Source organism: Bremerella sp. JC817 (genome assembly GCF_040718835.1).
GTDB lineage: Bacteria > Planctomycetota > Planctomycetia > Pirellulales > Pirellulaceae > Bremerella.
Genome location: NZ_JBFEFG010000259.1, coordinates 54560 through 167121 on the forward strand (window position 1 = coordinate 54560; position 112562 = coordinate 167121).

The 112562-nt window shown below is 57.9% G+C and carries 118 protein-coding genes and 1 other RNA gene (2 of these 119 running past the window's edge); 60 read left to right on the forward strand and 59 right to left on the reverse strand.

All coding sequences use genetic code 11. The features are described from left to right. Both AB1L30_RS05165 and AB1L30_RS05170 read left to right on the forward strand, forming a co-directional pair. On the forward strand, positions 1–77 hold the final stretch of the coding sequence (locus tag AB1L30_RS05165; RefSeq protein WP_367012362.1) for a hypothetical protein. Its footprint begins 361 nt before the window's first position; the window shows 77 of its 438 coding nt (coding positions 362–438); its start codon lies beyond the left edge, outside the window; its stop codon occupies positions 75–77. After that, a complete protein-coding gene (locus AB1L30_RS05170) occupies positions 74–637 on the forward strand; it encodes a suppressor of fused domain protein (RefSeq protein WP_367012363.1) in 564 nt (187 codons plus the stop codon). The genes AB1L30_RS05165 and AB1L30_RS05170 overlap by 4 nt, the downstream gene beginning before the upstream one ends. Positions 638–663: 26 nt before the next feature. Here the strand turns inward: AB1L30_RS05170 and AB1L30_RS05175 are convergent, their stop codons facing one another. Together AB1L30_RS05175 and AB1L30_RS05180 are read right to left on the reverse strand one after the other, a co-directional pair. Next, the gene (locus AB1L30_RS05175) at positions 664–1182 is read right to left on the reverse strand and encodes a hypothetical protein (RefSeq protein WP_367012364.1); all 519 of its coding nucleotides are present in this window, start codon (positions 1180–1182) and stop codon (positions 664–666) included. A gap of 107 nt (positions 1183–1289) precedes the next feature. Further along, the gene (locus tag AB1L30_RS05180) at positions 1290–1853 is read right to left on the reverse strand and encodes a hypothetical protein (protein ID WP_367012365.1); all 564 of its coding nucleotides are present in this window, start codon (positions 1851–1853) and stop codon (positions 1290–1292) included. A gap of 194 nt (positions 1854–2047) precedes the next feature. Between AB1L30_RS05180 and AB1L30_RS05185 the strand changes: the two genes are divergently transcribed. Beyond that, positions 2048–2584 carry a hypothetical protein gene (locus AB1L30_RS05185; RefSeq protein ID WP_367012366.1) on the forward strand — a complete coding sequence of 179 codons (537 nt, stop codon included), beginning with the start codon at positions 2048–2050 and terminating at the stop codon, positions 2582–2584. A 31-nt stretch (positions 2585–2615) separates the two neighbouring features. On the opposite strand, the gene AB1L30_RS05190 is transcribed toward AB1L30_RS05185, so the two are convergent. Both AB1L30_RS05190 and AB1L30_RS05195 read right to left on the reverse strand, forming a co-directional pair. After that, the gene (locus AB1L30_RS05190) at positions 2616–4877 is read right to left on the reverse strand and encodes an HTTM domain-containing protein (RefSeq protein WP_367012367.1); all 2262 of its coding nucleotides are present in this window, start codon (positions 4875–4877) and stop codon (positions 2616–2618) included. Between the two features lie 265 nt (positions 4878–5142). Further along, positions 5143–6216, reverse strand: a complete 1074-nt coding sequence (locus tag AB1L30_RS05195) for an Lpg1974 family pore-forming outer membrane protein (RefSeq protein ID WP_367012368.1) — start codon at positions 6214–6216, stop codon at positions 5143–5145. A 466-nt stretch (positions 6217–6682) separates the two neighbouring features. On the opposite strand from AB1L30_RS05195, the gene AB1L30_RS05200 reads away from it, so the two are divergent. Then, on the forward strand, positions 6683–7147 hold the full coding sequence (locus AB1L30_RS05200) for a hypothetical protein (protein WP_367012369.1): 465 nt from the start codon (positions 6683–6685) through the stop codon (positions 7145–7147). Positions 7148–7186: 39 nt separating this feature from the next. Here the strand turns inward: AB1L30_RS05200 and AB1L30_RS05205 are convergent, their stop codons facing one another. After that, the gene (locus AB1L30_RS05205) at positions 7187–7597 is read right to left on the reverse strand and encodes a hypothetical protein (RefSeq protein WP_367012370.1); all 411 of its coding nucleotides are present in this window, start codon (positions 7595–7597) and stop codon (positions 7187–7189) included. Positions 7598–7889: 292 nt separating this feature from the next. On the opposite strand from AB1L30_RS05205, the gene AB1L30_RS05210 reads away from it, so the two are divergent. The 4 genes from AB1L30_RS05210 to AB1L30_RS05225 all read left to right on the forward strand — a co-directional run bounded on the left by AB1L30_RS05210 (position 7890) and on the right by AB1L30_RS05225 (position 10296). Continuing rightward, the gene (locus tag AB1L30_RS05210; protein ID WP_367012371.1) at positions 7890–8441 is read left to right on the forward strand and encodes a hypothetical protein; all 552 of its coding nucleotides are present in this window, start codon (positions 7890–7892) and stop codon (positions 8439–8441) included. 22 nt (positions 8442–8463) lie between these two features. Continuing rightward, positions 8464–8871 (forward strand): AAA family ATPase, encoded by a 408-nt coding sequence (locus AB1L30_RS05215; RefSeq protein ID WP_367012592.1) that lies wholly within the window; start codon positions 8464–8466, stop codon positions 8869–8871. Positions 8872–9042: 171 nt separating this feature from the next. Beyond that, positions 9043–9681 (forward strand): dihydrofolate reductase family protein, encoded by a 639-nt coding sequence (locus AB1L30_RS05220; protein WP_367012372.1) that lies wholly within the window; start codon positions 9043–9045, stop codon positions 9679–9681. A gap of 57 nt (positions 9682–9738) precedes the next feature. Next, entirely contained in the window at positions 9739–10296 is a 558-nt protein-coding gene (locus AB1L30_RS05225; RefSeq protein ID WP_367012373.1) for a DUF4240 domain-containing protein, read from the forward strand. Here the strand turns inward: AB1L30_RS05225 and AB1L30_RS05230 are convergent. Continuing rightward, positions 10293–11894, reverse strand: coding sequence for a sialidase family protein (locus AB1L30_RS05230; protein ID WP_367012375.1), 1602 nt, complete (start codon positions 11892–11894; stop codon positions 10293–10295). The two genes, AB1L30_RS05225 and AB1L30_RS05230, sit on opposite strands and share 4 nt — an antisense overlap. 122 nt (positions 11895–12016) lie before the next feature. Between AB1L30_RS05230 and AB1L30_RS05235 the strand changes: the two genes are divergently transcribed. Further along, on the forward strand, positions 12017–12397 hold the full coding sequence (locus AB1L30_RS05235) for a hypothetical protein (RefSeq protein WP_367012376.1): 381 nt from the start codon (positions 12017–12019) through the stop codon (positions 12395–12397). A gap of 70 nt (positions 12398–12467) precedes the next feature. On the opposite strand, the gene AB1L30_RS05240 is transcribed toward AB1L30_RS05235, so the two are convergent. Continuing rightward, positions 12468–12980: a hypothetical protein gene (locus AB1L30_RS05240; RefSeq protein ID WP_367012377.1), complete on the reverse strand. Its 513-nt coding sequence runs from the start codon at positions 12978–12980 to the stop codon at positions 12468–12470. 197 nt (positions 12981–13177) lie between these two features. On the opposite strand from AB1L30_RS05240, the gene AB1L30_RS05245 reads away from it, so the two are divergent. The 5 genes from AB1L30_RS05245 to AB1L30_RS05265 all read left to right on the forward strand — a co-directional run bounded on the left by AB1L30_RS05245 (position 13178) and on the right by AB1L30_RS05265 (position 17261). Then, positions 13178–13819, forward strand: coding sequence for an SMI1/KNR4 family protein (locus AB1L30_RS05245; protein WP_367012378.1), 642 nt, complete (start codon positions 13178–13180; stop codon positions 13817–13819). 11 nt (positions 13820–13830) lie between these two features. Further along, positions 13831–14547: a hypothetical protein gene (locus tag AB1L30_RS05250; protein WP_367012380.1), complete on the forward strand. Its 717-nt coding sequence runs from the start codon at positions 13831–13833 to the stop codon at positions 14545–14547. 191 nt (positions 14548–14738) lie between these two features. Beyond that, positions 14739–15479, forward strand: a complete 741-nt coding sequence (locus tag AB1L30_RS05255; RefSeq protein WP_367012382.1) for a hypothetical protein — start codon at positions 14739–14741, stop codon at positions 15477–15479. A gap of 320 nt (positions 15480–15799) precedes the next feature. Continuing rightward, positions 15800–16225: a hypothetical protein gene (locus tag AB1L30_RS05260; protein WP_367012383.1), complete on the forward strand. Its 426-nt coding sequence runs from the start codon at positions 15800–15802 to the stop codon at positions 16223–16225. Between the two features lie 361 nt (positions 16226–16586). Then, positions 16587–17261 (forward strand): hypothetical protein, encoded by a 675-nt coding sequence (locus AB1L30_RS05265; protein WP_367012384.1) that lies wholly within the window; start codon positions 16587–16589, stop codon positions 17259–17261. Here AB1L30_RS05265 and AB1L30_RS05270 read toward each other — a convergent pair. Further along, a complete protein-coding gene (locus AB1L30_RS05270) occupies positions 17258–17830 on the reverse strand; it encodes a hypothetical protein (protein WP_367012385.1) in 573 nt (190 codons plus the stop codon). The genes AB1L30_RS05265 and AB1L30_RS05270 overlap by 4 nt on opposite strands. Before the next feature lie 264 nt (positions 17831–18094). Here AB1L30_RS05270 and AB1L30_RS05275 point away from each other — a divergent pair, with 264 nt between their 5' ends. Then, positions 18095–18517, forward strand: coding sequence for a hypothetical protein (locus AB1L30_RS05275; RefSeq protein ID WP_367012386.1), 423 nt, complete (start codon positions 18095–18097; stop codon positions 18515–18517). Between the two features lie 16 nt (positions 18518–18533). On the opposite strand, the gene AB1L30_RS05280 is transcribed toward AB1L30_RS05275, so the two are convergent. From AB1L30_RS05280 to AB1L30_RS05310, 7 genes are read right to left on the reverse strand one after another with little or no spacing between them, the layout of a single operon-like run. Beyond that, positions 18534–20024, reverse strand: coding sequence for a hypothetical protein (locus AB1L30_RS05280; protein WP_367012387.1), 1491 nt, complete (start codon positions 20022–20024; stop codon positions 18534–18536). Beyond that, the gene (locus tag AB1L30_RS05285; RefSeq protein ID WP_367012388.1) at positions 19939–20448 is read right to left on the reverse strand and encodes a hypothetical protein; all 510 of its coding nucleotides are present in this window, start codon (positions 20446–20448) and stop codon (positions 19939–19941) included. Before AB1L30_RS05285 ends, AB1L30_RS05280 begins: the two co-directional genes overlap by 86 nt. An 8-nt stretch (positions 20449–20456) precedes the next feature. Next, a complete protein-coding gene (locus tag AB1L30_RS05290) occupies positions 20457–20849 on the reverse strand; it encodes a hypothetical protein (RefSeq protein ID WP_367012389.1) in 393 nt (130 codons plus the stop codon). A 49-nt stretch (positions 20850–20898) separates the two neighbouring features. Continuing rightward, positions 20899–21399: a hypothetical protein gene (locus tag AB1L30_RS05295; RefSeq protein WP_367012390.1), complete on the reverse strand. Its 501-nt coding sequence runs from the start codon at positions 21397–21399 to the stop codon at positions 20899–20901. 1 nt (position 21400) lies between these two features. Next, the gene (locus tag AB1L30_RS05300; RefSeq protein ID WP_367012391.1) at positions 21401–21946 is read right to left on the reverse strand and encodes a hypothetical protein; all 546 of its coding nucleotides are present in this window, start codon (positions 21944–21946) and stop codon (positions 21401–21403) included. After that, positions 21939–23066, reverse strand: a complete 1128-nt coding sequence (locus AB1L30_RS05305; protein ID WP_367012392.1) for a hypothetical protein — start codon at positions 23064–23066, stop codon at positions 21939–21941. Before AB1L30_RS05305 ends, AB1L30_RS05300 begins: the two co-directional genes overlap by 8 nt. A 3-nt stretch (positions 23067–23069) precedes the next feature. After that, positions 23070–23765: a hypothetical protein gene (locus AB1L30_RS05310; RefSeq protein WP_367012393.1), complete on the reverse strand. Its 696-nt coding sequence runs from the start codon at positions 23763–23765 to the stop codon at positions 23070–23072. A gap of 207 nt (positions 23766–23972) precedes the next feature. Here AB1L30_RS05310 and AB1L30_RS05315 point away from each other — a divergent pair, with 207 nt between their 5' ends. The 8 genes from AB1L30_RS05315 to AB1L30_RS05350 all read left to right on the forward strand — a co-directional run bounded on the left by AB1L30_RS05315 (position 23973) and on the right by AB1L30_RS05350 (position 30282). After that, a complete protein-coding gene (locus AB1L30_RS05315; protein WP_367012394.1) occupies positions 23973–24530 on the forward strand; it encodes a sugar O-acetyltransferase in 558 nt (185 codons plus the stop codon). A gap of 211 nt (positions 24531–24741) precedes the next feature. Then, the gene (locus AB1L30_RS05320) at positions 24742–25776 is read left to right on the forward strand and encodes a hypothetical protein (protein WP_367012395.1); all 1035 of its coding nucleotides are present in this window, start codon (positions 24742–24744) and stop codon (positions 25774–25776) included. 53 nt (positions 25777–25829) lie between these two features. Further along, complete coding sequence (locus AB1L30_RS05325) at positions 25830–26636, forward strand: head decoration protein (protein ID WP_367012396.1); 807 nt, start codon at positions 25830–25832, stop codon at positions 26634–26636. A gap of 66 nt (positions 26637–26702) precedes the next feature. Beyond that, positions 26703–27860 (forward strand): hypothetical protein, encoded by a 1158-nt coding sequence (locus AB1L30_RS05330; protein WP_367012397.1) that lies wholly within the window; start codon positions 26703–26705, stop codon positions 27858–27860. 92 nt (positions 27861–27952) lie between these two features. Then, entirely contained in the window at positions 27953–28408 is a 456-nt protein-coding gene (locus AB1L30_RS05335) for a phage protein Gp36 family protein (protein ID WP_367012398.1), read from the forward strand. Between the two features lie 3 nt (positions 28409–28411). After that, entirely contained in the window at positions 28412–28951 is a 540-nt protein-coding gene (locus AB1L30_RS05340; protein ID WP_367012399.1) for a hypothetical protein, read from the forward strand. Further along, positions 28948–29502: a hypothetical protein gene (locus tag AB1L30_RS05345; protein ID WP_367012400.1), complete on the forward strand. Its 555-nt coding sequence runs from the start codon at positions 28948–28950 to the stop codon at positions 29500–29502. The genes AB1L30_RS05340 and AB1L30_RS05345 overlap by 4 nt, the downstream gene beginning before the upstream one ends. 36 nt (positions 29503–29538) lie before the next feature. Beyond that, positions 29539–30282 (forward strand): hypothetical protein, encoded by a 744-nt coding sequence (locus AB1L30_RS05350; RefSeq protein WP_367012401.1) that lies wholly within the window; start codon positions 29539–29541, stop codon positions 30280–30282. Here the strand turns inward: AB1L30_RS05350 and AB1L30_RS05355 are convergent. Then, positions 30257–30658 carry a hypothetical protein gene (locus AB1L30_RS05355; protein WP_367012402.1) on the reverse strand — a complete coding sequence of 134 codons (402 nt, stop codon included), beginning with the start codon at positions 30656–30658 and terminating at the stop codon, positions 30257–30259. The two genes, AB1L30_RS05350 and AB1L30_RS05355, sit on opposite strands and share 26 nt — an antisense overlap. 42 nt (positions 30659–30700) lie before the next feature. Beyond that, positions 30701–30991: a hypothetical protein gene (locus tag AB1L30_RS05360; RefSeq protein ID WP_367012403.1), complete on the reverse strand. Its 291-nt coding sequence runs from the start codon at positions 30989–30991 to the stop codon at positions 30701–30703. 72 nt (positions 30992–31063) lie between these two features. On the opposite strand from AB1L30_RS05360, the gene AB1L30_RS05365 reads away from it, so the two are divergent. The 5 genes from AB1L30_RS05365 to AB1L30_RS05385 all read left to right on the forward strand — a co-directional run bounded on the left by AB1L30_RS05365 (position 31064) and on the right by AB1L30_RS05385 (position 34840). Then, a complete protein-coding gene (locus AB1L30_RS05365; protein ID WP_367012404.1) occupies positions 31064–32788 on the forward strand; it encodes a hypothetical protein in 1725 nt (574 codons plus the stop codon). Between the two features lies 1 nt (position 32789). Next, positions 32790–33074 carry a hypothetical protein gene (locus AB1L30_RS05370; protein WP_367012405.1) on the forward strand — a complete coding sequence of 95 codons (285 nt, stop codon included), beginning with the start codon at positions 32790–32792 and terminating at the stop codon, positions 33072–33074. 2 nt (positions 33075–33076) lie between these two features. Next, positions 33077–33313 (forward strand): hypothetical protein, encoded by a 237-nt coding sequence (locus AB1L30_RS05375; protein WP_367012406.1) that lies wholly within the window; start codon positions 33077–33079, stop codon positions 33311–33313. Between the two features lie 127 nt (positions 33314–33440). Beyond that, positions 33441–33953 carry a hypothetical protein gene (locus AB1L30_RS05380; RefSeq protein WP_367012407.1) on the forward strand — a complete coding sequence of 171 codons (513 nt, stop codon included), beginning with the start codon at positions 33441–33443 and terminating at the stop codon, positions 33951–33953. Positions 33954–34048: 95 nt separating this feature from the next. Continuing rightward, positions 34049–34840: a hypothetical protein gene (locus AB1L30_RS05385; protein WP_367012408.1), complete on the forward strand. Its 792-nt coding sequence runs from the start codon at positions 34049–34051 to the stop codon at positions 34838–34840. A 15-nt stretch (positions 34841–34855) separates the two neighbouring features. Here the strand turns inward: AB1L30_RS05385 and AB1L30_RS05390 are convergent, their stop codons facing one another. Then, positions 34856–35248, reverse strand: a complete 393-nt coding sequence (locus tag AB1L30_RS05390; RefSeq protein WP_367012409.1) for a hypothetical protein — start codon at positions 35246–35248, stop codon at positions 34856–34858. A gap of 41 nt (positions 35249–35289) precedes the next feature. Next, complete coding sequence (locus AB1L30_RS05395; RefSeq protein WP_367012410.1) at positions 35290–35679, reverse strand: hypothetical protein; 390 nt, start codon at positions 35677–35679, stop codon at positions 35290–35292. Between the two features lie 282 nt (positions 35680–35961). On the opposite strand from AB1L30_RS05395, the gene AB1L30_RS05400 reads away from it, so the two are divergent. After that, positions 35962–36825, forward strand: coding sequence for a hypothetical protein (locus tag AB1L30_RS05400; RefSeq protein ID WP_367012411.1), 864 nt, complete (start codon positions 35962–35964; stop codon positions 36823–36825). A gap of 259 nt (positions 36826–37084) precedes the next feature. Beyond that, positions 37085–38002 (forward strand): cation diffusion facilitator family transporter, encoded by a 918-nt coding sequence (locus AB1L30_RS05405; protein ID WP_367012412.1) that lies wholly within the window; start codon positions 37085–37087, stop codon positions 38000–38002. A 118-nt stretch (positions 38003–38120) separates the two neighbouring features. Here AB1L30_RS05405 and AB1L30_RS05410 read toward each other — a convergent pair whose 3' ends face one another. The 3 genes from AB1L30_RS05410 to AB1L30_RS05420 all read right to left on the reverse strand — a co-directional run bounded on the left by AB1L30_RS05410 (position 38121) and on the right by AB1L30_RS05420 (position 39769). Next, complete coding sequence (locus AB1L30_RS05410) at positions 38121–38597, reverse strand: hypothetical protein (protein ID WP_367012413.1); 477 nt, start codon at positions 38595–38597, stop codon at positions 38121–38123. Between the two features lie 184 nt (positions 38598–38781). Continuing rightward, entirely contained in the window at positions 38782–39168 is a 387-nt protein-coding gene (locus AB1L30_RS05415; RefSeq protein ID WP_367012414.1) for a hypothetical protein, read from the reverse strand. Between the two features lie 79 nt (positions 39169–39247). Further along, on the reverse strand, positions 39248–39769 hold the full coding sequence (locus tag AB1L30_RS05420) for a hypothetical protein (RefSeq protein WP_367012415.1): 522 nt from the start codon (positions 39767–39769) through the stop codon (positions 39248–39250). A 177-nt stretch (positions 39770–39946) separates the two neighbouring features. Here AB1L30_RS05420 and AB1L30_RS05425 point away from each other — a divergent pair, with 177 nt between their 5' ends. The 10 genes from AB1L30_RS05425 to AB1L30_RS05470 all read left to right on the forward strand — a co-directional run bounded on the left by AB1L30_RS05425 (position 39947) and on the right by AB1L30_RS05470 (position 47505). Next, positions 39947–41179 (forward strand): hypothetical protein, encoded by a 1233-nt coding sequence (locus AB1L30_RS05425; protein WP_367012416.1) that lies wholly within the window; start codon positions 39947–39949, stop codon positions 41177–41179. Next, positions 41176–42624: a hypothetical protein gene (locus AB1L30_RS05430; RefSeq protein ID WP_367012417.1), complete on the forward strand. Its 1449-nt coding sequence runs from the start codon at positions 41176–41178 to the stop codon at positions 42622–42624. Before AB1L30_RS05425 ends, AB1L30_RS05430 begins: the two co-directional genes overlap by 4 nt. An 11-nt stretch (positions 42625–42635) precedes the next feature. After that, positions 42636–43769: a hypothetical protein gene (locus AB1L30_RS05435; protein ID WP_367012418.1), complete on the forward strand. Its 1134-nt coding sequence runs from the start codon at positions 42636–42638 to the stop codon at positions 43767–43769. Next, entirely contained in the window at positions 43760–44134 is a 375-nt protein-coding gene (locus AB1L30_RS05440) for a hypothetical protein (RefSeq protein ID WP_367012419.1), read from the forward strand. The genes AB1L30_RS05435 and AB1L30_RS05440 overlap by 10 nt, the downstream gene beginning before the upstream one ends. A 181-nt stretch (positions 44135–44315) precedes the next feature. After that, positions 44316–44639: a hypothetical protein gene (locus AB1L30_RS05445; RefSeq protein WP_367012420.1), complete on the forward strand. Its 324-nt coding sequence runs from the start codon at positions 44316–44318 to the stop codon at positions 44637–44639. Next, positions 44632–44943, forward strand: coding sequence for a hypothetical protein (locus AB1L30_RS05450; RefSeq protein ID WP_367012421.1), 312 nt, complete (start codon positions 44632–44634; stop codon positions 44941–44943). The genes AB1L30_RS05445 and AB1L30_RS05450 overlap by 8 nt, the downstream gene beginning before the upstream one ends. Next, positions 44933–45418, forward strand: a complete 486-nt coding sequence (locus AB1L30_RS05455) for a hypothetical protein (protein WP_367012422.1) — start codon at positions 44933–44935, stop codon at positions 45416–45418. The genes AB1L30_RS05450 and AB1L30_RS05455 overlap by 11 nt, the downstream gene beginning before the upstream one ends. Further along, positions 45415–46569 carry a hypothetical protein gene (locus tag AB1L30_RS05460; RefSeq protein ID WP_367012423.1) on the forward strand — a complete coding sequence of 385 codons (1155 nt, stop codon included), beginning with the start codon at positions 45415–45417 and terminating at the stop codon, positions 46567–46569. Before AB1L30_RS05455 ends, AB1L30_RS05460 begins: the two co-directional genes overlap by 4 nt. 9 nt (positions 46570–46578) lie before the next feature. Further along, positions 46579–46908 (forward strand): hypothetical protein, encoded by a 330-nt coding sequence (locus AB1L30_RS05465; RefSeq protein WP_367012424.1) that lies wholly within the window; start codon positions 46579–46581, stop codon positions 46906–46908. Positions 46909–46938: 30 nt separating this feature from the next. Next, positions 46939–47505: a thioredoxin family protein gene (locus tag AB1L30_RS05470; RefSeq protein ID WP_367012425.1), complete on the forward strand. Its 567-nt coding sequence runs from the start codon at positions 46939–46941 to the stop codon at positions 47503–47505. 213 nt (positions 47506–47718) lie between these two features. On the opposite strand, the gene AB1L30_RS05475 is transcribed toward AB1L30_RS05470, so the two are convergent. Beyond that, entirely contained in the window at positions 47719–49095 is a 1377-nt protein-coding gene (locus tag AB1L30_RS05475; RefSeq protein WP_367012426.1) for a methyl-accepting chemotaxis protein, read from the reverse strand. Between the two features lie 395 nt (positions 49096–49490). Between AB1L30_RS05475 and AB1L30_RS05480 the strand changes: the two genes are divergently transcribed. Then, positions 49491–50039, forward strand: coding sequence for a hypothetical protein (locus AB1L30_RS05480; RefSeq protein ID WP_367012427.1), 549 nt, complete (start codon positions 49491–49493; stop codon positions 50037–50039). A gap of 198 nt (positions 50040–50237) precedes the next feature. Here the strand turns inward: AB1L30_RS05480 and AB1L30_RS05485 are convergent, their stop codons facing one another. Continuing rightward, positions 50238–53363: a P-loop NTPase fold protein gene (locus AB1L30_RS05485; RefSeq protein ID WP_367012428.1), complete on the reverse strand. Its 3126-nt coding sequence runs from the start codon at positions 53361–53363 to the stop codon at positions 50238–50240. A 223-nt stretch (positions 53364–53586) separates the two neighbouring features. On the opposite strand from AB1L30_RS05485, the gene AB1L30_RS05490 reads away from it, so the two are divergent. Then, entirely contained in the window at positions 53587–54180 is a 594-nt protein-coding gene (locus AB1L30_RS05490; RefSeq protein WP_367012429.1) for an ANTAR domain-containing protein, read from the forward strand. A 27-nt stretch (positions 54181–54207) separates the two neighbouring features. Here the strand turns inward: AB1L30_RS05490 and AB1L30_RS05495 are convergent, their stop codons facing one another. The 10 genes from AB1L30_RS05495 to AB1L30_RS05540 form a co-directional block, all read right to left on the reverse strand. Continuing rightward, the gene (locus tag AB1L30_RS05495) at positions 54208–55791 is read right to left on the reverse strand and encodes a response regulator (RefSeq protein WP_367012430.1); all 1584 of its coding nucleotides are present in this window, start codon (positions 55789–55791) and stop codon (positions 54208–54210) included. A gap of 7 nt (positions 55792–55798) precedes the next feature. Beyond that, positions 55799–56146, reverse strand: coding sequence for a response regulator (locus AB1L30_RS05500; protein WP_367012431.1), 348 nt, complete (start codon positions 56144–56146; stop codon positions 55799–55801). A gap of 59 nt (positions 56147–56205) precedes the next feature. Continuing rightward, positions 56206–58470, reverse strand: coding sequence for an ATP-binding protein (locus tag AB1L30_RS05505; protein WP_367012432.1), 2265 nt, complete (start codon positions 58468–58470; stop codon positions 56206–56208). Continuing rightward, positions 58467–59108 carry a biliverdin-producing heme oxygenase gene (locus AB1L30_RS05510; protein ID WP_367012433.1) on the reverse strand — a complete coding sequence of 214 codons (642 nt, stop codon included), beginning with the start codon at positions 59106–59108 and terminating at the stop codon, positions 58467–58469. The genes AB1L30_RS05505 and AB1L30_RS05510 overlap by 4 nt, the downstream gene beginning before the upstream one ends. A 667-nt stretch (positions 59109–59775) precedes the next feature. Beyond that, positions 59776–59994 (reverse strand): hypothetical protein, encoded by a 219-nt coding sequence (locus AB1L30_RS05515; RefSeq protein WP_367012434.1) that lies wholly within the window; start codon positions 59992–59994, stop codon positions 59776–59778. A 59-nt stretch (positions 59995–60053) separates the two neighbouring features. Next, a complete protein-coding gene (locus AB1L30_RS05520) occupies positions 60054–60347 on the reverse strand; it encodes a hypothetical protein (protein ID WP_367012435.1) in 294 nt (97 codons plus the stop codon). 12 nt (positions 60348–60359) lie between these two features. Then, the gene (locus AB1L30_RS05525) at positions 60360–61913 is read right to left on the reverse strand and encodes a hypothetical protein (protein WP_367012436.1); all 1554 of its coding nucleotides are present in this window, start codon (positions 61911–61913) and stop codon (positions 60360–60362) included. A 155-nt stretch (positions 61914–62068) separates the two neighbouring features. Further along, complete coding sequence (locus AB1L30_RS05530; protein WP_367012437.1) at positions 62069–63508, reverse strand: hypothetical protein; 1440 nt, start codon at positions 63506–63508, stop codon at positions 62069–62071. Positions 63509–63573: 65 nt separating this feature from the next. After that, the gene (locus AB1L30_RS05535) at positions 63574–65076 is read right to left on the reverse strand and encodes a hypothetical protein (protein WP_367012438.1); all 1503 of its coding nucleotides are present in this window, start codon (positions 65074–65076) and stop codon (positions 63574–63576) included. 202 nt (positions 65077–65278) lie between these two features. After that, positions 65279–66517, reverse strand: a complete 1239-nt coding sequence (locus AB1L30_RS05540) for a dienelactone hydrolase family protein (protein WP_367012439.1) — start codon at positions 66515–66517, stop codon at positions 65279–65281. A 443-nt stretch (positions 66518–66960) separates the two neighbouring features. Here AB1L30_RS05540 and AB1L30_RS05545 point away from each other — a divergent pair, with 443 nt between their 5' ends. Further along, on the forward strand, positions 66961–68049 hold the full coding sequence (locus AB1L30_RS05545; protein WP_367012440.1) for a redoxin family protein: 1089 nt from the start codon (positions 66961–66963) through the stop codon (positions 68047–68049). Positions 68050–68127: 78 nt separating this feature from the next. Here AB1L30_RS05545 and AB1L30_RS05550 read toward each other — a convergent pair whose 3' ends face one another. Continuing rightward, entirely contained in the window at positions 68128–68466 is a 339-nt protein-coding gene (locus AB1L30_RS05550) for a zinc ribbon domain-containing protein YjdM (RefSeq protein ID WP_345095534.1), read from the reverse strand. Positions 68467–68765: 299 nt separating this feature from the next. Between AB1L30_RS05550 and AB1L30_RS05555 the strand changes: the two genes are divergently transcribed. Together AB1L30_RS05555 and AB1L30_RS05560 are read left to right on the forward strand one after the other, a co-directional pair. Further along, positions 68766–70124, forward strand: coding sequence for a hypothetical protein (locus AB1L30_RS05555; RefSeq protein WP_367012441.1), 1359 nt, complete (start codon positions 68766–68768; stop codon positions 70122–70124). 158 nt (positions 70125–70282) lie between these two features. Then, on the forward strand, positions 70283–70762 hold the full coding sequence (locus AB1L30_RS05560) for a cupin domain-containing protein (RefSeq protein WP_367012442.1): 480 nt from the start codon (positions 70283–70285) through the stop codon (positions 70760–70762). 420 nt (positions 70763–71182) lie between these two features. Here AB1L30_RS05560 and AB1L30_RS05565 read toward each other — a convergent pair whose 3' ends face one another. Continuing rightward, entirely contained in the window at positions 71183–71410 is a 228-nt protein-coding gene (locus AB1L30_RS05565) for a hypothetical protein (RefSeq protein ID WP_367012443.1), read from the reverse strand. Between the two features lie 242 nt (positions 71411–71652). On the opposite strand from AB1L30_RS05565, the gene pyrF reads away from it, so the two are divergent. Continuing rightward, positions 71653–72579 (forward strand): orotidine-5'-phosphate decarboxylase, encoded by a 927-nt coding sequence (gene pyrF / locus AB1L30_RS05570; protein WP_367012444.1) that lies wholly within the window; start codon positions 71653–71655, stop codon positions 72577–72579. 328 nt (positions 72580–72907) lie between these two features. Here the strand turns inward: pyrF and AB1L30_RS05575 are convergent, their stop codons facing one another. Next, positions 72908–73234, reverse strand: a complete 327-nt coding sequence (locus AB1L30_RS05575; RefSeq protein ID WP_367012445.1) for a transposase — start codon at positions 73232–73234, stop codon at positions 72908–72910. Between the two features lie 281 nt (positions 73235–73515). Between AB1L30_RS05575 and AB1L30_RS05580 the strand changes: the two genes are divergently transcribed. Next, positions 73516–74325, forward strand: coding sequence for a VTT domain-containing protein (locus AB1L30_RS05580; protein WP_367012446.1), 810 nt, complete (start codon positions 73516–73518; stop codon positions 74323–74325). A 7-nt stretch (positions 74326–74332) separates the two neighbouring features. On the opposite strand, the gene AB1L30_RS05585 is transcribed toward AB1L30_RS05580, so the two are convergent. Then, positions 74333–74680, reverse strand: a complete 348-nt coding sequence (locus AB1L30_RS05585) for a GRAM domain-containing protein (RefSeq protein ID WP_367012447.1) — start codon at positions 74678–74680, stop codon at positions 74333–74335. Between the two features lie 254 nt (positions 74681–74934). Here AB1L30_RS05585 and ffs point away from each other — a divergent pair. The 8 genes from ffs (at position 74935) to AB1L30_RS05625 (ending at position 83474) form a co-directional block, all read left to right on the forward strand. Further along, positions 74935–75024: signal recognition particle sRNA small type (gene ffs / locus AB1L30_RS05590), an RNA gene on the forward strand. Positions 75025–75337: 313 nt separating this feature from the next. Then, positions 75338–77197 carry a DNA polymerase III subunit gamma/tau gene (gene dnaX / locus AB1L30_RS05595; RefSeq protein ID WP_367012448.1) on the forward strand — a complete coding sequence of 620 codons (1860 nt, stop codon included), beginning with the start codon at positions 75338–75340 and terminating at the stop codon, positions 77195–77197. Positions 77198–77353: 156 nt separating this feature from the next. After that, on the forward strand, positions 77354–77710 hold the full coding sequence (locus tag AB1L30_RS05600; RefSeq protein WP_367012449.1) for a YbaB/EbfC family nucleoid-associated protein: 357 nt from the start codon (positions 77354–77356) through the stop codon (positions 77708–77710). Between the two features lie 97 nt (positions 77711–77807). Continuing rightward, the gene (recR, locus tag AB1L30_RS05605; RefSeq protein ID WP_367012450.1) at positions 77808–78407 is read left to right on the forward strand and encodes a recombination mediator RecR; all 600 of its coding nucleotides are present in this window, start codon (positions 77808–77810) and stop codon (positions 78405–78407) included. A gap of 63 nt (positions 78408–78470) precedes the next feature. Next, entirely contained in the window at positions 78471–79949 is a 1479-nt protein-coding gene (rpoN, locus tag AB1L30_RS05610; protein ID WP_345095554.1) for an RNA polymerase factor sigma-54, read from the forward strand. 422 nt (positions 79950–80371) lie between these two features. Further along, positions 80372–81493: a hypothetical protein gene (locus AB1L30_RS05615; protein WP_367012451.1), complete on the forward strand. Its 1122-nt coding sequence runs from the start codon at positions 80372–80374 to the stop codon at positions 81491–81493. Between the two features lie 89 nt (positions 81494–81582). Further along, complete coding sequence (locus AB1L30_RS05620) at positions 81583–82737, forward strand: hypothetical protein (protein ID WP_367012452.1); 1155 nt, start codon at positions 81583–81585, stop codon at positions 82735–82737. A gap of 20 nt (positions 82738–82757) precedes the next feature. Next, positions 82758–83474, forward strand: coding sequence for a cysteine peptidase family C39 domain-containing protein (locus AB1L30_RS05625; RefSeq protein ID WP_367012453.1), 717 nt, complete (start codon positions 82758–82760; stop codon positions 83472–83474). A 94-nt stretch (positions 83475–83568) separates the two neighbouring features. Here the strand turns inward: AB1L30_RS05625 and AB1L30_RS05630 are convergent, their stop codons facing one another. After that, positions 83569–83973: a hypothetical protein gene (locus AB1L30_RS05630; protein ID WP_367012454.1), complete on the reverse strand. Its 405-nt coding sequence runs from the start codon at positions 83971–83973 to the stop codon at positions 83569–83571. 1093 nt (positions 83974–85066) lie between these two features. Between AB1L30_RS05630 and AB1L30_RS05635 the strand changes: the two genes are divergently transcribed. Further along, on the forward strand, positions 85067–85600 hold the full coding sequence (locus AB1L30_RS05635) for a hypothetical protein (RefSeq protein WP_367012455.1): 534 nt from the start codon (positions 85067–85069) through the stop codon (positions 85598–85600). Here the strand turns inward: AB1L30_RS05635 and AB1L30_RS05640 are convergent. The 3 genes from AB1L30_RS05640 to AB1L30_RS05650 all read right to left on the reverse strand — a co-directional run bounded on the left by AB1L30_RS05640 (position 85587) and on the right by AB1L30_RS05650 (position 90183). Then, entirely contained in the window at positions 85587–87563 is a 1977-nt protein-coding gene (locus AB1L30_RS05640; protein ID WP_367012456.1) for a SpoIIE family protein phosphatase, read from the reverse strand. The genes AB1L30_RS05635 and AB1L30_RS05640 overlap by 14 nt on opposite strands. 82 nt (positions 87564–87645) lie before the next feature. Then, positions 87646–88482, reverse strand: a complete 837-nt coding sequence (locus tag AB1L30_RS05645) for a hypothetical protein (protein WP_367012457.1) — start codon at positions 88480–88482, stop codon at positions 87646–87648. A gap of 165 nt (positions 88483–88647) precedes the next feature. Continuing rightward, entirely contained in the window at positions 88648–90183 is a 1536-nt protein-coding gene (locus AB1L30_RS05650) for an AAA family ATPase (RefSeq protein WP_367012458.1), read from the reverse strand. A 275-nt stretch (positions 90184–90458) separates the two neighbouring features. Here AB1L30_RS05650 and acnA point away from each other — a divergent pair, with 275 nt between their 5' ends. Both acnA and AB1L30_RS05660 read left to right on the forward strand, forming a co-directional pair. Then, on the forward strand, positions 90459–93170 hold the full coding sequence (acnA, locus tag AB1L30_RS05655; RefSeq protein WP_367012459.1) for an aconitate hydratase AcnA: 2712 nt from the start codon (positions 90459–90461) through the stop codon (positions 93168–93170). A 239-nt stretch (positions 93171–93409) separates the two neighbouring features. Beyond that, positions 93410–95332 carry an FAD-dependent oxidoreductase gene (locus AB1L30_RS05660; protein ID WP_367012460.1) on the forward strand — a complete coding sequence of 641 codons (1923 nt, stop codon included), beginning with the start codon at positions 93410–93412 and terminating at the stop codon, positions 95330–95332. A gap of 55 nt (positions 95333–95387) precedes the next feature. Here AB1L30_RS05660 and AB1L30_RS05665 read toward each other — a convergent pair whose 3' ends face one another. After that, positions 95388–96143, reverse strand: a complete 756-nt coding sequence (locus AB1L30_RS05665) for an NAD(P)H-binding protein (RefSeq protein ID WP_367012461.1) — start codon at positions 96141–96143, stop codon at positions 95388–95390. A 139-nt stretch (positions 96144–96282) separates the two neighbouring features. Then, entirely contained in the window at positions 96283–96759 is a 477-nt protein-coding gene (locus AB1L30_RS05670; protein WP_367012462.1) for a hypothetical protein, read from the reverse strand. 248 nt (positions 96760–97007) lie between these two features. Here AB1L30_RS05670 and AB1L30_RS05675 point away from each other — a divergent pair, with 248 nt between their 5' ends. Then, positions 97008–97514, forward strand: coding sequence for a hypothetical protein (locus tag AB1L30_RS05675; protein WP_367012463.1), 507 nt, complete (start codon positions 97008–97010; stop codon positions 97512–97514). Positions 97515–97528: 14 nt separating this feature from the next. On the opposite strand, the gene AB1L30_RS05680 is transcribed toward AB1L30_RS05675, so the two are convergent. From AB1L30_RS05680 to AB1L30_RS05745, 14 genes are all read right to left on the reverse strand, one after another. Beyond that, positions 97529–98518 carry a bile acid:sodium symporter family protein gene (locus AB1L30_RS05680; protein WP_367012464.1) on the reverse strand — a complete coding sequence of 330 codons (990 nt, stop codon included), beginning with the start codon at positions 98516–98518 and terminating at the stop codon, positions 97529–97531. 233 nt (positions 98519–98751) lie between these two features. After that, positions 98752–101343, reverse strand: coding sequence for a polynucleotide kinase-phosphatase (locus tag AB1L30_RS05685; RefSeq protein WP_367012465.1), 2592 nt, complete (start codon positions 101341–101343; stop codon positions 98752–98754). 8 nt (positions 101344–101351) lie between these two features. Next, the gene (locus AB1L30_RS05690) at positions 101352–102602 is read right to left on the reverse strand and encodes an SUMF1/EgtB/PvdO family nonheme iron enzyme (RefSeq protein WP_367012466.1); all 1251 of its coding nucleotides are present in this window, start codon (positions 102600–102602) and stop codon (positions 101352–101354) included. A 23-nt stretch (positions 102603–102625) separates the two neighbouring features. Continuing rightward, positions 102626–103387, reverse strand: coding sequence for a nucleotidyltransferase domain-containing protein (locus tag AB1L30_RS05695; RefSeq protein WP_367012467.1), 762 nt, complete (start codon positions 103385–103387; stop codon positions 102626–102628). Then, positions 103380–104081, reverse strand: coding sequence for an ATP-grasp domain-containing protein (locus tag AB1L30_RS05700; RefSeq protein WP_367012468.1), 702 nt, complete (start codon positions 104079–104081; stop codon positions 103380–103382). Before AB1L30_RS05700 ends, AB1L30_RS05695 begins: the two co-directional genes overlap by 8 nt. Positions 104082–104158: 77 nt before the next feature. After that, positions 104159–104296, reverse strand: a complete 138-nt coding sequence (locus tag AB1L30_RS05705; protein ID WP_367012469.1) for a hypothetical protein — start codon at positions 104294–104296, stop codon at positions 104159–104161. Positions 104297–104298: 2 nt separating this feature from the next. Beyond that, the gene (locus AB1L30_RS05710) at positions 104299–104667 is read right to left on the reverse strand and encodes a hypothetical protein (RefSeq protein WP_367012470.1); all 369 of its coding nucleotides are present in this window, start codon (positions 104665–104667) and stop codon (positions 104299–104301) included. Beyond that, a complete protein-coding gene (locus tag AB1L30_RS05715) occupies positions 104664–105614 on the reverse strand; it encodes a nucleotidyltransferase domain-containing protein (RefSeq protein ID WP_367012471.1) in 951 nt (316 codons plus the stop codon). Before AB1L30_RS05715 ends, AB1L30_RS05710 begins: the two co-directional genes overlap by 4 nt. Beyond that, positions 105611–106999, reverse strand: a complete 1389-nt coding sequence (locus tag AB1L30_RS05720) for a 3' terminal RNA ribose 2'-O-methyltransferase Hen1 (protein WP_367012472.1) — start codon at positions 106997–106999, stop codon at positions 105611–105613. The genes AB1L30_RS05715 and AB1L30_RS05720 overlap by 4 nt, the downstream gene beginning before the upstream one ends. Before the next feature lie 39 nt (positions 107000–107038). Then, positions 107039–108151, reverse strand: a complete 1113-nt coding sequence (locus AB1L30_RS05725) for an AAA family ATPase (protein ID WP_367012473.1) — start codon at positions 108149–108151, stop codon at positions 107039–107041. After that, the gene (locus AB1L30_RS05730) at positions 108148–108888 is read right to left on the reverse strand and encodes an RNA ligase family protein (protein WP_367012474.1); all 741 of its coding nucleotides are present in this window, start codon (positions 108886–108888) and stop codon (positions 108148–108150) included. Before AB1L30_RS05730 ends, AB1L30_RS05725 begins: the two co-directional genes overlap by 4 nt. A gap of 110 nt (positions 108889–108998) precedes the next feature. After that, entirely contained in the window at positions 108999–109769 is a 771-nt protein-coding gene (locus AB1L30_RS05735) for a tRNA(His) guanylyltransferase Thg1 family protein (RefSeq protein WP_367012475.1), read from the reverse strand. Further along, positions 109759–110205 carry an AAA family ATPase gene (locus tag AB1L30_RS05740; protein ID WP_367012476.1) on the reverse strand — a complete coding sequence of 149 codons (447 nt, stop codon included), beginning with the start codon at positions 110203–110205 and terminating at the stop codon, positions 109759–109761. The genes AB1L30_RS05735 and AB1L30_RS05740 overlap by 11 nt, the downstream gene beginning before the upstream one ends. A gap of 98 nt (positions 110206–110303) precedes the next feature. Next, positions 110304–110432, reverse strand: coding sequence for an SEC-C metal-binding domain-containing protein (locus AB1L30_RS05745; RefSeq protein WP_367012477.1), 129 nt, complete (start codon positions 110430–110432; stop codon positions 110304–110306). Between the two features lie 319 nt (positions 110433–110751). On the opposite strand from AB1L30_RS05745, the gene AB1L30_RS05750 reads away from it, so the two are divergent. After that, positions 110752–112341 (forward strand): hypothetical protein, encoded by a 1590-nt coding sequence (locus AB1L30_RS05750; protein WP_367012478.1) that lies wholly within the window; start codon positions 110752–110754, stop codon positions 112339–112341. Here the strand turns inward: AB1L30_RS05750 and AB1L30_RS05755 are convergent. Beyond that, a protein-coding gene (locus AB1L30_RS05755) for a hypothetical protein (RefSeq protein ID WP_367012479.1) crosses the window boundary here: on the reverse strand, positions 112338–112562 show its 3' portion. It continues 462 nt past the right edge of the window; the window shows 225 of its 687 coding nt (coding positions 463–687); its start codon lies beyond the right edge, outside the window; the stop codon is at positions 112338–112340. The genes AB1L30_RS05750 and AB1L30_RS05755 overlap by 4 nt on opposite strands.

Here is a 112562-nt window from a genome sequence, read left to right on the forward strand (position 1 = left end):
CCGAGCGTCCCGCCGACCCAACCGCCGTAACGACTGTTCAGCAAATGCTCGACAGTTTGAAGATCGACCCGCGATGACAATGACGTACCGCCAACAGCTTCAACAGCACTATGCCCAACAGTGGTTTGTATCGGGCGAGGCATGCGTGTGGTCTCTGGGGCCGACCGAGGCGTTGGACCCGCGGTTTCAGGTGTTGAAGTTTGCTAGTCGGCCTGGGCGGGCGATGGTCACCTATGCGACGTGTGGTATGGCGCCGGAAAATGACGAAGCCCCGCTCGAGCTTCATCTGTTCGCGCCGTACGAAGACGAGCTGTTGGTCGAACTGCTTTATGCGGTCGCCTATTACCATCAAACGACGCGGCCGCTAGGGCTGGGGCACACCGTGAATTTCGGCCGCCCATGGCTGGCAAATTCGCACTGCACGCATGGCCTGTTGTCGCTGCCTTACCTCGATGGTCCTCAACTCGAATGGCTGTCGGTCGCGGATGCCCAAGCGCCCGTCCGCTGCTTGTGGCTTGTTCCGATCACGCTGGCCGAGAAAGATTTCGCCCGCGAATTCGGTGTCGACGCTTTGGAACAGAAGTGGGAAGAAGCCGAGTTCAACTACCTCGACCCGCTACGGGCGAGTGTTGTCTGAGAACTCTTCGACCGAGATCGGTTGCGTTAGTTGATACCGGCACCCACGTGAAGAGTTCGGATATCTTGCGGATAAACGCCGATCTGAAGCAGCAGTTTTTCAAGTTTCCCTTCCGCATGGGCACCTGCCCGAAAACCTAGCACCGTGACACGGGCACCTTGGTCCGCTTCAAAATGAAGATCATAGGACTGGGCGCGACCGATCAAGTTATTCTCCCGCATATCGGACGTGATGATGAAACCGCGATTTGCGAGACCTTCCAGATCCATAGGAAACTCGCATTCCCCTGGCGGCCCCACTGCCTGCATCGCAACCAGGCGGCCCCGGAAACCTCTTCGGTATAGAAAGTCCTCCGCTGCGATTGTCTGACTCTTCCAGAGAAATCGCTCGACTTCCGTTAATTCATCCACGCACTGCAGCGGAAATTCCAACGAAGCTTTCGCATTGCCAACGCTCAAAGATTCCTCACGCAGCGAACATAAAAAGATCGCACCTACGACAACAAGCGTGAGTCCGATGCCACCGAGGTGATGTAGCGATTTCATGAGCACAACCCAACCGTGAGAAGCGTGCGTAGACCAACCTTCGAGACGATGCTAACAAGATAGCTCTCTTTTGGGAAATGCAAATCGAAGCCACAGCCAGCAACCCCTCACGCCAGCTTCGCGGCCCTTTTTCTTACTTCCTGGCTGCGGTCGGTTTGAGCTTGCTGAATCAACGCGATTACTTTCGGGTCGGTCGGGGCGATCTCTGCGGCGACGCGCAGGACGTGGGCTCGCTCTTTGGCGAGGGGGTTGTCGAAGTAGGGCAGGACATGGTCGAGTGCTTCGGCGGCGGCTGGTCCGAGGAACTCGAGGATCCGCAGCGCATGGACGCGGCACTCTGCATCAGGCAGCGCGGCGATGCTCGGCCCGATGCACATCTTGGGATCGGTTTGAGCGATTTGCCCGAGCGCTTGCACCGCCACGATTCTGGTCATCTGCTCGCTTGAACGGGTAAGCTCTACGACGCGTGCCCCGGCCGCCAAGGCTGGCGTTCCGATGTGGCACAACGCCCGCAGCGTTTCCTGCTGAACGAATGGATCCGGGTCGTCGAGAAAGGTAATCAACCGAGGCACGATTTCCTGCGCATCTTCAGGCGACCAGCGACAGCGATGCAGCTTCTGAGAATAGTTCGCATTCAACGACTTGAGATACGCAAGCGGCTTTTGTTTCATGGGGCGTCACACGGGGTGAGAAAAGAGTTGGGGCAGGGGATCGCGATCGATCATGTTGGCATAAAATCAGACAGAATGCCACACTTCGGGAAGAGCACTCGCCAGGCTTGGCCGCAGCGCCGCGTTCTGTTCGTCGCGACGACTTCGGGATAAAGTAAGGCAACCAGACCTGGGCCTTTAAACCGTGCGATCGTATGCCTTCTGAACCATCCAATCCGTTTGCCTCGCCGCAAGAATCGCAAGCATCGACAGGCGTGCGCGTTTCTCCGGTGCTTCGTCTGTTGTCGATTGGCTCGTTTGTAAGCGGCTTCGGGCTGTTCATGGTGTACTATGGATACGCCGGACTTGTGAACGGGCCGCTGTGGATCTTTTGGATCAGCCCGCTGCTGGCGATTGTGACCAGCCTGCTGGGCGTGGCGGCGATCATCGCACCATGGCAACCGTCGGAGCATTCGCGCTGGTCGTGGCCGATGTACCTGCTGGTGATCGCGATGACGGTCGCCTGCTTTCTGGTACCGGCGATGCTCGAGCCGATCGAGAACCTCGTCGGCTTCGTGCCTCCCCCCAGAGTCATCTTATTCTTCGTGGCCGCGACAGGTGCCTGGCTGAGCGCGAATAGCACTCACGGTACAACCCGAGGACGCCGCCTCGCCGCGATCGGCTATGGCCTCGGCACCCAGCACTGCATGACGGCCGTGATCGATGCGTGGTACGTGACGTGGGGGTTCTAGATCAGATGAAAGCGTTGCCGTCGCGCAGAACCTATCGCTGCAACGTCGCCCCAGGCTGGGTGGCGACGTTCATGCGTTGATAGTTGCGGGGCAGGATCCACGTGTTGTGGCCGAAGTTGCTGAGGTTGGCGGCGGCCAGGTCGGCTTCGGGGTCGATCAGCATTTGTGGGATGGTGTAGTTCATCATCACGTAGCTTTCGACGCGGACTTGCGCCTGACGTCCAGTCGCTTCGCGCCAGCGTTTGCTCACGCGCTGAGCATATTGGTGGATCATCCAGGGACGGACGGCGGCCTTTTCCAGCTGGAACAATTCGATCTCTTGATAGTGGTTCCACACCATGTGCAGCGAGCGATCTTCAAACGTCACGTAGTGCAGCGGCAAGCGGCGGAAGTCGTCGGGACGCAGCCGCGAGAAATCGGTCCAGACAATGTAAGGCTCGCCACTGGAAAGCTTCAATAGTTCGGCTTCGGTCTCGCTGGCCGAGGCGTCTTCCAGTGCTGGGTCTAAGATCACCAGCAGCGGCTTGCCACTGAGCGGGGCACCTTGCAATCGGAATGGTTCGAGGCGATCAAGCACCGGGCGAACGATGTCGGCCAGCGGCGAGTTGTACAAACCTTGCAGCTTGCCAACCAATTGAGCTCGCTGCGATTCGTGCCCAGGCTGGGCGTCGTCGTGGGCCAGGTCTTGCAGTTGCAGTGCTTCCAGTTCGCGCAGAAACTCAGCCGTCGAGGCTTCGCTGAGCTTCAGTTCTTTCGCTTTCATGCTGAAGTCTTGGCGAATCTGGGCGATCGCTTCGGTCAGCGAAATGGTTGTCTCGATTCGGGGCGTGCGGGCAAAGGTCTTTTCCCACTGCGCTTCAATATTCTGCGTGCCGACGGTGATCGCTTCAGCCCGTTCGGTGTGCAGGGCACTTGGGTTGTAAATCAAGCGGCGACCAAGAATCGGATCTTGGGTGATGGTCAGCCCAGGGTGGTGCGACCACTTGAACTGATGCGAATCGATCGCCACGTGAATCGCTTGCGGCGTGCCGGCAGGACACGCGTTCCAATCGATGCCCGGGCGGCCTTCCGGCGTGGTGGTTTCCAGCACAGGATCGACGACGCGACAGGTTAGGTGCCCGGCCGCTTTCGCACGAAGCATCATACGCCAGCTGAAGTCCTGGCCTTCCTCGGTCCAGTTGGCATCGCCAGGGATGAAGAAGTGACGCAGCGGCCAGGTGGCCTGCCAGGCGATGAAACAGCTGAGGGCTAAGGTCGCGCCGAGAGCCAGCGGCATCGGGCGCGGCTCGGCCGGGAGGCTCTTCTTTCCCTTTTGCTTGCCGGTGCTGTTCGCGGGAGCCTTGGTCTCCCACAGCTTCCACGTCGGGCGACGAACCCAGGCCATCAGTTGACGTGGCCATTCAGGACGGAAGAAGATCAGCGTCGACGTGAACGCCATCGCCGGGAAGATACCAATCGGGAAGATGAAGTGATTGTGCAGATGGAACAGCGCGGTCGCGGCGATCGCCAGCAAGCGAGTGCGGCTCGAAAGCAGCAGGAAGCCAATGCTCAGGTCGTACACCAGCCCCGACCAGGCAAGGAACAAGCAAAGATGAATCGGCTGCACCGCGGCAGGCAGTCCAATCGTGCTGCTGAGGATGTCGTGCAGCGTGGTGCCTGGCATCAGCAGCGGTTCGCCGGTCAGCCAGTCGTAGTTGAACTTGGCGATGCCGCCGTAGAAGTAAACCAGAAACAACTGCGTTCGCAGCAGCAGCACCGGCCAAAACGGAATCGTGGTTGGCAGCAGTTCGGTTTCGCCGCGGCGCTTCGCCAGGTACTGCGAAATCAGCCGATCGATCGACCAGCAGCGCTGGGCCGGCATGAAGATCAAAACGAACGACAGCAGGCTGATCAAATAGTAGTGATTGTTATACAGCGACGCCTCCATCAGGAAGATGTAGGTGTATCCCAGGAAGAGTGTCACGATCGCGGTTCGATAGAACAGCCCCAGCATGACCAAGGCTGCCGCCACGGCGACCACGCCGAAGTGAATGCTCATCCAGGGTTCGCTGAAGGCCTGAACCCAGCCGAAACCAGGGTAGGTGAAGTGCATCACCGGCCGGGCAAAGAGGGCGTCGACCTGGTTGGTGTCTTGGTAGCTGCCAAAGTACTTCACCATGTGCCAGACCATCACCGCACCGAAGCAGATGCGGAACATGGCCAGCGAAGCTCCATCGACCGGCCGGGCCAGCAGCACACGGAAGCGATCGAACAGGTTCGCGGAATCGGTGTTGGTACGAGAGGCAGATTTCATGGTCGGCACTCATTCAGCAGACGTAGCGGGTCACCCCCAAGAAACAGGGCGAGAGTATGTAATCAATCGGCCGCTATCACGTCAAGAGAAGTTCGCCGGCCGATCGCATGAAAAGCTTGGTCGCGAAACCAGTTAGCGTCGGCCCATCGTGGCTCGCTAGCAGCACATTTTGCTGGGTACCAACGCGAAGACGCCTTCGTACCAGGCAGGCACGAAGGCGTCTTGTTCGTTCCGAATTGTCGTTGGCCGTTTGGCCAGCACCAGCTTAGTACTGGATACCACCGCCCAGGGTGAAGCCGACGAAGCCGAGGTCTTCGTTCAACACGTCGTCGAAGTTACCGACGTCCGAGTCGTCCATGAAGGTGGCCGATGGGTTCGGGCTACCAACGTTCGCCCAATACTGAGCTTCCAGACCCGATTTGAAGAAGAAGCGTTCGTTACGCGAAGTCCACTTCACGCCTGCCTGCAATTCAAACGCACCAGCCAGGGTGCCCGTGTTGCGGTTCTTGTAGGAAATGTTCGAGTTGTCGTCGGTGGCCAGGAAATCTTGCTGACCGTACAGCAGCGATCCACGACCACTGGCGAACACGTCCCAGCGACCGATCACGTTGCGGCTGTATTCACCAGCGAAGGTTGGACCATAACCGCGGAACTTGATGTCCCCCATGCCAATCCCAGCGTCGGTAACGGCCAGGTAGTTCTGGTCGATTTCCGAGTAGCGGAAACCACCGCTGACCAGGAAGTTCTTGGTGGCCTGAGCTTGCAGTTCCAGGTCCAAGACATTGACGCGGATCGACTGCGTCATGGTGGCGGTGTCGACGTCGACCAAACCAACGATGTCGTTGTCGGTCTGGGCCCAAGCAATCACCCCTTCGTCCTGCACCAGACCATTGCTACCGTCAACGGTCAGCGAGGTGTTCTGGTCGAATTGCCAGTAACGAGCACGCCAGCCGAAGCCACCCTTAGGTGCCAGGTAGCCCAGCTCGATACGGTTCGACTGCTTCAGGTCCCAATCGAAACCGAGGTGTTCGATCACAGGGTCGTTCTGAGCGATGATCGCGGTGTTGTTCGATTGATAAGGCGTCACGAAGACCGATTCGTAGGTAGCGTAATAGCGACCGCATTCCTGCTGGCAGCCACAAACGTCCTGCGAACCGCAAGTGTCGCAATTGATACCGCTGTAGATCTGGTGCGACTGGGCTTGAACCTGCTGTTCGAGGTTTTCCATCCGCGACAACAGGTCGTTGTACGAGGTCAGCGAAGCCTCTTGAGCATGCACGGTACCGCACATGGCGATTACCAAGGTTGGTAGCACGGCTACCCAAAATTTGCGTTCCATCGCATCATCTCTCCAAAAGTTCTCGATATCCACCTGCATGAGATCGACCAGTCCATGGCCCGCTGATGGATCCGCGCTCCCCGTTGCTTCTCGCCGTCAAACACTGAATCGAGACAAGCACAATCCCCACCTCTCGCATCGGCCAATGCAATTCAAGGATTGAACTTCGATGAGTATTTCCCGCAGTTTTTCTGAGAATGCTAAAAGCATGCCCGCAAAGTCTCACAGCCGTAAGAATGTGCCCGAGATATCACTACTGCTAGCATCTATCAATTTGGCCACAACGTGCTCACCCCGAACCGAAAATGAGGGAAGGGAACGCCCCTCAACGAATAAACGACCTTTCATGCCTCTCACCCTGGGAAGGTTCGCCCGCAAGCCGATTTACCCCTTGGCCCATTCCTTTCCTTCCTTCGCACCCACCCGATAAGATGTAGGCGTCCGTTCTCTTTTCTGCGGTGAGGCGATGCCATCGATCGACGAACAACGCGTGATCTTGATTTGGCGTCCCGGCGATGGACGCCACCTCCGGGCGTTCGTTCGCGGTATCCATCCCGACGGCAGTTTCTACGGCGAGGTCCGTTCCGACTGGCCTGACGAGCGCCGGACTGTCACGGTCGAAGGTTCGCTGTCCGCCGCCGAGAACCAGAGGCTTCGTCAATACGTCCGCCAGGTGCAAACCTACGCCGAACCCGAGCGACTTCCCCCAGACAACCACGTCGGCATGATCGGGCTGGGACCACTTCATGCTCCAACGATTGTGCTAAAGCAGCCGACCAACAGCATCACGAACCCAGCGTTAAGAACCCTGTGGCATCAGATCGTAGAAACCATCGAACCACACCTCCCCCTCAACGCCGACCGCACTCGCTTAGTCCGCCAACAAACAACGAACCCTTCCTCGCCTGCGCTCCGGTCCCCTCGCCCCTGAGGGGAGAGGGTTAGGGTGAGGGGCCTGGGAATCGGCCTCTCATGAAACCGCGTCAGTCGTAGTATCCCTCGCGATAGATCGACGAACTCTCGATCCTTTTTTCCGGGCAATAGAAGATGATTCCCAGCTCGCGAAAGTCGTAGCCGCCGTCGTCGAACGGAACCTTGTGCCCCGTTTTTCAAATTCTGCGATCACCACCTTGGTCGCCTTGTCGGTTAGCTCGATCCCGTCGAACGTCGCTTTCGACGGCGAGAAGACTTCAATGAACTCGAGCGTATCTTGGTCGTCATATCCCAGGATCAGTCCATCCGACACGTAGAAATCGTTCCGCGGTTCACTGGTCCGGGTCACGAACTGCTTGCCGGCCAACAACCCGTCGCGAACTTCGCTGCGAGGCGTCCCAAATGGCAACAGGTCGGTTCCCACGTGCGGCTTGAGTTCAAGTTCCATCGTTCGCTCCCGAAAAGTGTCCAACGCAGTTTCCAATCGGCCTGCGACGACTAGAGCGTAAGTACTTGCCGAAGACGATTCAAGTCGCCAGAACCTCACGGCAGTAACGTCATTCATTCGTGTCGGGTGCGTCTCGACGCACCAATCGCAAGTCGCGGCAGCGATGCATCAACTTGCCCGACACCCTTTTCGCACGTTAGCATATCGCAGGCCGATTCCCGACGCGGGGCTTGCTTCGCACGGTGGCATCGGTCGACGAGTTACTTTTCCACTTGGGTTTTACCGGCAGACCATGTCCAACGAATATCAACGTCAGCTTCGCGAGCGGTTGGAAGGGTTGCCTTATGCCGATGCGCCGGCCCCTTGGCGGCTGGTCGGTGGTTGCGGCGTTGGTGGGCTGACGGAAGTTGGCTTTGTCGAAGGGGCGGACGACTTGCTGGTTGTTTCGCATCAAGGCCGCGGCCTGTTCGATGGACAGACCGGCGAACGACTGGCCCGCGATCCGGAAGAGTTCTTCGCCAACGACGATCGCACAGGCCTAACCGCTCCTGGCATTGGCCGCCAGCAGGATGCCATCGTCCGAATGGCTGGGCTGTGCGGCGGCGGGCTGGCAACCGGCACGTCGGACGGATGGAGCCTGCATGTGGTCCAGTTGCCGTGGCCGAAGCACGACATCTTTCTCTCGTCAAACTATGCTGGCCTGACCGGCGAACTGGCCAACATCACCCGACTAGGGACCGACCAGCCGTGCGAGTTCCGCTCCGCCGGGTTCTCTTCGACGGGGCGAACCTTCGTGGTGGCGACCTCGTGCGAAGTGCTGATTTATGGTCGCGATTCGGCCTGACACTTTCCCGATGGCGGCTCCTATGCTGCCAGGCAATTGGTGCTATGTGATCACCGGCGCGTCGGGTGCTGGCAAATCGATACGGATTGCCGCGCGGCGAGAACTGGGCTACGCTACGGTTCCGGAAGCGGCCAACACCATCTTGCGTGAGCAGCGGAAAATCGGAGGCAGATTGCTTCCAACCACCGATCGCCAGGCATTTATACAGGCCGTATTCGAACGCAGTGTCGCGGACTTTGAACGCGCCGCAACCTACGCTGGCCCGCTCTTTTTCAATCGCGCGATTCCGGAATGGCTCCGATTTCTCGGCTGGAAAGAAGCCGCTTGCCAGCAGGCCCGGGGCGAAATATCGCGACGCGGCGAAGGTGATCGTCGCTCAGCCGTGGGCCGAGATTTATCAGCGCGACGACGAACGCGTTCAGCACTTTGACCAGGCGGTCGCTTCGTATCCGCCGACCGTTTCCGCTTACACCGACACCGGCTACCAGGTCTGCTCCCTTCCGCAACAAGCAGTTGCCGACAGAGTTACCTTTGTGCTGAACGAGGTCGCAGCCGATGCCGGGCGGCATGGCTCCTTATATCTTCTTCGGAAAGAAATCGCATGAGCAAAGTCTTTGTGAACATCGGCCTGAGTCTTGATGGCTACATGGCCCCAGAAGGGATGGATCTGGAACATTGGGAAGATCCCAGCTACAAAAATTGGGGCGCCAAGTGGGGCTCGCTGATGGGCTGGATTTTGAAGCAGCAATATTTTCGCGAGAACCTGCAGTTCGGCAGCGGCGGCGAAACCGGGCCGGTCAACGACATGCTGCGCGAGACGATGCAGCGCAGCGGAGCCAGCATCATGGGCAAGCGCATGTTCGACGCCGGCGAACGAAGCTGGCCTGAGGAAGCTCCCTTTCATACGCCAGTCTTCGTGCTCACCCACGAAGAGCGTGAGCCCTGGGAACGGCCCGGCGGAACAACGTTTTTCTTTGTGAACGATGGCCCCGAGAGTGCGTTGCAAAAGGCGCGCAACGTCGCCGGCGATCGTGACATTCGGATCTCTGGCGGAGCCGATGTCGTGCAGCAATACTTAAACCTGGGCGCGGTTGACGAACTTGAAATCGCCTTGGCGCCGGTCCTATTCCACGGCGGCCGCCGCCTCTGGGAAAACCTTGACGAAGGGATTCCTCAATTCAAAATCGAATCAGCCCACTCGACACCCGATGCAACGCACCTGCGCTATCTTCGCGTTTGAAAACTCGGGCGACCATTACTTTCCAGCAAGGCATCCTTCCTAACGGCAGATAGCACGATGACCGAAGACCAGTTCTGGAAGCTTATTGAAACCTCGCGGGCCGCGGCACTCGAGGGATTGGGAGAGTCGTTTTCGGAAGACGACTTGTTCGATGCTCACCTGGCGTCGCTGGAGACGGAACTCTCGAAGTTGAGCCACGCAGCGCTGGGGGAGTTTATCACGTTATTTCAGCAGAAGAAGATCGAGGCGTATCGCTGGGATTTATGGGGCGCGGCGTATTGGCTGTTCGGTGGTTGCGGCGACGACAGCTTCAGCGACTTCCGAAGTAATTTGATCAGCCTCGGGCGAAGCGTCTTCGAGATAGCGATCAACGACCCGGACCAACTGGCCCCGACAATGAAGCGAAAGGACCTGCCGTACATGCTAAGCGAGGGCTTCCAGGATGTTGCGTTCGACGTGGCGGAAGAGCTGGGCGTATCGGAATTGGACCTCGAGTTCCCGCCGTACCCAAGCGACCCGGCCGGCGAAGAGTTCGACTTCGACGATGACGACGAGATGGCTCGCCTCTATCCTCAACTGGTTGCCGCGTTCCCCGATTCTGGCGAACTTGGTTAGTCGTTTCTTTGCGGGGCCGACAGCTCCGCCACGAACACCGACGTATCAGGTGCTTTGCCAGAGTAGTACGAAACGAAGTGCTTTCGCCCGATCGCCGTGGCGTTAGCGTTGCCCGAGTCCCATGCGATGGTGCTGCCAATGGCAATCACCTTCGACCCAGGCCAGCTGAGCGGCTGATCGAAGACCTGCTGCGGATCGACCACGCGGCAACGGACCAGGCCAGTGCCACGTTCGTAGTAATAGTTGCTCACCAGGCCGGTGTCGGCATCGAAGATCAAGCTGGGGGTCGATGCGGAGATATCGCTGATGTTGGTCGAGCTTCGCTTCCAGGTCTTACCTGAATCGGTCGACGTCAACTGATATTGGCTGCGGGCACTTTCGGTCCGGCCGATCCCCAGAATCTTGCCATCGCCCAGGTAAACCGCCGCCGGCTCGGTCGGCCACTCTTCGTGCGTCAGGCCAGACTCGATCGTCTTTTGCGTCCACGTTTCGCCATCGTCGGTACTGGTCAGCGTTCCCCAGGCATGGCTGTTGTCTTTCTGATAGTTGCCGGCGAACCAAAGCGACATCAGACCAACTTCCGGCACGTGGAAGATGTCGGTGACCTGCATCGGCTGCACTTCCATCTTCGGCGTTGCGATTCGCTGGAACGTGATGCCATCGGTGGTGCGATACAGATCGTGGTTCCAGTCTTTCCCAATTCGGCGAACCCACAGCAGCATCGCTCCCTGGGAATCGAGCCCTTTGCCAACCGTCACCTCGCCGTAGCCTGGCGTGTCGGCGACCACCGTTTCCTCGGTCCAGGTGTTGCCACCATCTGTCGAAGTGCGGGCGAAAACCGCTCGGGCATCTTCGCCAATTGAATGCGCCGATCCGCGGCTGTAGGTGCAGACCAGCTTGTTGCCGATTGCCTGAGTCATCGGCCACGAGTTATAGCCAGGCACGTCTTGCACCACGTGAGCTTTGCCCGGAGCATACAGCGGCGTGACCTTCACCAGAGCCAGCCCAGTCGGCCGCGTGAAGGTGTCTTCCGGCAACGCCGGTTCACGTTGAATGCGAACGGTGATCGGAGCGTCCGGCACGATCGGGTAATACGATTCGAGCAAGATCGTCCGCGTATAAAGCGGTCCGGCCGGCAAGGCCGTTTGCACCGGCTTCCCCAGCCGATACCGCGACGTGAATGGTTCGCCGACGACCATCTGCGAAAGATGAACGCGATAGACATCGGCGAACTGTGGGCTGGTCGCTTCGTCGTTGCTGGTCACGACGATCTCGACTTTCACCGCCGCATATTCGCGAGAGAATCCGCCGACAACGCCAGAGACCGATTGCCCTGCCGTTCCGCCGGAAAGGGACCAGACCGGGATATGGGTCGACACATGCGACATCAACACGAGCGACGGTTTGCCGGTCGCGATCGAAAGTTCGTTCGCCGACAACGTGACCGGCGCCGGACTGCTTGCCGCCCAGTCGCCGCCCCAAGCCGTCGCAGCCAGAACAAGCACCACACCGATCGCTAACAAGCTCGTACGCATAACCTTCGCCTCTTCATTTTCGAGATCGAGAACGTGATTCGTATCGTTCACGATTTCTATCACGCGTCCCATTTCCCAGGAGTTGTATTCACCGAACACGGCAACAACTTCATTGGTTCTTTTGACCCTGCTAAGCTTACTCTACCCACGCGCGAAATGCACATTGACCATGGAATGACGAGGCCATGACTCATTCGACAGCCTCTTATGATGACGACGCCGAACTAAGTTCGTATATCTGGCGACACTATACGTCGCTGTTGACCGAAATCGAACGGAAGGCGAACAAGGCTATCCTAGCGGAACAGAAGGCGGAAGCTGCCGACCCGTCCATGGCGAATCATCTGAGAGCACGCTGGGGAATTCGCAACGATCCCCAGGTAATCGCGGCGCTGCGTGACGGCCCCGATACCTTCCGGCGCCGCGTCTCTGAGCGAATCATGCGTGAGGTTCCGCAGCAGGTCTTTATCAATCGCTGTCCCGCATGCCAGCGCATCGTTCAAACGCCCAAAGCGCAGCAGTGTCTATGGTGTGGCTGTAACTGGCATGGCGATCCTACGTCGTAGATCGAAAACGCAATCAGTCTTCGTAGGGTGCGTCGAGACGCACCCTACGGGACGATGTAACGACGGAGTTCTATGTTCCTTCGCTCCACTTGAGCGACTCTTCGATCGCGGTAGCAGTTTGCGGGTCGGTTTTCCAGCGGTCGAGCAAACTAAGATTGTTGCGATCTTCCAGGAAGTGTTCTAAGAAACCGTTCTCGATGCAAAGCTGCGTTTCAGCCGAGCCGCGCAGGTAGAGTTGTCGTAGTCTCTCGAGCGTCTCCGGCACGAGCGTTTGTTCTTCGCCAGGCTGAAGTTGCCAATGCCGCAACATGCCCAGCAGATCGTGCATGGCCAAATAAGGCGACAACACGTACTCGTCCAGCTCCGGTTTTTGCTCGACGCACAGCAGCAAATAGGTGACGATTGCCCGGCGGCACTCCATCCAGTCAGGCTTCGGGAAGATGCGACTAGAATGCCGCGTGACCACTTCGCGCAGGAGTCCCAGCACTAACAGGTTATTCGACTCCATCGCGGCATGCACATCGCGCAGCGGAATCGTCTCGTTCGACTCCAAGTGCCGCACTAACAACGTCGCGTCGACCACGTTCTTCTCCCATTTCCCCGCCCATGGTTGATGTTGGCATTAATATAGAAAGGGATGATGGCGCGCTCGATAGATGCGTGATAGAATTCCTGAAATATCGTCACATGGCCACATTATGATCACCGATCGATAACCGACTGCCGCATTCTGTAACACTGGGCAAGTCTCACGCCTGGGCACACCACTTAAGAGTCACCATGCAATCAATTGTCGAGCGCGTGCGGAAGCACTTGAGCACGTTGGGAATCACGCTGCAGTTCGAGGCCAATCCGCCCGCCACTCAGGCTGGCGTCGACGAAGCGCAAGAGCGACTACAGCTTTCGTTGCCGGCGTCCTATGTTTCGTTCGTAACGCAGTTCGCCGATGGCTTCGACCTGGCGTGGACTTCACCAAAAGACAAAGTATTTGGCACGTTCACGATGGAGCCAATCGCGTCGTCGGTCGAAGGCTTGCTGGGCATGCGTGACTGGCGACTGTATAGCGATGAGGCGGCCCGCCAATATGGCTTCCCTCACACCGACGACCCTGAGCTGGCCCTGCGAACTAACGCGCGGATGCACCAGTGGCTGCCGCTGGTTCGCATTGCCAACGGCGATTTCCTGTCGATCGATCTGAACGAAGACCGCTTCGGCCAGGCCATCTTCGACAAGCATGACTGGCTCGACGGTGGAAGCGGCGACAACGGGAGCCCGCTCGCCGATGACTGGCCCGCCTTCTTCGAAGCCTGGTCCCGCGTATGCTTTGTTCAGCCCAATAGCTATTATTGGCCGAACCTACTTAAAGAAACCGGCGTCGAGTGGAACTCACCTGAGTTTTTAAATCGCTTTCGATTGGGTTAGAGTGCGATTCGATGAACGAGGATTTCGATCCGAGTGGCGTTCCTCTTTTGATCACTTGGCTGACGCGCAAGTATGGGTTCACGGAAAGTTCCGCGCCGATCTTCCATTTAGTCGTATCCAACCAGCGAAACGAGGATGACCTGCCCAAAGATTGGCCGACCGATAACGACCTGGCATTTTTGCGGGCCCTGTTCACGGATTGCCAACCCGACGAGCTCGAATATTTGCTGCTGAGGCTACCCTATCAGCAACTGCCCGCCAGCTTCTTTCAGCAGACGATCGCTGCGTTGCTGGATGTCGAAACATCGTTAGCGAACCCGGGTTTGATGTGGCATGCTGCAAATTACCTCGCGACCCATTGGAATGCGTTTCAGCTTCCGACCGAGCCCGTTCGCCGGTTGGTTGAGTCGACCGAATTCAACCAACGTCTCGCAGGCCTGAATGCGCTTGCCCATACCAATGTGCCGCTTGCCGACACGTTGACAATCATCAAGCCCTATCTTCTTGAGAAGGAAGAGCACGAGTTCTGGGCAGGCATGGCGAACTTGCTGAAGATCCTAGAGAACTGGCAATCAATTCCCACCTCGGCGGAAGCCATCGATCGGTTGCCCGAAATACGTTCTATCCTCAGAGCGAGTTCGAGAGAAGATTCCCTCGCTCAAGTAACCACCGCGATTGAGTACCGCGTGGCACTGATTGACAAGATATTGGGGGAGAATGCAACGTAGAGTTTGTCGACGGGTTTCTAATCCGCTGTAGTGTTACAAGATCTAGCTACCACTAACATACTGCTACATTTGCGCATTCTTAAATATGCATTTTTCTGGCTGTACTAGGTAGCTTTCTATGGGAATACCGTTAACAATGCCCCCTCACCGAGGCGGACAACAACGATGTTCTTACCACCATGGAGCCAACAGTGGACCCGAACAATTTTGAATCCCAAACCCAGGACATCCGCCGCGAATTAGCCTACCTGTCGGGCAAATTGGACGGCGCCAATCTAATCCAGCGAATTGACGCTCTGGAGACCGAACTGCGAAGCCTTCGTAGTTTCGCACAAGCAGCAACTGGAGCGATCACCGTCTGTGGCATCGTCATTGTGTTAGTATTTGGAGCATCCGCGGCACAGATGCCTCGCGAAATCCTCGATAAAACAAAGAAGGAGATTGGGACTGATACTATCGAGACCGCCAAACGAGACGCTGAAATGGCGCTAAAAGCTATAAAAGGAATTCGCGAGGATGCCACCAAAGCTTTGAGTGATATGGAAAATGGAAAGGTTGCCAAGTTAGAAGAGCTTCAACTTGCCAATGAAAACGGTGATTTCGTTCAACTAACCGCATCTTCAATTCAACAATTGGAAAGGCTGAAGTTTCTCAGCAACCATCTTGGCGAACTTCCAGATGATGGCAAAAAGCGGCTCCACCTGAAAACCGACTACCTCATGTTCGACAAGAACACATCGTTGGGTATTCAGGCGCGTCACCCACATGACGACCCTAAGGCTGGGAAGACACGACGCTTCCGGATTCAAACAACCAATGCGGCCTTCGATTTCTGGAATACAATCGACCCAGGACATGGATTTCATCTGGTAGAAGGCAACGGCGCAGACACTGTCCAACGCGTTACCAAGACTGGCGTCGTTAAAAAATAGCCCATCTGACGTCCGGTCCAACGGCTGCTCATTCACAGCATCCGATATCAAACCCTGGCCACCAATTCCATTTTTGTCTCTTCGTCATGGAATTGGTGGCATCATCACGGATTGGCTCGTATCGCAATGCAATTTGCGTTCTCGATTCCACTACCCGCCAATCCCAAGGGCAGGGTGGTGCGGTTTCTGTTGGGTCAGGTAAGATCTTGACTGTGCCTGGTATTCTTTGCGCTGCGTGGTAAAGCGTGTGGCGATTGCCGGGTGAAGACGCTATGACGGGCCGTTGATGGTGGGCCGGTTGGTTTGGTGAGGTTTTCGGGATGAGTTATCGGATTGCGGTCTATCGGACCGGGCGGCTTTCTGCGCGGGCGTTTGAAATGCGTATCGCCGGGCAAGAGCCGTTTCCATGCGAGCTGCATCAAGGTCTGTTCTGCTGGGAGGCAGGTTCGTTAATGGGGCTCGAAGTTCGCAACGGCATCTTGCGAGACCTGCGTAGCAAGAAGGCGTTGCTCTCCTACAAAGGAGATTCCCTGACCGGTTCGCGATACGAGCTCGGCTCGGAAACGATCTTCTGCCAGGCACCTTCCTATCACAAGCTGGTGGCGCGGCTCGGTAAGCGGAAGCTGTTTCAAGTGCACTACCGCTTCTTTGCCCGCAACCGACCCTGGTGCGAAGCTGTCGTCTCGCAGCACCTGCCCAGCAGCATCCCGATCGCCATCATCTTGCACTCGTTCTACACGCACTAGCACGCAGCGATAGCGACATGCCATTTTGCAGCTGATAGCCAAGGCTGTCGTTCATGCTCGTCTGCCCTGGTTGCGGCATCTGCGAAAGGTATTGCTTGCCATTAAAAGGTATTGCTTGCCATTAAGCTGACTATCGTTGGCCAGCACCACACCAAACCGCATGATGTCGTGCAGGATCGAAAGTCCGAAGAACAACTTCGCGATCTTCCCATAGCTTCGTCAATTAACCGACATCGCGGCGCCGGCAACCGCTGCCATCGGCGTTCCGCCGAGACGGGCGACGCTTCACCTGACATGCACGGGGTGTTATGCTGGCGGGAACGATTCAGGAACGAAGAAGTGGGCAGGCAGGAACGGACCGTTGGACGACGACAAAGTGCTATGGCAGATCAAGATTCCAGCTACCCACGACTACGCTCAGCTCTATCGCTATTACGAAGACCCGGAAGGAACCGAGTGCGAAGAGTGCGGGGCGATGCTGACCATCACGCACGAACGCTTCGAGGCAGAGTGGTCGGACGGCAGCGATCAGATTGGTGACTTTGTTTTCTCGGTCGGCGATGTCGTCGTCCGGGCCGATATCGCTAGCGAACTGCTGAAGACCTTTCGCGGCGCGACGACGCAGCCCGTCGAACTGGCCGACCATCCCAATTTATACCGCCCCAAGCCACCTAAGCGAACCCGGGTGAAGCGTGTCTGGCTACCGTACGAAGGGCCGGAACTGGTCTGGCTGAAGCCGACGCATTCGGTCCCGCTGCTCGACCAATCGACGGTCGAGATCGACGAGACCTGCGACTCTTGCGGTACAATCGTGTACGAACAGTTCCTCGGCGTCGAAGCGTACAACGGAGTGCAGCATACGCCGCGTGATCCTGACGGCGGACTGTTTATCTCGGCGAAAGCGGTCGGCGAGCATGACCTGTTCGGGGTCGAATGCACCGGCTTGTTTCTCGTGACCAACCAGTTCAAACAGTACATCGAGAAACAAGGCTACACGAATATTCGCTTTTTGAACTACGGCACGCTGGTCAGCTAACCGCGCGATTCGTTCAGCCAGTTGGCCAGCCGCTGCGTTGTTTTAATCGCGTTGTTGCGCGTGAGATAATAGCTTTGGAAGACCATCTCCCAGCGGTCTTCCGGGGCGATGTGGATCAAAACCTGCACGCGGCGATCGTCGGCGCCGCGGCGGCCTTCTCCCTCGCGAATGAGGATGGCGTCGACGTGGGCGGCGTCGATGATTTCTCCCTCGTCGGGATCAACCGCCGCCGGATCGCGGGCCAAGATCAAACGAAACGGATGATAGCGGAAGGTCCACTTCAGGTTCAGCGCCGCCAGGAAGAGCAAGACGACCGCGAAGGCGATCTGAAATTCGATCGGCTGCCAGAACAGAAACAGCGCGGCGATCACTCCAGTCATCACCAGGCTGGCGATGTGCCCGCGCCGCCAATGCTTCTCTGCGAAGGTAAAGGCCTGAATCTTTGGCTGGAGCGTGGCGACCGTCCAGCGACCTCGTACCTCCGAGCTTTGCGGCGCATGCTCTGGCCCGTCATGCCAGGCAACCAGGTGCCCCTCTTTCAGACCGTAAACTTTGACCGGTTCGACCACGCGTCGGTTTCCTTACTCCATCGATGGGGCCGGTGTTCACGCCGATCGAAAACGGGCAGGCATCGCTCCCTGGCCGTTCGATCTCACCGCCTGAATGTCCTGGTCGCAAGCGTTTGCCAGGAACGAGTATCGTAGCATGGTCGGCCCGCTAGCGAACAAGCCCTGGGCAGGCGTCGCATGGAATCGGCTGGGCTACGTTGGTATCATTAGGCCCGTCAAACGAGTCGAAGTCCTTACTTTTCGTACTTCCAAAGTCGCCGCATCATGCACCAGATTCCGTGGGATACCTTCCGCGACACTTTGTTCCGTCAGCTTGGATTGAAGCTGAAAGACGTCGATCAATTGATCCACGATGTCGAGCAAAGCGACCAATTTCGCTGGCAACGGGTGGAAGATTTCGAGTCGCAGTCCGATGCCGAATTGATCGCTCAGCTTCATTGGCTACCCGTCGGCGACCTGCTGGTGATTAACGATAACAGCTACCGCGAGCCAGGCGGACCGTTTGTCGTCGAGCCCCAAGAGACGCTCGTCCAGTTTTCCGAGCGTTATCAGCAAGCACACGACGGCGAATATCTTTTCAACGGCGACGTGCTGATCTTCCATTGGGCCTATCGCTATGTCGGCATCTTCCATCACGAAGGGGTCCTCAGCGAAGCGATCGTTTCGCCACCTTCCGCTGCCGAGTGACCTTTTCGCGGAAGCTCTACCTCAAGCCATACAAACTGGCGGCGTAGGTCGGGCTGATCGGCTTGGGCGTGTTCGTTTCGCACAAGATGGCGGCGTAGCTGCTGATATCGACCTGATCGGCGACGTCGTCCTCGTGCCCGGTCCAGCCGAGCAGTTCTTGCTCGTACGGCAGTAGCCATTGATTGTTGTGCTTGGGCAGAAAGATTTCGCCGCGCGAAAGCTTGTTCTGCAAGGCATACGAACGTTCGACCTTGCCCGGCACGCCGCCTCGCGACAAACCCGTCGCCGGCGAGATCAACCGCGTTGGCACCTGATCGCGAATGATGTTCTCGACCGCCTGACCATGATGGGCGTTCTCGAGATACAGAATCGGGACCTTCCACTGCTGACAGATCCGCACGACATTCTCGCACAGCGGAACGAACTCGACTCGATCGCGCCACACATGTCGCAAGAACAGTGCATTGCCAAGATTCGGGGCATAGTCCCAGATGCCAAGCGCCGAGAAACTGCCTGGCTTTCCCTTGCGCTGGCTCGTCTTATCCTTCGTGCCGCCAGCCGTATCCAGGACTGCGAAGCGTGTGCAGTCACCTTCATGCACGGTGCCCAGCAGCGTACTGTCCGACTGCATCGCGCTGAGGGTCCCTTCTTGCTGGGTGTAGTAGCGAAACCAGTCGCCTCGCAGAATCGCTTCTTCGCGGACCGACCAGTCGCCATGGATCAACCGCTGACGCGTGACCGGCGGAAGATGCGACAGCCGGGCCACGTACGCTTCGGCATCGATGGCCGGATTGTCATGCAGCAGCGCCGGAACGAACGCGCGATCTTTTCGCTGGGCATCGTTGAAGAAGACCTGCTTGGTACTTCCTTCGGCGGTCGCTTTCAAGATCTTGGGACTAATGAAACGATTCTTCACCCACGCATGCCCGGTGCCGCCAGGGTTCGAAGCACTTCGCATGCGGACCGGTACGTTCAGCCCGCGTGTTTTTCGCAGTCGCGAGAACATGAACAGATACGGATTCGATTCGTCGTCGGCCAGGCGAAACTCGGTCAGTTCGTCCCAGCCGATAAACTGAAACTCGGTCGAAGCGTACCGATACCGATCGTCCGGGGAATCGATGTAACCAAACTGCAGCGTCGCGCCGCTGGGAAAGCTCCAGGTCTTACGCTGCTCGTTCCAGCGGGCGTCGCTGCCGGTTAGCCACTGCTTCGCTCGATCCATGATCGAACCTGGCAAAGCGAGCCGGGCAAAGTCGCGCCGCAGCAACAGCGCCGCGTAACCGGGCACATGCACGTACTGCAGCGCCGCCATCAACAACGCTTCGGTTTTCCCAGGTCCGGCGCCGCCACCATAGAAGGCTTCCTGGCAGGTTAGCTCCAAGAAGGTTCGCTGCTTTGCGAACGGCTGGTGCGGGGCGTAGCTACGAGGGGTCGTCTGCTGCTGGTCCATCTCCAACAGCGTCAACAGTTGTGGTGTCAGCTTCCCCGCACATTTCAACTGCCGCAATAAGCTGAGCCTCAATAAGAGCTGCTCGTTGGTCAGGTGGGAGTACGGAGAGGACATGTTCGACCTGTTTCGGTTGGGTTTCGATAGGAAGCTTGGCGGCCTGGATCAGCACGCGGAGAATCGCGGTGTAGTCATTCACTTTCCCTTTCTCCGCGGCCTGGCGAGCCAACTCCGGGGCAAGCCGCACGATCTCGACCACTTCTTCCTGCGGAATGCAGCCGAGCGAAAGCAACCGCACCACGGCCGGGCTTTCGGCCAGCCGACTCGATATTGCGTCGGTGCTTGACTCGTCTTGCGAAAGGAGCGTCATCAATAGCGACGACGCGGTCGGCTTCGATTGCTCGGCACTGCCGCGACTGGCATCCGACTCGGCGACATGCCCCACCGGGACGACTTTCGTGAGATGGTTTTCAGATAAAGGCATGGCGTGACCTAGGCAGGGTATTCAGCTTTGGGGACCGGCGTCAGTTCCACCAGCATGCGAACCGGAAAGTCGCTGCCGCCGGTTGGAACGCACCACACCACCGCCGGGTAGCGAAACGTCTCGTCCAGCAACGCACTACCAGGCAGCGTGACGGTCAGGTTGTACCCCACACCGTCGGCTGTCCATTCCGGACCTTGCTGCAGCGAACTGGCAAACGTGTCGGCCAGGTTCAGTTCGGCATTGTGGACGACGCTCTCGTCCGGGCCGAAGATCTGCAGGTAAGCCTTCGACAGCGATTCCGGTGTCACCGGCACATTGTCGGCATCGGTGACCCGAGCCCGAACGACCGTGTCGACACCGACCAACGCACGAACATGAAACGATTCGATCGAACAACTCATCGGTTTTCCTTTTTCAAGTAGAGAAGGGGATTGGCTCGCCAGCCGCTGGTTAGCAGGTCGACGCTTGCGCTACGGGAACCGAACCGGCGAACGTCGCCGAACTGGAAACGAGCGTAACCACGCTTGCCGCTTCCGACCGCTGGACGCTGGCGACTTCTGCGGAGGCTTGCTTCGTGTCGCAGCGCTGCTGCGTGATCGATTGCGACGTTGGGATCATGGCGGCGCCCTGTTTTTGTGGGAAGAGAGCGAACTGAAGTCGGACGACACGCAGCACGACCTGAACCAATGGCTGGCCAAGCTGCACGCGAACGCCTGGCATGGCGACTTCAATCGCGGCCACGCTCATGCCGACCTGGCTGCCAGCAACAAACGCCAAAGGCTCGCAGGCAATTCGTTGACGGCAACGTCCTGCATTTAGGCTGCCAGCACTCGACAGCAAGGGGGAAGAGATCTGTTGCCGGACGAGTCCTCTTCCGTAGGAAGCCTTCTGCGGAAAGCCTTGCACATCGAGTCGGCTCGCCCCAAGGCAGGGACCGGAAAGCATGGGCATGTTACGCTCCTTCTTCTAACAGAGGTTCCCCCACCACGAACGATACATTGCCCGCCGCGATCGCTGCCCGGTAGGCCAGCCAGAGGCCGCGTTGCGATTGAAACGCCTGACCCATTTCAAGTGCCAAGAGCTTGAGCTGCGCGGCGGTGGGATCGGCTCCGGCGACCACGATCGGTTCGCCATGCCGATCGACCCAGCCAGGAATCGGATCTGTCGGCGCGATGAGTCCGAGCATCAGCGATTCGTTCAGCAGAGCGATCCCCTGACTAACCACCTGGCGATCGACTTCCGACCAGCCGATCTCGACGCCGATTGACGTGACGACGTATCCTTCGGCCAGCGTAGTTTTCCACCATACATCGACTTCGGACCGCTTCTGTTGCCCGGCAGACCAGGCCGCCTGAAAAGTATCGGATCGGACATATCCTTCCGGCAGCGGATCGGGCACGGGCTGGGCTCCGAAGAAGGTTACGCAGCGATTGCCATCGTGAAGTGGGGCCCACGCCACGGCATTTCCGTCGACAATTTTGGCGATACCATTAGACATGACCCGCTTCTCCTATGGGGCATTGAAACCCGCGTGAAATGAGCTGCAACGCATCCCAGGTCGACGCGACGTCGCACTGCAGGAAGATGTTTCCATCGTTGTTGGTGACGATGTCGAACTCGACGTATTCGTTCGCGCCCTGGCGAGTGTGAATCGAAACAATGTTCGTCCCGCCTGACACACTGCGAATGTAAGCCCACGTATAGTTCGCGGCGGTCAGCGTGCGGAACAGCATCTTGGCCTGCACGCTGAGGGGCGGAGCCCAGACCCGGGCCGTGGTCTCGCTGGTATCGTTCACGTTGGTCGAGAGGGCGAACATCTCTCCTTCGTAGAAGAACCAAGCACCCCGCTGCTGAAACAGGTCCCACTGGCCGCCGCTGCTCGCGTTGGTTCGCATCGCTCCGACGATCTGCCAATCGCTCCAACTGGCGGGCTTACCAAGCGAATTCGACAGTCCGGCGACGATATTTCCGGCCGCGTGCCCCAGCAGCACGTAGTACCAGCTATTGGTCGCCCGAAGCGATCCGTTCACCAGATCGCCACTTTCGGTCAGATCGAGCGTGATGTCGGTTTCGACGGTTAGCCTTGCCGACAGATCGTGGTTGTGAATCGAACCGGTTTGAATCGTCAGCTCGGTCGCCGATGCTCGCTGAAGTTGCAAACCGACCGCGCCCACGGCCACTGGCTTCGCTTCCAGATCGTCGAGCCGCGTGACGATCGAGACCAGATCGTTCGTATTGTTGATCAGAAACGTATTGAATGCCGACGAATTGACTTTCGAGGTGACCGTATTTTCCAGCGTCGTAATCCGGTCGAGCATGGCCTGAAAGTCACTCGCTGCAATGTCCCCGACGGCAACACGAACCGCGTTGCCAGAGAGATTCAGGAGCGAACCCGTCGACGACTTCACAAGGTTGCGCGTCAACGTTCCGGCTGCATGGTTATAAACGCCTCGGCTATGTTCCCACGCAGTTCCATCCCGCAGGACGACGTTGAACGTCTTGCCATTCTGGCTACTCCCCAGCGAGTTATAGCCTGGCATTACCGAGCCGAGCGAGATCGTTCCGCCGCCGGTCGTCGCGGTGAAATAGCAGCCGAGATCGAAGTAGGTGGTTGCCATTGTTTAACCTCCTTGCGACTGGATGATCAGCACACCAGCAGCGTCGAAGACCACTTCGAGCGGACCGTTGTTCAGATAGGCGAGCGCCGGCGGCGTGGCCTGAGTGGAGACCCGGGCCGTGCGAACCGATTCGCAGCGAGCTCCGGCATTGGCCGCCGCACCAAGGCCCGGCGCGGCAAGCGTCAACGAACGTGTTCCTTTCGGCGCGGCGCTGGCCAGCGAACCGGTCGCGTCGCTACCCAGGTCGATCGCCGCGCCGCTGGGCAGGTCTTCCATTAGCGGTTCGATCCAAATTAGCGTGCTGCCTGAGGCAGCGTCGGCGGCCAACACCAGCGGGATCGAACCGTTATCGAACGCAACCAGCGTTCGCTCTTCGTCATCGTCCCCTTCGCGAAACAGAATCAACGCATAGATATTCTGCCCTGAAGCCAACACGCCAAAGTCGAGATCGGCGGCATCGAACCGCGCTTCGCCTTCGCCAGCATCGATCACCGGCGAACCAACCACCAGCGGCTTTCGGGCATAGCCAGCCACATCGACTTCCATCGCGCCGGCAGCCCACAAATCGGCGACCGAACTATGGAGGGGGTCGAAGGAGATTTCATCGGTCGGATCGGGCGACGTGGTTCGTAAGAGCAGACACGCCAACGAATCGCTTTGCCAATCGAACCCTGTCAGCCCACTGGGATATAGTCGCATCGAAGAACATCGCCTCGCAGTAAGAACTTCACGTTTCAGAGTTTCACACAGCAGGGCGTTGTAGAAATGGATGCTCCTCTGTCCAGGTCATTCGCTCGACCGCACGTAGCCCTGACCGGCCTGATGCAACCGAGTTGAACGGTTTACAATGCGACCTGACACTTCCACAGGAACACGACTTCGCCCAGCGAATCTTGAAGGAGCCCCATGACCAGCCAGCGCGAACTGATGTTAGCAGGCGAGTTGTACGACGCATCGGACGCCGAATTGGTTGCGGCACGCCAGAAAGCCCACGACTTGTGCTTTGCCTTGAATGCGACGCGTGACACCGACAAAGAAGCCCGGGCCGAACTGATTGCCCAGATTCTGGGGACTTCACCGGAAGGGTTGACCATCCAGCCGCCGTTTCAATGCGACTACGGCGTAAACATTCAGCTCGGGCGAAACTGCTACTTCAACTTCAACTGCGTCGTGCTCGATGTTTGCCAGGTCACAATTGGCGATCATTGCCTCTTCGGTCCTGGCGTGCAGATCTATACGGCCACGCATCCGCTGGATGCCGTCACACGGCGGAAGCTGGAGAATGGCAAGCCGATTGTCATTGGCGACGACGTATGGATTGGGGGCTCGGCGATTATCTGCCCAGGCGTAACCATCGGTTCGGGCAGCGTGATCGGCGCCGGCAGCGTTGTCACGCGCGACATTCCGGCGAACGTCTTCGCCGCGGGCAACCCTTGCCGCGTGATTCGCCCGCTCGAACCTTAGACTTCACCTCTGCGCGACTTACCTCTTTCTGGGCGAATACTCTCGTTCGCCCCTCGCTTCCGACGGCTCCCTTCTAGCAGTTTCTTTCTGCGCTCCTCGTGCGCTATCGCCGCCGATCGGTGTACAGCGATGACCTTGACGGTCTCGCACACCAAGGTATGACATCGCTCGCTTTTGAACGATTCAACCTCCTTCTTCGGCACGAGAATCCATGACACGACTCACGCAAGTTTTTCTGAAACCAGGCTGGTACAAGATTGGCAACCGCATGCAAGAGTTCACGGCGAACGATCTCGATCTGCTGGTCGAGCGAACCGCCACGATGCTCTCGGCTGGTATCCGCATTCCACTGTGGGGAGCCCACAAGTCGCCCGGCAGCTTGGACGGTGGCCCGCAGCCGGAAGAGAACTCGGCGGTTGACAACCTTGGCTGGATGATCGGTGTTCGGCAGCTGGAAGATGGCAGCCTCGAGCAGACGCTGGAAGTGCTGGATGACGAAGCCGCCACGGCGATCGAATCAGGCCGCGTGCAATTTACCAGCCCAGAGATCGGCCCTTATACCGATGGCCTGGGGCGCGAGTTCGGCGTGGTGATTCGTCACATGGCATTGACCGCAACGCCCCGCAATCCAGAGCAAGGGGCGTTTCAGCCGGTGCTGCAGTTCTCGCTCGACGATCAACTTCATCCCCGTTCGACCACCACCAAGCTGATCGAAGCGTTGGCGGCTCGTGGTGTTCTGCTCGACGAGCAGTGGACCAACACGGCCGCCGGGCTTGAGCAATTGCTGGAAGCGATCGAGGCCAATTTGCCTCTGCCGACGGAAAGCGAACCTTCGGAAACAACCGAAACGACGGACGACACGGCTTCGTCCCTGCAATTCAGTGAACCGGCGCAAGCGGCGATTGACGCCCAGATGCAGCAGGTCGCTCGGCTTCAAGCCCAGCTCGACCAACAGCATCGGACCCAACTGACCCGCCGCTTCGCCGGTCTTCCCTTGCCGCTGCGTGAGTTCTGCCAGCGCAAGGCCGAGAGTGTTCAGTTCAGCGAAACCGGCAGCGACGCCCCGAATGTTTCGCTGACCGAGGTCGCCGATCTCTTTCGCCAGGTGCTGCCTGGTTCGATGCAACTTCCCGACAACGATCTCCGCGAGCTCTCGCCATCCGCGGAACTGCTGGGGGAAGAGCCTGATCCGCAGAACGATCAACTGACCGACGCCGTGCTGCGTTCGATCGGCATCGGCCGGTAGCCGATTCACCTGTTTATTTCGTCACTAACTCTTCCTTACAAGGAATCCTCACTATGGGTCAATTCGCACGTGGATCGTTGCCAGGACAATCGCTGGCCGTGGAAAGCAGCGTTTCGCAGGTTCAGTTTCTGGGACCGCACGGAGAAACCAACGCCACCATCCTGCAAGGGATTATTGCAGCCAGTTCGGTCGACGCCGGCAACACGCCGACTTCTACCTTACGAGCCGGCCTGGTGCTGGGTCGCATCGCTGCCTCTGGACTTCTGGCACCATACGATCCGACCGCGACCGATGGCACGCAAACGGCGATCGCAATTTTGCTCGATACGCTCGACATGCAAGACGCCCATGGCGTGAGCGAAGCGAAGCTTTCGGCGCGGATCCTTGCCGCCGGGCATGTGGTGAAAAGCTCGGTCATTGGGCTCACGCCCCAGGCCCAGCAGCAACTCATTCGCCAGGGCATTCGTTTCGATCAGATCCCGATGCCAATGGCTTCGGCGCTGTGCAGCCATAACGGTTCGCTCTATGCGACCGCCGACTTCGCGTTGACCTCCAGCGACAACGGCAAGCTGGTCGTGGCCAGCAAAGCGGGGGCAATCGCGATCACGCTGCCGGCGATCGAAGAAGGACTGGAGTTCGCTTTCGTGCAGACGGTCGATCAGAACCTGACCATCTCTTCGGCCGAAGGGAACAACGTGCTGGCCGTCAACAACGCCGCGGCCGATGGCATCGCATTTCAAACCACCAGCCAGAAGCTGGGGGCCAGCGTGATGGTGAAGGCGATTCGCACCGCCAGCAACAAGCTGAAGTGGATCGCCTTGAGCAGCAGCCCTGCGGCGTTGACGGTGGTCTCGGCGTAATCGTTTCGCCGCGGACTTTCCTGAACTTACCTTTCTCCTCAATCCTTTCCTGAAGGACCTTTGAATATGGGTTACAGCGTTTCCAAAGTTCTCGCCCCGCAGCGCATCATGGGGGTCGTCAAGCGTGTGCAAAGTGGACGCCAATCGCTGGCTCGGCTGCTCGGCTTCGTGGGCGAAGAACCCAACGTGGTGCGTCCCGGCGGGCGGCACTTCAGCTACGACGTCTTCAACGGCACCCGGCAGTTGCCGCGCGGCATCGCGCCGGATGGACCGCGCCGTCTGGCTCCGCCTCAGGCAGTCGGCAACGTGACCGGTACGTTTCCGCGTCTCGGCGAAACGGTTCCGCTGCTGTACGAACAAATGCTCAACCAGCGAATGCTGGGCGGTCCTTCGTGCGAGCTCGATCAGATGGGGCTCTCGTACATCGGCCGACAGGAAGCGTACCAGGCCGAGAAGTTCTTGAACTTCATCGAGTTCCAAACCGCTGCCATGCTGCGTGGCAAGTACTACTTCGCCCCGGCCGCCGATCAGTCGTATCTGCATAGTTGGGAGCCAACCGGCTTGCCAGGCGAGCAGTCGGTCGACTTCCGCATTCCAGCCGGCAATCGTGGGCAGCTCGACATGCTGGGTGATGGCGAGATCGTCGACGCCAGTTGGGATTCGCAAGATGGCGAAGGCAACTACGACGCCGATATTCCGCAGCATATCTTCGGCATCAACGCGGCGTTGGAAGCGTTATGTGGCCTGCCGCTGGAACACCTCTGCATGAACTCGGTGACCTGGAATCTGATGATCAAGAATCAGCAGATCAAGTCGCAGGCCGGGATCGGCAACATGCCGATGCAGAAGATCGAGCGGACCGCTGGTGGTCACTTCACCGGACTGATCAGCAGCGTGCCTTGGGTCACGATCCACATCATGGATCATGTTCTGGAAATCGAAGGACCGGCTGGCACGTTCACGCAGACGAAGGCCCTGGCCGACAACCATGTCTACGGTATGCCGAGCCCCAGCCCGGCGTGGGTTGCCTTGGGGGAAGGCTCGGAAGTCGTGGTCGAAGGGAACAGTCCCGAAGCGATCACGGCGGAACGTCACGGGCAATATGCCTGGGCGACGCCCAGCGACAACCCGGCCGGCTACGACCTGCACCAGGTCTACAACGGTCTGCCGTTTCTGTACGTCCCCGGTGCGATCGTCGACGCCGAAGTGGTCTTCGAGTCGTAATCGCAGACGACGCCGTTTTGCTTGTGGGTCGAGCCGCCATTCTGCGCGGCTCGACCCTGGGTGAACCCATCCCTCTTTTTCGCTGAAGCGCCATGAGCACGACACCTTATTGCACCGCGACGCAGTTGACGTCAATCCTTGGCCCCAGTGCTTTGCTGCGGCTATTGGACGACAACGAAGATGGCACCGCCGGCTCGCTCGAAAGTTCGTACGCGACCGATGCCATCGAGCAGGCCGCCAGTCAGATGAATCTCTTCCTGCACGCTCGTTACGCCACTGCCGATCTTTTGGCCAGCGATTGGTGCCGCTGGTGCAACGCTTACCTGGCGATTGATCTGCTGGTGCGGCGTCGGGGAAATCCGGCCGACAGCAGTTTGACCGAGATCGCCAAAACGTATCGCCAGCAGTTGGAAGCGATTGCCCGTGGCGAACTCGCTTTGCCCGATGCGGCCCGGCCTCATACGGCGTTGCCGCGGATCAGCAATCATCAGACGACCCTCGGCGAACGTTTGCCGATACGCACAATCCGCCCGGAACAGGAGGGTTAAGCGATGCATACCGCAGCCATTTTGAAAACGGTTTGCTTGCAGCTTCGTCAGCGCTGGGGGTGGACGGCGGACCAGTGCCGCGTGACGCTCGATACCCGGCCGATCGCTCGCTGCGGCGAGTTCTTCGTGGCGATCGCCGACGCCGGGACCGAGGCGGCCGAAAGCACCGGGCACTTCGTGGCCGAGCGGTTCCAACTGGAAGTGGGCGTCTGGCGACGGGTCGCTTCGTTTCCTGCCGATCGCGCGGCGAACCTTCTGCTGGACGACGACCCCCACGCGGCGCCGGTTTGCTTGCCTCATGCACTCGAGCGGCAGGTGAAGCAAACCATTCATCGCAGTTACACGCTGCTGAATGCCATCAACCACGCCGCCGGTTGCGGGACCGAGGCAACCGGCAGTGGCTTGCAGTCTCCGTTTGTTTATCGCGGTTCGCGTCGAACGCAAGTTCTGGAAGCCAAGCCAGGCGGCGCCGCGTTTGTTGGCCGACTAATCCAGTTCGGCGAAGCCCTTCACATCGATCCTATTAGCGAGAACGAAGCATGAGCCTTGGAACTTTTGCCCCTGGACCTTACACGGCAACGTACGACGCCTCGGGCGCGGTAAGCGGCACGCCAGGCCAAGCGGCCGATCCGGCGGCTCGCGATATTGGCCTGGTCGAAGGTGCCCACCGACTGTCGCGGGTGATGGAAGGAGAAGACATCGCCGGAACGAACCTGTTCGGGCAGACGGTCGTCGATTCGATCTATCGCGGCGGCAACTGCTTTCTGCTGCTGACGATGAAAGAGTGGAAGCCTTACGTCCGCGATATTTTGTGGCCGTTTGGCAGCAGCTTCGGCGATGTCGGTCCGATCGGTCGCCTGCTGACCGACCTGGCGGGGAAGATTGTGCTGACGCCGGTCGCCGGCACGCCTGCCTACGAAAACGATGGCAAGGTGTTGACGTTCGGCAAAGCGATTCTTTCGCCGCAGCACAACACCGAGATCTTCTTTGGCCCGGCCCAGCGCGACGTGGCGTTGGTCTTCCGCTGTTTCCCTTACTACAACAGCGACGAAACGCCGAAGCTGGTCTGGTTTGAAGAATCGGACGTCGAGTAGTTCGCCAGCACCCCTTGGTATTAAAAGGTTCGACCGTTGAAGACGATTACCTATCAAGTTCGGCTGCAGCCCCTGACCGAGCCAGACGCGATCGACGAACTCGTCTCGCCGCAGTTGGCTGATTCGCCGGAAGCACCTTTCGGCCAGATCACCGAAGAGACCATTCGCCAGGCGATCGATCAGGCTGCGATCGACGCGCCGGCGAATTCCGATTCGGAGGAACCTCTCCACGATGCACCTCAATCGCCAAGGATGGCGGTGGCGGCGAAGGATGCGCCGGCATCGTTTGACGTTCGCTCGATGGTGGATGGAGCAGGGGAGCGGACGATTCCGCTACCTGGGACCAACGCAGCCAGCGAACGCGATTCGATCCCGCTGCCTGGCCAGCCTCCCGCGCCTCGGTCTGCGTGGAACCGCTTCACGCCGCTGATCGCCGCGATGCCATCCGCTGTTGAACCAGCGTTGCCAGAGACGACTTCGCCCGCCGCATTGCGAACGCTTGCATTGCCCCCGTTAAGTTCGACCGCCTCGCCAGGCTTGCCGGTGCCCGCGTCGACTGTTTCCAGTCGCCGTCACGATTCGACGGTTTCAGCTTCACTGGCGGAAACAACGCGGCTGCTACGGAAGCTGCTTGCCGAACGCACTCCGCCCGCGCCGCCAACCGGACTGGCTTCGCTTTGGGAACAGCTGGAGCACATGGCCGATCCCGACCTCGATGCCGCGCAAGACGCGTCGCGACATGGCGATTCGTTTCCTACGGGTCTTGCTGCGAGGCGATGATATGAGCACCCGTCAGGAAAATCGAAGCGATGAGGATGTTGAACATACCGAGATACATGATCGCCTGGGTCATGAAGAACACCACCGGTGGCGGACTCCCCGTATAACAAATGAACTGCCCGAATGCCCCCGCCAATATGCACGGGACGCCACCACAAAACAAAAAGAACGCGTAGGCATACAACGGATTCTTGCGATCGGGCAGCGGATACAGATACCTGGGGCTTGGCTCGGCCGGTTCATAGATCTCGTCGATTGTCTCGATTTCGATATGGTTGGACTCGGCATAGGCACGTACATGCTGCTTATCGACGGCGTCGATCGTTCGTTCGAATCGCTTGCCTTCGGCATCGGTTCCAATCAGCAAGTATTTCATGGGATCGCTCAGCTAAGTTGCGGGAATGGACTACGACACCATCTAGGCACGTTGAGAATAGGACCACAGGGCGACCGCCGCACAAGCGGTCAGCATCCCCGAACCAACGGTTACCAGGCCGAGGACGCGCGCGTGACCTTTTCGTCCCAGGACGTTCGATACGGCGGCGTTCGTCGGGTCGGCCATGGCGGGATTGATCTCGGGCGAATGCGCGGCCCGGTGCGCGATTTCCACCACCAATATCGGCGTCAAAAACAGCGCGATCAGCAGCAACCACGACAAGTGCTTTCTCCCGTCAGGAAGTCGCGGGGCCTCTTCGAACTCGTCGTCCATCGTTCCACCTCTTCGTCGCAGGTCGATCCTGCTGCCATGATTTGTTGACCACGCACCCCTACGGTACTACGTATGCATACCCCGATCAATCAGGCCGACCTCTCTGCGCAAACAATTCATTATGGTGACGTGCAGATCGGTGGCAGCGGTGGCCCGAGCATTGCCGGATCGGCCGTTCGTTCGACCCCCCCGCAATGGTCATTCACAGCGACCAATCAATACAACGACGCCCAACAAACCGTCGTCGGGCAGCGTGTCCGGCTGAATGTTCAGGCGATCTTCTACAGCGAAACGGAAGCCCTTTCCGCCGCGCAGTTGAAAGCCATTCGTCGGCAACTTCTAGAGCCGCGTCAAACGCTTTCGCTTGCCGGAACTGGATGCGGCCTCGATAGCCCTGCCATCGATATCGGCTGGGGGCCTCGGCCGCTGGCATGCACCATCACCATGCAAGGTTCGCAGACCGCATCGCTGCAGTGGTCCGTCGAATTTGAAATCGCTTCGTCCGATGTCGCTGCCAGCGTACTGGACGAACGGCTCAAGTCGTTCGACTTCGCTCAAAGCTATCGCCTCGACGATCAAGGCCTGCTGACACGGGTCACGCGTGGCAGTTGGCAAGTTGCTTCGCAGCATTCCGGCGGAACCCAGGTAGCCGACAGCTTCCGCGCGGCGATCGATGTCGAAGTGCCTGCCGGATTTCGTCGCGTCACGCAAGTTTACGACGAGTCGACCGATAAGAGCCGCATCGACTTTCAACTGGTCGACGTGCAACTCGCAGGCGACGCGCTGCCGGCAGGGATCGCCGAAGGGGAAGGTTCCTTCTCGTTCACAACCGAAGGAATCGGACTGGCTCGCGGCACGGCGCGGCTGACGGCGACTTTGACCGTCGCCCCCGGGGTCGCCCCCAACTATGCTTTCCTGCAGTTCTGGTTGATGGCTCAGCAGAAGCAAACCGACCTGCAATCCGCGGCGAGCGGCGGGACGGCTCTCTTTCCGATTCGTTTGTCGATTGAACGTGGTTTGTGGGAGCGTGCCCGAACGAGTCGCTTCGAGATCGTCTGGCAGAAAAGTGGCGGCATCGGGGCGTTCCTTTCCGACAAATTCTGGACGCCGCTCTCTGGGAGTGGCGACTATTCAACCTGGAGCAGTTCGATCGCCGGCATGTGGCATCAGCGCGGAACGGCGGGACTCGGGTCGACGTCGGCCGATAACCTTTCGGTCAACCTCGCTTCGGCCGCCAGTGGCGTCGTCATCGCGACTAGCAACACGCCTCCCTCGGTTAGCAATGCCGCCGAATCGGTTGAACTGGCCAGTAGCACGATCGATCCGAACGCGTCGTGGCTCGACTACGACGTGCAATTGAAGTTCTTTAAAGACGAACGCACGACCTGGCATCGACGGGCGGTCGATCCTTCGCGCAGCTTGGCCACGATCAGCGATCCGCTGTACGGCACCGACGGCATTCAGCCGCAGCAGTCGTTCGATGCGACCGACCAAGAAGACATCGCGGAAGAACATGGCCTGCCGACGCAGTATGTGCTGCTGAAGGCGAAAGGCTTGCGGGTGCAATACCTGCCAGTCTTCCCCACGCTGACCTCGCTGGCCGGGCAAGCGGTTGCGTTGGTGAAGGAGTCGTTCGAAATCGGTCCGGCGACCAGCGTGGGGCACATTGTCTATCAGATGCGCGGCTATCGTTTGTACAAAGTTCTGGGAACGGTCGCCTCGCTGAGCGATTCGCCGGCCAGTCCTTCCGTTCCCTCAGCACCTTCCAGCGAAGAGCTGGAAGGAGAGGAGTCGTAACGTGTTTACCTTACCACCATCGGTGAAATTGCAGATTGTGGTCGACGACGCGGCGGAAGCTTCGCCAGTAACGATCGACCTTTTGGAAGCCTACGACCAGGCCGCCTTCCTGGCGCAGTCGCATGGCGATGCCTGGCTGCCGTTGTGGGGCGAATGGATCGCCACGCAGCTTGGCGAAACGAACCTTGCCTACAGTCAGGTTCGGACGCTTTGGCAACAGGTCGCCCATCTGTCGACTACCTGGCTGGACGACTGTAAAAAAAAAGCAGAGACGACTGCCTTCTAGCTTTGCTTTATGGAGGCTCGCCGGGACAGTATCGCGATGTCCCAGCTTTCGAGAAACGAGCCTGGCTGAGGAATTGGCCCGAAAGCTATGCCCGCCGCCAGCTACTTACGCCTGCTGAAGCCACCACGCCGGATGGTATCTATCAGCAGATCCTGGCAGCCACCGGGCAAGAAGACGTGGCCCGAGCGGCGCGGCTGGAAGCGTTGACGCAAGCGAAGCTGCGTAGTCTAGCGCGATAAAGACATGCGAAACGAACTGAGCACCGTGGGGGACTTTATTGCCGCGACACGCTAAAATGGGTGTAGCGATCCATGCCGGTCGAACTTCTTCGACCAGCTTCACGCAGGCCCCAGGCTAGTCTTGTTTATGCGCCCTGACCCTCGCTCTGAGATTCGTATTTATCGCCACCCATGGATCTGGATCGGCATGCTGGCGATGAGCCTGCTTTTCATCGTTTCGATAGGAGCGGACTGGTTGGGGCTTGTTCCGCTGGGGTTCACTCAATTGCCGGGGCTTTCGACCATTTTTCTGATCTTTCTGATCCTGGTGGCCGGCTGGTCATCCGTCATGATCTGGTTTCGGCGGCAAGCGGTACTGATCATTCGCCACAGCGACATCACGCTGGTCCATGCCGTGCTGCCGACCTGCCAGGCGACGATTCCTTTCGAGCAAATCACGAATATCACCACCAGTTGGCAGCCTGATACGGTGCCCAGCTACCTGATCGTGCACGTCAACAAGCTCGATCCAGCGGTCGATAACTCAGGCATCTGGGAGAAAATCGAAGGGAACAAACGTTTCTATGAGTGCTCGAACCTGACACAAAACGCGCCGCAACTTGCCAGCATCATCACCTCTCGGCTGACCGCGCGATCATAACGTGACCACCCCCGCGCCAATTTCTTGCGTTTCTCGCACGAGCCGGTAAAGTCTTGGCTAAGGAACAGAATTCTTTAAGAGGCTAACTAAACCGGATGAACACAACGGAGACGCGCGGGCTTGCGTCACGCCGTGTTGTGCCGCGACTGATCGCGATTGGTATCGCCGCGATTGGCGTGGTATTACTTTGGCAGTGGCTTGATTCCGTCAAACGGCAAGAGGCGCTGGAGCAATTAGTGGCGGCCGGCGCCGACGTGACCGACTTCGCTGGTCGGAAGTCGAGTGTCTGTCTGCCGAAAACGGCCGACAAAGCGGTCGCTATGCCGTTATTGGTCAACCTGTCGGACCTTTGGTTCTTGGAGGTTCGCAAGCCAGACTTCAACGATCAAGACCTCGCGCGCTTGAACCCTCTGAAAAAGCTCGAGCTTCTCGCCCTGCCGGACACGCAGGTCACTGGGGAAGGATTCGCGGGCTTTACCAAGCATACGCAGCTATACCTGGTGAACGTGAGTGGTTGCCCATTGTCGGCCAAGGGATTGAAACATCTTTCCGTCATTCCTTCGCTCGACTATCTGAACGCCGGCCGAACCAACCTAACGGCCAAGCACCTGCAAGCGATGCAGGAACTGAAAGTTCGCCTGCTGAGCGTGGTCGAAGCCCACGTCGATCACGTGGAATTGCAAAACCTGCTGAAGACAGGCCAGATTCAAGAGGTCGATCTGACCGATACGAACCTGAGCATGAAAGAAATCGACGACCTTCGCGCGGCAGTACCGCAGGTCAAAATTCACGCCATGTCGTCGCACACAAAAGCCTTGCGGCAGACCGCCATTCCCGAAGACTCGTTACTTGCAGAGCCCCCGGCAGACGATGACGCACAACCCTAATGGAATCCGCGCGATTCATTTCGTTTCGCGCTGCTGTTCCAACGTGAAGACAATACCATGGGCAGCGCTATAGATCGCTCCGATAATCAGAAATCCAAAGCCGATCACTAATAGCACAAGGAAGAGCGGATAGGGTACGCCCACAAACACAAGCACGGGCGACGCCAACAATGCCAGCCATCCGGCCATCAGGTAACCTGTCGCATACCAGCCCAAGCGGCCTTGGGCCGAACGTGGACGTTGAGGCGTTAACGACTGCTTGGGGTCTTCTCCGTCGATACGACGAATGCTGGTGATCTCGTAGCCAACCTGCTCAACGGCAGCCCGAGCCTCTTCTTCGCTAGGTGCCACCACCAACTGACTGAACGGCATTTTATTGGGCGCACGACCGGCGACAGAGAACTTCATGGCATTCCTTCTTGGGGCAGAGATGCATTGGCCTGGCGGGTTTAGTCGGAACTGGCCTCGTCCAACGCTCGCGCTGGCCGATCCAATTCCCGTGTTGCCAGCGCAATATATCGGACCCGCCGCGTGAAACCAATTTGCAGCAAGATCATTCCCAACACCAGCAGCATGGCAGGAAGCAGGAAGATCGGAATCAGGCATACAACGAAGAGCACGGAAAACAGAATCGATAACCAGCCCAACGCCAGAAGCGAGTTCCCAGAATTACCCAGCCTCAGCACCGTCGAATCCGCCGTCTGCGGTAGCGCTAGGTATTGGGGTGGAAGAGGCAGATCTTGTTGGCCGATTGGTTGAAGGCGACTCAGGGTGATCTGTTCCTTCGCCGCGTAGGCCCGCGCCTCGGCCTCGTCACTGGCCTCAATCATCCGATTCACCGGCATTCCATTAGAAGCCGTGCCAGAAATCGAGAAGAACCTAACCATCACGAAACGCCTTGGAAGTTGGAGATGAACGAGTGGAAGTTGGCTAAAGTAAAGCAGGAAGTGGGGCCGTGCAAGATTACCCTAGAACTTGAACGTTCGTCTCTCACATTTAGATATAACAACGGATGTATATCCACTTTCTTAATATTCGCAGGATTTCCTTGCATGCCAATTCAACTTTGCTAGGCTGATGCTCGCAACCTGACACACCACCTCGTTGAGGGAAGAACGACCATGATCCGTAGCTTTTTTAAGCGTCTTCGTTCTGCGACTTCGGGGCGTTGGATGGGCGTGACTGACTTGTCGCGGATTGCTACCTTTCTCTTCTGTTGTACCCTGATTGCGGCCTACGTCACCTTCTTTGTCGCCAGCTCGTTGATCTGGGCATTCGCCGCGCAGATGAGCGGAATGTTGCTCGGCTTTCTGTTTGGAATTCCGAAGGTACAGCAAGGAGCAAGCCCCGAGGATGGCCGCTATCAGCAACAGGTCAACACAAACCTCGAACAGGTCTCGGACTGGGTCACCAAGATTATTGTTGGGATTAGCCTGGTCCAGTTGCAGCAGATCCCTGGTTTGTTTCAATCGCTGGTCGAATATATTGCCCTCGACAGTAACATCTCACTGGGAACGATCGGTGCAATTCTGGTGATGTTCTCGGTGCTGGGGTTCTTCACCGGTTATCTGCTGACACGTGTTTTCCTGGCCCCCGCTTTTCGCGAGGCCGATCTGGCCGCGATACAGTTCCAGCAGGAAATGGAAGAACTGCAATCGGTCACAGAGACTCCGACCAACGAAATCACGACGCTTAGCGTCGATCTTGCGCGAAGCCCTCGGGATGCCATTCTTGATGCGTGGCTTGATGTTGTCGATGCCTTGAAACTGAAATTAAAAGAGAACGACAAGCCATACACGGCCGAATATCGCCTGGAGCATACCGCCTTAAGCAACGGTCTGATCAATCAGAAGCAATTTCTCACCATCCAGTCGATGCGAAAAATTCGCAACACAGCGGTACACTCGCCAGACCTTTCCATCCCCGACGAAGATGTCCGAAAGTTTGTGAACGAAGCCACCACGTTGACGACTCAATTGAAGTAATTGCTTGTCGCAATCGGCATCCCTATTCTGGGCCACTGTTGCTCGGCTTTCCCGCAGCCCAATCGTCCGTTTTGCTCGGTCAAAACCGGGCAATTGTTCGGTCCAACATTTACTTCCGGAAACTTTCCCGTAGCAGGCTGCTGGCTTGGTTTTCGTGGATTGGGGGTGACCTATAATGGAGTGTTTCACGAAGGGTACTGGGTGCTCTCTGGGTAAGTGCCAGCTTTCGTGAAAGGCTTTCACTCAGGGCGACATCGATTTGGCACGGCAGCGATCGATTGAAGAAGTCTATACGGAAGTAACCCGCGCCGCGTTACTCGGGCTGGCGGTGAACTTCATGCTTGGCCTGGTCAAGCTGATTGGCGGGATCGTCGGGCATTCGTTCGCGCTGATCGCCGACGCCGTGAATTCGATTGGCGATGTCGTCACCACGGTCGCCGTTCTCTTTGCGTTACGCGTGGCGCAGCATCCTCCGGATGAAGAGCATCCTTATGGGCATACCCGTGCCGAAGGGATTGCGGCTTCCAATGTCGCGCTGCTGGTGATTGTTTCTGCTTTGATGGTCGGGTGGGAAGCACTGCAGCGGATCGGCGATCAACACGTGACGCCGCCGATCTGGACCTTATGGATCGCCGGGGCGAACGTTCTGATCAAAGAAGGTTTGTACCAATACAAAGTCCGCGTCGGCCGCCGCACCGGTTCCGCCGCGATCATTGCCAACGCCTGGGACCATCGCTCCGACGCGTTCTGCTCGCTGGCAGTGCTGATTGGGCTTAGCGCGATTCGCTTTGGTGGTCCGATGTTCGTGTGGGCGGATGAAGTCGCCTCGCTGGTCGTGGTCACCGCGATCGTCTGGTCCGGCATTCAGCTGTTCCGCAACAGTGCCAACGAATTGATGGACGTGCAAGCCGATGCCGAGTTCGTCGATCAGATTCGTGCCACCGCACTGCAGGTCGCTGGTGTTGAAAACGTCGAAACGTTGTGGGTTCGCAAGTCAGGCCTCGAGTACTTCGCCGACATCCATATTGAAGTCGACCAGCATATGACCGTCGCCGCAGGCCACCGGATCGGACACCAGGTGAAAGATCGCCTCATCCAAGACTTCCCGAACCTGCGAGACGTGCTGGTCCATCTCGAACCGTTTCCCCACTTGCATGGTAAGGACGCCGAAGTCTAGGCTCCGGTGGCTTGTATGGGGACGGCGAAAAGCACTGCATCGCCAGAGCGTTCCGCAAAGAAGGACCATCTGGCAACCCCGAGCCGACATTGCCAGATGGTCGATCGCATCACGCGAACTACGGAGTCAGAATGTGTTCGCCATGGGCAAACTGATGGTGGCAAGCGTTGCAGCTTTGGACCATCGATTCGTAATTCTTCTTTGCCGTGGCGAAGTCTTTGGCCTGCGAAGCGCGATAGAATTTACCGCCGAAATCACGCACGCCGACGCTGTGCTTGAGCCAGTCGGCACTATCTTCTTTCGGCACTCGTGCCAGCAGCAGGTTGCCCCCTTCCGCTAGTTTTAGCGAACCTTCCTTCAGCACTTTCCAACCAGCGTTGTCGACCGGTGCTTCCGCCATCGCTGGCTTCAGTCGCTTGAAGGTGGGCTGAAAGACATACTCCATGAACTCGTGCATGTCAGGCTCGACCGGGACCGGGCCTTCCGCCTTAGGCGATGGGTCAGCGGCTTGCACCTTCGGCGACGAGACCAGCAAACTACCCACGCCCAGCAGGGCGATCAGGGCCAACGAAAACAAAGAGAGCGAACGTTTCATAAATCAATTCCTTAATGAACTAGCAGAAAACAAAACCAATCGGCGCCGTTCCAGCCACCACCTCTCGGCAGCGCGCATCACAGCACACGATTCATTCCAAGCAGATTCCCTGAAGCGCAGGCAGATCCCTGACCCAGGGCGACGTCGACAAGACGTAATCGTGAAAGAATTCAGACGCCGTGCGTTAGATCAGCAGGACGCCCAAACGAAGATAGAGAGGTTGCCGATGCGCGGCCTGATGGAGCGCGGCCACGCATTTGGTGGGCGGCAGGGGCGACGTAAGTTCCAACGAAGTCGCGACAGCCACATTACTGACATGCTTTGGCTGGGTTGTCTCCGAGGTCTCTTCGATCACCGCGCGAGGCAGCGGCGCGGTCGCTTGCGAAGAAGGCGTGACATGCCAATGCCAGCGCTTACCCAGATCGTTTCCCGTACCTGCCGGATGATAGGCCTGCAGATGCGAAGCCAACTGCACGACATCCATTTCGCCGTGCGAATGCCCCCATGGAAGCGGAATCCGCGACAAGCAGAGAACGAGCGTCAGTACGACGATTCGATTCAAGCTTGGCACAACCATTCCTCCGGGAACAACAAGACAACAGCCTCCGATTCTAAGCCAACGCCCAGGCCGATTCTACACCCTGTTGCGATCAATCAGCCTTGTCGAGTGCTTCACCGAATCTGGTAAGTAAAAAAACAATAGACAGCCCAACATAAAGAACTGCGGCGAGCACGAGCATCAAAGCGCCCAGAAACACTCCCAACATCGAACAAATGAGATTCCCAATCAAGGCATCACCTGCCAGATGAAACACATTAAGAGTACAAATCGCGAGTACCATCGTCCCAAACAGGGTCAGTAAAACGGTACCAACACTCGTATAGGTGTAGGGTCGGATGACCTTGAGGGCGGGACGGTCCTGCTTGCTTTTCGCGGGTTCTGGCTCAGGTGAAACGGGCTTTTTGAAAACGACTGGCGGTGGCATTGGTTTTTCGGGCGCCTGTTCCGGTACAGGTCCATCCGCTGCTGCTTCTTTTCCTTCCGGACTTACCCGCGTGATGCTGATGCCGTTCTCTTCCAGGTATTTGCGAACGGTTGCCTCATTCGGTCCCTCGATCGTTCGATTGAAGGGAGTCCCATCACGCATCTTGCCCACGACCTTGAATTTCATGCCTGCCTCTTCTGAAAAAGGGAAATACAGCTTTGCCTGAGACTACTTGGCCGATTGGTGCAATTCAATCCGTTGCTGGCATGACCGAGTCGGTGTTCACGCGATGACCTGGACAAATCGAGGACGGGCCGTTCGATAAGGGGCGAATTTGTTTCCTCTTTGCCAGGGCTCACACTTATGTCGACGTTCTTTCAATCGGTTCGTTCGGTCTTCCAACGCACCCGCAAGTGGTTACTCGATAAGCCTCCGCTCAGTCGCGACTATCGCGATCGATCGGGACCGCCGTGGCAACGGTTCTCGCTCGAGTCGTTGCCGCCATTCACCTTGTGGCAAGCCGACGTGATGTTGATGGATCCGCACGTCGTGTTTGGACTCATGGTTCGCAACGGAGCGATTGCCCCGGCCCAGGTCAATTGGTCAGGCGATCCGCGCCAGGTTCGCTTCGCCCAGCAACAATGGAACCGCATCTGGCACGACTTCGGCGGAGCCCTCTTACGCACGAAGCGGTACGGCTGGATGCCGTTCGAGGTGACCTATCACGAAATCGCTCAAGGTGAATTTCAAGGCATGCTGGGTGTGAAGGGATTGCACGACTTTCACCCGCGCGATGGCCGCGTCGTACTGCGTGGCAGCGAGAAAGCTGGCGTTCGCTTCGGATCGTCGCGCGACGCTGGCGATGGAATGCTTCCATTTCCTGCTTCGCTGTGGTGCACGTTCGACAGCCAGTTCGGCAATCCTTATGGGCGCTCGCTGAACCAGAACAGCTATGTCCCCTTCGAAGAGAAGTGGCGCGACCACGGAGCCAAAGATGTGCTGCGGCTGCGGATGATGAAGGATGGTTACAGCGGCGACATCTTCTGGGTCCCGGATCAGGTCATCGAGATTCCTGATCCGGTCACGCAGGAAAAGAAGCGGTACCACGCGATCGATCTCTTTCGCCGCGCGCAAGAAACGCGTCTGGCCGGGGCTTCGATGACGCTGCCGCGTTTGTTCGGCAGTCACGGCGAAGAACTGACCGGCTACGAACCGCCGCACGACAACGGTCGGCCGGAAGGTATTCTCGAATGGAACGAACGGCTCGACTGGGAGATTTGGAAAGGGCAGGGCGTCATACGCGAAGTGTTCGAAGCCGCTTCGTCCGGCAGCGGATTCAGCGGACGTACCGTGCCGATGATCCACTTCCTGGGCATGGTCACCGAAGAGTTCAAGTCGATTCTGGCCGATGTCATGCACGACCTTCTGCGTCCGCTCACGCACATCAACTTCGGCCGCGACCCCGACCTTTCCGCCGAAGTCCGCCCGCTGATGGAAACCTACGCCGAAGCGATGTCGGGCAGTGCGCTCGGGGGAAGTTCATTCGGCGGCAGCCGCAGTGATCCGGCCCGTCCGGCAGAAGGGAGTGAAGCATGAGCCCACGTTTCGCAAGTGCGGTTACTCTCGACGATCTTCCTTGTTTGCTGCCGGACGAAGCGATCTATCCCGCGGCGGCGCGGCTCGCCAACAGCTATCGCTGCCCGGTCGGTCCGGAAGCAGGTCAGGCCTTTCTACTGATGACGCGTGGCGATGTCGACTCGTTAACCAAAGATGCCGCGGTCACCCTTGCGTGGCAGATCGTCGACAAAAGCGGACCTTCCCCGGTCACCACCACGCACGACTTCACCGGGCTTTACTTCGTTCAAGCGACACGCCTTTTATGCGGTGCCGATGCCGACCCGAACGCCGCGATGCTGGTCGAGCTTCGCGACGTGCGTCACCTGCTGAAGCTGACTAGCGTTGGCGTCGCCCAGTACAACCTTCGTGGGATCTGCCTGGCGACGACCTTCCTGCCGGAGTCCCGCGATAGCGGCAGCGATTGGACCTGGGCGAGCATGTTGGGAGACCTGTGGAGCAAGCTTCCGGCTTCCCTCGCCGGGACCGCGCCGACACTTCCTTTTACGCCGCATGGCACGCCGGAAGGTTGGAAGTTTGTCGGCATCAGCGTTTGGGAAGCGATCGATCAGGTACTGACCAAGCTCGGCTGCACCATTGCCTTCGACCCGCGCGACGCGTCGTTCACGTTCGTCGAAGTCGGAGCCGAGCAGCTTCTGACGGTCGACGACGGGGAAGGGGGCACCGAATCGGTGGCGATCGACGCCTTGACGATTTCGGTCACCTTTCAAGCCGAACCAATCCCAGGCAACGCGACCACCATTCCCGAGAAGCTTCGGATTTGGTTTCCGATCTGGCACGATGTCTTTGGTGCCGGTTGGCCGCAAGCTTGGGACGAAGCATGGACCGGCGATCGAACCGCCATTCATCAATCGCGGAACACATCGCATGCCGATGCGGTCGCTGGAACGGTGGTCGACCTGTGGGAAGACCTTTCCGCTTGCTACGACGGCGAGGATGAACTGCAAAACGAAACCGACCTGGCCGGCCGTGCCGATGCGATGCTTACCAGGTGGCTGAGCGCCGCGACGATCGTGCCGCGGCACCAGGTGTTAATTGGCATCGAATCGGCCATCCTCCCGGGCAGCGAGATCCAAGAGGTGCTGTGGCGGAACTGGGGCGAGACACTCGGCGGCAGTGTGACCGAATTCCGGACCGGGCCGCGCAGCGTTGGACTATCTGCTCGCTTGCGACCAGCCGAGCCCAACATTGGCAGCGTCTTCAATGTCACGCTGACCGAAGACATGTCGGCGACCAGCAGCCATCAAGCTCGCTTCACCTTCGACGACACCACCGGCGGAGCGATGGGGCACGACCCTGGCAGTCGCTGGAACAACGCGACCAGTGGCGACGAAGCGATCGTTGGCTGGATCAACAATCGCTGGCAGTTCCTCGATGTTTATAACTGCGACGCGATCTCTAGCTAGAAAGGGGCCCCATGTATCGTCGCCATTGCCAATGTTGTTACACGCCGAACAAGCCATGCGTCTCGGTCACCGGCAGTTGGGCCGCCGCATCCGGTACTTGGTCGCCGGTGGTCGGAGGTGCCACGTGCACTAGCCCTGGGGCGTTCCTATATTCGCCGGCCAGCGGACTCAATCCCGGCGACCGCCAGGGAATGCAGCTTCAGATTACTGGCTCGGATGCCTTCGTCGCTGGCTGGATCTTCGATGCCGACGACGAAGCGAATTGCCATCGGTTGAAGATCACCAAAACCTCAAGCGATGTCATCGCCGAACTGGAACAGGTCATCAGCGGGTTGGCCGTCACGCTCGATTCGTGGGACATGCCGCAGCTGGCGGCCTTCAGCGGATTCTCTGCCGCGTCGGCTGAGTACGCCAACTACGTCACGTTGTCGGCGATTCTCGACAGCTCGCTTAACGCGATCACCAGTTGGGGCTGTGGCTTTCCACGCGACGGCAGTTATCAGAAGCGGGGCGGGCCGAAGCTTGGCTTCTTTGCCGATTCGTTCGACGGCGGATCGCTGACGATGGTGCGTTACCCGGCCGGTTCGCTCTCGCCGCACGATGGCTACTACGGCCGCAATACGTGCGCCGGGGCGATGCCCGGCTTTTGCAGTTTCGGCGTGGCTGGCTTCGATAATACGGCCCTCATCAAGTTTGGCGGGACCGATCAGGTCTATTACGAGCTCGACGTTTCAGGGCTTTCCCTCACCAGCGATCGTTGCGGCGAGGACGAAGCGTTCTGGCTGTCTGGCAACATCGACTGGAACCCTGGCTCGGCAGGCAGCATCCAGTGCAGCTACCAGAATGCCTCCCCCAAGGTTTGCCCTGGCGGCGACTGGCAGATCGAAACGTCAGTCATCGTCACCACGAACCTGCCATACGCCGACGAGAACCTTCGCCGCGACATCGCCCAGCTGGAACTGACGGTCATCTATCGTCGAGCCTTCAACAGTAGCGTCCGCGAATATCGTTTCCGCGGCTACGTGCAGCAAGACAGCTTCACCGCCGGTCAGCCGATTACGCTGCCGCTGTATTCGGAATCGATCAGCGGTGCCGAGAAACCATTTCATGGCACCCCAATCAAGGCGACCCTGACATGCGTGTAATGTGCGACCTGATCCGCGACGGCGAAACCTGGAAATGCCAGATCTGCGGCTGGACGATCGCCGCCCCGATGTTCCGCTTTCGTCCGCAGCGGCGCTGCCGCGCTTCGCCGACGACGCCTGGCACGAAAGCGACTCAAAAGAATCACCACCGCACAGTCGAGCAAATGCAGGTGTTGCTCGACCAGCATTGCCGGAACTGCCCATCGTTTGTCGACAGCACGAACGTCGCCCGCCTCAAGTGCCGCCAGCTCCCTGCTTGCGGCTGTCTCTGGGAAAAGCTGCGATCCAAACTATGGTCCTGTCCGCTCGGGCAATTTCGACGCGACGAAGATCTGTACCGCGCGATGCGACGCTTCGGAAAGTAAACCGTCCGCTCGCGACCTGAGGCCGGCCTTTCCAAAGGACCGGCTTTCTTCGTTCTTGGTCGCTTCGCTGTCAACCCAATGACCTGGACAGCTCTTCTTGGCTCGGCAGAATCGGCCGCTTGTTTGCCTGGCTGGAGTGTGGCTGGGGTTGGTTCTTTTCTTTTTGGGTCGAGGTGAATCGATGACCTTTCACGATCAAACCGCATCCTTAATCGCTCAGGCCGTAGGTCGCTTGAGCGGGAACTTTTCGTGGGCACTGCTCGGGGGCGTGGTGCAACAGTTTCTGATCGATGCCATGAAACTCGCCGGGTCGCAGTTGGCCGAGCAGGGGCACGAGAAGAAGGCGCTGGTGATGGCCGCGCTTTCGCAACTGCTCGACACGTTGCCGCTGCCGACCTGGCTGGCGCTGTTGCGGGTTCCGCTGAAGTCGCTCTTGCTGCACATCGCCGACGGGGCGATCGAAGCGATCTATCTCCGTTTTCAGGAGCAAATCAGCCATGAGTAGTCTCACCCTTGGGCTTCTGATCTTCGTCGGCGGCGTGCTGTGGAAATGGCTTTCCGGCGCCAAGCCGATCGCATCGGCAGTCGTGTCCTCGAATGTCGCCAGCCAACTGCGCAGCGTCTCGACGGTTTCGGCCGCGGCAACCGTGCCGACTCCTCGCTCGCAAACGGAGGCCTTCGCGGCCTGGCTGGTGCTGCGCGAGGTAATGCAGCAGCAAGGCGCGACCGCGGCGGAAATTGAAACGGCGGCCGATTCGGTCGCCAAACGCATCATGCTTCCATCGCAGGAGACGCAACATGAAGGGTAGTTCGCTCGTCGTTCTCTCAGGCGTGGCGCTAGTGGCGTATTCGCTGATCGCTCCTCGTTTGCCAGGCAGCGGCATCACGCCGCCGCCGATAAATCCTGGCGGGCCCGATCTGCTGACGGTCTTTTCCCAATCGGACCAGCCGCAGCAAGCGGCAGCCGATGCCTGCGAGTTTGGTTGCTTGTGCGAATCGATCGCCGAGATGATCGACTTCGATGGCCACCAAACGGAACCGCAGCTGAGCACTGGCCAGCAGTTGGATAACTTCCGGAAGCTGAGTCGTTTCTATCAGCTTCACGGGGCCAGTTATGCCCAGCGTTACCCCGCCTTAGCCGACGTTGCCGGAAGTTACTTGCAAAACGAACTGGGGAACGACGGTGGCAAGATCGAACCCGCCAGGCGTGCCCGATGGATCGCCGCGTATCGCACCCTGGCCACTTCCGCCCACTACGCCTCTGATTATCTGGAGTGGAAATGAATTCGAAGCTTTCATCGCTCAACGTTGGCTTGCTGTTGGTTGCGTTGCTGGCAGGCCTGCTAGTCGTGGGACGGCTTGTGCCCACCACAACGTCAAATCTCGCGCCGGCGAAACCTTCGCTCGCAGTTCAACCGAAACCAAACGATCCGCCATCGGCACTGTTCGGCTATCAACCACGCCCTGCCGAAACGCGTCGCTTCCTACAACAGTTGCCCAAAGCGAACATCCGCCAGGCCGCACCGGGATTGTTCCAGGCCGCCGCAGCTCCGCACGATGTCTTTCTGTATCGAGCCTTGTACAGGGCACATCAGCAGAAGTTTGGTCAGCCATGGCAGGTCGGTCGGCAGGGGATCGGCGACTGTGTTTCTTGGGGTTGGGCGCATGGGGCGGATATTCATCTCGCGGTGATGTGGAGCCTGGGCGATTCCGCCGACTGGAAGCCAGTGGCGACCGAGTCGATCTACGGCGGGTCGCGGGTCGAAGCTCGGGGCGTCGCGCGAGGTGGTTGGTCGGATGGCAGCTACGGCGCGGCGGCGGCTCGGTGGGTTCGCGAGTACGGGCTCATCTTTCGCGAGCCATACGATCAGGTCGATCTTTCCACCTACTCGGCGAAACGAGCCAAAGACTGGGGCAACTATGGCAATGGCGGCAAGGATGACGACGGCCAGCTTGACGATCAGGCCCGTCAGCATCCAGTGCGAAACGTGGCCCTGGTCACCAACTTCGACGAGGCGGCTGCCGCGATTGCCAGTGGTTACCCAGTGCCGGTTTGCTCGAATCAAGGTTTCGCCTCGAAGCGTGATGCCGACGGTTTCGCGCGGCCCTCAGGCACATGGCCGCATTGCATGTGCTTCGTCGCCGTACGGCATGGCGATCGGCCCGGCCTGCTTTGTTTGAACAGTTGGGGACCGAACTGGATCGAGGGGCCGAAGTGGCCTGATGACATGCCCGATGGTTCGTTCTGGGTCGAGAAGTCGGTCGTCGATCGAATGTTGGCAGGCGAAGATTCGTTCTGCGTGAGTGGCTACGACGGCTTTCCGTTTCGCGAGCTCGATCACGCGCTGTGGGTTCAGGTCGAATTGCCCCTCGAAGTGTGGCAACCAGCGGCCGAATCTGATTCCTTTCACCCTGAATACGCACTTGCTCCGTAAGGTGACGTCATGAAACCAAGCCACTATTTGATGTTGTTGATTGTGTTGGTGCTGGGGCTGTATGCCCTGGCCGATCGAACCGCCGACGTGGTGAATGGCCCGGTCCCGGCCGACGCTCAGCACGACACGCTGCGGAAACGAATCGTCCGCGTTCTGGCCAACTGGTTGATCGACCGCAATATGCGTCAGCCAGCGCCGACCGAAGAGGACTCGATCGATGCAGAGCGTACCCGTTCGCTGGCTCAGCAGCCTGCCTACCTTTCGCATCCACCGGCGATTCCTCCGAGCCAACTGCTCAGCAGCCGCGACGCGCCGCTCGATCATCGCCATGGCTGGTAGTCACGATTCTTTCAACTGGGAAACTGAACTATGAAATCGATGCTCACGCTTTCGCTGCTTCTCGCGGCTTTCACTGGCAGCAGCGAACGACAACCGGCCCGCAGTCAATCAGCCGCCCGGGCCCAAGCGGCGGTCACGCTGGCCTATGCCGCGATCGTTCCGACTGAAGTCCCTTCGCTAGAAATCTCTCCCGATGCCTCTCGACCTGGGCAGAGTATACCGGCGGTGAAGCCAGTGCGGCGAAAACCAATCGGCTACGCCGAGGCCTACGCGTTGTATCAACAGTCGCGGAAGCCGATGGTAGTGATGCTGACCGCGCGGTGGTGCCCCGCCTGTCCGGCGACGCGGCAGCGGCTTTTTTCGCGGCAGCAAGAGGGCCAGCTCGATGGCGCGACGGTCGTGGTGCTCGACATCGACCAGCAACCCGAAACGGCGCGGCAGATCGCCAAGGCCGCACGGCATACTAATTCCAGTGGCAGCTTCACGATTCCGCTCGTTGTGCGGTTCGACTGGGAAGGGGAGACGCAGATCGCTCGGCGGGTCGGCGCGATCGAAACCCTCTCGATCCCGCCGCAAGACCTGTCGGCGTTCGAGTGATCGCAAGTCACTACGAAGCATCGGCGGCAGAACGACGGGATCCGTTGAATTCCAACTTCAGGCCAGATTGCTCAGCAGAGCAGGGGAGCCCTATCGCTAGTAAGCCAAGAAACAAAAATGGACAAGTTGCCGGCGGAGTTCTGAGGCCCACCTGACCGGCAACTTGTCCACAGCCCCCTGATGGAATTGGGTTGGCCGCACGGGATTGTTGGTTTACAGCTTCGCTAGTTCGTCGCTCAAGTTCACCAGCAAGTCTGCCGTCGTACCGAGCGAGGAGATGATCGCCGATTGCTCTTCAATCGCGGCGGCGACCTGGGTGGTGTTACTGTTCACTTCCGAAACGCTCTTGCCGATACCATTGGTCGCTTCGATCACGTCCTTGATCGTTGCTCGGATCCGTTCGACCCGTTCCGCGATCGTTTCGGTTGCCGAGCGAGTTCCGGTGGCCAGGGCCTTCACTTCCGATGCCACGACCGCGAACCCGCGCCCCGCCTCGCCGGCGCGGGCCGCTTCGATCGTTGCATTCAAAGCCAGAAGATTGGTCTGTTCCGCCAGGTCGCGAATCAACGTCACGACGTCGTCGATCTCGGCGCTGCACTCGCCAAGCGTATCGATCGACTTGCCGGCCTGTTTCGATTGCGTCTCGGCATCGTTCGAGAGGTTCGCCGTGCGCGTGATGTTTTGCGTAATCTCGGTAATCGCCGCTCCCATGTCTTGAACGCTGCTAGCCACTCCTTGGCCCACTTCATTCAGCTTGCCGACTTGGGTTCGAATGCGAGCTTGTTCGGTCATGATGGTCCAGGTTGCCATGACACCAATCATCTTGCCACTACGATTGGAAATCGAATGGACCTGCAATTCGAGGATCTCGTCGCCAAGCGTAATCATTGACTTGACGGGCAGGTTGGCTGGACTGGAAAGGATGTTGCGTTGATGCTGCGGATTCTTATGGAAGATATCGATCGAACTACCCACCACTTTATTGGGCGCAACGGGCAAGAGGTGGGCGATCTTTTGCATCGAGGCGAGCGAAGCGGGATTCATATAACGAATCACCAGGTCCGAGTCGGCAAAGATCAGGTTCGTGGGCAACGCGTCGACCACTCCTTGAAGTCGTAACGCCTCTTCCATGTTCTCGACTTCGGCGGTCACGTCGATCGCCACTTTTACGACGCTAACCGGAATGCCGTCTTCGTTAAACACGGGGTTGTACGTCGCCCGGATGAAGACCTCTTTTCCATTCTTGCCGATACGTGTAAATCGATCCGAGAAATAACGCCCCGATCGAAGTTGGTGCCAGAACTCCTGATACGCGGGCGAATTGACGTAGTCTTCGGCGACGAACATGCTGTGATGCTTGCCGATGACTTCCTTGCGGGTATAGCCCATCGTCGCTAAGAAGTTGTCGTTGACCTCCAGGATGGTTCCATCCATCGAGAACTCGATCGTCCCATTGGATTTGCTGATGGCCTCGAGCTTCGCCTCAGCCGCCTCCAATTTTCTGGTCAGTTGTTGGATTTCACCTGACTGAGCATCCGAGCCAAACCAACTCCAGGAAGACTTTTGCGAAGCAACTGCAACAGAACTCATGGGACCACACACCTAAAGAAAATACGAATAGCGACTGCCTTGCATAACTGTGCAAGTCTGTTCGCTTTGCATAACCATAGATTGCACAACACGTGCAGGCGGTTGCGCCTCCCCGCAAAGCAACGCCGATCCCCGCACTTGTAGTGGTCAGACCATGCCCCTTCAGCAAGTCACCTCGTTGCCTTCTACGCCGCGAGTGAGCGGTCACTTCGCCATGAACTTGAATTCATATGAAACTGCAGTTCTTGCATCAAACCGATGTCGCGATTCGGTTTATGGCAACGACGCTAAATAACAAGCATGCCACTGTGGTTTCCCGCAGGATGTTTGCAGAGACTCAGGGCGGGGGTGTAAGAAAAGCCTAACAAGGTTTCCGCGATTTTGGAGGCAACACCATGTTTCACCCCGATTTGTATTCGTTTATTTGCGAATCCACACCCAACCAATGGACCACTACGGAGAAGTCGTACGACCTTTCCGTAGGGGCTGGCCCGGCGTATCGGTTCACGCATGTCGCTGTAAGTCTTCTCAATCCGGACATTCGTCTCTGCTGGGGAGCGCCGGCCGACTCATTTGCTGGCGGTCCCTCTCCGGTAGCGTACAACTTGAACTGGAGCGATGGTCGCGGGATCCATGTCCTGGCGATCCATCGCAACGACCTCTTTCATAAGGACGAGGCTGTCCTTCTGCTCGACGACGGAGTGGCGCTATTGCGTCCAGAACGTGATGGGGTCCGGTTGTGGTATTCGCAGCGGCGTGCCGCGTTGGCTCGCTTGCTTTTCGATCTTCATTCCACCTCCACCTTCACCTTCGATTCGATCGCATTTCGAGCGAACATTCAGGTAGGACAACCCTCGCCCGCGCGCTTCAGGCGGCGCGGCGATCAGCAACGTTGGCCTGGCCAGCCTCTGGCAGCAAGGTTTGGTTGGAAGTCCAACCGCTGACAGGCTCGCCCTGAGCCGCGTCGCCTACCTCCCGTCCCGCCAACACATGCCAGCCCTCACGCCGGCCCCGCTAGACCATCCCCGCACACACCACAACCTTTTACCCCAAAGCCTTCGCAGCGAGCGTTAGTCGTCTCGTTGTGTTTTGGGGTGAAAGGTTTGTTCTTGTACCCACTGCATCGAATGTTCTCGCCGTTCTCAACTCACGTTTTCGTCATCTGCCCACAGAAACTGCTTGTGACAAAAGCTGAATCGCGTTACACCTGGAATCCGGAACAATAGTCGCTCGAGTGAGTCGACGCCGGCGCCGGTCTCCGTTAGAAACGCAAGCGCCGCTTCAGCAGAGGCGATCTCATGTTCTTCAAATTGCTTTGACCACGCCTCTCGGTTGATCTGAAACCAGTCACTGAAGTTTGGCAAACCACATTCATCTGGTCTTAACCCCTGATCGTCATGCAGTTTCTTGAATAAGGTCGGCGCCAACATTGGCGAGCCGGTCATTAAGGCAAACAGCACGAGAATCTCGTGATAATGCTGTTTATCCTTCAATAGCTTGAGTTCCCCTTCGGTCATTCCCGATCGATAAAGACGATAGGAATCGAATAGCCGCGTGACGCGTCGTGGCGAATGCCCGAGGGCTCTGGCCAAACATCGCAAACAGTCGCGTTCACCGGAGTCGAGGTCTTCCTGTCGGGGACTGGTGGAAAAAGGTGGCAAGGTGGCGTTCTCATCGTCGTCGAGCCAGCCCTCAAAGAGATTTCGCTGAGACAGCGAGTCGACCAGGCTTTCCTTCGCCCGATGGCTCAATAGAGGAATCTGATACGGCACCTGAAAAATCTTTTCCAGGTAGTCGGTCGCGGTCGCCTGTTTATCATCGTCAATTTCCGCCGGGCCCAATCCAATCAAGTTGTGGTATTTCTCTTTCAGGGCCTGGGTGATCCAGCGTTGATCGACACCAACGACCACCACAAACAAGCGAAACCCAAGTAACAGGTGAGCCGCTTGCAGGACTTCGGCAACCGTTTCCGCAGGGCAGCGATCGATGTCGTCGATGTATAACACGATTCGCTCAACGAACGGCACCTCTTCCGAACCAGGTGGGACGAGCTTTTCAACCTCATCCAATAAGGGCGAGGCAGGCGTGTTACAGTTAACCCAGAACTCGTGTTGAAGACGGGTCAACGTTTCGAAGTCTTTCCGGACCAGCGAGATGAGCCCCAGATGCTGTTCGTAGGTCCGATCTCGGACGCGATTCCCCAGGAACTCTTTGAGCATCGTCCCCAACTGCTCTTCTTTGCCGCGCGGCGTGAAGCCAACCAGTTCTGCCTGGGCTTCATTTAGCTTCTTTTCCGCAGCAACGAGTTCGTTCTCCGCTTCCAAGACTTTCGCTTCCAGTTCTATGAACTTGTTGCGTCGTTCTTCTTCGACTTGCGTGCGTGCCGATTCGATCAAGTCGTTCGTGCTGCGGATGGCATCAACGATGTTCTGCCCGCGATTTTTCAAGAAGGTCAGCGCCGCGATGCCCCCAGTCAGCCAAGTTCCGAGCGCGGCACTAAAGATACCGTCTGGAGCGATTTTGAAATGCGACAACGCCAGTGGAGCAGCCACCGTTAAACCGAGTAGCAGGATAAAGGAAATCACGTAGAACACAATTCCACACGAATTCACCGCCAGGCGAATCGTCTCGCCTAATGTGAATGAACTGCTGACCATCTCTTTAATTTCGCCGGCGTTGTCAATCAGCTCCTCGATCTTCTCGGTGTGTAACGCGGACTTCGCAGCTTTGAGTTGCTTCGTTTGCTTCTTATTTAATTGGGTCAATCCTTGCACGAATGCCTGCTTGACCGTGTCCCACGTTGTCTTGGCATATTCCCTTAACGCTTTCGTCGAGTCACCAAGCTTTTGGGCCCTGGTTTGGCATTCCTTCTTCAACAATTCCACCTTTTGAGCAGCGTTGTCTCGATCGACCGACGCTTGCTGATAGGTTTCGAGTTGCTTGAAGAGTTCGGCAACCTTGTCTTCTTTCTTCGATTGCGCGGTTAGCTTCTGGTAAAGCTGCTCGAAGATATGACCTGCCAGGCTCGCCCATAGATTCGACTCAACATAGTGCCATGCATTGAACTCGATTTGCACGACCCGGCTGCAATAGACCGTCGGCTGATTCGTTTCGCGGGCCCTAGCCGAATGAATCGCGATCTGAGCGATCTGGCTCTTCAGCGCATTCATCATAAACGTCTTGCCAGAGCCCCAATCGCCGAAGATCCCAATCGCTTTGGGTGGCACCAGATCGCGGTGGGCAATGTACTTGGCAAACGTATGCACGGGGCCGTTGATCCCCAGTTTATCCGCTTCTTCCCACCGCCAGATCAACGGTTCCTTTTCACGCAGATCCGCGTAGCGAATCGCCTCGAGCTGACCTGATGACCGCCGGTTGGTTGTTTCCAAATTCAGGAGATCAACCTGACGATTCGGACTTTCGTTAGGCGAGGTTTCGCGTCGCCCGAAGTTGAGACCGGCAAGTGCATCTTGAGGTTTTCCAGGCCAATAGATCGCATAGGTATCGAGCAGTGACTGAATCTCGCCGATCGTTGATCGCGCTCGCGAGAACAAGCTGCTACTGTTACCAGGCAGATCGTAGGTTAGCCAATAGCTTGACAATTTGGCTCGAAATCTCTCGATGTCCTCTCGTCGAAAGATCGACTGGAGAGCGGTCTTCGCGTCTTCGAAGGCCGTCATCCGAGCCAGGAAATCAAGACGCGGCGCGTTGGGATCGCTACGCGCTGTAAGCGGCAACAAATCGGGATCGAGAGCTTCTAACTTCTCTAGCAGTAATGCTCGAAGTTCAGTGGCAAGCTCATCAACGCAAACCCCTGGCGCGGGTAGTTGCTCGTTTTCCAGGAATTGTTGCAGCTGTCTTGCTTGAATGAATGAAATGGGAATCCCACGTCGAATCACCTGAAAATTCCCCAAACTTCGCGTCAGCTCTGCGAATTCGTTGCTCCCAGAAATTTCATAGAGTGTGGGTGCGTCTACTCCATAAACTGTGACAGCTCTCGCCACGACGGTCGGTGGACCATTCGTTGGCTGGTCCTCTTCGACCGTTCCAAATCCTCCCAGCCGCTTGGTTACCATCGAGTAGAAATAGACGATATCCTGCGGCTTGATCTCACGACTCGCCTCGGTTGAACTCCAGACGAATTCATTCTCGCTCGAGATATCAAGCATACTGAGCTGCGATCGCTCGTCATCGACTCCGACGATCCAAAAGCGTCGCTTCCCTTCCGTCGTTTCTTGAGGAACGTTGGGGATTGGTATTTCGTCCATGGAATCAATTTGAGTTAATAACAATTGGCTGGCGGGCAACACGTCAGACGGGATTCTAACCCCCTGACAATGGCAATCCAACCAATTTGGGATTTGGTTCGATTCTTCTGCGGAAACGTGGTGCCCGTGGGGGTTGCTCCCTTTGCTAGTCGGGGTTAATTTTGTCGAATGAATTCGGTTCTTTTGGTCGGCTTAAGCGGGTGGTGTGGGTGCAATGGATAGGATGCTGAAAAAGGTCGAGATGACCGAGGTCATTGTGGCTCATCGGGAGGATGAGACGCGGGCCAAGGTGCGGGAAGTGCTGGACGAACTGGGTTACCACATTCGGCATGAATGCGATTCGAGCAAGTCGTTGATGGACTTTGGCGTGGTCTCTCCTCCGGACCTGATTATTTCCGGGATCGAACTGGTCGATGGGGCGGCGATTGATGCTTTGATCGCAATCAGCCATCTCGATCCGACGCCGGCGATTGTCATCACGCCGCGCGATTCGCTGCTGGATGTCGAGAAGGCATTGAGCGACCACGTCATGGCGTACCTGGTCGAACCGGTCGAGCCGGATCAGATCAAGCCGACCATTTATCTCGTCCGGGAACGCTTCCGCCAGTTCGAGCAGCTCAAGAACGAGAACGAAGACTTGCGTCAGGCCCTGAACGATCGCAAGACGATCGAGAAAGCGAAGGGCATTCTGATGGGACGTGACGAACTGACTGAAGAAGACGCGTTCCGTCAGCTTCAAAAGCACGCCCAGTCGAAACGCATGAAGCTAGCCATCTACGCGGCGGAACTGCTGGAACAAGAAAACGGCAACGCCTAACGCGGCGATGGTCAAGCGTCGCCTGGCTCAACCCCAGTAATGCTGGAGTGTGCGTTTCAACTCGTCGAAGCGAAGTGGTTTGACCAGCACCTGGGCACAGCCAGCCTCGGTGCAGCGTTCTACATCACTTCCAACCGCAGCGGCGGTCAGTGCGACGATGGGTGACGGGTAGTCGATCGACTTCAAGTAGCTGGCGGCCTCGTAGCCGTCCATGACCGGCATCTGCATATCGAGCAGCACCAGGTCGAAGTGACTCCCCTGTTGGCGGCGGGTCTCGACGATGTCGCAGGCCTGTTTCCCGTCGTGGGCGAAGATCGGTTCAATCCCGAACTTGGCAAAGATCTTCTCTAACAGAAAACGGTTCGCCTCGACATCTTCGGCCACCAGGACCGACTTCTGCTCCCACGAAACGCTCGCCGCAGGTCGCTGATGGTTCGCGGCATTGGTCGAGGGGACATCGTCGCTGGAAGCTTCCGGAGCGTGGAGTTCCAGCATGAAACAGGAGCCCTCGCTGGACGTCTTTTCCAGTGTCAAACTGCCACCCATCATCACCGCCAATTGCCGGCTGATGGCCAGCCCCAGGCCAATACCAATTCGCTTCTGCTCACTAGAGGCAGGGCCTTGGCTAAAGGGGGTGAAGATCCGGTCGATCACGTCGGCATGCACCCCAGGACCGGTATCACTCACACGAATTTTCAGCATTTCATTGACGTAGTCGTATTGAATCAGACACTCGACTTCGCCGTGATCGGTGTACTTGATGGCATTGCCGATCAGATTGATCAGAACCTGACGCAGACGAACCGGGTCGAAGCGAGCGAGGACCGGGCAATTCTTGGGCAGATGCCAATGGAATCGCAAGCCTTTGTCGATCGCGCGGAACTTCATCAGTTCGCAGGTAGATTCGACGACGTGGCAGATGTCGTTGGCCATCGTTTCGATTTCAAGCGTCCCTGCTTCCACCTTGGCGATGTCCAGCAGGTCGTTCAAAAGCGAAAGCAGGTGTTCGCCACTGCTGGCGATCATGCCGAGCATCTTCTGGGCGTCGGGAGCGCTGGGGTCTTTCTCCAGCAGTTCGGCAAATCCAATGATCGCAGCCAGCGGTGTGCGCAGTTCGTGACTCAGCGAAGCGAGAAATTGTGACTTGGCTCGGTTGGCTTGCTCGGCCGCTAACATCGCTTGGGCGGCTCGTTCTTCGCTTTCCACCAACCCCTTGAGCAGTTTGTGCCGCTCGATGGCGTTCTGGGCAATGCGTGGCAAGATTTCGGCAGTAATGTGCGACTTGCCAAAAAAGTCTTGCACGCCATGTTCAAGGATTTTACTGTCGAAGCTGCGCAAGCTACCGGTGATCAATACGATCGGTACCGGCGGAATCGTCGCGTCGCCCAACAATCGGCGGACGAAGCCGGTGGCGTCCATGTCGGGCAGGCGATAGTCGAGAAAGACCAGATCGAAGTCTTTCACCCGCTCGTCGAGAAGTTTCAAACCGTCGCCGCCGGTAGTCACTTCCGTGAATTTATAGCGGACGCGGTGATCCTGGCGGAGAGCCGACACGATCGCATCGCGATCCTGCGGCGAATCATCGACGATAAGAATATGAGACTTCAACACGGCTGAATTATTTCAAGAAGCTGGCGGTCAATTGGCGGACGGTCATCAGGTATTGATCAGGATCTGCCGACTTAGATTGGAAGTCCGAAGCGCCCAAGGCAAGGGCTCGCAATCGATCGCCAGGGTTTGACGACGTCGAGAAAACAACCACACCAGGAAGGACTTCCGGCACTTCTTCCTTGAGTGTCTGCAATACTTCAAATCCGTTACAGTTCGCCAGATTAAGGTCGAGGAAAATCAGCGATGGCAAATACTTTGCGATCAAGGCCCGCCCCTCACGGCAGTTTTTCGCGCGCAGGATTCGAGCCTCAGGATGATCCATACGCACCGCCATGGTGCCCATCTCGTAATCCAAGTCGCAATCCTCGATGAAACACACTGCAGGTGGTATCGAATTTCGCATTGTTCGTCCGCCTATTCCAAGGTAAAGAAGACGGTCGAGCCTGCACCAGGCTCGGACTCAATCCAGATCCTTCCGCCGTGACGATTCACGATCTTTTTGCAGATCGTCAGTCCAGCGCCGGAGCCTCCACCAAAATCGTCAGCCAAATGGAGACGTCGGAAGATCTGGAAAACCTCTTCGACCATATCCTCAGCAATTCCTATTCCATTGTCTTTCACATAGTAGATATTTTCAACTCGACCCTGCGTTGAATCCGACTCTAAAGTGCCAAACTCCAAACGCTTTACGTCGCTCAAATTGTATTTAAGGGCATTCTGAATGAGGTTGGTAAGTAATTCCCGCAAACAGAGGTAGTCTGCCCAGAGGGTGCTGTCATCTTTGACTATCACCTCGATTCCGCGGGGGGTAGGTCGTCCGACGACCATTTCCGCCGCCTCTTCCACCACCTCACGGAGGTCTACCTGCTCCCTCTCCAAGTTGCCCTGACCGGCTCTCGAGAGCTTAAGCAGGCCCTGGACCAGCTCGTCCATCCGCGATGAAAGCGTCACCAGGGAATCGAGTCGCACTGTGATCTGGTCGGTCAGATCAGCTCCCAGTTCGTGTTTCAGCAGGAAAACGATCTGGTTGATGCCTCGCAGTGGTTCACGAAGATCGTGCGAGGCGGCGTAGGCGAACGAATCGAGGTCGGCGTTCAGTTTCCCCAATTCGTCGTTCACCCGTATCAATTCGGCTGCCCGCAAGCTCAAAAGCTCGACCAGCCCGCTACGAAGTTCCGAGGCCATCTCTCGGTCGATTTGCGACCAGCGACGCGACTGGTTGTGGACGGTCTCCTTCCATTCTTCGAACGAAAGCCGGGGCGAGAGCCGCACGCCATCGCTCGTCTCGATGGCGACCTTCTCTGGGTTGCCGGCCCACGACACTTCACTGACGAATTCGTCTCTAAAAAAGAGCAGCCAGTTGGCTTCCGGGGCGAACAACGGAACCGCCATGCAGCCGCAACTCTTCACCGACGACTCGTCGTTGTATTCCGGCACTGACTCGATCAGCGAATGGGTCGCCCAAACAGGGTCTTCGCCAAATAGTTGGTTGTTGAGCGTTTCAACAATCCGAGCCATGCCTTCCGACGTAGGGGTATTGCCGAACGTCTGAATACCACGATCGGAACAAATTGCCACGCCGCTCGACTGGACGATCTTCACCAGCTCTGGTCCCAGAACATCGAGGGCTTGCCAAATCGCAGGCGTTCGAGTCACCAGGTCGAGGATTTTGTGGTAATGCTTACGACGACGATCGCGGGCCAAGTTCACTTCCGATTGTTCGCGGGCCGACAAATAGTTGCCGATCACCAGCCCCATGATCTCGCACGCGGCTCGCTCTTCCAGGCGGAGCGGTTTGGCCGAGTAGTGATGGCAGGCGATCAGCCCCCACAGGCGGCCTTCGATCACGATCGAAACCGACATCGATGCCTGGACGCCCATGTTTCGCAAATACTCGATATGGATTGGCGAGACCGCTCGAAAGCAGCTCAAGCTCAAGTCGAGTGGATGCCGAGCGTCGGCGTGACAAGCAGGCATGATCGGGACCGGCGTCGCATTCACATCCCCAATCGAACGCACCGTATTCAGCACGTACAAGCGGCGGGCTTGTTCCGGAATGTCGGTCGCCGGGTAATGCAGCCCCAGGAACGAACCGAGCCCTTCGGCCACCGATTCGCCGATCACCTCGCCGTGATTATCTTCGGCGAAACGATACAGCATCACACGATCGAAACCGCTGATGTCCCGCATTTCGTCGGCGATCACCTGGTACAGTTGCTCCAGTTCGGTGCACCGCTGCAATCGCTGATTCGCGCGGGTCAACTGCAGCGGCAAGCTCAGCTCTTCCGCCAACGGAGTTGGATTTTCAAGCTCTGCCTTCTCGAACTCGACCAGCAGCATGCCTCGGTAAATGTGAGCCGCGGCCGAGTGCGACTCGTCCGTGGCATTCGCCATCCGCAGTTTCAGCGGTCGCACGACCTCGCGGATCCCTTTGACCACGCGGCGCAGCGCGGCGGTCGATTCCGGCGCGAACAAGGCATCGAGTTCCGTACCGACCTTAGGCGTAACACCAAGCCATTGGTCGATGTTCTGCGACATGTATTGCAACGTGAGATCGCCGAGTTCGAACGCCAGCAACGCACCGCTGGGCTGAACGGCCCCGGCCAGATGGATTGGTTCGCGATCGCAGTTCGTCAGATCGACCCGCGTCTTGCCGGGTTGTTGGTTTCGATCGTTCATGACGGGCCTCCTAGTTGTTCTCGATAGAAGAGAAACATTTGCTTGGCGGCATGCACCGCCATGCTAACGTGATGCGGTTCGACCAGAAACTGATCGAGCCACGCCTTCGTTGTCTTCCAGCGTGAAGGGGTCTGGTCGCCATATGCCGCCAGATAACCGACTGGCGCGGATGGAATGTTCCGGCTGACCGACTTGCACAAATGCATCGCCCCCATGGTCGAACCTTCCAGGACGTACAGCACGCCGGCTGCCTCCTGGGGTGACTGGACCCATTGGTACCCAATCCCGGTGATCGATGTGGCCGAGTCGGCGATCTTGTGCAGAACCTCGCTCTCGGTCTGATCGGTCAGCAGTTGCAGGTCTTCCAGGGCCCATTTTCCTTTCCGACGATCCCGGAACCAGGGTTCGGGAGTTCCCAGCAATTGATCGATCTTCTGATCGGCCGGGGGAAGGAACGTCGAGATTAGACGCAAGAATTTCGCGTATCGGTGCGCGTCGCGCAGGTAGTAGCTCCAGTCGATCGATTGTTCGACCTGGCGATGCAGGTCCGCGGTTTCCTCGCGGAGACGGACGGTCGGCGAAAGGCCAGCCGCGTTGGCATCAGAATCGGGTTGGGGAGCTTCGGATGAATCCGACATAGCAACAGCACTGGTTTAAGACACGAAATTACACGCATGGTGAAATTAATCGAACTTAAACCGGGCTGCCATAGGCCGGTAAATTTCGAACGAGGTGAGTTACACCTGTGTTATTCGTTTGCATCTTAGAAAAATTGGCGTTCCGGTCAACTAGGGGGGCAAATGTCGGAAGTCCTTTCTGCTGCGGGAGAAACGCAACGCGGAGGCGGGCGAGCGAACTTCGGCTTCCCCCAGCGGCACCAAGTTCCCCCCGAGCGATGCCAATCGCAACCGAGGAATGTGCCGCGTACTCGACACGACCGCGAACAATGAAAGCCATTAATTGGGTAGGAGTTGTTTCGCCCGATCGCCCAAGCTTTGTGATCTCGCCTCGCCCAGCCCAGGCAAGTCGCTTGACCGCCGAGCCCCACTTTCGACCAGTTCCCCCGTTCAAGACGAAAGTTGTGGGAACCTTCGGAAGAAACGCAGACCCAGCGGACAGTTAAGTTGCGTCCGCAAATCAACCCTGGACAAACGTTCGACTGTCCGGCGTTCTTCGACCCCAACGACCGGGAAGCAAATCCTCGGAAATCCGAAGGTTCGGATGGGAATGCCTCAGCGCGTCCTTTAACGATTACAACAATCGCGCGTTCGAATCACTTACCCCAGAGCGCAAACTTGAATGAGCTTACAACGCTTCCAAGCCTTCCACGGCGAGGCGCTGGGCAACATGGCGTGTCGGCGCGAAGCCCTTGGCGGCGCGGAGGCCATGATGCTTGAGCGATGTTTTGCGACGCCAGCGGAAGGTGCCGTCTGGCTGCTCGTCGACGTCGGCCAGAATGACGTGGCCATGCCCATACTCGTAGCGGATCGGCTTGTGACAGGTCTTTATCCACTGGTATGTCATCGCAGAACCTTTACCTCGGGTCGGACACCGCAACGAGGTTATCGCGGCCAAGTTAGACGTCACGCGGTCAGCCACTGCCAGGCATAGAACCCGAGCATATGCGCCCAGGCAACCAGCGAGGCGATCAACAGGTAAGCCCAAATCTGGACGGTGAACCATTCCTTCTTGTCGCCGAAGTCGGGCAACAGCCAAATTAACAGGGAAGGGACGATGAACAGCACCACCATCACGCTTGCCATGATTGCCGGTGACCTGCCGAACCAGAAACTGGCGATCGGCAAGTCAAGCATCACCAGAACCAGGAACATGCACGAGAAGAGCATTTCGTCCGGAATGGCGACGCGGGAAGTCATGGTTCCATCACGTTACGGCGAGAGCTGAGGAATCCCGATCGATTGCCCAAAGGCGGCAGCTAACTCGGTCGAACTGGCCCCGTAGCTTTGCACAATCGCTTCTTCAAAGCCCATGCCAGCCTTCATCAGGTCCATCAGTTCGACAAACTTTTCGCCGTCGGTTCGGACCAGAAACTCAATGATCAGCGAGCTGACGCCGTATTCGTCACGGCGGATGTCGCTCTTCCGCATCAAGCCACCCAGCGTTCCTGTTTGCTGCAAGACCTGGATGCCTTCCTTACGGCGAGAATTGGTAGCGCTGGCCTGAGGAACGATCTGCAGGCTGACGTAGTCGGCCAGGCCTTCGTTGAACCAACGCGGCACGTTGGCACCACTGCGATAGAATCGCGTTTCGGCGTGGCTCGATTCATGCACCAAAGTATGGGCGAAGTTGTTCGGGTTGGTCGTGATGTAGGTCGTCACCACCGAGCGGTCTCCCATCGAGTGGCAAAGCCCCGCGACCCCTTCGGTGTCGTTGTTGTCCATGTACTTTTGTTCGTAATACACAAACTGCTGCTGGTTGGCGAAGATGTAAACCGGCAGCTTGCCTTTGTAAACCTTGTCGGGGTCGACCTGGTACATCTTCGACACCAGCAAATGCATCGTGTCGAGGTGGGTCGCCACCGAAGCGATGTCAGGCGGATTGGCGTTCGAGAAAACGAGGAAGTACTTGGTCTCGTAAAGAGCAAGGTTCGGAACTTCCGCCTTCAACTCTTCGGCGATTTCCTTTTCCTTTTTGGTCGTCGCTTCGCACTCTTCCTTGGTGAACTCTGGCCAAGGTCGCACGCGATTTCGCTCGGCAAGGGCGAGCCACTTTTCCATCTTCTCTTTGTTCTTGGCGGCCAGTTCTTCCGCTTTCTTCGCGGCGCGTTCTTCCAGGATTTGCTTCCGGGTGCGCGGCGGCCCGGACGAACTTCCAGTCGAGCGATCGTTGTCGGCCGACATCGCTTCGCCGGCATCGCCAGAGTCGTTGTCTTCGGGCTTGCTGTCCTCAGAGTTGCTGTTGGTCGCTTTGTAGTAGGGTCGGCCCAGGTACGTGATCGAATCAATGGTCGACATGCTCAACCGAGTCGTCAGACCGGTGCCGGAAACCTGAGCGACGAGCGCGACCGGGTTGCCCTGGTTGTCTTTGGCGACTTCCTTCAGCGTGATCCCATCCATTTGGCGGCCGGTGGTCAACTGCACGTCGATGATCTCGTCGAGCAAGCGGTCAAAGTCGACCGGCTCAGGCAGAAAGCGTACCGCTTCGCCAACCGCTGCGGCGTGGTCTTGCGACTGACCAACGACGTAGCCATCGGCGACCACGGTCACCACGAAGGGGACCTCTTTGGTTTGGCCGTCTACGGTCGCTTCGACCACACCTTTGCTGCCAACTTTCAATCCGGTGGCGTCGGTGGTGGTGATTTTGAAGTAGGGACCTTTGACCTCGCTGATTTGTCCACGCAGGTCGGCTGCCAGCGAAACGGCAGCGGCCAGCAACAGCCCCCCGATTGCCAGTGACGAGCAGCAAATCTTCGCAATTTTCATTTTCAGGCCGTTTAAGAGATTAGAGATCGCCAAAACTCGAATTCGATAGGCTCGGATTATATCAAACCAGACCGATCTGGCTGAAGGGAATCTTTGTGAAAATGCGCAGACTGCACCGCCTTGGGATGAAATCGGCACCGTTAATCTCGCCGTAATCAAGGGCGCAGATCAGGAAATCCGATCGAGCGGCCAAAGGCGGTGATGAGCTCTTCTTTCGTTTGCCCGTAACTTTTCTGAATCGCCTCGTCGAACTTCATGCCGGCCTTCATCAGATCGAGCAGTTCGACGAACTTGATGTTATCTTGGCGGATCAAGTATTCGACCAGCAGCGAAGAGTTGCCGTAGTCGCCATCTTGCCGGTCCGAGCGGTCGAGCAAGCCGTTCAAGCTGCCTGACTTCTGCATCGCTTCGATCCCTTCCTGACGAGACTTTTGCGTTCGCTGGGAAGCCGGGACGACCTCCATGGCAATGTAGTCAGCCAGCCCCTGACGAAACCACACCGGAACATTGTGATGACTTTTGTAAGCCCACAGTTCCGCGAAGCTGGTTTGATTGACCAGCAGATGGGCGAAGTCGGCCGGATTCTTCAAAATGTAACAGGTATAGTACGCACGATTTTTGTCCCAATGGCACATGCCGCCAAAGCCGGTGGCATCGTTGTTGGCGACCGTCTGTTCATGCAGCAGAAACTCTTCTTTCTGCGAGAAGATGTAGACCGGCAGCTTCCCTTTAAAGACCTTCATCGGAACGACGCGGTACAACTTCGAGACGAACACATGCATCGCGTCGAGGTAACGCGAAATGAGTTCGAGGTCGTTCTCGCTGGCGGTCGAGAAGAGGAGGAAGTACTTCGTTTCGTGCAGAGCCAGGTTCGGGATCTGCTTCTTCAGTTCGGCCGCAATCTTCTTTTCGTTTTCGATATCGGCTTCGCGGTCTTCGTCGGTGAACGCTGGCCACGGGCTGATTTTGTTGCTCTTGGCCAGTTCCAGCCAGCGGGCCTGTTTTTCTTCCTTGGCACTCATGCGACGAGCCGGTCGTTTGTCGTCTCCGTTCCTTTCGGCAGCGTCGGCGGCTGGATCGTTGGCCGCTTCCAAGATCGTTTCGCCGGCGTGCGAAATCTTGGCAATCGTCGAAAGGCTCAAGCGTGCCGACTGCCCGCTATCGGGCATCTCGACCTGCAGTGCCTTCGGTAGTCCAGCTTCGTCGGTGGCCACTTCTTTCAAGACAACCCCATCAAGCTGCCGGCCGGTGGAAAGGATCACTTCCAGCGGCTTGCCGACCCAGCGGGTGAAATCGATCGGCGGCTCGGCGAAGCGAACTTTCTGCCCGACCTGGGCTTCGTAACCATTCGCCCGACCAACCAGGTAAGCGTCGCTCGCCGAAGTAATCAGAAACGGAATCGTACGATCGTCGGTCTGAATCTCGCCCTGAGCGCCGACCTTCAGCGCGGCAGGCTCGGCGAGGGTGATCTTAAAGAACGGTCCCTTCACCTCAACGATTTCGCCGGTCGGTTCGTCCGCCTGCGCAGGCGAGGCGAGACCGGCGATCAGCAGCAAACATCCCAGCAGTCGGCCGGCAAATGGCAAGGTTTTCATGGCATGGCGGCGCGGTCGATCCGTCGCCTGGCAAAGTGCAAAGGAGGGTAGGGGAGGTCGCCGATTTACGGCAGCAGCTGCGGAGCACCGATCGATTGCCCGAACGCCCCGATCAATGCCTGAGAGGTTCCGTCGTAGCTTTTCTGCAAAGCCTCTTCAAACTCGAGGCCTGCTTTCATGTTGTCCAGCAGATCGACGAACTTGGTCGCATCGGTGCGTACCAGAAATTCGATCAATAGCGAGCTGGCCCCACGTTCGGTGACCGACAGATCGTTGTCCTTCAGCAGCATCCCGTTCAAGCTTCGCATCTGCGGCAGGTTGGTCATGAACAACTTGCGACGCGCCGCGGGTCCTTCCGCTTGAGGAAGCAGGCGGATGCTGACGTAGTCGGCCAGGCCTTCGGTGAACCAAGGGCGAATGAGTGACTTGCTTTTGTAGGCTCGCACTTCCGCCAGGCTCGCCAATTGCAGCAGCGTGTCGGCAAAGTCGATCGCGTTCGAGGTGATGTAAGTCGCCACGATGATGCGATCGCCGCTATACGAACATAGCCCTGAGAGCCCTTCGGCGTTGGTCTCCAGAAACCGCGACAAGTAATGCTGAAATTGCTGCTGCATGCGGAAGATGTAAATCGGCATCTTCCCTTTGTAGACCTTATCGGGGTCGACCTGGTACATCTTCGAGACCAGTAGATGCAACGAGTCGAGATGGGCCACGACCGACTTGATGTCAGCCGGATTGCCATTCGAGAAGACGATGAAGTACTTCGTCTCGTAGACTTCCAGCGGAGCGACCGCGGCGCCAACTTCCTGGGCGATGTCTTTCTCGGCCTGGTCGGCGTCAGTCCGTTCTTTCTCGGTAAACTCTGGCCAAATGACGACGCCATTCTTCTTGGCTTGTGTCAGCCATTGTTCGTATTTCGCTTGCTCGGCCGCTTCTTTCTCTTGGGCACGGGCCTCCAGAATCTCTTTTCGTGTCCGAGGTCGATCCGCGTTCGGCCGTGCGTTGGAAGCCATCGACCGAGAAGGTCGCGTCGCTACGTCTTCGATGTCGGCCAGATAGACTTGCCGGCCACGATACGAAACCGATTGAATCGTCGAGAAGCTTAGTCGCGTCGCTCCGCCACCTTCCGGCAGTTCCACCAGCAAGGCGGCGGTCGAGCCATCTTCGTTGGTGACCAGTTCGTTAAGCGTGAGCCCGGCCATCTCGCGTCCGGTCGAAAGCTTCACGTCCATCTGCTTGCCGACCAGTTGCACGAAGTCGAAGGGGACCGGCTGCAAGCGAACCTTCTGCCCGACTTCGGCCTGAAAGCTGTTCGCTTTGCCAACAATGTAATCGCCAGAGACCGCCGAAACGACGAAGGGGACTTCGGTCGACTGGCTGTTGGTGACAAGCTCGACCACCCCTTTGTGCCCGACCGGAACCAGAGCGTTCTCGGTAGTGGTGATCTTGAAGAAGCTACCTTTGACCTCGGTGATTTCTCCCTCGATCTCTTGGGCGGAAATCATCGACGTAAGTAGAAACAATCCGATGGTTGCCATCGCCGAGCGGCCCTTCGACGAAATAAGCATGGAATCCCCTTTCTTAGCATCTCTTCCTGCCACAGGACGACCCTGTCGGGGGGATTATAATCACATCTCCAGAGGCACACCAAGTAGTTTCTCGCGAAATTAGCTACAGCGGGGATTCGCTTTCTGAAAGGCGTCAGTGTGCAGCCAAGATTGCGGCTGAGAACGGCCTGCAAACGCCTTGCTTTTCGAGCCCATCCCGGCACTAGTTCAGCGGAATGATCACTTCCGCCGCGGCCATACTTTCTGGGTCGCCCCGTTGCCAGAGCGTTTCGGCCAGCGTCGCGATCGTTCGGGTCGGCTCGACTTCCAACGTCTTGCCGCCGGGCAGTTCGACATGAACCGGCTTGTCGAGCGGCAGCATGGCGTCGGTCAGCAGCAGGCGAACTTCGTTCAACTCGGGTGGCAACTCGTCGAAGATAATCTTGCCGTCGACATGCCGGGCGACGATTCTTTGGCCAGCTTTTGCCTCCGCCTTGTCGACCGCCAGCCAATAGAAGCGATCGTGCGTGACGTCGTCTTGTAGCCAGACGATGCGCGGCGGATACTTCACGCGCGACAGACGCGCCAGCCAAGGCAGCGCGATCTGATCTTCACGATTCATCCAGTGACCATACTGAGGATAGATCTTCACCTCGTGCTTGTAGCCTTGCGGATCTTCCTTCTTCAGTCGGGCGAGTTCGTCGCCGAACTCCTGCGCCTTCTTGTTCCGCTCGAAGCCATCATCTTTACCGCCGACCTGCAGGTAGAAAGGAACGTTCCGCAAGCCGATGGCCTGGGTTTCGTTGGGGTGGCCTGCCATCATCGCGGCCCCCGCCAATTGATCCGACATCCGTGGCGCTAACTGATAAACCCCGTCGCCGCCGGCGGAATAGCCCATGATGTAGACGCGGTTCGGGTCGACGTCTGCCAGGGCGATCATATCTTCAATCAAGCGTGTGAACAGCACATCGATATGGGCCTGATGCCACATGTTCCAGCTATCGGTCGGGGCGCGGGGAGCGACGTAAATTCCTTCTTTTGGTCGATAGAGCTGCTTCTGATTTTCCCACTGCCCGTCATTCACCTCCTTGGCCGTCTGTCCCCCGCCATGCATCGAGATCCACAGCGAATATCCATTCTTCGGCTTCTTGCCATAGACGAAATATTCAAACGGCATCGACCACTCGTCGACGACAATCTTCTTCTCGGTTAGCTCTTGCCGACGGGTCGCCTGAAGATGCTTTCGATAATCGAGCGCTAACAACTTGCCGGCCTGGTTTGCTTGAGCCAAGGTCAGGGGTGCCTTCGCCATCGGCTGCTCGGCAAGCGGTGCCCGCGACTCCCACTGCTGCCCGAGGTACTCTTTCAGCGCCGCGACCGGATCGCCTTCGGCCCCGAATCCAGGAGAAGCCCACAAGACGGTTCCCAATAACCAACCCCACAAAATCAGTCGACCAGTCATGCCTATTACCTTGTTCCCAATTTCAACCCGCCCCACGATCGCACTCGACGCCCAAACCCAACCAAGCGAGACTACGTCAAATCATACATAGCCTCGCAGTCGTCGCCAGCGATTGGTCAAACACGAGCGAGCTTCTTCAAATTCGCTTTGCTCACTCTTGTTGATGGGGGAAGTGTCATAGCGCGGGGTGTTGTGTGAAATAGGGAACAGTTGGGTGGGGTGCGGTGGCGATTACTGGGGAATTTACTCCCTACGTTGGGTGGTTTTGCGTGTTTGAACGATTGTCTACCTGGCGGACGAAGGACTATAGTTCTGTAACAGCGTCGCCTTTGGTTTGAACGTTCCGGCGGACGATCGACCAATTTCCCGGCGAACCACGTACCAGGAAACATGCCGTTTCCTGACCACTTACCAACCATCCCTAGCACACAGGTGGGTTCACTATGCGTTCACGTTTTTCGTTTCTCGGACTGCTTCTGGCGGGTCTCGTTCTGAGCAGTCCGGCTTGTACCTATGCCGCGGAAGAAGCGGCCGATGGTCCAACACTGACCATTGGCGATAAGGCACCAGCCTTGCAAGATGTGAACTGGGTGCAAGGGACCGAAGTTCCGAAGTACGAAAACGGCAAGGTCTACATCGCCGAATTCTGGGCAACCTGGTGTGGCCCATGCATCGCTTCGTTCCCACACCTCGATAAGCTGGCCAACGAGTACGCCGATCAAGGCCTGGTCGTCGTTGCCGTCACGACGGAAGGTCCTTCCAACTCGATGACTGAAGTCGACGAGTTTCTCAAAGGGGACGGCAAAGACTACAAGTTCCACTACGCATTCTGCGAAACGGAAAAGACCTATCAGGCCTACATGGAAGCCGCTCAGCAGAACGGGATTCCTTGCTCGTACGTGATCGATCGCAAAGGGAACATCGCTTTCATCGGCCACCCGATGGACCTCGACTCGGTTCTGCCGAAAGTGATCGATGGCACCTGGCGTGGTAAGGAAGATGCCGAACTTTACGCCAGCTTGAACGAAAAGATGAGCTCGGCAGCCGAACTGGCCCAGACCGATCCGAAGGCTGCGCTGGCGATCTTCGACGAAGTCGAAAAGGCGTTCCCACCGAAGGCCAAGACACTGCAGTTCGGCGTGCTGAAGGCATTGTGTCTAACTGCTGCCGACAAGCCAGCCGACGCCGCCGCACTGCTCAAAGAACAGATCGCCCACGCCAAAGCTGAAAAGGACGCACGCACGCTGATCATGCTCGCTGGCATGATGGCCAGCCCGCCACTGGGCGAACAAGCCGAGATCGCTCCGCTGTGGCCAACCGCCGTCAACGACGCTCTGGCAATCGATCCCGACAACTGGCAGGTCAAGTTGCAGGCCGCGATGCTGTACAACAGCCGCACCGACGATAAGGCCAAAGCCAAGAAGCTGGCCGAAGAAGCTTACGAATCGATTCCTGACGCGGAAACGAAGGCTTCGATCAAGGCTTTCATGGATCAGCAGTTCGGTAGCGACGAGGAAAAAGAAGAAGACTAGTCGACCGAACCACAAACACGAAGCCACGCCTGGCGAACCTGGGCGTGGCTTTTTTCATGCGCGGTGCCAAGCCGGCACTTAGATCTTCTTGACGAACTCCGACTTCAACTGCATCGCGCCGATGCCGTCGATCTTGCAGTCGATGTCGTGATCCCCTTCGACCAGGCGAATGTTCTTCGCCTTCGTCCCCACTTTAACCACCAGCGACGAACCTTTCACTTTCAGGTCTTTGATCACCGAAACCGTGTCGCCATCTTGCAGCGGATTGCCAACCGCATCGCGAACCACCTTCGCTTCTTCGGCCTGGGCCGCCTCGGCCTTGGTCCACTCGTGACCACAGCTGGGGCAAATCAACAGGTCGCGGTCTTCGTACGTAAACTCCGAAGCACATTCCGGGCAATTGGGTAGGTCGCTCATCACTTTCCTTGCGTGGGTTCGTTGGTCAGGGCATTCAGGTCGTGCATCGGCCTCGTCGCCAAGACCTACCAGGATACGCCGATCCGGCGACCGGTTGTAGGGCGGTGGAAATCGCGACCATGTCGGCGGCGGCACGTTAACGGTGTTAAAGGTGGCCCATTTTGGAGCTATTTGCCAGGCAGCAAAGCTTTTTGAAATGAATCGCGGACCGGCCTATCCCCCAAACCCCGGGGGCCGGTTGTGACCTATGTTAAAGAGACCTCAATTGCCGATTGTCTCGACTGGAAAGGCCCTGACCGATGATGTTTTGTCGAATCACCTTCGCCGCTGCCCTGGCCGGATGGATGCTTTGCGCCCCGGTTTTCGCCGACAACGTGACGGTCAGCAGTCTCGAAGAACTTCAGCACTACGCGCACAAGAGTGGCAACATCGTCACCATGCAGCCCGGTACCTATCGGATTTCGGACTGGCTGACGGAAGAGAAGCTGCGCGAGAAACGCGCGCAGGCCGACTATCCCTATCTGAAGTTTACCGGCCACGACAATGTCTTTCAGATGGATGGGGTGAAGATCGAAGCCGATACCAAGCTGCGAACTATCTTGCGTCCGCCGGTGCACACCAACGAGTTCGTCATCTCTGGCCGAGGTAACACGATCTCGGGCCTCACGATCACCAACATTGGCGACGCCACTTCACCAGGCGGGGCGTTGTTGTCGATCTCGGGCGAAAACAACACCGTGCAAAACGGAACCTTTACCGTCCGAGGCTCGTCGCCCTATGGCTATGGAGACCTGTTCGGCAAAGGGGGTGACTACACCATCGGGCATCACAAGCAAAGTGGTGTCCATATCGTCGGCAGCGGTACGCAGATCATCGGCTGCAAACTGTACGTTCACTCGTATGGACATGGCTTCTACGTCCAAGGAGGCCATACGCAGTCGTTTCAAGATTGCTACGTCGAAGGCAAGATGCGGGCGACGGACGACATGCTGAAAGAAACGAGCGGACCTGCGGCCGATATCGATTTCCGCACGGTTGTCGCGAACCGATACGGCGAACGCCGCGTGACGCCAGGCTATATGAAGTCGTTGGCGGAGGATGGCTATCGCACCTATCACGATGTCCGTGATCTCACCTTCTTGAATTGCACCGCCAAGCATATGCGGGGCGGGTTCGAACTGCGAACCGAAGGGGGCGGCGTCCAGATTCAAGGCTGCCAGACCATCGAATGCGAACGAGGTTACTGGGTTGGCAATGGCGCGACGGTGCTCGAAAGCAGCGGCGACGCGAAGTATGGTCCGCTGCTATTCGTCGAAGGCAAACGAGCCAATGTCCATGTTCAGCTTTCGCCTGATAGCTCGAAATACCATGTCCACGCGATCGCCGTGATCTGGGGCGAAGAGCACCAGGTGCATATCTCGCCGGCCGACCTGCTCGAGTCGCGAGAAGTCGCCACGCCAATCTTGCTGGGGTACGGGGCTCCGGCCGCAGGCGAAGGGATGGCCGAGATCAAACCTCGGCGAGCGAACCGCGTGGTCTTGGATAACGAGACCAAGATGCCGGTCGAAATCAGCCACGAAGCGATCCGCTGCCAGGTGACCAGCGAGGGGGAAATAAAGCGGAACGACGGAAAAGATACCCAAATAACCCGCGAATAATCACCCCCCGGAAGAATCCCACCCACAAGAGCTAACAATTGCGGCGAAACCGCAATTTTGGTGATTCCAAAGCTGCGAACTGTTTGTTAAATTCCACGCGTCTAGTGATCTTCGGAGTACCCAGTCGTGCTCCCTACCATTGGAATTTAGGCCAGCAAATGACAATGCAGCATCCCGCCAAGATTGTGCCCAAAGGGCATGGACCCGCAATCGGCGTTCTGGGCGATCGCTACCGCGTGTTAGTGACCGGTGAAGAGACCGGCGGCCAGTACGCGATGGTGGAAGCAGTGATTCCACCCGGCGGCGGTCCACCACCGCACGTTCATAGCCGCGAAGAAGAGGGCTTCTACATGCTGGAAGGAGAAGTCACCTTCGTGATCGACGACCAAAAGATCGTGGCCGGACCTGGCACGTTCTTGAACCTGCCAATCGGCAGTCTGCACTACTTCACCAACCGCACCGAGCAACCAGCGCGGATGATCTTCACGATGGCCCCGGCCGGCCTGGAACAGTTGTTCCTGGAACTTGGCAGCCCGTTGATGGACGGTGAAATGCCCGCGATCCCCACCGAAGCCGAGATTCTCCGAGTCATCCAAGCCTGCCCCCGCTACGGCATCGAAATCGTCCCGCCCAGCTAGTGGCGGTTGATGGGCAGATGCCTCTTGCCGGTAGCCAAGATAAGGAGCTCTTTCCTTCGCTCTAGCCATCCGGTTCTCTTTCGACGAGCGCGGCTGTTGGCTGCTTGTGCGGGCGTCTCTTCATTCCGCGAACGCCTTCTTCAACAACGCCGAAACGACGTGACGCGTTGTTGAAAATCATCCGTGCTTAGCCGTCAACCAATTCACGATGTAAGTCGACGTTTTCCGCGAGAAAATAAGGCATCCCAGGACCAACCTTGTCCCTCTCGTGCGTGGTTAAATGGGAGGCTACAAGATGCTCTTGTGCGTTGAGAAGTGCACAGAATTACAGTACACTCAGTGTACTTCTGATGAGTCGCCAAGCCCGATCTGGTGATCGGCCGGTCGGCATCGAAACCGTGGACGATGCCCTTTCTTTTTTCAGCCTTTCGGCTTCGCGCGCTGCTCCTGCTTTTTGCCGTTTCGAGGCATTTCTGTGGGGATGCTGCGCGCCTGTGGGATATCGGGAACGGCCACCGTCACGTGGTCGATCTTCAGGGACGAACAACCAAGACTGGCAGTCGGCGAATCGGCGATCGAGGGCACAACCAGGATGATGGCGAGCGAAGGTTTCAGGCAGCGTTGGATGGTGATTGGGATCGAAAACAACCACGCCGATCAAGCAGCGAGCGTGCTTTTGAGCGACGTCTCGGAACGGGTTGCCCGCAATTATGCTCGGGGGTTCAACCAGGCCGGCAACAGGGCAGGGGAGCGGGAAGTTACGGCGGTGGTCTGCCGCTGTCCCTGACTGATGCCGGGCCGAACTCGCCGGTGGGGTACCTTTTCGCAGGCACGCTTACGGTTTAACCTCTTAGATCCGGACTGTGTTGCTTATGGAAAGGTAATTGGGAATGGCCAATTTTTCGGATCGTCTTCGCGACGCGATCGTACGCACTGCTGCCCCAGTGGTAGTTGGCTTGGATCCTCGGTTTGAATCGCTCCCCCAGAACTTGCTCGGCGAACATCGTGGGACGCACGATCCCAAGGTAAAGGCGGGTTTGTACCTGGTCTTCTGCCGCGAAGTGATCGATGCGGTATGCGAGCACGTGCCTGCTGTGAAACCGCAGTCCGCCTTCTTTGAAGAGCTGGGCCCGGCCGGCATGATCGTCTTGGCCGAAGTGATTCAGTACGCTCGCGAAAAAGGCCTCCTGGTCATTCTCGACGCCAAGCGAAACGACATCGGCTCGACCGCGACCGCCTATGCCAAGGGGATGCTCGGGGCGAACAGCCCATGGCAGGCCGATTGCTTGACGATCAGTCCTTACCTGGGCGATGACAGCCTGACGCCCTTCGTCGAAACGGCCACCCAGAACGACGCCGGTTTGTTTTGCCTGGTGAAGACCTCGAACCCAGGCGGCAAGATGCTGCAAGACCTGGTCGTCGATGGCCAGCCGATCTATCGCCATGTCGGTGCTTATGTCGAAAGCCTCGCCAAGCAGACCATCGGCGAGTGCGGCCTGGGTGCGGTTGGCGCTGTGGTGGGTGCGACCTATCCCGAGCAACTCAAAGAACTGCGCGAAGCGATGCCGAGCACCTGGTTCCTGGTGCCGGGCTATGGCAGCCAAGGGGGCGGGGCAAAGGATGTCGCCGGCGGTTTCAACGAAGCGGGCCTCGGTTCGATCGTCAACAATTCGCGGGGCATCATCTTCGCCTACTCGCGCGAACCATTTGCCTCGAAGTATCAGCCCAACCATTGGCAACGAGCCGTCGAAGACGCCACCCTGGAAATGATCGCCGACCTGCAAGCCGAGACCACCGCCGGCAAATTGACGGCGTAAGTTCGGAGCGGGCAGGCTTCGGTGATCAGAGCGATGCGTAGGGTGCGTCTTGACGCACCTTTGCCCTGCCAGACAACGTTCCTTTAGCTCACTCGAGCGTGCCAAATTCGCCTGGGAACAACGGCTCAAGCCTTGCCCAGTCGTCCGGATATTCCGCAAGTCGAACAAATCGATGGAAGGAAGACCACGGCCAATCGCAAACTTGAGTGACCAGTCCATGCTTGAGCGGATTGACATGAATGTAGTCCGCCAAGCGTTTCACGTCCTCCGAGCTGCGGCACGTGTGCTCGTGGAATCGCCGTTGCCAGACGGCACGTTCGCCCCGGATTTAGCGTGAGTTCGATTTCTCTGCCTCGCGCCCACCGCCGGAAATCCACCGACGAGTAAATTCCGTTTTGATATGACGCCATCGCGTGGAATAGTCGGCGTCGCCAAGCGGCAATTCCCAAATCGTGTGGAGATGATCCGGCAGCAACACGATCGCCAAGACCTCGAAAGGTCGCGAGTGCCGGGCCACGCTGAACGCTTCACGCAAACATCTACGCCCCAGCCTGGTTGTCAGGATGGGGCGACGGTTCGCCGTGACTAGCGTGAAGAAGTAAGTTGCCCCATGCCGCGATCTGAGATAATTGGCCAACGTCGATCTCTCCTCCAAGTCTTGAGGACCACGAACCTATCTTTCGGTTCAGCGCCGCTTGGCATGCCATGCTACCGGAGAGACAGGGAGGCCCCCAAGGATTTCTTGCGGCGATCATTTGGTGGCGACAGCCATCACATAGCGAGCTTCTGAGCAGGGCTCGGTGCGTCGAGACGCACCCTACGCAATGGCGAGTTGACTCAATGGAGGAACCGGCTTCGCGCAATTTCGGCATGAATGTTGCTACTTCAGATTCGGTCCCAGGCCACTTCCGATCTGGGCGAGAAGGAACCAGCACTATGTCGTTGAATCAACAATTCGATGCTGAAATGCGCGATCGCCTTAGTTCTCCCCAGGAGATCGAATCGTCGACCTGGCTGAAAACATGGGGTCTACGGGTCGCTTTGGCAGGTGGCCTGGCGGTGTTGATTGGGGCTTTGGCCTGGGCCTATCACGACTATTTGACGCTCGACTTTCTTGCCAGCCAAGAGGCCAACCTGAGGGATTTCCAATCAAACAATCCTTTGCTGCTGTATGGGATTGTCTTTCTGATTTACACACTTGCGTTTGCCGTTGGTATTCCGCTCGGGGCGGCACTCACGATCATCGTGGGTTGGTTCTTCGACTTTGTCCCGGCGTTGATGCTGGCCAGTTTCGGCTCAACCGCCGGTGGTTTGCTGGCGTTTTTGAATAGTCGTTATTTCTTCCGCCGTCGATTTGAAAAATGGCTGGGAGCAACACTCGAGAAGTTCGATGAGCAGTTGAAAGACAATGCCGCGTTTTATTTGTTCATCACTCGACTGATCCCCCAGATTCCGTTCGTGTTGGTCAATCTGCTGATGGGATTGTCGCCAATCAGCTTGAAAACCTTCTGGTGGGTGAGCCAGGTTTCGATGTTGCCGGCACTGATCGTCTTCATCTGGATTGGCAGGTCGCTGCCGAACCTGCAAACGATTGCCGACGATGGTGTCTCGTCGGTGTTGTCGTGGCAGTTGATGGTCGGTCTGGCGGCAATGGGTGTCATTCCGCTGCTGATCCGCTTGGGGCTGAACTGGTACGATGCCCATAAGTCGACGCCTGAGGAAGCTGGCGAAGCGCAAGCCGCTTAACCTGGAACTAGGTTCCCGTTACTTTCTCTTGAGCCAGCTCGATCGCTTCGATCCAGCTCTCGCGCTGCATCACCACAAACCTCGCCGTCGCCCCTTCGCTCGTCTGCACCTCGATTGAATTGGGAAACAGCGGAATCAGGTTCAGGAACCTGGTCCAGCATTTGGCCACACTGCTGACCTCGGCCAGCTCAAGCTCCGTCGCACCGGTCTGGACATTGAAACGATGGCTTTCAAAGACGATCCGCTCCGTCGTGAGCGTCAACTGGCCCCCCACCGTTTCAACACCGCGCTGCATATTGGCCGGGCCTTCTTTCATGATCGCCTCGTCAGCACGCAGGGGCGTGTTCATCGGCATCCTCGCTTCGCGACCGGTTCGTTCTTCTGGAAGTCAGTGTACCGGGGTCTTTCTGGAATTGCGAAAACCGGAGAGACGCGTTGAACGTTCCGTTGTGGTCGCATGGTCGATTTTCACAAGACGATCGGCAATAACCAGAAATCCGCTGCGAATACCCGGTTAGCGACCGCAGGCTTCCGCTTGTTTCCCGCACCACCCCTTTGACAAGGTGGCAGGCGAAAGTTAACCTTAGTCGTTTTCCCAAACTGCCTTAGAGCGACCCTCGCAAGGGGAAATTCGGCAACCTGGTCAGGCCTTAATTGGAGCAGCCACACCCGGAGGACTCTTGTGCGGGGGTCACTCCAAGGCAGTTGGGCAAAAACAAAGAACGCGACGACTGCCTTCGAGCTGTCCTCGCAAGGGGAAGTTTGGTTACCTGGTCAAGGCCTTAACTGGAGCAGCCAAAACTTGGCAGCCCTTGTGCGGGGGCTGCTCGAAGGCAGTTCGCGGAACGCCGCGAGGCTCATTTGCTGAGGCCTCCCACGGTTGATTCCGCCGCCAAGGTGCGTCAAACTGCATCGACTGCCGAACTGATCGGCTTGTACGCACGCACCTGCGAGACCGAAACTCTTTTCTTCGGTTCTTCGCCTCACTTCCTTTGCCGGTTTTAGAGGGATCGTGGCTGAGCAAAATACTCCTCCCGATTATCTGGTCGTTGCCCGTCGATACCGGCCCCAATCGTTTGACGAACTGGTGGGCCAACAACGTGTCGCCACGGCCTTAGGCAACGCGATCGCACGTAATCGCGTCGGCCACGCGTACCTGTTCACTGGTGCTCGCGGGGTGGGGAAGACTTCGTCGGCGCGTATCTTCGCCAAAGCGCTCAACTGCGTCACCGGCCCCACCGCCAGTCCGTGCAACGTCTGCGAGATCTGCCAGAGCGTGACCGCCGGCGAAGATGTCGACGTGCTGGAAATCGACGGTGCCTCGAATCGCGGTATCGAAGAAATCCGCCAGCTGCGAGCCAACATCAACGTTCGCCCGAGCCGCGCCCGCTTCAAGATCTACATCATCGACGAAGTCCACATGTTCACCAAGGAAGCGTTCAATGCGCTGCTGAAAACCTTGGAAGAACCACCGGACCACGCCAAGTTCATCTTCTGCACGACCGATCCAGAAAAGATCCCGATCACGGTACTGTCGCGCTGCCAGCGTTTCGATTTCGGCGGTATTTTGCCGGATGATATCGTTGGCCGCTTGCGTCACATCGTCGACACCGAAAATGTGCCCGCCGCGGACGAAGCGTTGAAACTGATTGCCCGCCGGGCGAATGGTTCGATGCGTGATAGCCAGTCGCTGCTGGAACAAATCCTGGCGTTTGGCGATTCGGAAATCACCGTCGAGTCGGTTCATCGCCTGCTGGGAACCGCCGACAATCAGCAGGTCGTCGACCTCGCGCGGCAGATCCTGGCGGCCGATACCGGGGCCGCTTTGCAAACTGTCCATGCTGTCTTTACCGAAGGGGTCGATCCAGGGCAACTTCTTGAGCAACTGCTCCGATTATTCCGCGACCTGATGGTGCTGGGCTCAGGCGGATCTCCGGATCTGCTGCAGACTATCTCGCCCGGCAGTGTCGAAGAAGCCCAAGTCATGGCGGCCCAAGCCGGCGTCGCCAAGTTGCTGGCAGGCGTGAGCTGTCTCGACGAAACGTTGGTCAAGCTGCACCGCAGTACCTATGGCCAGGTGCTAACCGAAGCGGCCGTCGTTCGCCTTTGCCAGTTGGAAGACCTCGAGAGCCTCGGCGCGCTGATCGCGACACTCAAAGAAGGTGGTTTGCCGGCGAAAGCCCCTTCGATTGGGCAGATTCCGGCTCAAAAAAAAACGGCTGAACGCCCCGTAGAACCAGCGCCGGCGCCCCCCACGATCCCGATTCGTCCTGCCATGCCGGCATCACCTCCACCGGCCCCGACCAGCCACCAAGCGCCGCCAGCCAACGTGGCACGGCCGGTCGAGCCTGCTCGGCCAGAGCCGACCGTGGCGGAACCATCGCGGCCGATGCCTGATCCTTCAGAAGCTGCCCCGCACGAAGTAGCGCCCTCGAATATCGCCCCCCCCAGACTTACCATAACGGAGCAAAACGTCCGTTCGGTTTGGCGTAAAGTGGTGGAAGAGCTACCCGGTCTTACCGGTGATTTCGCTCAACAATCGCACGCAGTAGCAATTTCTGGGCCAAAGCGGCTAGTCGTTGATTTTTTCTCGACGTATAATTCGGCTGTTGAAGCTTTGAAGCGGCCGAAGAGTCAGGAATTGCTCGACCGAGCATTTCAGAACGTATGCGGCGACACCTTTACGCTGGAATTCCGTATTACGGAAGATCCCAATTCCAAGGGAAGACAGCCAACGATGTCGCCCGAGCGATCGGCCCAGGAAGGCCGTCTAAGAGCTCGACAATTGGCAGAACAGGTCCCGCTCGTCCAACGGGCGATGGAACTGTTTGATGCGGAGGTGATTGGGGTCCGCGAACCGGACGGCTCGTAACGAGGCGAACGGTTGCACTGGCAAGCCAGGGCAGCATTCAGCGGCTACCAAAGTCCCCTTCGATCGACTGGGAAGGCCTCGCCTTTGGTCTAGTCTGACCTAGACTTGTCCAGGTATTTAATTGCCAGTTGATTCCTCGCATACAAGGAGTTTTCCGTGTTCAAAAGTCTCAGTGGTCTCGCCGGACTGTCTGGCATGATGCAGCAAGCCCAACAAGTGGGCGAGCAAATGAAAACCATGCAGGAAGAACTGCGTAATGCACGTGTGAAGGGTTCTGCCGGCGGTGGTTTGATCGAAGCGATCTGCACCGGACATGGCGAACTCGTATCGGTCACCATCGATCCCAAGTTGATCACCGATGGCGACAAAGACCTGATCGAAGAACTGATTCCACAGGCCGTCCGCGAAGCCCAAGCCAAGGGCAAAGAGCTGCACCAGGAAATGATGCAGTCGGTAACCAGCGGCTTCAACGTGCCTGGTCTGGATCAGGCCTTAAGCCAATTCGGCCAGTAAAGCACGATGCAAAACAAACGGCGATTGCCCGAGGCGATCGCCGGTGGTTAGCCAGCCCAAATAGCAAACCCCACAACAACCAGAAGGAGCGAACCGAATGGCGCAGCTGACGGAGTCCGTCGTTCGATTGATCGACCAGCTATCCAAGCTGCCGGGCATCGGCCGCAAAAGCGCCGAGCGCGTCGCTTATCACCTTCTGCGAGTTCCCACGGACGAGGCGATGGGCCTCTCCGATGCCATTCGCGACGTTAAACAAAACGTTCGCTATTGCAGCCAATGCTTCAACCTCTCGGAAGGGGACATGTGCACGATCTGCAGCGATCCTCAGCGCGACCCCGCGCTGCTTTGCGTTGTTGAACAGCCACGCGACTTGATTGCCTTAGAGCAGTCAGGCGTGTTCCCAGGTCTCTACCACGTACTTCTCGGCCGGATTGCTCCGCTGGAAGGCGTTGGCCCAGATCAATTGACCATCGATGCCCTCATCACGCGCGTTGCCAAAGGCACCATTCGCGAGGTCATCATGGCCACCAATCCTACGACGGAAGGAGACGGTACAGCGCTGCATATTTCCAGCCTGCTGGCCGATTATCCCGTCAAGTTAACCCGTTTGGCACGAGGCGTGACCGCCGGAAGCGTGCTCGAGTTCGCCAACAAAGAAGTGCTTGCCGACGCCCTCACCGGCCGACAATCGCTGTAGTCACCGTCGGGGAAATTCCCCAATCCGGCAACGTTCATCACCATAGCTAATGGAAACATTCCCATGAGAATGTCCTTTGGTCTCGAACAGAAGATGTCCCAGAAGCAGGTTCTGGCTCCACGGATGATCCAGTCCATGGAGATCCTGCAACTGCCTGTTCTGGCCCTGCAAGAGAAGATCGAGCAGGAGATGAACGAAAACCCCATGCTCGAAGTGCAAGAGCAGGACGGGACCGATCTGGACGACATGCCGCGCGAAGAGCCTGAGGCTCGCGCCGATTCCGAACAGGAATTTGTCGTCGAAGATGGCAAAGACAACGCCGACGATTTTGAGCGGCTGCTGGAAATGGATCAGCAGTACCCCGATACGTTCGACGAACGTCCGCAGCGTTCCTCTGGCCAGATGGAAGATGACGCCGAGCGCCGGATGGATGCCCTGGCCAACGTTCAGTCGCGTCCAGAAACCCTGCAAGATCACCTCGAACATCAGCTTTCTGAACTAACCATCGAGCCGCTGTTGCGGGAATGGGCCGAGCGGATTATCTCGGCGCTCGATTCGAACGGTTACCTGACCACCAATATCGAAGACCTGCTGCCGGCCGACGCCGACGATGAATTGAAAGAGATCGCCCAGGAAGGGTTGCATGTCGTGCAGTCGCTCGAGCCAGCCGGCGTTGGTGCTCGCGATTTGCGGGAATGCTTGATGCTGCAATTGGATCCGTCGCGGATGTTCTACGATGAACTTCGCGTGCTGATCATGAACCACCTGGAAGACCTGCGCGACAACCGACTGCCGCAGATCCAGAAAGCGACCGGCTTCTCGATCGAGCGTATCCAGGCTGCCTGGAGCGAACTGCGTCGCCTCGATCCGAAACCAGGTTCGGCCTACAACGATGCCCACGTCGCCAACGTGATTCCCGACTTGATGCTGGAAATTGACGAAGAAGGGAAGTACATCGTTCAGGCCGAAGACCGCGATATTCCGCAACTGCGAATCAGCAACTACTATCGCGAACGTCTTTCGAGCCCAACCGCCACGCGGGAAGAAAAAGAGTTCATCAAGCGCAAGCTGAACGCGGCTCAGTGGCTGATCGATGCCATCGTGCAGCGCCAGAACACCCTTAGCCGCGTTGCCCAGGCCATCGTCGATTATCAAACCGATTTCATCGACAACGGTCCCGAGCACATCACGCCGCTCAAGATGCAGCAGATCGCCGACCAGGTTGGCGTGCACGTCACCACGGTCAGCCGTGCGGTCGACGATAAGTACATTCAGACGCCACGTGGGATCTTCGCGCTGAAAGCGTTCTTCGCGGGTGGTACCGTCAACGAAGCTGGCGAGGAAGTGACCTGGGACCAGATTCGTCTGCGTCTGCAGGAAGTGATCGACAACGAGGACAAAGCCAAGCCTCTTTCCGACGACGATCTGGTGAAGAAGCTGAAAGACGACGGCTTGAACGTCGCTCGTCGTACGGTCACCAAGTATCGCAAGAAGATGGGCATCCCCAGTTCGCGTCAACGTCGCGATTGGTCGAAGAAATAATCGCGAACCACCTGCTGGTTTCGCCTGATCGTGGGCAATGGTCTGCCGGGGGATCTTCATCGAACCCTCCGCCGACCATTGCCTTCTTTCTTTTCTTGTTGGGCCCAATCCGGGCAGACGCATCTTCAGCCAAAGACCGTGCTAGATGTTCCGCATTTAGCGGCAAACCGGTTTAAGCCGCTCGATTCGATTGTATATCGCAGCGACTTTCGATTGATCGGCTCCCCCTCAGAAGCACGATTCCACTAGCAACGATCAGAGGCATTGCACGTGCTAGCACGGCCTTGCCGCTAGCAACGATCTATTGGGCGAAGGGAGCCTGGTGACGTGTCGACGGACGGCACTCCTTGGCCATTGCCCCCAACCTGACCCCACGCAAGGAAGCGGTCTGTCGGACGCGGACTGCCGAAAGGAACTCGGACATGAAAGTGCGGCATATCTTTCTGACATCGATGGCATGGTTCGGAGCGACATGGGGCGTTTGCCTGCACGCGGAAGACGAACTGTTCCGACCGATCTACCTTGCCGAAGAGCGTCTCGAAGCGCCTGCGTCTTTCGAGAGGATGGCCAGCTTCAACGCCGACTCGGCTCAGCCGATGTACGCACCGGCTCCGGTAACTTCGTATTGCCACGAAGGATGGCGACTCGGAGTGGAAGCGACCTTCCTGGCGCCGATGGGTGGCAATCAACAGACCTGGTCGCTGGTCAACGAGCAGACCTCGATGGTCAACAGCTTCGCGACCGATGCCCATGGCATCGAAGGCCTGGTTCCGGCCCCTCGTTTCTGGGTTGGCTATGTTTGCGGTAACGGCTGGGGCGTTCAGGCCCGCTACTGGGAACTGAATACGAGCTCGAACTATAGCGAACCGTTCTTCACCTTGGGGGAAGACTACGGTTACTCGTCGAGCACCAACCTCGAGATGTACGCCTTCGACCTGGAAGTGGTCAAAGAGTTCTGCATCTACGACTGGAACATGGTTGGTACGTTTGGCTATCGCCATGCCTTGCGAGACTACAACGAAACGACCAACACACTCGCCTCGATCAATCGGGGTGGCGGCGGCACCGATTTGTTTGCCGGGACCGCTTCGGGCATTTCGCTGTTTGAAGGAGATGGTCTCACCTTCTCCCTTTCAGGCTACCGTTGTTCGAGCTGCTGCTATGGACTGCAGTGGTTCTGGAACGCTCGCGGTTCGGTGCTGTTCGGCGATTCGCGGGTCGGTGCCCAGACAAGTTCCGTGCTCAATAGCCCCGGCGGCGATGTCTTTCAGACCAATGGTGGTTTCGCCGGAGACTCCGATTCACTGTGGATCGCCGAGTTCCAGGTCGGTGCCCAGTGGTCGGCTCAATTGAAGTGCCTGCCAGGACGCTTCTTCGTCCGCGGTGCGTTTGAATATCAATACTGGGGCGAAGTGGGTGCCGGTGCCGGAGCGACCTCGACCGCCGGAGAAGCGGGCGTCGGCTCGCTGACGATGAACTCGCTCGCTCCGAACGATTCGCTCGACCTGGTCGGTTTCGCGATCTCGACCGGAATCGTCTGGTAGTCCACCTCGCCTGATTGAAACGGGCCTCGTTTCCAAGACATGGATGCACACAAGTCCGCCGAGAGCGGCCTTCCTGAAGGATCGATACGATGACTCGTACAACGCCCCACTGGCAACACTGGCTCGGCAAAGCGGCATGGGCCGCGCTGGGCTTGCTGGCCAGTTTCGGAACCGAGGCAAAAGCCCAGTGGAATTTTCCCACGGCCGATCCCTATCACACCGACGAGCCGTTGTTCGTGGCAGCCTCGTTTGAGGATCCTTCGCACGTCTGGGAGTATGGTTCCTCGTCGATCATGCCAGTCGTCGCGCTCCTACAAGAGCCAGCCCCGCTCCCTCCGCCGATGCCAAGTCTGACCGACCCGGTTCCTACGGAAATTGTTCCTTCCCAGGTTCGCGACGATCAGCAATATGGCGAAGAGCTGGAAGACTTCAACATCCAGTTTCTGCGAACCGCCAGCGTGCTGCTGCAGCCAGGCCAATGGCAGATGGATCTTGGGCTGGCCTATGCCAAAGATGACTACGATTTCCCGATCACCGTCGCGCCCTCCGGCGTGGCCCGAGCCAACATTCGTCGGCGAACGCTGCAAGTTCCTTTCGCCTTGCGTTACGGCCTGACCGATCGCATTCAGTTGTCGGGCAGCCTGCCCATTGGCTGGTCGCACCAGGAATACTCGTCGCTCGGCTTGTTCGACGACACGAGCTCGAAGGGCGGAATCGGCGACCTTGAACTGGGCGTGAATCTGCTCTGCCGCGAAGGTTGCTATGGCTATTCGCCCGACGTGATTTTGAGCTTCGGCCTGACCATGCCAACCGGCGATGCCGAGTTCCCCACGACTGGCATTTCGCAGGCCTCGCTTGCCAATGGCGTGTGGGCTCCTTCGGTCCAACTGCTGGCCATCCAGCGGTACGACCCGATCATTTACTTCTACGGCGTTGGCTATCGTTACCAGGCCAAACGAGAGTTCGGCGATCGAGATGTCTTCTTCGGCCATCAGATCACCTACAACTTCGGTGTCGGCTTCGCAGTCAACGACCGGATCACGCTCAGCACGGCGTTCCTTGGGCTTTATCAAAGCGAAACGCAGATCGATGGAGTCGGCGTGCCAGGTTCGATGCGGGAACCGCTACGTCTTCGCTTCGCCGCGACGACTTACCGTTGTGGCCGCATCGTCGAACCGTTCGCCGAAATCGGCATGACGGAAGATGCTGCCGACGCGGTCGTTGGTATCGTGTGGACGCTGTAGTCGAACCGAAGGAGCTTCGCTTGAGATACCTTGCCGTCGACAAACTGATCCCACTGCTTGCCTTCTGCGGAGTGCTTTGGTGCTGCCAGTCAGCCCACGCCCAGCTTGGCCCGCCGGTACGCAATCGCGAGCATACCATCCAGGCTTATGCCCGAACCTGGAAAGATATTCGCGATCAGAACATCGTCAAGCAGAAGCGAGATTACTCGTGCGGCGCAGCGGCGCTCGCCACAATCTGCCGCTATTACTGGGGCGATCCGGTCACCGAGACCCAGGTGCTGAAGGTGGTCGAAGGCAACCTCACACGGGAAGAACTGCAGGAACGTTTTCAGAACGGGCTCGCTATTTCGGACTTGCGATTGGCGGCGGTCAAGCTCGGCTACCTGTCGACGATCGGGCGGCTGAGTATGGAAGAACTGCAGAAGGTGAAGGTCCCGCTGATCGTGGCGATTCGCCTGGAAGAAACGAATCACTTCGTCGTCTATCGCGGCCAGGCCAACGGCTGGGTCTTCTTAGCGGACCCGGCGCGAGGCAACTTGCGAATCCCGCAATTTCAGTTCGAATCGCAATGGATCGAGAACGCGGTCCTGGTGGTCGCCCAGAAAGGGAAAGCCCAGTCCGACAAATCGCAACTGGGGATCACGCACGAAGAAATGAGCCGCGGCTGGGTCGACGATCAAATCATTCGCACCTTCCCTGAGAAGCCGTTCAAGCTTTACTTCCGCAGCATCCCTTAACGCCCTGGGCGGTGGGAAGCACTCAAGAAACGAAAAGAGGCCGCATCGGATGGTTCGATGCGGCCTTCTTATTTTTTACGATCGTCCGATTCGCTTAGCGACCGGCGAAGGCCCACGAGCTGCCAGTGGCGAAGGTGCCAGCGGTGATGGTGGTGCCGAACGAGCCGACGAATGGAACCGTTTGGATGTTGCTGTAAGTGAAACCGGTTTGGCTGGTGTTGCCGCCGGCAGCGAAGTCGACGCCAGGACCGAAGTCGCCAGCGGCGTAGCCGGTGGTCTGCGTGGTGCCGAACCAACGCGAGGTACCCAGACCAAATGCAATGGCGAACGTACCACGGACGTTCTTGCCTTCTTCGTCACTCATCACTTCGATGCCCGACAGGCCCATCGAGGCCAACGTGGCCTGATCAACGTTGCCATTCGGTTCCGCAGCGCGTGCTTCCGACGCGAACGAAATCGATACCAGGGTAACAGCCAGCAGACATGCCAAAGCTTTCATGTAATTCTTCTCCGCAAGTTAGAAATATGAGGTGAGCAAGTTCAGGCACGACCCCATCGCTCGAGATCCCCCTGAATGACTACTGCCAATCAACATCTGCTGATTCTAATTACGGGTCCACCTATCCCGATGGGAGAAAATAGGGGAGTTTTGGCAATTTCCCGGATTCCTCCTAAGATGCCGGCACAACCGGATCACCGCCGCAAAGAGGCCCATTGGGGCGTATAGAGGCACAGACAACCCCTTACACCGCAAGCTTTTAGATCACAGCTCGCTGATATCAAAACCGCTCGATTGATCGATCCAAGTGGCGAGTCCGCGAAAGCCGGGTCCGGAGAGCAGCGACCCCCATGGCTTCATTCCAGAGTAATTCGAGCCCTGGCCGGCTCAAGCCTGCAGAACAATTTTGAGTTCGATTTCTTCGCCCAGGGGGACTTCGGCTGGGGTGACACTGGCAGGGTAGTTAAGAATCTGTGTGCCACTGGCCTCTGGCCAGTGCAAGGCAGGTGCAGGTGTTTTTCACAAGCGATTTGACCTGGCCAGAGTCGATTCCAATTCGGCTCGCTGCTGCAAACCCAAGCAAGAGATTATTGAGGCTCTCCTCGCTGCTTCACACTGGCCAGAGGCCAGTGGCACACGTACGATGCGGACGTTGGAATGGATCGTTGCCAGTGCTAAGCTGCCCGGGAAGCAATCTCTGGAACCGATGGAATCGAGGTCCCAAATAGATGAGCATGGTGATGAAAGCCAAGTACAACACTTTCGAGTTTGTGATCGAGTAAGATCATCCTGAAGTGGGCGTCTATCTGTACGTTTATCAGGATGGAAAGTGTGTTCGCGACTTCCTGCAAAACGACAAAGCAACCTGCACTGAAATTGCATTCGAGGAATTTGGCGTTCCCAAAGAACTTTGGTGCGATATATGCGATGACTAAAATCGGCGGTGTGGCACTTGCGCATGATTAAGATTCTGTCTGCCACAGGCCAGTAGCACACGTACGATGCGGCAGCTGGAATTGGTCGTCGCCTTAGCGAACGACGTTTCCGACCGCCACAATCTTTGCAGCTTCCTTCATGCGTCCATGAGTTTCCTATGTTCTATTCATTCGCAGATGCCAAACGAATCGTTCAGGCACACGCCGGCCATGGGGTTGCTGAGGGTGGCCGTTCGATTATCGATCAGGTTCGGCCTTACTCTGGCGTGGAAGAAAGCGACTTTCACGAGTTAATGCTCGCCTTGATCAGCGTCCACGATGCTTTGGGAGCGGAACGGATCGATCGTGAGTTGGCCCTGGCCTGTTGGGACTTTAGCCGCCGGATGGGATGGATCGTCAAAACGCTGCAGGCGAACAAGGTGGTTACACCGCAGAAAGCCGAGACGCTGACGACCTGGGGGAACTGCGTCGAGTCATTCTGTATTGGCAGCTTATATCCCTGGGGCCTGGGCGCCTGCTTGATGAACTTCATCGAGTACGTCGGCAGCGATCTTTGCGAACAGCCCGTGACCTATCGCGATCTGCTGCCACTCTTCGACGAGTTGTTGGTCGAGGCCAACTTCGAGTTGGAACCGCTGCTACATACGGCGATCGCCGCGATTCAAAAGGATCGGCCTGCTACACAACCTTAGCCACCACAAAGGTCAGGTCGTCTTCCTGATTGTTGGCACCTCGATACCCGACGACCGCTTGGCGGATCAGATTGCTGATCTCTTCGGCCGGCTTGGCAGCGTGCTGGCGAACCAGACTTTGCAGTCGTTCTTTGCCGAACTGCTCGCCTTGCTCGTTCATCGTTTCTTCCAGACCATCGGTTGTCGCCACGACGACGGTTCCGTGCGAAATGCCAGGCTGCCAATACTCGGCGTACTCTTCGCCTTCAACCAATCCCAAGGGAAGTCCGCCCCCGTCCAGTTCCGGGAAGGTGTCGGTCTTGGGGTCGTAAACGATCGGGGCCCCGTGCCCGGCCGAAGCCCAGCGTAGGGCATCCTTCTTGGCCGAGAGCGTGACCATCAGCATGGTCATGAACCGCTCGCCCTGGGTATCGGCCACCAGCATATTGTTCAGATGGTTCAAGAAGTCGGCGAGCGAACCAGGCACGGCACAGCGGCTGCGCAAGATCCCTCGAGCGGTCGCCATCAACAGCGCAGCGGCTACGCCATGCCCCATGACGTCCCCGACCACCAGCACGGCGGTATCTTCGTCGGTGCCGGTGACGTCGAGGAAGTCGTAATAGTCGCCTCCGGTTTCGTCGCAGTAGGTACTGTGCCCGGCGATATCGAGCCCCGTGATCTGCGGCGAATCGGAGGGAAGCAGGTTCCGTTGCACTTCCATGGCCAGCGACAGCGACTTCTGCATACGCAAACGATCTTGCAGACCTTCGGCCATTTTGTTGATCTCGGACGCCATGTGCGAGTATTCGGGGGCGTGCTGAATATCGAGCCTCGTTTGCAGATCGCCTTGCCCGATCCGACGAACCGACGTGACGATCTGCGTCAGCGGTTCGACCAGCCAGTGCGCGGCCGCCAGACCGAGCACCACGGCCATAACGACCGCCAGCAAGCTGACCAGCCAACTGCGGGCGAACTCGGATTCGATCTCGGCGACAAAGTCTTGTTCAGGCACGATCGTCATCAGTAACCAGTTCAGGCCAACCTCTTTCCCGACCGGCGAGACATGCAGAAATTGCGTCTTGCCATTGGCTTGGAAACGAAAGTTGACGTCGCCGGAGATCTTCATTCCTTTAATATATCTCCCCGCCGCGGACACCAACGGATTGAGCGAATCGGTGCTTCGCATCCGTGAACCTTGGGAAGAGATCACCGGCGTATCATCCGAAACGGCCAGCAAACGGCCGTCATCCGAAACCAGCAACGCCATGCCAGTCTTGCCAACTTCCAATTGGCTGAGGTAATGGGAAAGGTCCTTCAGCGAAAAGTCGGCGTCGATCACACCGACCAATTCGCGATCGGCTCGATAGATCGGAATGCCGTACGAAATGCCGAGCGTCTTATCTTCCGACGCCCCACCTCCGACCCACACATACGGATCGCTCCAACTCGCTTTGCGTGCGTCACGTGGAATTTGAAACCAGGGACGCGAAGCCAATTGAAAGTCGAACTCGTGTCGCGTGTCTTCAATCACGTCGCCACTGGTATCGAGTTTCCACTCCGTCATCGTTGCCCCTTGCGGATCGTCTTTAATGGCCCAGAAGGTGCTGCCATCGGCATAGCGGCTAACCCATACTGCGCGGCCGTCGGCGCTCCCCCACGAGATCGCGCTGAGCATATCGAATGACTTGGACTCGCGGACAAAGGTCGACCGCCAAGACGCCAGGTTATCCGGAGGCAAGGTGCGATCAAGGATCAGGTGCTGATTTAATTCGCTAACGCGGGCCGGCATCGAGAGCACATCCGCAATCTTGTCGGACGTGTGCCGGTGGATCTCATTGATCCCTTGATCGGCCAACCGCGTTACCGCTTGCTGCGACTGACGATTCCACGCCATCGACAGCCACAAACCGATCAACAATACCGGCAGGCCGAATAGCAGCGGGGCAAGCACCCGGATCGAGAATCGTGTCAGAATAGATTTCATGGCGTTACGTCAATGGGGAAACAGGGCAGGGGAGGCCCCGCAGTTGATTCGACAAGATGCGATTTTCACGTGGAACCAGCATTCAGTTCCTCTCGCAATCGCGGTAAAGGCCGTAGCCACGTTCGATCAACGGGCATACCCATCGTTCGAAGTCGGCCAGGCAGTGGGGATGATTGGTGTGCGTTTCGATCCACTCGGAAAGCGCCGGCCTCAGCTCAAGGACATCAAATTGCCAGCGGCGGCGAGTCACGGCTTTTCGCCAGGCAAGGCCCGCAGATCGAAGCGATGCCTGGGCTTCATGCAGGCTTTGCCAGCGCTGGTCGAGGTCGGCTTCCCGCGGCATCCCCAGCTCGTCGCCCGGAGGCTTCGGCAAGGGTAAGTCTGCCATGGCCAGAATCTGCTCCCGAAGCTGCCGCACTTCGGAGGTCGTCGCCCAGCTGCTGGTGACTTCCTGTGATTCGCGCACTACTTGCTTCGCAGTATGCAGTTGCTGGCAGTATTCGATGGTCTGCAGATAGAAGTAAGTCGCTTCGAGCAACCCACGATACTCGCCGGACGCAGCGGCATTCAGAAATTGAAGCCAGGTCTGAAGTTGCTCCGGCAGTTCATCCGGCAAGATCGTACGGTAAGCATCCAGACGCCACGGCAACGGCAAGATCTCGCAGCCTGTTACGTCGTAAATGCGGCGGGCGTTTTGTTTGAGTAGCAAAGAATCGACCAGTCGCCAACCATCGCCGATGGGAGGCGTGTCGGAAGAGGACCACTCGTCACGCGGATCGCGTCCGAGCAGCGGCCACAAGTCGGAGTTGACCCAGCCTGGATCGGAAAGAAAGCGGCGATGCTCCCGCTCGACCGCTTCACGAATGGTTGCGTCGTCGATATCAGGTTCTACACGACATGCGATCCAGTCGACGCCCACCAGTCATGCCCTTTTCACTCTTTGAAAACCTTGCCGCAAACCGTTCCTCGGTTTGTACACGGACTCTTTTTATATCGCAGCGTCGAATCCATTACCAACCTTTGCCTGACCGTACTGGCGACTTAGGCAAACATGGGGACCGATCCGGGCTGCCGAGCCGCAGGTTTACATCACGGCGAAGTAGTTTTCGACCGCGTCATCGAAGTGCTGCCGGGTCAATTGCAACGGCGAGTTCTCGTACAAGCACAAGTTGCGGACCTGCATCAAAAGGTCGCGCGGCTGGCAACAGCGGAATGGTCGGTTGACGCTCTTATAGTGCTTTTCGATCAGGTGATCGATCGCCTCGCTATTGACGGTGAATCCCATCAGCGGACACATGATGTCGAACAACTGGCGGAACTCTTGTTCGGTCGGATCGACCACTTCGATCTTGTACGGAATACGACGCAAAAACGCGTCGTCGCACAGGTCTCGCGGTTCGAGGTTGGTCGAGAAGACAATCAACTGGTCGAAAGGAACCTGGATCTTCTTCCCCCCCCGCATATTCAGGAAGTCGTAACGCTTTTCCAGCGGCACGATCCAGCGGTTGAGCAGCTCGTCGGTGCTCATGCGCTGACGTCCAAAGTCGTCGATCACCAACGTGCCGCAGTTGCTTTTCAGTTGCAGCGGGGCTTCGCTGACGCCGGTCGACTGGATGGTGCTGATTTCCAGACTTTCCATCGTCAATTCACCACCCACCACGATCGTCGGACGCTTGATGCGAACCCAGCGGCGGTCGATCCGGTGCTGCTGCATGATGCCAGGTCCATCTTCCAGCGGCACTTCGTCATGGACGGCCGGGTCGAAGACTCGCAAGATCTCGCCATCGATCCCAATCGCTCGCGGCACCCAGATATAACGACCGAACGCACGCGTGACACGTTCCGCGATACTGGTCTTACCGTTACCTGGAGCTCCATACAGGAACAAACCACGGCCACTGTTAATCGCTGGTCCCAGGCGGCGGAACATCGTTTTGTTGATCAACAGATCTTCAAACGCGCTTTCCAGGGCATCGACACTAGGCGACTGGCCTTCCAGCGACTGAGCTTGAACGCTGGCGACATAATCTTTCAACGAGACCGGTGCCGCACCGTAATAGGTGCAATGTTCGTTGTAACGCCGGGCCCGTTCACGACCTAGATCGGTCAGGTAATAGACATAGTCGCCGGCCTGGGCGGTATCTTTATAGACGACCAACTGGTCGTATTTCATCTTCCGCAGGACTTCGTCCAGGATCAAAAAGGGCAAACAGACCTGGGCTGCGATTTCGCGGCCGGAAGCCTCGCCAGCGGTCAGCAGGTACTTCAAGCACAGGGCCTCGACTTCGCTGCCAGTCAGATGGGCTTCGCGAAGGGTGGCCGGCTCGCGCGGATAGAATGGCGTGTCGTGATCTTCTTCCAGTTTGATCGCCGGAGGGGGTGTGGCCTGGGCACTGCGTACCGGCTCGGCGAAGGCGCCAACCTCTTCTTCCGCAGGTTTGCGGCTGGCCATATTGTTGATCCGCTGGATCATCTCTTCCAGCGATTTATCGGGCGACGGCTCGTCTTCGCTCTCGTCGGGGGCGATGGCCTCGACTAATTGCCAGGGATCGTCCATCCCACCATTCGGCGAACCGTTGCCAGCCAATTGAGAAAGCAAGTCTTTTAGAGGATCAGACATAGGTCGTTTCTTCGAAGCGCAAAGTCGGCGAGTTGGCAGAGAAAAGGGCGTTCGACGAAAGCCTAGGTCACCAGGGGCAAGAATCAACTTCCGACTCGCCGCAAGCGTTACAAATCGCGCAACCCCACCAGTGGCTACGGTTATGCCGCAGATCACTTCCCAACGACGCACGGCGCCCCTTTAACATACCCAGAAGACAATTCGTTTTCGTTTCGCTAGAATCGGGGGAACAAACGATCTGCCTCATTAGATTCGATTTAGAAAGAACGAGTACGATGACCGCAAAGTTCGATCCGTTCGGTGCCCGAGACGTATTTTCCACCTCGGAAGGAGACTTGGGAATCTACCGGATTCGTAAGCTTCAGGAAGCGGGATTGGGAGATATCGACAAGCTTCCGTTCTCGATCCGTATCCTGCTGGAATCTGTGTTGCGTAACTGCGACGGCTACATCGTCTCGGAAGACGACGTGAAGTTGCTGGCTGGCTGGAACCCAGCCAACCCGGTGGCATCCGAAGTCCCGTTCATGCCGGCTCGCGTCGTGCTGCAGGACTTCACCGGCGTTCCTTGCGTGGTCGACCTGGCCGCCATGCGTAGCGCCATGCAGCGTTTGGGGGGCGATCCAGCCAAAATCAACCCGCTCATTCCGGTCGACCTCGTCATCGACCACTCGGTTCAGGTCGACAAGTTCGGTACCGAACAGGCCCTCGAAGAAAACGTCGCCCTCGAGTTCCACCGCAACAAAGAACGTTACGAGTTCCTGCGTTGGGGTCAAAAGTCGCTGAAGAACTTCCAGGCCATTCCACCGAACGTCGGTATCGTTCACCAGGTGAACCTCGAATATCTGGCCAAGGGTGTCTTCCTGCGTAAAGACGAGAAGGGCACCGTCGCACTGCCAGACTCGCTGGTCGGTACCGATAGCCATACCACCATGATCAACGGCCTGGGCGTCGTCGGCTGGGGGGTGGGTGGTATCGAAGCCGAAGCAGTTATGCTGGGTCAGCCGATCTATATGCTGACGCCGCAAGTGGTTGGCTTCGAGCTTACCGGCAAGCTGGGCCCTGGCGTCACCGCCACCGACATGGTGCTCACCATTACGCAGATCCTGCGTAAGGAAGGCGTGGTCGGCAAGTTCGTCGAGTTCTTCGGCCCTGGCGTTTCGCACATGAGCCTGGCAGACCGAGCCACCATCGCCAACATGGCCCCAGAATATGGTGCCACGATGGGCTTCTTCCCGGTCGACTCGGAAACGCTGAACTACATGCGTCGTACCGGTCGTACCGCCGGCGAAGTGGAACGTGTCGAACGTTACACGAAAGAGCTCGGTATCTTCCGCACCGACGAAATGGCCCCGAACTACACCTCGCTGGTCCGCTTGGATCTGTCGACGGTTGAACCTTCGCTGGCCGGTCCCAAGCGTCCGCAAGACCGCGTGCCGCTGAAGAGCATGCAATCCGAGTTCAAGAAGTCGCTGGTCACCTCCCCCAACGAACGTGGTTTCGGCCTGGCAGAAGCCGACCTGGCTCGTACCTCCAAGGTCGAAGACAACGGCAACTCGTCGACGATCGGTCACGGTAGCGTGGTCATCGCCGCCATCACCAGCTGCACCAACACCAGCAACCCCAGCGTGATGCTGGCCGCGGGTCTGTTGGCCCAAAAGGCAGCCGCCAAGGGTTTGACCTCGAAGCCTTACGTGAAGACGAGCCTAGCGCCGGGCTCCCGTGTGGTGACCGACTACCTGGAACGTGCTGGCCTGATGGACTCGCTTCAGAAGCTTGGCTTCAACCTGGTTGGCTATGGCTGCACGACCTGCATCGGCAACAGCGGTCCGCTGCCTGATCCGGTCGCCAACGCCGTCACTTCCGGTTCGCTGGTCGCTTCGGCCGTTCTCAGCGGTAACCGCAACTTTGAAGGCCGTGTGAATCCACACGTCAAAGCGAACTACCTGGCCAGTCCGCCACTGGTGGTCGCTTACGCCTTGGCAGGTACCGTCGACATCGATCTGGATAACGATCCGATCGGCACTTCGTCCGACGGCGAATCGGTTTACCTAAAGGATATCTGGCCGACCAACGAAGAGATTCTGGAAACGATGGAAAAGGCGATCACGCCTGAGATGTTCCAGGCCCGCTACAACAGTGCCTACGAATCGAACCCGAACTGGAACGCCATCAACGTGCCCGACTCGGAACTCTATACGTGGGACAGCAGCAGCACCTACATCCAGGAGCCACCATTCCTCGACGACGTGAAAGAAACGGTCGACCCGATCGAATCGATCAGCGGTGCCCGCGTTTTGGCGCTGCTGGGAGACTCGGTCACGACCGACCATATCTCGCCTGCCGGTGCCATCGCCAAGGACAGCCCTGCCGGCAAGTACCTGATGGAACATGGCGTCGAGCCCGTCGACTTCAACAGCTACGGTTCGCGGCGCGGTAACGACCGTGTCATGCACCGTGGTACGTTCGCCAACATCCGCATCCGCAACCGCCTGGTTCCGGAAAAGGAAGGTGGCTGGACCAAGTGCTTCGTCAACGGCGAAACGATGACCATCTTCGACGCCGCCGAAGTCTACAAGACGGAAGGCACGCCGCTGGTCGTGATCGCCGGTAAGGAATACGGCACCGGTAGCTCGCGTGACTGGGCCGCCAAGGGAACGTTCATGCTTGGCGTTAAGGCGGTGATCGCCTCGAGCTTCGAACGTATCCACCGCAGCAACCTGATCGGCATGGGCGTTCTGCCTTTGGAATTCCCGGCTGGTTCGTCGTGGGAAACTCTCGGCCTGAGTGGCGAAGAAACGTTCGACATCTACCTCTCGGATGACCTGAAGCCACTGCAGAAGGTTACTGTTTCGGCCAAGAGTGCCAACGGCGAAGTTACTACCTTCGACGCCACCGTCCGCATCGACACGCCGGTCGAGCTCGATTACTACCGCAATGGTGGTATCCTGCAGACCGTGCTGTTGAAGCTGCTGAAGGAAGCAAAGTAAGCCGCTGCCGGACTACTGCTCTGCAGCCAACACCAATCTCGAAAGGCGTCTCGATCGAATCTGATCGGGACGCCTTTTTTTGTACCGTTCCCTGCCGGTTGATGGTTTCGCCGGGCGAACCTCGTTCTTCTGCTGGAAATGGTCGCCGATGCAGGGTAAGTTAAACCCAACATCGCCCCCCACTCTTGGCCGTTAGATTCCTACCGAAACGTCCATCTCCTTGCCTGGAAGGAACGTTCATGCGCATTGCTGGTTTGTGCCTCGTATTGGTCTGCTCGACCTGGTTTGCTTCCGCTGCCAACGCCGAAACGCTCGAGAAAGATGTCTGCGTTTACACCGCGACCCCGTCCGGCATCATGGCGGCCATCGCCGTGAAGAAAGCTGGCAAATCGGTTGTCATTATCGAGCCCAGTCGCTGGGTTGGGGGCATGCTGGGTGCCGGTTTGAAGCCGATGCAGGACTGCCCCAATTACAACGCCACCGGCGGCATGACGCGACCACTGCTGAAGAGCCTCGGCCAACCGGAAGAAGGTTCGCCGCGATTGGCAACCCGCGACCTCAGTCCGCTGGAAATCCGCCAGGACTTCCTCGATCTGCTGGAAGAACATGACATCCAAGTCGTCTATGACCACCGCGCCGGTAGCTGCACGAACTCCTGGGACGACCAGCAGCCGAGCCAGATCAAAGAGGCTTCATTTCACCTGGCTCCGTTCGACGACCTCGGCTGCCCCGTCGCCGAGCCGCAGACCAAAGATCACCTGACCGTGAAGGCCAAGATCTTTATCGATGCCAGTTACGAAGGGGACCTGCTGCGACTTTCGAGCGCGCAGTATCGGACAGGTCGCGAATCGCAATCGGCATTCGACGAACAAGCCGCCGGCGTTCGTCCGCCAGTACAGCTGACGCCAATCGATCCCTATAACACCCCGGGCGATCCCAACAGCCTCTTGCTGCCTCACATCGACAGGGATCACCGCAAGCCTATTGGTTCGGCCGACAAGTACACCCAGGCCTACAACTATCGCTACTACACGACCAATAACCCCGAGCATCGCACACCAATCGAACGTCCGTCCAATTACAACCCTAAGATGTATGAACTGATGGGACGCTACGTCGAGTACCTCAGCGAGAAGCACACCGATCCGAAGCAACTTCGCAAAGCGCTCATCGGCATCTGTCCTGGCTGGATGAACTCGGCCGAATGGAACTATCAACGCGACTCGCTGATCAGCATGGCTCCCCTGGGGATCAGTCAAATCTATGCCGATGGCAACGACGCGACCCACGCTCAGATCTGGAAGATGCACCAGGATTACCTGCGTGGCTTGTTCGAGTTCATGCGTACCGATCCTCGCGTTCCGGAGTGGTACCGCGACGAGATCGCTCAGCTTGGTCTCGATAAACGCCATCATCCAGAAACGGGTGGCTGGCCGCATCAGCTTTACATTCGCGTGGCTCGTCGCCTCGAAGGTCGCTATGTGATCACCGAGCACGACGTCTATAACCGCACGCAAATCGACGACCCGATCGGGCTCGCCCAGTATGGCATCGACACCTATCCGTCGCGCCGTATCGTCGTCGAAAAAGATGGCCAGACATTCGTCGCCAACGAGGGCAACATGTTTGTCGGCGGCAGTAAAGGCCCGACCAATGTTCCCTATCCGATCCCTTACCGCGCGATCACGCCGATTAAGAAGCAGTGCACTAACTTGCTGGTGCCGGTCTGCTTTTCGGCGACCCACCTCGGCTACGCTTCGGCTCGGATGGAACCGGTCTTCATGATCTGCGGCGAATCGGCCGGCATCGCGGCGGTGCAGGCCATTGCCGAGAACTGCGCCGTGCAAGATATCGACATGCCCACCTATCTCGCTTCGCTGGAAGCGGCCGGTCAGAAGCTTCGCTGGGATCCGGCGGTCGATCAGTCGACCAGTTCCAGTTCGCAGCAACTCGACTTTGCTCGACTACTGAAAGAATGCGACACCGACGAGAACGGCACCGTCTCGCAGGCCGAATGGAATGGGGGCAAGAAGGGTTGGGAGTTCCTCTTCGCCTTTATTGACCAGGACAACAGCGGGCAAATCAGCCCGCAGGAATACAGCGCGTTCCAGCAGTACAAAAAGGAACACGCCGATTGGCAAAAGAAGATTCAGGCCAACTAGCCTGGCCTTTCCAGCAAACTGACCCGGCGCGAAGTGAAACCTCACTCGCGTCTGGTTACGCTTGCACCGTGACGCTTGCCAGCCAGTCGTCGAACGAAGTCGGGCCTGCGACATACTCGCCTTGCGGCACCAACTGCCCCTGGCTGACGTCGGCTCCGAAGTAAGTTGCCGACGGCTCGGTTGTAACGACGCGGGCATCTCCCAGGGCGGTGAAGACTCGCTGAATCACTTCGTCCATTCGGAAACGTTCTGGTCCCGCGAAGTCGATCGTCTCGTTCGCCGCTGGCAGCTGCGCGAGTTCGACCAGTTTCGAGACCACGTCGATGGTCGCCACCGGCTGAATGAGAGAAGGAGCCAGGAGCACGTTGCCACCCACCATGCTGAAGTCGCCGATCATGCTCAGGAATTCCATGAACTGCGTCGCTCGCAAGATCGTAAACGGCACATTCCCTTCGCGGATTCGAGTTTCCTGCGCAAGCTTCGCTCGCATGTAGCCGCTGTCAGGAATCTGATCGGCACCGACAATCGACACGACGATATGATGCCGCACACCGGCAGATTCCTCCGCGGCCAGCAGGTTCTTGGTCGCCCCGTCGAAGAATGCCATCACGTCGTCGTCGGCGAACGACGAAGAATTGATCACGTCAATCACCACGTCGGTGTGCCTCATCACTTCGGTCAAACCTTCGCCGGTGACGGCATTCACACCCGATCGTGGCGAGGCGGCAACCACTTCGTGCCCCAGGTCTTGCAGTTGAGCCACGACCTGGGCTCCAATCAAACCAAAACCACCCATGACGACGATCTTCATTGGATCTGCTCCTCGGCAAATGCGGGAAAAAAGAATTACCTTGCCTGCTTCTAACCATCCAGACGATTAACTCGCCCAGGGTGTGACAGCGTGCAGGAATTTTTCCCATACCGAGAAAGATCGAGGCCGACAGCCGAGCCTAATCGATCGAAAGCGTCCGGTGCTTGAAGTGGAGAATCGCCTGATTGGGCGAAAGATTGAAGATCGCACGGGGATTGGCCACCCAGCGTTGGCCGTCGTACTCGAAGACTCCGGTGGCGGCTCTCAGATTGCCAACCGCTTCGACACCTTCCATGTCCCCACCTTCGATCGCCTCGAAACGTACCGTTACGGAAATAAACGCCCGCAGAAGACCGTTCGCTTCGTCACAGGCAAACTGGACATCGTTGCCGAACTCGACATCGACCCAGCGTAGCCCGCGCGGCTTACCACTGGCCGCGGCTTCTTTCATGAACTCGGTCTCGAGCCACTCTCGGCGGAGCTGAAACTGCTGCTTGGCCAGGTTGGTATCGATGCGGGTGAAGCGATTTCGGCGTTGGTATCGGATCCACCACGTGGCTCCCCACGCACTGCTCAATCCGACGAGGAACGCAATCGAGATCCACATCGTCCACATCGTTGTATTCCTTAGGCCTCAAGCGACCGCCACGGTTCAGAAAAGAAGCGGCCCTAAGCGCCGCGTCGCAACAAGTTCATCACCTGATATTTTAGGGCGAGCCCGCCGAGAAATACAACGAGTTTTGCCGCAACATGGCAAGTGCTGGCACCGCCTGCGCAAAGAGGCTACCATAGTCGCGAACTGCCTGTCTTATCGAAACTCTTTGAACTGTGCCTTCTATGCCATTGGATCCGGAACTAACGGGAATGCCACCGTCGAAGGAGGCCCCCTTATATTTCGTCAGGATTCCAGAAGGGCAGATTTTCGGACCGGTTCCCCTTCCGCAGCTCGATCAGTGGGTGATTGAGGGGCGAATCGATCAAAATTGCGAGCTTCGCCCGGCCACGTCCAATTCGTGGGAAAAATCAACGGATCATTATCCGATCCTCGGCTTGCCCGAGCAGGTCGGCGCCGGCAAGCCGTTTCATAAAGCGCTGACGCAAGATGCCGTCAGTGCCTATTTGCTTCCCAATCGTGCCATCCCGACGCTGTTTCTGGCCCTGATCGGCCTGATTGGTGTCTGCCCGATCTTCAGCATCGCGGCCTGGAGCATGGCTCACGCCGACCTCGAAGAAATCGCCAACGAGCGGATGCAATCACAGGGACTGCCGATGCTCCGCTGGGCGCACCTGCTGGGGATCATCGGCTCGGTGGGCTATGGCCTGCTCTACATTGCGCTGTTGATGGTCAGCATGCTGAAGGCCTTGATCTAACGCGTAACGCTCGATCAGGCCTCGGCCGGCAGCGGGCTGGCGTACTTCTCTTTCCAGCGACTGGCCAGCGTTCCGCAAATGATCAACTGCAATGGATGATAGATCATGATCGGAAGCAGGATCAAAGCGAGGCTGGGGCCTGCTCCGAACATCAACTGAGCCATCGGAACACCGGTCGCCAGCGACTTTTTCGACCCGCAGAAGATCGCCGCAATGCGATCAGGCGGCGAGAATCCAAGTGCGTCGCATGTCGCCCCGATGGCAAAGAATAAAATCCAGAACAACACCAGGGCGATCACGAAACAGCTCCCCACTGCCAACAAGCCATGCTGCGTCCAGACGCCAAATTCCATCGAATCGCAGAACGACGTGTAGACCAGCAGCAAGATCGTTCCCCGGTCGACAAAGCCCACCAACGATTTATTCCGTTTTGCCCATTCGGCCAAGGCGAAACGGGACAGTTGGCCAAGTACTAGCGGCAGGACCAGCCAGATCAACAGATCAATCATCACATGTTCGAGTGGAAAGCTGGCCCCCACGTTCCCGGCCACGGCCTTCATCCAAAGGGGCGTCAGAACGATCCCCAGAATGCTGGACAGGGTCGCATTGAAGACCGCCCCTGGCACGTTGCCCCAAGCCGCCGAAGTGAACGCCACCGACGACGAAACGGTCGACGGCAAGGCACACATATAAAACAGCCCGGTCTGCAGGTCTTCGTCCATCCAACCTTTGGTCAGCGGCATCAACAGCAGCCCCAGCAGCGGAAAGACAACGAACACGGCGACCTGGACTACCAGGTGCAATCGCCAGTTGAGTGCCCCTTGCTTCATGGCCGCGAACGAAAGGGCCATGCCATGCAGAAAGAAGATCAGCGCGACGCCGATTTTCGTCAGCAGTTCAGGATGCAGCCAGCCTCCTTGAGCCCCCGGCGTTGGGAAAAGCCACGCCAGGAAGATTGCCAGGAACATCCCAACCAGAAACCACTGTCGCTTGAGAAACGTCAACGCCTGCATCCTTCGAGGTAGATCATCTTTGCCGCAGCCTCAAGCGTACAACGCTGACCCGCTCTCAGGGAATGGGTCGTGCAGGGGAGTCGTGGAAAGCCACACCTGGCGACGTTCGCCGAGCCGAAGATCTCGCCAGACGGCTAGTATTTAGTCCGCCACGCCAGAGATTTTTGTCGCGGAATCTTCTTTTTCTCATTGATCGTCGCACAGCATGGCATCACCATCCGGGCTTACAATCGCGGATCGACCGGTTCGCTTTCCAAGGCCAGCACACCGAAGACACACTCGTGAACTCGGCGCAATGGCTCCCTACGCACAAACCGTTCCAACGACTCGATTCCTAAAGCAAACTCGCGCAGCGCCAGCGAACGCTTGCGGCCGAGGCCTCGTTTTCGCAGTCGCGTTAAGTTCTCTGGCGTGTCGTAGTCAGGACTGTAGATAATCCGCAGGTACTCCTTCCCACGACATTTCACGGCAGGCTGGACCAATTCCTGGCCGCGCCGTGCAATCCACTCGAGCGGCTTCACCACCATTCCCTCCCCGCCACGATCGGTCAGCGATTGCCACCACTCGATCGCCTCGGTCACCGCCGCAGGATCGGTCAGGTCGACCTCCTTGTACTGCGTTGCCAGCAGCAGCCCAGGGTCGGCCTTACAAACCTTGGCCAACGTCTGCATGTGCCAGACATGGTTTTGGTTGGTATGCGTGCGGCCTTCGGTTGCCAACAAGTGAAACGGCGCTAGTTTGAGGTCGCCGATCGATTCGACCGGCCAGCAATACTGCCGGTACGCTTCGACAAACTTCTGCACGTTCGTCTGCCGCTGGTGGAACAGCGTCAGCTCGGGCAGATCCTCCAGGTCGAGTCGTTCGCCCGCCGTAGTCAGGGCCGCGATCGTCTTCTCGAGCGCCGCCGTGCCTGCCGCACCGACTGCGGCGTATTGCGAACGCAACAGTTCCTGCGCCTTCGCCGACCAGGGCATCAGCTCGCAGTCGAAGCAAGCCCAGTCGGTCTCGAAGGTTTCCCAGAAACCGCTCGCGTCCATCGCATTTCTCAGTCGATCGAGCAGTTCGGCTTCGATCTGCGCATCGTTGAAAAAGCGGCGACCGGTTCGTGTATAAACGATCCCGGTTTCCTCTTCGGTTACGCCGAATCGATCTAGGGCAGCGTCCGCGTTGCGGCAGATCACCACGACGGCCCGCGACCCCATGTGCTTTTCCTGACAAACAACGCGGGCGACTTGCTCTTGCTGGAAGTAGTCGAACGCCTCGGCCGGATGTTCCAAAAGACCAGGCAGCTCCGACGTACCGCAAGGAGACATCGTCGGCGGCAAATAGATCAGCCACTTCGGGTTCGCCGCGAAACGGCTCATCACTTCCAGCGCCGCGGTTGCGTTCTCTTCACGGATGGTGATGTTTCGCTGAAGGCTCGTCGAAATGATTCGCTTGCCACGCACGTCGTCGATATCGAGCAAATCGTCATGCTGCTGCTGAGCCGACAGAGAGCCGTCGGCCGAGTCTTGCTGCAGAAACGGCCGCGCGGTCTCGTAGTAGGTCTGCTGTGCCGCAACCGAAACGATTTGATTCTCAGGATAGCGCAGCGCCGTTAGCTTGCCGCCAAACACGCAGCCGGTATCGATGTTGACCGTGTTGTTCAGCCACAAAGGCTCGGCAACCGGAGTATGGCCGAAGACCACCATCGCGCTGCCTCGATATTCGGCCGCCCAATCGGCGCGGACAGGTAACCCATGCTCGTCGATTTCGCCTGTCGGTTCCCCAAACAAAGCGAACTCGCGAACCTTTCCGGACGAACGACCTTGAAACGCCTCCTTCATCCCGGCATGGGCCACGACCAGCTTGCCATCGTCCAGCACCAGGTGACTGACCAGTCCATCCAGAAAGTCAGCAATTGCCATGCTGTATGGCTTGCGGATCGCTTCGGGCAACGCGTCGACTTCCGCCATCGATTGCTCGAGACCATGTCGCCGCTGCACATCTTTGCCCCGGATCGCCCGAACCAGCTTCATGTCGTGGTTCCCAGGCACGCACAGCCCACTGCCATGCTGGACCATGTTCCGCACGATCTTCACGCAGTCGAGCACGCGCGGACCGCGGTCGACAAGGTCGCCGACGAAGAATGCCTGACGACCTTCGGGATGCTGATAAACTTGGTCGCCCCACCATGGCGAGCTTTCGCCGGAAGGCATCAATTGATAGCCAAGCTGCTCGAGCAGTTGCTCCAGCTCGCTGGCGCAGCCGTGCAAGTCGCCGATGATGTCGAACGGTCCATGCTCGCCACGCCGATCGTTCCACAGCGGAACGCGCTGGATCGTGACCGACTCCACTTCGTCCGCGGTCGAAAGAACCGTGACGTTGCGGATCCCTTCCTTTTTCAGTCCCTTCAAACCTTTGCGTAGCTGCGAACGCTGCTGCCGAACGACGTGCGGACCGAAGTTGCGGTCTGGCCGTTCTTGATTACGGGCCTGGCACAGTTTCTCGGGCATGTCCAATACGATCGCCACCGGCAGCACATGCATTTGCTTGGCCAGTTTCACCAGCGGACGCCGCGACTCAGGCTGGACGTTGGTCGCATCGACCACCGTCAACAAGCCACGCTGCAGACGCTTGGCAACGATGGTATGCAGCAAGTCGAAGGCATCGCCCGTGGCGGCCTGATTGTTCTCGTCGTTGCTCACCAGGCCGCGACAAAAGTCGGACGAGAGGACTTCGGTTGGCAAGAAGTGCTGGCGCGCGAAGGTGCTTTTGCCCGAGCCGCTCGGCCCGATCAAAAGTACAAGACTAAGCTGGGGAAGTTCGATCTTCATGCAGAGAGTTATTTCGTCCAAGTAAGACAGCGAAAGCCGAGGCAGCGGCCGAAGGCGTCGGCATGGCGACCGCGCCTATACGAGGCCCGGCACAACTCGGCCGGACCAACCCAACTGCCGCCGCGCTCGCTGCGAATGCCACTGGGCTGCGTGCCTAGCGGGTTCGAAAGCTGGCTTTCCGATGTTTGATAAAAGTCGGCCGCGTACCAATCGCGACACCATTGCCAGACGTTGCCGGCCATATGATGCAATCCGAACCGCGACATCCCCAACGGATGATGCACTGGGGCCATCGGCAGGTTTTCGGCATCGTAGGTCTCTCCACGGACATGCTGACCTGCCACAAAGTTCGTTTCGTCTGCCGATTGAAATGCTCCTTCGGCGGCGTGCTCCCACTGCGCTTCACTCGGCAATGGACCGTCGACGCTGGCATACTCCCGCCAATCGAGCTGATTCGCCCACAACGCGTAGGCATTGGCTCCATGCCATGAAACGAGCACTATCGGCAACATGGCCGTCCCCCTTAGCGGAGTCCACATTCCTTCGCGGCGAACGACCGGCAATTGCACGATGCGATCATCCGCTTCGTCGAGCAGCATCCACCGAGCCAAATGGCTTTCGCCACGCTCGATCGAATTCAGAAACCGGCACCAGGCGGTCGTCGAGACTGGCTCGACGTCGATCCAATACGCATCGAGCGCAACCTCGTGGCGTGGTCGTTCGTCGTCGAGGGCATCCGCCGCGTCGCTGCCCACCATGGCTTTGCCGGCCGGGATCTGCACGCAGCGCATTCCATCGGTCCGGCGACGTGCCTGACGGAGGCCATCCACTTTGCCGAGATCTTCCAGCAGCGTGAATTTCTTTTCGAGCGTCTGCGGATCGAACCTTCCCCCAAGCTGCGTGAAGAGATCGGCATCGATCGTCGGCCGCTGGACCTCTTTCCGCCGCAGCCAGGCCCAGCCGGTTGGCCGCTCGATCTTGCCGGTCGCTTGCAGCACATAGATTAACTCGGCCAGGTCACGCAGCCGCATCGGATTGCGGGTGAAGATCGCATTGCCAAGCGGAAAGGAACGGTCATTCGAAACCTTGCAATCGAAGGCATCTTCCAGCTCCATCATCAACTCGACCGCCTCTAAGCTATCGCAGCCCAGGTCTTCGATCACGCGACTGTCCGGCCGACATTTGTGCGGCGGAAGGTTTAGTATCCGCTGCGCGATCTCGCAAACGCGTTCTTCGATTTCGTTCAAGCTATAAGCCATCTTCGGTAAACCTTCTGCTGGAGTTACGACACAACGTCGAGCCTGACACGTACGAGCAGGTCGTGCAAGGCGTCGCTTGTCGAGGGTGCTTCCGGCAAGCTGGTTTCAAGGCGACACTGCTCCAGCCAGGCCGTCAGTCGCCGTACCTCGGCCAGATGAAATGCCACGTCCGCATCGCTGAGTGTTCCTTTCTCAGGTCCGCTGACTTTGCGTTCGATTAGTTCATCCAAGTACGAAAGCTGGAACATCTCGTTCAAATGCCTCAAGTTCGCTTCGACCTCGCCACTGCGCATCAAGTGGATTCCGGTCAGCAGGACGCGGTAAACGTACAGCAGCGGCTTGACCCGCGGTGGCGATTCTTGCTCGAACAATCGCCACTGCGTTCCGGCGAATCCCAGGTAATGATGCGCGTGATGTCGCGTCACGCATCCCTTCGCCAGCGAGCACAGCTCTTCGTGGTACGGGGTGGTGTGAACGATCAGTGGCGACAAGACCTGTTCCAGCACGTAGCCGTTCTTCTTCAGCATCAATTGAAAGAACTTTTTCGCATCGTGCGTTACCAGATCGAGTTCCAGTCCATCTTCGAGGCATTGCTTCTCGACGGTCTCGGGACCGGTGACCAGACCCACCGTTTCCGCCAGCGGCAGCACATGGCATCCGCGCAGATCGAAGTCAGAGTCTGGCGACGGAAAGCCATACAGGTGCGCACCACTGACCGTGGCGAAGAGCAGGGGATAGGGATGTTTGTCGACCTGGGCTACCAGGCGCGATTCGATTTCATTCATGACTTACTCGTTCCGTAACTTGCCAGAAGAACGCTTCCGGCTTGGTGGTCGGCGGAAGACCGGCTACCTGGGCGTCGCCTAGCTCGATGATCCACCAGTTTCCGTCGGCGGCCTGGGCGACATCGCAGCTAAAGAAGCGACTTTTCACATTCGCCAGCACCGCTTCACATTTTTGCATCGGCGGCGACTCGCAGTAACATTGCACGTCCCAATAGGGGGCCGCTTCGATCACCTTGCCATCCTGCACCAACGATCGCCATTCTTGGGTGAGCGGCATGCCACTTCGCGGATGCGTCCCGGCCGGCAGCAGCGGGATGAACTCGCGAAAGATCAGCCCGCCCTGTAAATCGTCGCCCTGGCGCTCGATGAAGTTCGACACGACGCGCCGGACGGCATCAGCGTCGTTGGTACTCGGAATGAAACAGGCCTCGTGCCATTCATGCTTCCGCGACTTGACGTAATCTTTGACGATCGCAGCCTTTGGCCCGAATGCTTGCACCTCGGCGACAATTTCGTCCAAGTCCCAAGCTTCGCGTTTCGACATCCAAATCGACTTCGGCGTGAAGGCTTCGATCTCGGCGTAGCAGTTCGGCAAGTAATGGCAGTGGGCATACTGGGCCGGCGTATTGAGCAGCGTCAGATTCTTCGTCTGAAGTGCTTCATACAATACGGCATACTCCGCCTCGGTCAGCATCCAGCCTCGATAAATCGCAATCGTCGGCAGCGCAGCAGGACGAACGCGACGTACTGCCGCCGCGCCGTCTTGCCGTTTTAAAGCGACGAAATCGACAGGTCGTAGCGGATCTCCAGGTCGGTCAGCGCTTCCGATTCTTCCTGAAAACAGCTATCGACCAGCCGATGATCGAACTCTTCGTGGCAGAGCACAAACGATACGGACGCGTTGCCCATGCTTATGCTCCGGCATACTGATGAATCACTTCGATCTTGCCAACGATGTTCTGATTGAACTCGCTCAGTCCTTCAACCGGGATCCAATACTCCAGCGATTCCGGTCCGCCAACGTTCTGCACTTCGAACTGACCAATGTAGTCCGCATCGATTTCAAATCGCAGCACGTAACCCTCGAAACCGGAGGCCGGATCTTTGGTGTTCCACTGCCGGGCGATGAAGATGGCATACTCTTCGGTCAGCAACGGATAGAAGATCGGCTGCCAATCGAGCCGCGGCGGGAATTGCTTCCAGCCGGTGGCCGCGATCAGGTCGAGTTCTTTCCGGCCGACGGGCCGAAACAAAGTTTGCGTTGTCTTTGGCGTGTTCATGGCAGTTCTGCCGATAGGGCCGCACGTCGGGCCTGAAGTAAAAAGGAATTCGCTCGTTCGTAATCGGGTCGTTCGGGCAAACGTGTGTTGGCCAGCGCTGTGTCGAAATCGACATGCAGTTGGCGTCGCCAACGTTCGGTCTCTCCCCACGGCATCTCGCCCCGCTTGATCGCCAGCAGTTGCTCGCGATGCTCGCCCACTTCGACCTGCACGGTCCCTTCGTTCAGGACACGGGTCCCGCAGATCAGCAAGCGAATCAGGTGCATGACATGTTTCCATTTCACTTGCCCCTGATTCCGCAGGTCGGCCTGCATCTTCTTGAACTGCGACAGCACGTAACCATTGAACGTCTGGTAAACGAGCCGCGAAAGGAACATCTCGCGCTGTGCCAACAGTTGTTTGGCCAGCGGTGTCGCTTTCTCGACCAGGGGAGAGTAGAGACACTCCAGCACGTTGGGGTTCGCCTTCAATGCCAGCACGATAAACTTTTGCAGCTCCCAGTACGCTTCCTGGGTTTTCTCGCACTCCAGTTGCTCTGGCACGCCGTAAAGCGACCAATGCAGATCGGCCGGTGGAAGGTAAATCCCCCGGCGATCGATATCGGACTCCGAGTCACTCAGCCCATAGGCCTGCGAACCGATGATGCACTGCAAGATCACCCGCTCGTACAAATCGTTGCGTTCGCTGGTCACCTTGCTGTTGCCGATGTCGCCTTCCTTGTGCTTCGCCAGCAAGGCAACTTCGCTCGTCTTGAGCGGCTCTTCCACACCGTCGGGGAAGCGGACGCGATAGTTATCGGCCAGGTCCAATGGCGCACGCACGACCACGCCCACAGCGCCGCGCGGGTGCAGCGTTCGTCCGTTCTGCCCCACGACATCGCGCAAGGCGACGACCTGGGTACCGGGCGAGAAGATCAGGTTTTCGTGGTAATGCGTTGGATGCGTCATCGGCGGAAGATTCCCATTTGGGTCGGCGATCCGACCTCGTCATCGACGGGGCCAACCGGCTGAAACGTGACGGTGTACCCGTACGTTTCGGCAATTTGGTTGGCCCACGCTTGAAACTGTGGCCGGGTCCATTCGAAACGATGGTCTGCGTGGCGAAACTGCCCGGCCGGCAAGCTTTCCCACTTCACGTTGAATTCCTGATTGGGCGTGGTGAGCACGACCGTTTTCGGCCGAGCGCACCCGAACAAAACCCGCTGGAGCGCCGCCAACCGCGGAGGATCGAGATGCTCGATCACTTCCACCACGGCTGCCGCGTCGAAGCCTTCCAATCGCTTGTCGCGATAGGTCAGCGATCCATGGATCAGTTCGACCCGTTCGGCTTGGGCCTCGGGCAAACGCTCTAGTTTTAATCTTCGGCTGGCGATTTCTAACGTGCGAATCGCCACGTCGACGCCGACAATCCGGCGGAATTGCTTTTGCTCGATCAGCGACCGCAACAAGCGACCCTCGCCGCAGCCCAGGTCCAGCACGCTCTTCGCGTCACTTTCCATCAGGGTCTGCAGTACCGCCGCATGCCGCTGCTGGTTAAGGCTTTGCTGCTGCTGGCTCTCCTGCGTCGTGGTGGTCTCTTCCGGTGGTTCGTCGTTTATCGCTTCTTCTTCGATCAGTCGCGCCAGTGCCTGATGATACAGGCCGCTCCGGAAACGGAGGTAGCGCCGCGTGATCAGGTTTCTGGCAGGATGATCGGCCAGCCAACCTTCTCCTTTGGCCAGCAGCTTTTCCACTTCCGCCTCGCCGACGAAGTAGTGCTTTTCGTTGTCGAACACCGGGATCAGCACATAAAGGTGCGTCAGCAGTTGCGACAGCGTCACTTCGCCGCGAATTGTGACGCTGAAGTACGAGCTGTCGCCCCACTCGGGGAACTTTGCATCGAGCGTCTGCCGCGTCGCTTCCACTTCATAACCGAGCGGCTCGAACAGCTGCCGCAACACGGCTGCTCCACCACAAACCGGCAACACATCGAGCGTCGCCTGAAGGGGCAGGGGCTGCGTCACCAGTTCCGGCTGCTTTTGGCATCGCCCACCCAGGGCCGTCCCCAGAACCTGTGAAATGCCCACGCTCATCAGCGACGACGCAACATAGGATCGGTCGTTCACGTAGTGCGAAAGGAGATCACCCGGCGAACGGTTTCGACCGCGTGCCATGCCAACCGGATCGACCTCCAACAGCAAGCAGGCCGTGCAGCGTTCTTCGCTGGCTTCCGGGTAAAAGCAATGCACTTTGCCGAACGAGGTTGCAAACGACTGGAACTTGTCCGGGTGCTTATGCAAAAGGAAGCTGAGGTCGGTGGCGGGCTTGTGAGTGGTCGAAATCGAGAGAAGCATGAATCACGCTGCGAAAGGCAAAGGAAACCAATGAAGGGGTCATGAAGCGACGTACTGCAAACGATGACACTCCCACCACGTCGGAGGCTCGCATCGTTCGGCCAGGCGGTGAATGACACTTTCCGGCACACGCTGCGTGCGGGCACGATTCTGACGCAGGATCTCGCGGAAGTCAGGCTCCAAATAAATGATTTCAACATGGGCGTCGTACGAAGCAAACAAATCGAGCCAACGGCCACGCGTCTGACGCATGGTGTTGGTCGCGTTGAATACGAACGACGTTCCGGCCCGTAACAATTCGCGGCATCGCTCTTGCGCGGCCTGGGCAACGACGCCTTGGTTTTCGGTCGGATCGATCTCCAGCTCTTGGCGAAGATCGTCCAAGGAGACCACCGGCCAATCTTCGCGATGACGCTGGATCCACGTATCTTTGCCACTGCCTGGCAGCCCCGCCATCAACGTCACGCGGCAGCGGAACTGCTCGTGCGGGACGTAATACAAGTTGGGCTCGGCAGCACGCAGAAACGTGAACCGGGCATGATCGGAAACGAACGGATAAGGCTGATCGAAGCAATTGACTTCTTCGGCCGCCAGTTGCCATAGGTCCAAGTTCTCTTCGGGTCGCGACATACTATCGGTATCGCGTCCGCGCGAGTCGGCCAGGGCAAACCAATACAGCAGCCGATTGTTCACCATCCACGACAACCGCACCACTTCATGCTGCGGATCGTCCCGTTCGGTTAAGAAGACCGGGCGTCCATGGTATCGCACCAGTCGACAAATGGCCTCTCGCGTCATCACATCGCAGCCAAGTTCGCGCAGTACGGCCCGTGCGACGTGCTCTCCTTTGACCGCATGTTTCGGCGAAGTGATCCGTCCGGTCAGTTCGTCGAGTCGCGTTGTCAGCGGCTTGGCCACATCGTGAAAGAGCGCCGTGAACTTCAAAACGGTCCGGTCGTGCGAACCGATCGTTGGCCAGGCTTCAAGCTCTTCCAACTGGCGAAGCACCATCTGGGTGTGCGTCCAGACATCTCCTTCGGCATGCCACTGCGCATCCTGAGCGCACTCGGCCATGGCGCGACACCAAGGCTGCGTTTCGGCCCAACCGATCAAGCGGTCGAGCGATGCGTGTTGTAGTTCTTGCCAGTTCATGACCAGATATCGACTCCGTCCGCCAATTGATTGGGGACCATCACTTGTTGTTGCCAATGGGTGCTTTGTTTGATCTTCTCGGTGAACTCGGGTCGCACGAACTTGGCCCGCGCCGTGACCACTCCGTCCGCTTCCGTTCGCACGTAAAGCCCTTCCATCCGGTCGTCGACCCGGCCATCGTCCGGGTTATGGAATTCGCTCTTGAAGCGCGATGCCCCGACAAGTTTTACCAATTCTTTTCTCGATATCGCTCCATGATGCAGCACCGGCACCGTCACGACCCCGGTCCCTTCCAGCAGTTCCATCCGACGTTCCAAGTCGAGAAAGACCTGCTGCTGCTTGTCGAAAATATCGAACTCGAAGAAGTAGTGCGGCAACTGGTGGTAAGCCACCGTGTGCCGGGCATAGAGCCACTCGCCAAACAGCAAGTAGCGATTTTCGAGCTGGGTTTCCAGCGTGAATCGTTTCACGCTTGCCCATTGCTTGAACAAGTCGTACTGCGGATGCATTCCCTCGGTGATCAGGTGCCCACGACATTGCAGCACCAGTTGGCCGTCGTCGCTGAAGTGAATCCCGACATTCGTTCCGTCGAGCTTCTCTTCAACAATCAGCGAAGGATCGGCGATCAGCTCGCACGACTCCGCCTCGCCCAGGTGCTTATCGTCGTCGGTTCCCATCGAACCAAACAAGTGGGGCGTCCGCGGATATTTCGTAAAGTTTCCGTGTGATGTACCCATCGTCTCTCACTGCTTCCGCCGACATCACGCCGGCCAGAATCCTTTTCTGTAACGCGATCGACGACCGCTGGCTATAGGAAAATGGCGAACCTGGAACCATCCTCGCGTTTTTACGAGGTCAATGCCGGCGCCAACAATTGCTGAATCAGCCAGCTATATTCAGCCTGGCTAGGAAGCTCGTACTCGACGTAAACGTTACGCCGAAATGCGTCCACCTGATCGCCCGTTTGCGGATTCGTGCCTTTCCGAGCGAAACGTTTCCAATACAATCCGACGCCTCGCCGTTGCCAAGCCGGGAGTTGGTCGAACTCGATTCCGTAGTACCTCAGCAGCTCTCGTTTTCTGGCGGTCGCCAGGCCGTTCAACTGTTGCGTTGCCCCCCGTCGAGATTCTCCTTGATCCCGCAGTGTCCAATAGCACCAACTGTTCAGCGCGTTCCGCGACGCGTCTTCGCTGCGCCAACGGAAGTAATCGACCACTTTCTGCGGACCTGGCAACTGGGAAATACGACAGTCAAAGGTTGCTACCTTGCCTAATTTCAACGAAAAATGAGCACTTGCTTCCGCGGCCAGAGTGGAGTTGTACTTCCGCAGCTTCCGTCCAAAGGCCTGTTCATCAGGATGTAGCAGAAGTGAGATCTCATCACTCTCCGTGAAGCCATACAGCACGCGAAACCCACAATGCATCAAGGCCTCAGTTGTCGAGACCATCCAGTCACGAAATTTCACATCGAACGGAACCTCGAAGTTGCCTTCCTCTTTGGTCAGCCGGGTGAAGCGACGACCGTCGAGCCGGGCCACCATGAACATGCCTGGCAGCACGCACAAATCGGCCGAGGTCTCAAAGACTCGCATCATTCGATCTAAAACGTCAAATTTCATCGTTCCACTGCTCCACTTCAAACCCGGTCTCGGTGAGCCGGACGTAAAACAACCTCTCGAATCCTTCACTCAGGCTCGGCAATTCCAACTGCTTGGCTTTGGCGATGATCGCGACTTCTGGTACCGCGTCAGCACGTTTGTGATTCCGACGCAAACAGTCGGCGATCCGTGATTGAAAGTAATAGCCAACCACGCGGCAGGGCGTTGAAGAGGATCGAATCAAGTTGATCAGCCGCTGCCGTTCGAGCCGGGTCGGACAGGTGTTATCGATGACCATCGACTGGTTGGTTTCCAGACAGGTTTCGATGAAACGCCGTTCCCGATGCTTCGTCTTCAGGATGTCGCGACTGATGCGGACATGAGTGCCGGCAAACCGCTCGGTATAGAACGAAGATTTGCCCGAGGCAGGGATTCCGATAAACAGGACCGCTTCCATATCACATCATTCCACGAAAAAAGCCCGCCCGGCGATCACGCACCGAGCGGGCTTCTGGGAAGGTCACTCCCTAAAAGTAGTCGTCTCGGTTGGCACCATCAAAAGCGGCCTTTCTTCAGGCAGCACTTTTTGAATCGTTTCCCCGAGCCACACGGGCAGAGATCGTTGCGGCCCAGCTTCTCTTGCAGAAGCTTGTCGCCATGCACGATCCGTACGCCGCGTTTCACGTTAGTTTCCGAAGGGAAACCACGCCGACGTTTGCTCATTGGCTCGAAAGGAAGATTCCTGCTCGAATTCATTCATGTCGTTGGTATCCATGAGATCTCTCCTTATCGAAAGTGGTTGAATTGGGTTGGCTCCGGCACCGTTCGCCAGAAAGCATTGGTGACTACGACAAGTCTCCCGAGAGAAAGGTTCGCCAAAAGTTTCTGTCGAACCGGCGCCAGCAGTCAGGTGTCTGAGCCGTTCATATCGAAATGTCATCAGCAACCAAGGAACGGCCATCGGGGCCGCTCCCACGAAGCGATCGAAATGCAGGAGCAATCCATGACCGAATCCAGTCTAGAAACGATGCCCTGGGATCAGCATCCCTCCATCTACGAACACATCTGCCAGCACATTCCTGCGGAAGGTCCCGGCCTGAACCAGGAAGGCTACGAATTGCCTGACCATGAGAAGGTGAACGCCGGCAAGGCGATTCGGTTTGCTCCCGGTGCCCTCGACGGCGTCTTTTCGCATCACGTGTCAGGCCCTGATGAAGACCAGCAGGTCCACGAAATCGCCGCGGCCGTGATCGCCTATTGCCACCAGCCAACCGCTGCCAACAAGCGAGCCGTTTACGAACTGGCACTTAACGAACAGATTCTCGGCCTGATCGATGCGGTCCTGAAGGCAATCGTCAGCGAAGCTTCGCTCGACGGACAGCGTTTGTACGAGCTAGGCTATTCGCTGGCGACCGAATCGCCTGACCGCGAGCCGGTGAAGTTCGGGATCGCCTTGATCGGAATCTTCGATTGGCCGCCCCATGTCGAAGTGCTGCAAGCGTTGGGTCGTCACGACGAGTTCACGCTGTTCTGCGCCGTCGCACTGACCAACTTGACCGAAGGTTCCGAGCTCGCCTTGTGGGAGCTTGCGAAGAGCGCGAAGTCTTGGGGCCGCGTGCAAACGGTCGAACGACTCGCCGACACCCAAAACCCTGAGATCAAGCATTGGCTGCTGCGGGAAGGATATCGGAACGGCGTTTTGAACGAGTACCTCGCTTACACCTGCGCGGTGACTGGAGACTTGCTGACGGCGCTTGCAGCGGAGGTAGTCGACCAGCCACTGCTCGACGGAGCAGGCGACTTGCTGACCGCGCTGATCCGGGGTGGACCTGCGGAGGACATGGGCTGTTATGAAGATGGTCCCCGTGCGACTCGGCTATTTGTCGATCAAATGATGGCTGTGGCCCAATCGCTGGAGCACTTCCACGCCTTGGAGGAGATCCGCAACTACGTTCGCAGTGAAACGGCGGAGTGGGATCAACTGGTCGACTTCGGCTGGACGGAAGAGCTTCGTCAGTCGATTGCGGTCGATTGCGATGCCATCTTGCAGCGTCCCATGTGGGTCACGCTCACCGAAGCGGAGCTTCAGAGCGACGACAACGGCAAGTACTTCATAGCGTTGTCAGCGGCCGACTCGCTGGGAATCGATACGTGGGAAACGCAAGTTGCCCGCGTCCGTCGCGACGCTGGTAACGGGTCGAACTGGTATCAGTTGGCCACGCACGCCACTGACGAGCGAATCGATGAAGTGGTCGCTCTGGCGGAAGAACTGTTGAACCCTAACGAACTGGCCACCGGTCCAGGACTGGAAATGGGGCTCGGTCTGGAATGGCAGCAGCACAATGCGTTGGAGTACGTGCTGCAAGAGCTCGGCAAGTTTCCTGGCCATGGCCGCCAACTGCTGCTGTGTGGACTGCGCAGCCCGATCATTCGTTCGCGAAACATGGTGGCCACGGCGATGGATGCCTGGGGGAAGCCGCTGTGGGGTCACGAGCTGACCGTTGCCTTAGAGCGGGCAATCGCGGAAGAACCGGACGAAGATGTCCGTGACACGCTCGAGAAGCTTGCCGCCGGCGAGCCGCTCGACGACTAGGCAGAGCGGGTCAGCCGGAGCATCTGGCGGGCTCCCTTTTGAAACTCGTAATTGACTTCGATGACTTCGGCATGGTGACCTTCGGCCTGAACGGCGGCGGTTACCACGTCGACAAAAGGGGATCGCTGTCGGTCGAGTTGTAGCAGCGGAAAGATGCGGACTTCGCTGGCGACCGCCAGCAGCGACATCGCCGAGTGGACATGGAAGTCGATGCCCAGCGA

Coding starts and splice junctions, on each gene's coding strand:
- AB1L30_RS05170 (WP_367012363.1), top strand. CDS start 74: ATGACAATGACGTACCGCCAACAGCTTCAACAGCACTATGCCCAACAG.
- AB1L30_RS05175 (WP_367012364.1), bottom strand. CDS start 1,182: ATGAAATCGCTACATCACCTCGGTGGCATCGGACTCACGCTTGTTGTC.
- AB1L30_RS05180 (WP_367012365.1), bottom strand. CDS start 1,853: ATGAAACAAAAGCCGCTTGCGTATCTCAAGTCGTTGAATGCGAACTAT.
- AB1L30_RS05185 (WP_367012366.1), top strand. CDS start 2,048: ATGCCTTCTGAACCATCCAATCCGTTTGCCTCGCCGCAAGAATCGCAA.
- AB1L30_RS05190 (WP_367012367.1), bottom strand. CDS start 4,877: ATGAAATCTGCCTCTCGTACCAACACCGATTCCGCGAACCTGTTCGAT.
- AB1L30_RS05195 (WP_367012368.1), bottom strand. CDS start 6,216: ATGGAACGCAAATTTTGGGTAGCCGTGCTACCAACCTTGGTAATCGCC.
- AB1L30_RS05200 (WP_367012369.1), top strand. CDS start 6,683: ATGCCATCGATCGACGAACAACGCGTGATCTTGATTTGGCGTCCCGGC.
- AB1L30_RS05205 (WP_367012370.1), bottom strand. CDS start 7,597: ATGGAACTTGAACTCAAGCCGCACGTGGGAACCGACCTGTTGCCATTT.
- AB1L30_RS05210 (WP_367012371.1), top strand. CDS start 7,890: ATGTCCAACGAATATCAACGTCAGCTTCGCGAGCGGTTGGAAGGGTTG.
- AB1L30_RS05215 (WP_367012592.1), top strand. CDS start 8,464: ATGCTGCCAGGCAATTGGTGCTATGTGATCACCGGCGCGTCGGGTGCT.
- AB1L30_RS05220 (WP_367012372.1), top strand. CDS start 9,043: ATGAGCAAAGTCTTTGTGAACATCGGCCTGAGTCTTGATGGCTACATG.
- AB1L30_RS05225 (WP_367012373.1), top strand. CDS start 9,739: ATGACCGAAGACCAGTTCTGGAAGCTTATTGAAACCTCGCGGGCCGCG.
- AB1L30_RS05235 (WP_367012376.1), top strand. CDS start 12,017: ATGACTCATTCGACAGCCTCTTATGATGACGACGCCGAACTAAGTTCG.
- AB1L30_RS05245 (WP_367012378.1), top strand. CDS start 13,178: ATGCAATCAATTGTCGAGCGCGTGCGGAAGCACTTGAGCACGTTGGGA.
- AB1L30_RS05250 (WP_367012380.1), top strand. CDS start 13,831: ATGAACGAGGATTTCGATCCGAGTGGCGTTCCTCTTTTGATCACTTGG.
- AB1L30_RS05260 (WP_367012383.1), top strand. CDS start 15,800: ATGAGTTATCGGATTGCGGTCTATCGGACCGGGCGGCTTTCTGCGCGG.
- AB1L30_RS05275 (WP_367012386.1), top strand. CDS start 18,095: ATGCACCAGATTCCGTGGGATACCTTCCGCGACACTTTGTTCCGTCAG.
- AB1L30_RS05285 (WP_367012388.1), bottom strand. CDS start 20,448: ATGCCTTTATCTGAAAACCATCTCACGAAAGTCGTCCCGGTGGGGCAT.
- AB1L30_RS05290 (WP_367012389.1), bottom strand. CDS start 20,849: ATGAGTTGTTCGATCGAATCGTTTCATGTTCGTGCGTTGGTCGGTGTC.
- AB1L30_RS05295 (WP_367012390.1), bottom strand. CDS start 21,399: ATGCCCATGCTTTCCGGTCCCTGCCTTGGGGCGAGCCGACTCGATGTG.
- AB1L30_RS05300 (WP_367012391.1), bottom strand. CDS start 21,946: ATGTCTAATGGTATCGCCAAAATTGTCGACGGAAATGCCGTGGCGTGG.
- AB1L30_RS05305 (WP_367012392.1), bottom strand. CDS start 23,066: ATGGCAACCACCTACTTCGATCTCGGCTGCTATTTCACCGCGACGACC.
- AB1L30_RS05310 (WP_367012393.1), bottom strand. CDS start 23,765: ATGCGACTATATCCCAGTGGGCTGACAGGGTTCGATTGGCAAAGCGAT.
- AB1L30_RS05315 (WP_367012394.1), top strand. CDS start 23,973: ATGACCAGCCAGCGCGAACTGATGTTAGCAGGCGAGTTGTACGACGCA.
- AB1L30_RS05320 (WP_367012395.1), top strand. CDS start 24,742: ATGACACGACTCACGCAAGTTTTTCTGAAACCAGGCTGGTACAAGATT.
- AB1L30_RS05325 (WP_367012396.1), top strand. CDS start 25,830: ATGGGTCAATTCGCACGTGGATCGTTGCCAGGACAATCGCTGGCCGTG.
- AB1L30_RS05330 (WP_367012397.1), top strand. CDS start 26,703: ATGGGTTACAGCGTTTCCAAAGTTCTCGCCCCGCAGCGCATCATGGGG.
- AB1L30_RS05335 (WP_367012398.1), top strand. CDS start 27,953: ATGAGCACGACACCTTATTGCACCGCGACGCAGTTGACGTCAATCCTT.
- AB1L30_RS05340 (WP_367012399.1), top strand. CDS start 28,412: ATGCATACCGCAGCCATTTTGAAAACGGTTTGCTTGCAGCTTCGTCAG.
- AB1L30_RS05345 (WP_367012400.1), top strand. CDS start 28,948: ATGAGCCTTGGAACTTTTGCCCCTGGACCTTACACGGCAACGTACGAC.
- AB1L30_RS05355 (WP_367012402.1), bottom strand. CDS start 30,658: ATGAAATACTTGCTGATTGGAACCGATGCCGAAGGCAAGCGATTCGAA.
- AB1L30_RS05360 (WP_367012403.1), bottom strand. CDS start 30,991: ATGGACGACGAGTTCGAAGAGGCCCCGCGACTTCCTGACGGGAGAAAG.
- AB1L30_RS05365 (WP_367012404.1), top strand. CDS start 31,064: ATGCATACCCCGATCAATCAGGCCGACCTCTCTGCGCAAACAATTCAT.
- AB1L30_RS05380 (WP_367012407.1), top strand. CDS start 33,441: ATGCGCCCTGACCCTCGCTCTGAGATTCGTATTTATCGCCACCCATGG.
- AB1L30_RS05385 (WP_367012408.1), top strand. CDS start 34,049: ATGAACACAACGGAGACGCGCGGGCTTGCGTCACGCCGTGTTGTGCCG.
- AB1L30_RS05390 (WP_367012409.1), bottom strand. CDS start 35,248: ATGAAGTTCTCTGTCGCCGGTCGTGCGCCCAATAAAATGCCGTTCAGT.
- AB1L30_RS05400 (WP_367012411.1), top strand. CDS start 35,962: ATGATCCGTAGCTTTTTTAAGCGTCTTCGTTCTGCGACTTCGGGGCGT.
- AB1L30_RS05410 (WP_367012413.1), bottom strand. CDS start 38,597: ATGAAACGTTCGCTCTCTTTGTTTTCGTTGGCCCTGATCGCCCTGCTG.
- AB1L30_RS05420 (WP_367012415.1), bottom strand. CDS start 39,769: ATGAAATTCAAGGTCGTGGGCAAGATGCGTGATGGGACTCCCTTCAAT.
- AB1L30_RS05425 (WP_367012416.1), top strand. CDS start 39,947: ATGTCGACGTTCTTTCAATCGGTTCGTTCGGTCTTCCAACGCACCCGC.
- AB1L30_RS05430 (WP_367012417.1), top strand. CDS start 41,176: ATGAGCCCACGTTTCGCAAGTGCGGTTACTCTCGACGATCTTCCTTGT.
- AB1L30_RS05435 (WP_367012418.1), top strand. CDS start 42,636: ATGTATCGTCGCCATTGCCAATGTTGTTACACGCCGAACAAGCCATGC.
- AB1L30_RS05440 (WP_367012419.1), top strand. CDS start 43,760: ATGCGTGTAATGTGCGACCTGATCCGCGACGGCGAAACCTGGAAATGC.
- AB1L30_RS05445 (WP_367012420.1), top strand. CDS start 44,316: ATGACCTTTCACGATCAAACCGCATCCTTAATCGCTCAGGCCGTAGGT.
- AB1L30_RS05450 (WP_367012421.1), top strand. CDS start 44,632: ATGAGTAGTCTCACCCTTGGGCTTCTGATCTTCGTCGGCGGCGTGCTG.
- AB1L30_RS05455 (WP_367012422.1), top strand. CDS start 44,933: ATGAAGGGTAGTTCGCTCGTCGTTCTCTCAGGCGTGGCGCTAGTGGCG.
- AB1L30_RS05460 (WP_367012423.1), top strand. CDS start 45,415: ATGAATTCGAAGCTTTCATCGCTCAACGTTGGCTTGCTGTTGGTTGCG.
- AB1L30_RS05465 (WP_367012424.1), top strand. CDS start 46,579: ATGAAACCAAGCCACTATTTGATGTTGTTGATTGTGTTGGTGCTGGGG.
- AB1L30_RS05470 (WP_367012425.1), top strand. CDS start 46,939: ATGAAATCGATGCTCACGCTTTCGCTGCTTCTCGCGGCTTTCACTGGC.
- AB1L30_RS05475 (WP_367012426.1), bottom strand. CDS start 49,095: ATGAGTTCTGTTGCAGTTGCTTCGCAAAAGTCTTCCTGGAGTTGGTTT.
- AB1L30_RS05480 (WP_367012427.1), top strand. CDS start 49,491: ATGTTTCACCCCGATTTGTATTCGTTTATTTGCGAATCCACACCCAAC.
- AB1L30_RS05485 (WP_367012428.1), bottom strand. CDS start 53,363: ATGGACGAAATACCAATCCCCAACGTTCCTCAAGAAACGACGGAAGGG.
- AB1L30_RS05490 (WP_367012429.1), top strand. CDS start 53,587: ATGCTGAAAAAGGTCGAGATGACCGAGGTCATTGTGGCTCATCGGGAG.
- AB1L30_RS05505 (WP_367012432.1), bottom strand. CDS start 58,470: ATGAACGATCGAAACCAACAACCCGGCAAGACGCGGGTCGATCTGACG.
- AB1L30_RS05510 (WP_367012433.1), bottom strand. CDS start 59,108: ATGTCGGATTCATCCGAAGCTCCCCAACCCGATTCTGATGCCAACGCG.
- AB1L30_RS05515 (WP_367012434.1), bottom strand. CDS start 59,994: ATGACATACCAGTGGATAAAGACCTGTCACAAGCCGATCCGCTACGAG.
- AB1L30_RS05520 (WP_367012435.1), bottom strand. CDS start 60,347: ATGACTTCCCGCGTCGCCATTCCGGACGAAATGCTCTTCTCGTGCATG.
- AB1L30_RS05525 (WP_367012436.1), bottom strand. CDS start 61,913: ATGAAAATTGCGAAGATTTGCTGCTCGTCACTGGCAATCGGGGGGCTG.
- AB1L30_RS05530 (WP_367012437.1), bottom strand. CDS start 63,508: ATGAAAACCTTGCCATTTGCCGGCCGACTGCTGGGATGTTTGCTGCTG.
- AB1L30_RS05535 (WP_367012438.1), bottom strand. CDS start 65,076: ATGCTTATTTCGTCGAAGGGCCGCTCGGCGATGGCAACCATCGGATTG.
- AB1L30_RS05540 (WP_367012439.1), bottom strand. CDS start 66,517: ATGACTGGTCGACTGATTTTGTGGGGTTGGTTATTGGGAACCGTCTTG.
- AB1L30_RS05545 (WP_367012440.1), top strand. CDS start 66,961: ATGCGTTCACGTTTTTCGTTTCTCGGACTGCTTCTGGCGGGTCTCGTT.
- AB1L30_RS05550 (WP_345095534.1), bottom strand. CDS start 68,466: ATGAGCGACCTACCCAATTGCCCGGAATGTGCTTCGGAGTTTACGTAC.
- AB1L30_RS05555 (WP_367012441.1), top strand. CDS start 68,766: ATGATGTTTTGTCGAATCACCTTCGCCGCTGCCCTGGCCGGATGGATG.
- AB1L30_RS05560 (WP_367012442.1), top strand. CDS start 70,283: ATGACAATGCAGCATCCCGCCAAGATTGTGCCCAAAGGGCATGGACCC.
- pyrF (WP_367012444.1), top strand. CDS start 71,653: ATGGCCAATTTTTCGGATCGTCTTCGCGACGCGATCGTACGCACTGCT.
- AB1L30_RS05580 (WP_367012446.1), top strand. CDS start 73,516: ATGTCGTTGAATCAACAATTCGATGCTGAAATGCGCGATCGCCTTAGT.
- AB1L30_RS05585 (WP_367012447.1), bottom strand. CDS start 74,680: ATGCCGATGAACACGCCCCTGCGTGCTGACGAGGCGATCATGAAAGAA.
- recR (WP_367012450.1), top strand. CDS start 77,808: ATGGCGCAGCTGACGGAGTCCGTCGTTCGATTGATCGACCAGCTATCC.
- rpoN (WP_345095554.1), top strand. CDS start 78,471: ATGAGAATGTCCTTTGGTCTCGAACAGAAGATGTCCCAGAAGCAGGTT.
- AB1L30_RS05615 (WP_367012451.1), top strand. CDS start 80,372: ATGAAAGTGCGGCATATCTTTCTGACATCGATGGCATGGTTCGGAGCG.
- AB1L30_RS05620 (WP_367012452.1), top strand. CDS start 81,583: ATGACTCGTACAACGCCCCACTGGCAACACTGGCTCGGCAAAGCGGCA.
- AB1L30_RS05630 (WP_367012454.1), bottom strand. CDS start 83,973: ATGAAAGCTTTGGCATGTCTGCTGGCTGTTACCCTGGTATCGATTTCG.
- AB1L30_RS05635 (WP_367012455.1), top strand. CDS start 85,067: ATGTTCTATTCATTCGCAGATGCCAAACGAATCGTTCAGGCACACGCC.
- AB1L30_RS05640 (WP_367012456.1), bottom strand. CDS start 87,563: ATGAAATCTATTCTGACACGATTCTCGATCCGGGTGCTTGCCCCGCTG.
- AB1L30_RS05650 (WP_367012458.1), bottom strand. CDS start 90,183: ATGTCTGATCCTCTAAAAGACTTGCTTTCTCAATTGGCTGGCAACGGT.
- acnA (WP_367012459.1), top strand. CDS start 90,459: ATGACCGCAAAGTTCGATCCGTTCGGTGCCCGAGACGTATTTTCCACC.
- AB1L30_RS05660 (WP_367012460.1), top strand. CDS start 93,410: ATGCGCATTGCTGGTTTGTGCCTCGTATTGGTCTGCTCGACCTGGTTT.
- AB1L30_RS05665 (WP_367012461.1), bottom strand. CDS start 96,143: ATGAAGATCGTCGTCATGGGTGGTTTTGGTTTGATTGGAGCCCAGGTC.
- AB1L30_RS05670 (WP_367012462.1), bottom strand. CDS start 96,759: ATGTGGACGATGTGGATCTCGATTGCGTTCCTCGTCGGATTGAGCAGT.
- AB1L30_RS05675 (WP_367012463.1), top strand. CDS start 97,008: ATGCCACCGTCGAAGGAGGCCCCCTTATATTTCGTCAGGATTCCAGAA.
- AB1L30_RS05685 (WP_367012465.1), bottom strand. CDS start 101,343: ATGAAGATCGAACTTCCCCAGCTTAGTCTTGTACTTTTGATCGGGCCG.
- AB1L30_RS05690 (WP_367012466.1), bottom strand. CDS start 102,602: ATGGCTTATAGCTTGAACGAAATCGAAGAACGCGTTTGCGAGATCGCG.
- AB1L30_RS05695 (WP_367012467.1), bottom strand. CDS start 103,387: ATGAATGAAATCGAATCGCGCCTGGTAGCCCAGGTCGACAAACATCCC.
- AB1L30_RS05700 (WP_367012468.1), bottom strand. CDS start 104,081: ATGCTGACCGAGGCGGAGTATGCCGTATTGTATGAAGCACTTCAGACG.
- AB1L30_RS05705 (WP_367012469.1), bottom strand. CDS start 104,296: ATGGGCAACGCGTCCGTATCGTTTGTGCTCTGCCACGAAGAGTTCGAT.
- AB1L30_RS05710 (WP_367012470.1), bottom strand. CDS start 104,667: ATGAACACGCCAAAGACAACGCAAACTTTGTTTCGGCCCGTCGGCCGG.
- AB1L30_RS05715 (WP_367012471.1), bottom strand. CDS start 105,614: ATGACGCATCCAACGCATTACCACGAAAACCTGATCTTCTCGCCCGGT.
- AB1L30_RS05720 (WP_367012472.1), bottom strand. CDS start 106,999: ATGCTTCTCTCGATTTCGACCACTCACAAGCCCGCCACCGACCTCAGC.
- AB1L30_RS05725 (WP_367012473.1), bottom strand. CDS start 108,151: ATGAACTGGCAAGAACTACAACACGCATCGCTCGACCGCTTGATCGGT.
- AB1L30_RS05730 (WP_367012474.1), bottom strand. CDS start 108,888: ATGGGTACATCACACGGAAACTTTACGAAATATCCGCGGACGCCCCAC.
- AB1L30_RS05735 (WP_367012475.1), bottom strand. CDS start 109,769: ATGAAATTTGACGTTTTAGATCGAATGATGCGAGTCTTTGAGACCTCG.
- AB1L30_RS05740 (WP_367012476.1), bottom strand. CDS start 110,205: ATGGAAGCGGTCCTGTTTATCGGAATCCCTGCCTCGGGCAAATCTTCG.
- AB1L30_RS05750 (WP_367012478.1), top strand. CDS start 110,752: ATGACCGAATCCAGTCTAGAAACGATGCCCTGGGATCAGCATCCCTCC.